Source organism: Arthrobacter sp. JUb115 (genome assembly GCF_004365035.1).
Taxonomy (GTDB): domain Bacteria; phylum Actinomycetota; class Actinomycetes; order Actinomycetales; family Micrococcaceae; genus Glutamicibacter.
The window spans coordinates 400,627-515,969 of sequence record NZ_SOBS01000001.1; the positions used below are offsets into that span (position 1 = coordinate 400,627).

Below are 115,343 nucleotides of genomic sequence, written 5' to 3' on the forward strand. Positions count from 1 at the left end.
ACAGCCAAGCGGACGCGAGTGTCAAAGCGCTGTGCACGGATATCGCGGGGACGGACCGAATCAATGGGCGAATCCGATGCGTGGCGAGGTTCGCGAACCTTTGGCTCGCGATCGCGGACGGCATTCACCAACGCGTTCAGCTCATCTTCTGGTTCAAGCACATCTGGGATGGCGCCGCGGATCAGGCTCCACCCGCTGGGAACTGTCAGACGGTTCGCATGGCGGGCGCACAGGTCGTAGCAGTGCGGTTCCGGGTACGTCGCCAAAGGCCCAAGAACAGCAGTTGAATCTGCGTATACGTAGGTAAGAGTAGCGCGGGCCGTTTCACGGCAGGCTGGGCGAGAACAAAGACGAAGACCTTCCACGTTTGCCATTCTACTCGGCTGGTCAGCACATCCTTGGGATCTTCGCCCATTTGCGGGCTGATGGGCACCGGCACAGTGTCGCAAGCGCTAGGCTGAGTTAATGAACTCCAAGTTGCCTGATCCGCCAAGCGGTTCCCGTCGCCACCGCCACGGACGCGGGCGGCGTGGCCCGCTGATGCCCATGCATCTTCCTGCTTACCGTTCACGGCCGGAACGATTTGATGATGCCGTGATGGCCAGTGCGCAAAGGCTCTCGGAACGCTGGCCCGGAGAAATTGAAAAGATCGATTTCCTGATTGATCCGGTGCCCAGTGACAAGCTGCTGGAACAGGCTGCTGCACTGGGCGAGCGGGTGCCGCTTGCATCATCAAAATCAGCTTCGGCTAGCCGCCCAGCGCGCATCATCATTTATCGCTTGCCCATTGAGCAGATTGCGGAAAACACCGGCGAACTCTTGGATCTGGTCCATCAGTGCGTGGTGCACGAGGTCGCGCAGCTTTGGATGAAACCCATCTCGGAAGTGGACCCCGCATATTTCCCTGAGGATCCGGACTACTAGGGCCATCTTCTCTAGCTGGCCTGGATCCGGCTTTCACGTCCCGGCGCATGGGAGGCCAGGCCAACGCGCACGGCACCGATCCATACCAGCGCAGCACCAACCAGGTGGGCGACCACAAGCAGCTCTGGCAGGCTGGTCATGGCCTGGATCGCTCCGAGCAGCCCCTGTCCGGCAAATACCCAGAGGTAGAGCTTGGCTTTGTGCGCCACGTCCGGTACTTGTTCTTTTCTTGCTTGACGCCACATCACCAAAGCAACAACCAGTGCGCCCACGGCTGCTGCGGCATGCACGAGAGTGATCTGCAGCCAGTCGAAGCCCATCCGCGGGACCTCGACCGAGTCTCCGGCATGCGGACCTGAGCCGGTCACCCCGGTGCCAATGATGACGAGCAGGGCGCTGAGAACAACTAACCAGGTTCCCAGCGACTTCAGCGAATCCGTACTGGCTTTTGAGCCGGCGTTTCCCAGATTCTGCACCTTGTCCCAGGTGGCCGCAGCGGCAGTGAGCAGCAAGGTCGCAGCCAGGAAATGGGCGGCAACTACGTAGGGGTTCAGTTTCACCCAGACGGTGATCCCGCCAATGACCGCATTGAGCACAACAAGCCAGAACTGGAACCACGCCCATCGGGTGATGCCCGGAACTGGTTCGCGTTGCAGTCGGGCGGCAATGATGACCCAACCAACCGCTGCGCACAGGACAAAGGTGAGCAGCCGATTGACGAACTCGATGGTCGCGTGAATCCCCATTTCAGCGGTTGGCGCGATGGAGCCGCCGGTGCAGGTTGGCCAGTCGGGGCAGCCTAGTCCTGCCCCGGTGACTCGAACGACACCGCCGCCGACAATAATCAGAATCGCTGCGATCATTGCCGATAGCGAAGCTGCCTTGAGCGAACTGCGTTCCAGCGTGATTCGCTCAGCCAGCCATGCGAAAGGGGTCTTCAATTATCCAGTTCCTTAATGGCGGATTCCTAGCCGCCGATGTTCACCACAATGCCGTCGCGTCCGGCATTCGCCTGTGGCATGGCAGCCCAAGCGATGGAACGTTCGGAACCGAGCACCAGCTGGGCCAGGTAAGCGTTGGCATCTGTCGAGAAGATGACTGCTTGGGCATCTTCGGAGACAGATTTCGGATCAAAGACAACATTCTGCCCTGCCTTGATCTGGAGTTTCTTCGGTTCCTCCAGCTTGCCGTCCTTATTAACCACCACTGCTTCCACCGCTGAGTCTGCAGCTACAGCGGCGATGGCGAATTTCCCAGTGCCATTAGCCGACAGCGGCATGGCCTGCGTACCGGCTAGCGCGTTGGAGCTCACCGCCCAGGCAGTGTCCGAGGAGTCCTTCGGGTCCGCACCGCGAACCATCTTCACCGCTGCGGTGACCGGAGCATCGGACTCGACAACTACCGTGTAATAGCCACCAGCCAGCTGGGTCAGATCCACAATCTTCGTCGCGTCGGAGTCGACGGCGAGGTTATCGTCGAAGCTGGCGGCGACTTCGCCGTCTTCGCCCAGGACCTTCACCTTGAATCCAGCGCCCGAGGAGCCTGTTGCCGCAACGTGCAGCTGTGGAACCAAGGACTTGTTGTCATTGCTGAGCTTGGAAATATTCTCCTTGCTCTCGATCCACACTCCCGGAATCACCTGGCTATTGGAAGCCGTCGCGTTGGCGCTGACCAGTTCAACACCCGACGGGGTCAAACCGCGCAGGGCGGCCTGCTGGACCGACGCAGTGATTTTTCCGCCAACACTGGTGATTTCAGCCGAAACAGAATTCAGGTTCTGCGCGTAGCCGCCGAGCACGATGGCCCGGCTCTCCCCCGCTGCCAGGACAATGTTCTGCAGCGTCGAGGTGTCGATCAAGCCGTCTGGACCTCGAAGCCGCAGGGACACCTGGGCAGTGGTATGCGTTGGGTTGGCCAAATGCATCACGCTGGTGGATCCGGTACTTGTCTGCAGGCCGGTGAATCGCCAGTTGGACGCCGGGGCCTGGCACGTTGCGGCAGCAAGCCCTGCCAGGTCGCCATCCTTGGCTTGGTAGCTGCGCACGGCGCTGCCCTTCGAAGCGAGTTCGCCCAGCGGCTGCAAGGTGTAGACCTGGGCGTCATCGATATCGTTGGCAGTTGAAATCTTGCTGGCGCGGCCGGTCAGGCCCTCATCATCAGCGCCACGGGCCTCGGCAGCTTCATCCTCAGGGATGCGTCCAGTCAGCTCATGCGCGCCGCTGCCGTCGAGCTTGGTGAAGGAGGAGCCCGGAATGCGCTTGGCCAGATCCGAAACGGCAATGCTGCGCAGGTTGCTGGAAATGTCCTTGGCACCTGGGGCGAACTGCGCATCGGTGCCTTCCACGCCCTTGAGCAGCTGCGGGGTTGCCGAGCAAACGCTGCTGGAGTCACCTGCGGGCAGGTTCGTCACGGCAGCTGGCAACGACTTTTCGGCCGGTGCCGGGGCAAAAATTGATCCGGCACCCACTGCAGCGCCGGCAGCCGCAACGGCTACCAGGCTGAGCAGAACCGCTCCGGTCTTCTTGCGCGTCGGCGCGGCTGCCGCATCCTTGGAGGCCGCGGCGCGGGCCTTGTCCAGCTTCTGGCGACGCTTCGAGACGTTGCCGTCCACCGATTCCGCCTGCGGCCCGGCTGCAGGCGCAGCCAGCGCACTGGCAGCGGCAAGTTCTTCCTTCGCGGCGTTCCGCGCGCGAACCTTCTCCAGCCGATGGCGGCGCTTGGCAGCCTTCGGATCTTCCGGTTCTGATGCCTTCGCGGCTTCTTCTCCAGGCTTCGGGCCGGCCGGCTGGTTCTTCTCAGCCTCGGTGGAACCAGCGCCAGCTGCGGCACCAGTGGCTGCCACGCCGGCAACTTGCGCAGCTGCGCCTTGCTGCCCCGAGGAGTCCCCGGCATCGTTCTGCTTCCCGGAAGCCCTAGCCGCTTCTGCGGCCGGCGGCTTGACTGGTTCGGGAACAACTACAGGGTCCTGGGCTGCAGGCTTCTTCGGTCCAGCGTCCTGGGCGGCACCAGGCCCCGTCTTGCTTCCAGCCGCGGCTGGGCCGGCGTTCTTGGCAGGCTCGGCGCCCTGGGAGTGTTCCGGCTGCGCAGCTGCATCAGTGGTGCCCGCGGCGGCTGCATCAGCTGCAGGCAGTTTGGCGTGCGCAGCCTCAGGCTGCACCGGTCCGGCTTGAACGGAGTCCGGCTTGGGAGCCGGCTTCTGTTCCGCCGATTCGCCTTGAGCCTTCGCCTCGGCAGCCTGCGCGGTGGGCACGGTTGCCGTGGCGTCCTTGTTCCCTGACTTCGCCTCGGGTTGCGGCTTTGCTTTTGGTTCTTCCCGCTGAGCGGCCTTGGCTTCAGCCTTCGCCGCTTTCTCGGCGTTCTTCGCTTCGGCCTTGGCGCGGGCCTGGGCTTCCTTGGCGCGGGCCTTGTCCAATTTGGCATCGACCTTGGCCCGGGCCTTGGCAGCCTTTGTCTCAGCACGCGATAGTGTCGCCGACACTGGGGTGGTGTCCTTGGCTTCTGGTTGCGCGGAGGCCGGTTTCGGGGCCGGAGTCTGTTCAGTTGGCTTGTCAGCAGAATCCGCTGAGTTCACGTTCTTCTCGTCGCTCACTACTTCTTCTCCTGCTCGGCATCGGCGTCCGAAATCCGGTCGCTGAGCTTCGGGGTCAAGTTCTCACGAATCTCGCTGGCGCGTTCGCGTGCCTCGCGGCGGCTCAGTGGCATGGTGCCGGTAGCCGGGCTCTGGACTTCGGCGGCCGCCAAAACGGCCGAGCCGTCGGCGAGTTCTTCATTTTCGTCGCGTGGTTCACGGAAGCGGTATTCGTTGTTGCGGTAGTTGGCGAATCGCCGCGAGCTTGGCACCGGAATGGCCAAGAGGACGGTAATCAGCAGAACTATCGCGCTGAGCACCAGAACCGGTATGGCCGTGGAGTCCTTGTGCGACAACGTCAGCTTGCCGCCCTCGGCAGGAAGCTCGTAAGCCTGGGCCCATCGAGTTTCCGAATCCTCGGGATAGGACACCGAACGCAGGGATTCGCCATCAACGCTGGCCCGCAGCTTCGGATCCGACGCTGTTGCAAGGACCAGGGTCCGCTTGGCATCAGAAGCCGGAATTTCCAGATTGGCGATCTTGCCACGCTGGGTCGGCAATACGCTCACGTCACCGTTTTCAGCGACAACGCGGGCAAATCCAGCGCCCTGATTCTCTTCATCGGCTTCAAAATCCACTCGCCACAACCAGCCGCTGTCGGTCTGGCCGACCGATGCCAGCCCAGTTGCCGCATCCAGGATGCGCACGGTCGCTGGGACAGATTCACCAGTCTCGTTGAGCACGACAAAGCCCACGCCCAAGTCGCGCAGCGATTCGCGCGAATCCAATGCGGACTCGGAGAGCAGCATCGCTACGGCTTTGCTCTGAACCTGCGCGGTGGCAGAAGCTTCATTGCGTTCAGGATCCAGCAGCGGTCCGGTCAGCTGCTTGACCTGCGAGTAGCGGCTGATGCTGTCCAGGGTTTCACCGGAACCCGAAACCAACTGGCTGTCGATTTCACCGGAGGAACGCGGGCTGAGCACCAAGGTGCGCTTCTGGAATTCGGAGCGGCCCGCATCGGCTGCCGTGGCAGGCAGGGTGCGAGGCTGGGAGCTGTGGACCTGCTGAGCCGAATTCAGGGAAGTCAGCGTTTCGGACTCCGCGGCCGGATTCAGCTGGGCGCCAAGCAGCACGGCGCCGGAAGCGAGAACCGCGAGCACGCTGAATGCGGCCATCAGGCTCATCGCCGTACGAGAACCCTGCGTCCGCATCGAGCGCGGCTGATCTTCATGGCGCAGGGCAGCTAGCGCGTTGGCGGCAGCTGCAAGCAATGCAAACATGGCAAAGGAGACGAACGGACCGGTGTAGGCGCTCACCGCGGTGTGCGAGTCCAAGGTGAACGGGACGAAACCGACGGCCCATCCCGCTGCCAGCGACAGGACTGCGCCCCACAGCAGGCGGCGGGAGTTCCGGCGCATGCTGGAACTGTGGCTGAGCGAAGAACTCAAGGTCCCGAAAACAGCCAGCACGATGATTGGAGCACCGACCAGCAGTGCGGCGACCAAGGCCCACGGACCGGCGGGCAGGAAGTCCCAACCCACCAGCGAGGCGTTGGCGTTGAAGGATTCCGGGAAGCCCAGCAGCATCTGCCATGGGGCAGCTGGCGAGAACGCGCGCGCCGCGCCGGGCTCGGTCAACAGCAGCCGCAGATCGCCCAGGCCGGCAAACAGCAGCGGAAGATTCCACACGATTGCAGGCAGCGGGATCCACCACAGGCTGCGTGCGCGGCGCACCGAGAAGATGGCCAAAACGTAAATCAGGATGCTGGCGGTCAGGAAGAATGAAACGGAACCGGCGGAGATCACCCAGAGCAGCAAGGCGGCGCTAGCCGAAGCGGTCCATGCGGATACGGATTGCTGCTTCGGGTTCTTGGGCTTCGCGCCTTCGATGGCCACATGGGCATTCATGGCACGGATAATTGCCAGGAAGAACAGCGGCAGCAAGATGTGGATCAAAACCGAGCCGACTCGTCCCGAGGCCAGCGAAGAGACCAGCGAAGGCAACAGGGCCCAGATCAATGCGGCGAAGAACCGGACAGCACGCGAACGGCTCACCGCGCCAATGCCCCACCACGCGGTCAGGGCGGCCAACGGCATCGCGGCGAAGAAGAGATAGATCGAAGCTTCGTTGGCATGGTTGAAAGTCACCAGCGAGAAAAGCCAGAACAGCACATCGGAGTTATCCGGCGGAGCGCTCAATCCGGTGGTGATGTTCTGCCACCACGATAGGGCGTTGGCGCCGATTTCCTGGTTGTTGTTGGATAGCGGGCGCAGCGCGCCGCCGGACAAAGCAGTGGATCCAAGCAGGCTGCGCCAAGCAACCAGCGAAGCGGCCCCGGAGAGCAAGAGCGCCAGAATCAGCGAGAGTACTGCGGTGGTGCGCGGCGGACGGGCGATTCGCACGAAGTCGGAGAAGTTGTCACCGCTAGGTTCAACCATCGCGTCGGCGCCGCTGCCATCCCCGTAGACCTCGCTATCGGCACGCCCGGTATTCACATTGCGGCGGTATTCGCGCACCTGTGCGCCGGAGACCATCAGCTTACGGACCTGGCGGCGTGGAATTTCGCGGATCTGGGCGACGTTGCGTCGTGACGCGGCCAGCTTGCCCGGGGAGAACAGTCCGCGCAAGACCGAAGCCAGGTGGCTGAAGCCATGCCCCGGGTCCTTGGCCAGCAATGCTACGAGGAAGTGGCCGATGCCGCCGAGCAGCAATCCAATCCACAAGAACGGCAGTTCCAAGGGCGAAGCGAACTTCAAGCGCTGGAAGACTTCCGAGCGCTTGGCTTCGCGCGGGCCTGCCAGCGAGTCGACGACCTCGACCTGGTGGTACATCTTGGCACTTGGCACCACGACCACGCGGTGACCGGCCAGGCGGTTGCGCCAGCATAGGTCCACGTCGTCGCCACGGCCCGGAATAGCCGGATCGAATCCGCCCAGCTGCTCAAAGATCTCGCGCCGGATAAACATGCCAGCCGAGGACACGGCAAAGTAATCGCTTCGTCCGTCGTACTGGCCCTGGTCGACTTCGTCGATATCGATCATGGTCAGGCGCTGGGCCTTGCGGTCCACGCTCAACCCCACCTCGACCAGGTGGCGCGGGTTATCGATGTCCAGCAGCTTGCAACCGGCAATGGATACCGATTCGGAGGCCTCAACGGTCCGAGTCAGCTGTTCCAGCGCGTCGGGAGCAGGCATGGAGTCATCATGGATAATCCATAGCCATTCATCACGGTCCGAACGCGCTTCGGGCAGTTGCGAAACCGCTACTTCCAGCGACAGCCCCAGGGATCCTTCATCGGCCACCAGCAAGGCGGAGTTGGAAGGCAAGTTCGCCCGCAGGACCTCTAGCGATGCGTCAGAGGACGAAGCGTCAACTCCGACGAAGCGTTCGATAGGCCGGGACTGGTTTCGCAGTGCGGCCAAAGTGCGTGGTAAAAAGTCAGCGCCATCGTGCGAAGCAACGATGGCGGTGACGTGAATTGGCGGACGAATTAGATTGCTCGTTTCCGTAGACGGCGACGTTCGCGCTCTGAGAGCCCTCCCCAGATTCCGAAGCGCTCGTCATTGCTCAAGGCATATTCTAGACATTCCGAACGGACAACACATGCGCCGCAGACACGTTTCGCGTCGCGAGTCGATCCGCCCTTTTCAGGGAAGAACGCTTCGGGGTCAGTCTGTGCGCACAGAGCACGGGCCTGCCAGCCCAGCTCGCCCTCGTCAACTTCGCCGCCAACACCAAGCCAAACTGCCTTGATGGTTTCGCGCACTTCGTCATCCTCGTCGAGCTCAGGAGCCCACGAGCCAACCGAGGAGATTTCTTCGGTGTCGGATAACGTGTCGTGCTCTTTCAGGAAGCTGTCGGCCGCGGTCTCCAGATCGGCTGCAACTGCAACCCGTGCGGACTCACCGGCTTGAGGATCGACAAACCAGTCGGATGGTGCGTCCTCCAGCCCGTATTGAGCCGACGCAACAGCCGAGGTCGAAAATTCGGAGTACCCCTGCTCCAGATTCGCCATGGTGATGTTGACCTTTCGATTGGTTTGAGGAGATCGGGCCGTCATTGCTCCCGATCCATCCGGCAGCATTTATTCCATCGAACTAGCGAAAAGTGATGAACCTGCCCGGACTCACCATCTAATTACAGCCGTGTAACTCCGCTAGAGTCAAGCGGGGAGGTCATTCTAAGAAGAGTTCTCAGGAAACTCCCGGCACAACACGCCGTCAAAAGACGCACATGAGGTGGGCGAGTCCCGTCTTGGCTGAATTCTCGGTGAATTCTCAGTAATTAAATTTAAGGACATCCAATGAGCAATAGCCTACAATCACGAACATTTGTCGAGAATCTTCTCGCGCCGCGACGCAGTTCAGCCTCCCCATGGCTCACCTGGTACTCCGTCAGCGGGGAACGCATCGAGCTGTCCGGACGGGTATTTGACAATTGGGTCGCGAAAAGCGCCAATCTCTTGGGCGAGGTTTTCGACCTCGATGAAGACTCGATCGTGGTGCTCGATTTGCCGGCGCATTGGAAGTCCCTGGTCGTGGCCCTGGCCGCGCTGCACCATGGCGCCACGCTGGTCGATGCTGGGCATGATGATGCACAGCAGGCATCGGTGTGGGTGACAGCCCAACCGGATGATGAGCGCATACCCAGCAGCTCTGAAATCCTTGCCGTGAACCCGGCAGCTCTCGCGCTGTCCTTCGGCTCGGATCTCGGCCCTGTCGCAGAAGACTTCAATGCCTCCGTGCGTACCTACGGGGATCAGTTCTATCCCTCGCCAGTAACTGGTGATGCCTCAGCCATCGCAACCAATGGTGACGCCCCGGTCAGCCTTGCTGCGTTATTCGATACCGAAGCCAAGGCGCAAGGAACAATTCTAGTGCGTGCGCAGCAACCCGTGCTCTCCTTGCTGCCCTTCGCCATTGGCCAGTGGGCAGCGGGTGACGGAATTGTGCTAGTAGAAGACGGGATGGAAGTGACCCAGCGCCTGCGCGACGGCGAACGCATTGACTTCGACTACCGACCAGCGGATTAGCGAGCCACCGTCGGTACCGTGCCGGTATCGGCCTGGCCAGCGGAATGCGCTGCGTCAGCGCCGGTATCGGCCTTGTGATTGCCCAGAACTTCGTGGTCGTGGGCGAATTCTTCCTCCGCATCCATCGCGCTGCCGAAGACCCAGAAACGGTAGGCGAAGAAGCGGAAGATGGTGCCGAGCACCAAGCCGACTACCGAACCGGCAATGAACACCGAGGTCGGATCGGTCAAGCCCAACCAGTATTTGGTGACCCATACGCAGGCCGCGGCAATGCCCAATCCAATGGCATTCATGATGATGAACATCACGAGCTCGCGCACCACATTGGCCTGGCGGCGGTGGCGGAAGGTCCAGTAGCGGTTGGCCACCCAAGAGAACATCGTCGCAACGACGCCAGCAATGATTTTCGCTTTAACCTGGGAATCGCTCATGGAACCGTGCAGGAGCCAGACGTAGATCCCCGAGTCGATGATGAACGCAACGCCACCGACGACGCCGAACTTCGCCACCTCGCGCCACAGCAACGAGATGAGTCCGGCTATTTTGAGTTTGATGCGCTCGAGCAATTGTCCTCCAGGGAATATTGTTCCCGTCTGGCTAGCAGTAACAAGGCGCGCTAAGCACTACGAGAAGCGCGCGATCTTGCTATTTTATCGGCACTTTCTGGAAATTGACCGAATTGTGAGAGTAATCAGACAACGCGCATGCGATTCTCAACGTCGCTTTCGATACCCTTGTAATCGTGAGCTTTCCAAAAATTGGTGTGATTGGTGGCGGGCAGCTAGCCCGAATGATGGCCCCCGAGGCCCTGAACCTAGGTTTCGAACTGCATGTTCTTGCCGAAGGTCCTGATGTCTCGGCTGCGCGAAGCGTTCCCGACGCTCCTGTAGGCGACTACAAGGACCTCGAAACCCTGCGTGAATTCGCCAAGGGCAAGGACGTCGTCACCTTTGACCACGAGCACGTGCCCAACGAATTCTTGACCACCCTGATCGATGAGGGCGTCAACATCCAGCCCCGTCCGGCTGCGCTGATCCATGCCCAGGACAAGCTGGTCATGCGCGAGGCCATCGAACGCCTCGGACTTCCGAACCCTGCGTGGGCCAAGGTTGACGATGTCGATGCCCTGATCGCTTTCGGTGAGCAGACCGGCTGGCCCATTGTGCTCAAGACCCCGCGCGGCGGCTACGACGGCAAGGGCGTGCGCATGCTGGACAATGCCCAAGATGCCAGGGATTCCGCCGACTGGTTCGCCCATGGCCCGCTGCTGGCCGAGGACAAGGTCGAGTTCTCCCGCGAACTTTCCGCGTTGGTAGCCCGCACCCCTTCAGGCGAGGCCAAGGCTTGGCCCGTGGTCCACACCGTCCAGGTTGATGGAGTCTGCGATGAAGTGATCGCGCCTGCCCAGGATATTGACGAAGCCACCGCAGCCACCGCAGCCGATGCGGCTTTGCGCATCGCCGAAGAATTCGGCGTCACCGGAGTCATGGCCGCAGAGCTCTTTGAAACCCCGGGTTCAGGAGCCGGTTTCGTGATCAACGAATTGGCCATGCGCCCGCACAACACCGGCCACTGGACCATGAACGGTTCGGTCACCAGCCAATTCGAGCAGCACCTGCGTGCGGTCCTGGATCTGCCGCTGGGCGAAACCCGCGAGCTGGGCGTGACTGTGATGAAGAACTATCTCGGCGGCGCCAACCAGGACCTCTACTCGGCTTTCCAAGCCGCCTTGGCCGCCGCGCCAGAAGTCAAAGTCCATGCCTACGGCAAGTCCGTGCGCCCGGGCCGCAAGATCGGCCACGTCAACGTTGTGGCTAACGCCGGACAAAGCGTAGATGAACTTCGTTCGCAGGCCAATAAGGTTGCCGCGCTCATCCGCGACGGCATCGAAGCCGCCGTCTAGACTTTATTTTGATCAAGAGCCGCTGCCGCGTACCGGGCAGCGGCTCTTACTAGAACACCGCAAGGAAATATCTCATGTCTGAAGCACCACTGGTCGGCCTCGTAATGGGTTCTGATTCCGATTGGCCGGTCATGCGCCTGGCCGCACAGGCACTGGCCGAGTTCGGAATCCCTTTTGAAGCGGACGTCGTTTCGGCGCACCGCATGCCAGAAGAAATGATCGATTACGGCAAGAAAGCCCACGAACGCGGACTGCGCGCAATCATCGCCGGCGCAGGCGGTGCAGCGCATCTTCCGGGCATGCTTGCAGCTGTTACACCGCTGCCGGTGATCGGAGTTCCAGTTCCACTGGCTAAACTAGATGGAATGGACTCCCTGCTCTCCATCGTCCAGATGCCTGCAGGAGTCCCCGTAGCAACTGTTTCCATTGGCGGAGCACGCAATGCCGGCCTGCTGGCTGTGCGCATGCTCGCAGCGGGAACCGATGAGCTAGCCGAATCGTTACAGGTAAAGTTGCTTCAGTTTGCAGATTCATTGCGCGACCAAGCCCATGCCAAGGGTTCGGCTTTGCGCGCTGAAGTTGCCAACGAGAATTTCGCTTCCTAGGGAAAGTCCAAAAGTACATGGGTTCTGCCAGTCATCGCGCACCAAGTCCGTTGCGCCAGCCGGAGACCATCAGCTCTCCGCAGCGCAGCAAGCGGGCTCTGATCCTGGTCCTGCTGACCATCTTCTTCCCCGGCGGCGCTCAGCTGGTCGCGGGAAATCGCAAGCTTGGACGGATCGCAGTGTCCATCACCATGGCCTGCTGGCTGGCCATTCTTGCGCTGGTTGCCCTGTACTTCATTGATCGTTCGATCATTCTCGGCTGGGTTGCCCACCCGAACTTCCAGCTGTTCCTGATCATCGTGCTCGGCACGCTGGCCCTGGGCTGGCTGATCATGTTCACCAACACCTTGGTGATTATCCGGCCCAAGCTGCTGGCCCCTGGCATGCGTGCCATCGTTACCATCTTCACCCTGGCAGCCGTGGTGGCCACCAGCGGTGTCTTCATCTACGGCGCCTCGCTGCTGAATACCGGACGCGAAACCATTGTGGCCGTATTCGATGAAGGGCCCGCCTTCGAGCCAGTCGACGGGCGCTACAACATCGCAGTGTTCGGTGCCGACTCCGGTGCCAACCGCGAAGGCGTCCGCACCGACGTTTCGGCTCTGCTTTCTGTTGATGCCAAAACCGGCAAGAGCCTGCTGATTTCGGTGCCGCGCAACTTCCAGAGCGCACGCTTCGCCCCGGGCTCGCCCATGGAGAAGATCTGGCCCGAAGGCTACAACTGCGGCGACGAATGCATCTTCAACGCCATCTACCGCAATGCCGAAACCGAGCACGCCGATGCTTTCCCCGAGAGCGTGAAGAACGTCGGCGCGCAAGCTGCCATGGACGCGCTGGAAGGCACCACGGGGCTTCCTGTCCAGGGCTACGTCATGATCAACATGGCCGGTTTCGAGCAGTTTGTCGACGCATTGGGCGGTGTCACCATCGACTCCGGCGGATGGGTTCCATACAACGGGAAGTACCACGAAAACAGCACCGTGCGCACGCACTGGTTCGCACCGGGCACCCACGAATTCACCGGCAAGCAGGCATTGTGGTTTGCTCGCTCACGCGACTTCACCGATGACTACCACCGCATCAAGCGCCAACAGTGCTTGCAGCAGGGAATCATCAAGCAGTTCAAGCCGCAAACGATCCTGAGCAATTTCACTTCGATCATGTCCGCCGGTGAACAGCTGGTTGAAACCGACATTCCAGCAGGTCAGCTCGGTTCCTTCGTATCCCTGGCCGAGAAGGTCTCCAAGGAGCCAATGGCCCGCTTGACCCTCGGTGCGCCGGACTTCGAACGCAGCTTCTCCACCTACCCCAACTTCGACAAGCTGCAAGAGCGTATCCAGACGTTGATCGCAAAGCAGAACGAGCCGGAGAAGAAGAAGGAAAAGAAGAAGGACAATCCTGAAAAGAGCGAGGACACCTCCAAGTCCTCGGCTCCGGAAGAAACAACCCAGGCTTCCGAAGAAGCGCCCGAAACCACTGACGTGAACAATGCTCCGAAGCTGTCGAAAGAGGACAGCCCGGAATTCACCCAGCCAGATGGCAGCCCGATCACCGAAGAGTACTTGGTGCAATTGGAAATGGCCGGCTACCGCACGTTGATTTCAGAGATCGCGGCCAATAACGACGAATGCTCGGTTCCGTAAACGGTTAAGACCCCCCCGACCGCCATGCGACCCAACTACCGCTCCTGAAAGGCTATGGTCAAAAGACGTGTTCGAGTTGAAAAACGCGATTAGGGACTACCACTGGGGATCTGCTTCGCAGATTTCCGATCTGCTCGATCTGCCCGCGGAAACCACCCCGCAGGCCGAGATGTGGCTCGGTGCCCACCCCGGGTGCCCGAGCCGGATCTCCGATAGCGGGACAGCGCTCAATGATTTCATCGCCCAGGATCCAGAGCGCATACTAGGTTCAGCAGTCGCCCAGCGCTACGGACGTCTGCCGTACCTGTTCAAGGTGCTCTCGGCGACCCAGCCGCTGTCGATCCAGACGCACCCCACGCTGAAGCAGGCGCAAGAGCGTTTCGCCCAGGAAAACGCGGACGGCAAGCCGTTGGATGCTGCTGACCGCAACTACCGCGATGACAACCACAAGCCGGAGATGCTCTTTGCCCTGACCGACTTCGTGGCGCTATCGGGCTTCCGGCAACCAGCGCAGATTGTTGAAGACCTGCAGATCCTGGCCGCGCAGCTGCCGGACTCGGAGCATGCCCCGATAGGCCAGCTGCTCGACCTGCTGCAGGGCACCGATCCGCTGGCCCGGACTTTCAAGCATGTGCTGACCGCGGGGGACGAAATTTCCCAGCTGGTAGCGCAGATCAGCGAAGCAGTGGCAGGCAGCCCCGAATTGCACGGCAACGCCCATTTCGCCGAGCTAGTCTCGATCAACAAGATCTATCCTGGCGATCCGGGGGTCTTGGTCGCCCTGCTGCTGAATCTGATCTTCCTGGAACCTGGCCAGGCCATCAGCCTGGGCGCCGGCAACGTCCACGCCTACCTGCGCGGTTTGGGAATCGAGGTCATGGCCAATTCGGATAATGTGCTGCGTGGAGGACTGACCAGCAAGCATATCGATGTTCCCGAACTGCTGGACGTCACCATTGCCGTCCCCTCCCCTGCCCCGATCCTGGAGCCGGTGGCCCTTGATACCCATGACCGCTTGTACAAGCCCGACTTCGAAGAGTTCCAGCTCCAGGTACTCGATCCCATAGAGCCGGGCCTTGCCGCTGATCTGCAGCTGCACGGTGCCGCTGTGCTGCTGTGCACTGCCGGTGAGTTCCTGGTAGCCACGCGTGAAGGCGAACGCAGCATCAGCCGCGGGCAGTCGTTGTTCCTCACCGCGGCCGAACTGCCAGCCACCGCCATCTTGCAGGGCACCGTTCCGGGCCAGCTCTTCGCAGCCAGCGCCCAGATCGACTAGCTGCACTGCCCTGAGGCCCTTCGTGGCGCCATCGGGGGCCAAACGCAAAACTGCGAGCCATGGACTTGAATCAAGTCCATGGCTCGCAGTTTTGCAATCAGATGCGGATTAGCGGGTGTAGGCTTCCCACTTATCCTGGTGGTGCTCACCCTCGACGAAGCGGATGGTGCCGGACTTGGCACGCATGACGATCGACTGGGTGTGGATGCGGTTGTCCTTGTAGCGGACACCGCGCAGCAGGTCGCCATCGGTGATGCCGGTCGCTGCGAAGTAGCAGTTATCCGAGGTCACCAAGTCGTTAGTGGTCAGCACGCGGCCCAATTCGTGGCCGGCGTCGATGGCCTTCTGCTTCTCATCGTCATCAGTTGGCCACAGGCGGCCCTGGATCACGCCGCCCAGCGCCTTGATAGCGCAGGCGGTCACGATGCCTTCAGGGGTGCCGCCGACACCCATCAGCGCGTCAACGCCGGTGCCTTCGCGGGTTGCGGCGATGGCGCCGGCAACGTCACCATCCATAATCAACTTGGTGCGGGCGCCAGCCGCGCGGATCTCCTCGATCAGGCCAGCGTGGCGTGGGCGGTCCAGGATGGTCACAGTCACCTGGCTGACCTTCTTGCCCTTGGCCTTGGCGATCAGGTGCAGGTTCTGCTTCACTGGCAGGCGGAGGTCAACGAGCTCGGCTGCCTCTGGTCCGGTGACCAGCTTCTCCATGTAGAACACGGCGGAGGGGTCGAACATCGAACCGCGGTCGGCTACGGCCAACACGGACAGGGCGTTGTTCAGGCCCAGTGCGGTCAGACGGGTTCCGTCAATCGGGTCGACTGCGACGTCGCATTCGGCGCCGGTGCCGCTGCCAACCTGTTCTCCGTTGAACAGCATTGGAGCTTCGTCTTTTTCACCTTCGCCAATCACGACAACGCCGTTGAAGTTCACGGTGGACAGCAGGCCGCGCATGGCGTCGACTGCGGCACCGTCTGCGGCATTCTTGTCACCGAATCCGACCCACGGCGAGGAAGCGATGGCTGCCGCTTCGGTTGCACGCACCAGCTCCAGTGCTAGGTTGCGGTCCGGCTCCGCGTCGGAAACCGACAGTCGCGGAGAAAGGTGGGCATAATTGTTCTTTTCGGTCACGAAAGATCCCATCACTGAGTCGTAGTCATTGCGCCTATGCAAACAAGGACATTCTATCCTCTAGAGTTTTCGCTTTACAGTTCGTGTCGGGAGTGCCTGCTCATAGTTCGACGTGCGTTTGGGCACTCTGGTTCGAATTCCACAGAATCTTCGGGGAGAATGGAAGGCGTGCAACCTGAGAAGAACACCGAGAACAGCATCCCGGCTACCGGCAACACGGCCAACGGTACCGAGACGCCTGCTGCGTCCCCTCGAAGCCTCGACGATCCGAATGCCACCTTCGAGGATCTGCCGTACAAGCCGCAGCTCACCGAGAAGCAGGCCAAGCGCGCGAACCAGACCTTCAAGGGCATGGTGCTGTCCATCGGCTTCACGGTTGCCATACTCATTCCGGTGCTCATGCTCAACCCGCCGCCCAAGGACGACGCGTTTGAAAGCGACGTCAACCTGCAGGCCACCGCGGAACAGACGGAACAGATTTCTGGCTTTGAGATCTTCGCCCCGGAACTGGGCGACAAGGAATATGCGAACTTCGCTCGCTGGCAGGCTAACACTGCACAGGGTGTTCCCTATTGGGAATGCGGCCTCGTCTTCGAAGACAAGAACTTCGTGTGGGTTCGCCAAGCTGCTGACGCCAACCCGACATGGATAGCCCTGATCACCGATGCGGCGACGCCAACCGAAACTCGCACCATCGGCGGAGCGCAGTGGGAAGTGCGCACCAAGGACCAGAACACGTACCTGATCTCCGAGTTCAAGGACTCCACCGTCGTACTTTCCAGTGACACCTCGGCCGAACAGCTGAACAGTGTTGCCGAACAGGTCGCTAGCGAGCTGGATTAAGTCACGTTCACGGGAAAAGCCAGTCATATATTCGATATTCGAACAGCATCCCGTAGAATCTGAGTCATGCTCTCTGAATCAACACAACCGACCCTGACGCCTAAAGAGGCTTGGGAAAAGCTCAGCGCCGGCAATTTCCGTTTCGTCAACGAAGATACCCAGCACCCCAACCAGGACAGTGCTCGACGGCAGAAGTTGATCTCCGGCCAGGAACCTTTCGCTGTCATCTTCGGCTGTTCTGATTCCCGCCTTGCGGCAGAGATCATTTTCGATGTGGGTTTGGGCGACATGTTCGTGGTGCGTACCGCAGGCCATGTCCTGGATCCGGCAAGCCTCGGTTCATTGGAATTCGCCGTTGACGCCCTGAATGTGCCGTTGATCGTCATCCTCGGGCATAACTCCTGCGGTGCGATTACCAGCGCCATCCAGGCCAAGGAAACTGGCAACATGCCCAAGGGCTTCGTTCGCGACCTGGTCGAGCACATCACCCCTTCAGTCCATGCCGCCGAACGCAAGGGCATCACCGACGTGAACGGCACCGTTGTCGAGCACGTCAAGCAGACCACCGACCGCCTCGTCGACCTGTCCAGCATCATCGCGCTGGCCATCGAAGAGGGCCGCACCGCGGTCGCCGGTGTTGCCTACCACCTGCACGATGGCCGTGCCCAGCTGGTCTCCAGCCTGGGCCTCGACTAGAAGCTCCAAGCTTCAGGAAAAGCCTTGTAAAACGGCTTTTATTCCCAATTCGGTGAAGCGTCACTGTTGGTTGTGATGTTTACGTCAGAGACCTGTCATTCGATGACGGTTCGGGCGTACTCTGGGCTCATGACTAACAGTGACGATTTCCGTATCGAACATGACACCATGGGCGAAGTCCAAGTTCCGGCTCAGGCCCTGTACCGCGCGCAAACCCAGCGTGCCGTCGATAATTTCCCGATCTCGGGCAAGACCTTGGAATCCTCGCATATCAAGGCCCTGGCCCAGGTCAAGAAGGCCGCCGCACGAGCCAACCTGGCGCTCGGCGTTCTCGACGAAGAACGCGCTGAGGCCATTGTGGCCGCAGCCGATCAGGTCGCTACCGGGCAGTACGACGAGCACTTCCCCATCGACGTATTCCAGACCGGTTCCGGAACCAGCTCGAATATGAACACCAACGAAGTTCTCGCCGAATTGGCCACCCGTGCCTTGAAGGCCCGGGACAGCGGCACCGAGGTCCACCCGAACGACCACGTGAACGCCTCGCAATCTTCCAACGACGTCTTCCCGACGTCCGTGCATGTTGCCGCCACCGGAGCTCTGCTCAATGACCTGGTCCCGGCCCTCGGAACCTTGGCTTCCTCGCTGGAGGCGAAGTCCGCCGAGTTCAAGGATGTGGTCAAATCCGGCCGCACCCACCTGATGGATGCCACCCCAGTCACCCTTGGCCAGGAATTTGGCGGCTACGCAGCACAGGTACGCTACGGCATTGAACGCATCGAAGCGGCCCTGCCACGCGTTGCCGAAGTTCCCCTGGGCGGCACCGCGGTAGGCACCGGCATCAACACCCCAGACGGCTTCCCGCAGCAGGTCATCGAGTTCCTGCGCGAAGACACCGGCCTGCCCATCACCGAGGCGCGCAACCATTTCGAAGCACAGGCCAACCGCGACGGACTGGTCGAGGCCTCCGCAGCTTTGCGCACCATCGCTATCTCGCTGATCAAGATCGCCAATGACCTGCGGTGGATGGGCTCCGGTCCCAACACCGGCTTGGGAGAAATTGCGATCCCTGATCTGCAGCCCGGATCCTCCATCATGCCCGGCAAGGTCAACCCGGTCATTTCGGAGGCAACCATCCAGGTAGCAGCCCAGGTCATCGGCAACGACACGGCCATCGCTTGGGCCGGAACCAACGGCGCCTTCGAGCTGAACGTGGGCATCCCGGTCATGGCCTCCAACCTGCTCGAATCCATTCGCCTGCTGTCCAGCACCTCAACGGTGATGGCCGAAAAGATGATCGACGGCATCAAGGCCAATGTGGAACGCGCGCGCTTCCTGGCCGAGGCTTCCCCATCGATTGTCACCCCGCTGAATAAGCTGATCGGCTATGAAAACGCAGCCAAGATCGCCAAGAAGGCTGTCGCCGAGGGGCTGACCGTACGCGAAGCAACCATCGCTTTGGGCTTCGTTGAACGCGGTGAAGTCACTGAGGAACAGCTCGACCAGCTTCTGGATGTTTCCACCATGGTAGGCAAGCACTAATTCCCTGCTGCTCCACCCCTGCTGCTACCGCGGTTCGATGCTCGGCATCGGGTCGCGGTAGCGTACTTTAACCCGGAAAAACAGACTCCTACTTACCGGTAACATCTGCTAGCCTCCACTTATGACCCGCACCACATCTCGCTCTTTTAAACGTCTTGGCCTCTGGATTTCCGGCACGCTGGTAGTCCTCTTGGCCGCATTCTTCGCTTTTGCTCCCGGCATCGTGGAAAACACCCGCAATAAGATCGAGGCCACGGGTCTGCCAGCGGTCGGCGACGACGCCGCGAAACTGCATTCGCGCTTGCAGATTGCCGACATGCATGCCGACACCTTGATGTGGGACCGTTCGCTGCTCAAGCGCTCGGACCGCGGCCATGTCGACCTGCCGCGCATGGAAGAAGGCAATGTCGCCCTGCAGGTCTTCTCCTCGGTTTCCAAGTCGCCCGTCGGCCAGAATTACGACTCCAATAGCGCCGAATCGGATAACATCACGCTGCTGGGCATTGTCCAGCTGCAACCGCCTCAGACCTGGTTCTCGCTCCTGGAGCGTTCGCGCTACCAGGCCAAGAAACTGCGCGACGACGCCGCCGACTCGCAAGACACCCTGCGCACCATCACCACCACCGCCGAGCTCGACCAACTGTTCAAGGACCGCAAGAGCGGCCAGCAGGTCACCGGGGGCCTCTTCTCGGTAGAGGGCCTGCATAATCTTGAGGGCGACGTCAGGAACGTTGATGTCCTGTTCAACGATGGCATGCGCATGGCCGGGTTCACGCACTTCTTCGACAACTCGGTGGCCGGCTCCAAACACGGGGTCGAGAAATCAGGGCTCACCGACCTTGGCCGTGCTGCACTCAAGCGCATGGAAGAGATGGGGGTCATCGTCGACCTGGCGCATTCCAGCGACGCGGCTTTCAATGAAGTCCTCTCCCTGGCTACTGAACCCGTGGTATTCAGCCACGGCGGTGTCCAAGCCACCTGCGATGTGAACCGGAACCTCACTGACGATCAGATCCAGGCCATAGCCGAGACCGGCGGCGTTATCGGAATTGGCTACTGGGACGCTGCGGTCTGCACCCTGGATGTGGATTCGGTGGTGGACGCGATGGAGCACGTCATCAAGGTCGCAGGAATCGAACACGTCGGTTTGGGCAGCGACTTCGACGGAGCAACTACCGTCGCATGGGATGCCAGCCAGATTGCTGTCATCACCCAGGAACTGATGAATCGCGGCTATTCGGATACGGAAATCGCGGCCATCATGGGCGGAAATACGTTGCGCGTATTCCGCGAGGTGCTTCCAGCGAACTAGCTCAGTTCAATCCAATAGCGTCGCAGGTCCTCAGTGGAGCCGAAGCGGGGCCCGATTTCGGCAACCGGAGTGACGCGTTCGAGGACTCCGCCGCAAGCTTCGATGGTTCGCGCCGAAGCAGTATTGGAGTCGTTGCAGGTAAGCAGGACCCGCGGCAGGCCAAGGCTGCGGGCTTGTTCCAGGGATCCGGCGAGCGCGGTTCTGGCCAGGCGATTGCCACGGGCGCCCGGGCGTATACCGTAGCCGATGTGCCCGCCGACTTCGCGAAGGAAATCATTGCCCAGCTCGTGACGCAAGCTGACCGCGCCCAAGTACTCATCGTCGTGCGCTAGCCACAGGGTGCTTTGCGCAACGAAGCCATCCGGTGGCGTGAAGTGCGGCTTTTCCAGATCCTTGAGCAGCTGGACCCACTGCGCGAAGTCTTCTGCGTTGCGCAGATCCCAACCGTATTTGGCAGCGTAGAAGACCGAGGCCCCGTCCTGCTCCGCCCCCGCCCATTCGGTTGTGCTCCGCATGAAGGAAGCATGCAGTGCGGCAGAAGGTTCAATCAGTCCAATCCCGGTCATGGAGCAAGTCTAAGCTCATGCCGGTGGCATTCACGCATGCCACAGCGGATTTGAAGGCAGAAAACGTCAACTGGCGAAATAGCCACCGGGCCGAGGGTCCAGTGCCCATTGCAGCGCCCGTTCGTGCAGCGGCGGGAGTTCTGGCCGGTCAGCCAGTTCGAAGTACCCCACTTCCAAATTCTCGTCATCGTTGACCTTCGCCGTGCCGGAAAGGTGCCGAGCCTTGAAAACTACATCCAGGTACTGCGCGTGATCCCCATTGGGATACACCGTGGGAGCTGTCACCCCGACCCCCAACAGGTCCGTGATTTCGCATTCGACGCCGGTTTCTTCCAGCACTTCGCGGTGTGCTGTATGCGAAGGCTCTTCGCCTGGATCAATAATTCCTGCCGGCAGGGTCCATTTGCCATTGTCAGCACGTCGCACCAACAGCACCCGGCTGTCGTGGAGGACAACTATTTTCACCCCGGAGAGCCATAGCAGTTCATGACCGATGCGTTCTCGAAGATGGGTTACGAATTCTGGAGTTGCCATGATTTCATCGTGCCATAAGCAGCACTGCTAAAGACCCAATGAGCATGAAGGGACCGAAAGGGACCGCTGATTTCAGCGTCAATTTCCGCACCGCCACGCCCCCGATAACCCAGCCGGTGGCCAGCAGGAAGGCAAGCAAGGTCGCGAAGAACAAACTGGGCAAGGAATAGTATCCGAGATTCATCCCCAGCACGCCGGCCAGCTTCACATCGCCCATGCCCATTGCCCCAGCGGAAATCAGCGCGAGGAGCAGATAGCCTCCGCCAAGCAGCAGCAACCCCAAAAGGCTCATCAGCAGCCCATGCCCATCAGAACGGAAGATCCCCAGCGGCGCGATCACCACGATGCTGGCCGCCAACCAGTAAGCCAGTAGCCGGTTGGGCAAACGATGCGTCGCCATGTCTTCCTTGGACAGGAGGAACCCGAAACCAAGAAAGCAGGCTAGCTGGAGGAGAACCAGTGCTGCGGTGGTCGGGCTTTCCTGTGCCACGTTCCAAATTTCTGACATGCATAGAGCATAGGCACCTCATTGGATCTTCGGCAGAGGGGTCTTCCTCTTGTGAATAATTCAGCCGCTTCTACAATTGGAGTATGGACGTTCCAGCAGTTCCAGTTCTTTTCCCCGGGCAATCCGCCCCTGAGTCGGCGGCCCGTCGTCGTTTCCGTGCCTTGGCCCGGTCCGCCCCATGGCTGAGCACCTCCTTGCAGTTCCAGGTCCAGGTCCCGGAGCATTACGCCAAACCGGACGAAGGCCTGGAAGGCCAGCTGACCGCCATCCTCCGCCAGCGAGAAGCCATAGCCGTGCGCTCGGCCGAGGGGCAACTGGTGTACCAAAAGGAGAAGTTCACCGCAGACCGGAGCCGAGGCTACGTCGCAGCCACCAATTCCTCATGGAAGCTGCCGGCCTCGCTGACCTCCCCGGTTTATACCTCAGACCACCTGATCTTGCGCCGTCCACAAATTTCTGGCTTCAATGGGTTGCTGCCCTTGGAGCATTGGGAACCAATGCTCGATCCGGTGGAACTTGCCGGCACCGAGCCTGCCGCCCATGATCTCGCTTTCGACCACCCCACCTACATTCACGAGCTCGCAGAGATCACCCATGGCAACCGGCCTGCTCTAGCCGCCGTTCTCACTGCGGGACACAACTACCAGCCCGCACTGGCCAACTGTCCTCTCGTTCCCGCCGGGACACGAACCCTCGTGGTACTGGATCTGGCAACAGGCGTCTGCCTGAGCCGCCGGGTGCTCTCCGCCCAGGCCGGGATGCCTGTGGCCCCGGAGCTGTCGCTTCAGGTCCTGGCCCAGAACGAGTACTACATCGATTCCTTGTTCACCGCCCCAGCTCCCACGCTTACCGACGTGCGGGCGCCGATTCCGTGGGAGCTGCGCAGCGAGCGCCAATCCTAGGACAAGGTGGGCGAATCGAGCAGGTTGGTGACTAGCGCGGCGATAGCAGAGCGCTCGGAACGGGTCAGGGTCACATGCCCGAAGAGGGCATGTCCCTTGAGCTGTTCCACGACCGCGGCGACGCCGTCGTAGCGGCCTACATGCAAGTTATCGCGCTGAGCCACGTCATGGGTGAGCACCACCTTGGAATTCTGCCCGATGCGCGATAGCACCGTGAGCAGAACATTGCGTTCCAGCGACTGGGCTTCATCAACAATGACGAAGGAATCATGCAGCGAACGCCCGCGGATGTGGGTCAGCGGCAGGACTTCAAGCATCCCGCGTTCGACCACTTCATCAATGGCATTCTTCGACACGATCGAGCCGAGGGTATCGAAGACCGCTTGGGCCCAAGGTCCCATCTTTTCGCCCTCGGAGCCCGGCAGGTAGCCTAGTTCCTGGCCGCCAACGGCATAGAGCGGACGGAACACGGTGATCTTGCGGTGTTCCCTGCGTTCAAGCACTGCTTCCATTCCGGCGCACAGGGCCAACGCCGATTTACCGGTTCCGGCGTTGCCGCCCAGGGAGACGATGCCCACGGATGGATCCATCAGCAGGTCCAAGGCGATGCGCTGCTCTGCACTGCGTCCATGCAATCCGAAGGCCTGCTGGTCGCCGCGCACCAGCTTCAAGGTGTTCGCATCAACCTTGCGGCCCAGGGCGCTTCCGCGCGGGGATGTGATGACGAACCCGGTGTTGATCGGTTCATCGGCGACCGCAGGGTGGTTCAGAAGCTGTTCATGTTCGTAGAGCTTGGCCATGGTCTCTTCGCCCAGTTCCAGCTGCTGTATGCCGGTCCACCCGGTCGAGGCGATCAGCTCATTGCGGTACACCTCGGCATGGATGCCCATGGCAGAGGCCTTGATGCGCATCGGCAGGTCCTTGGTGACCAGCGCAACGTCGAGGCCAGCATCCAGCAGGTGCTTGGCGACAGCCAGGATGCGTGAATCGTTATCGCCTGAGCGCATGCCCACCGGCAGGACTTCCGGGGCGATGTTGTTCAGTTCAATGCGCAGTGTTCCACCAGTTTTGGACACGGGCACCGCTTGGGCTAATCCCCCATGGCTGGCAATCAGCTCGTCCAGCACACGCAAGGCATGGCGTGCAAAGAAGCCCAGATCAGGATCCTTGCGCTTATGTTCCAGCTCGGTGACGACAGTCAGCGGGATCACGACATGGTGCTCATCGAAGTGGAACATGGCTTTCGGGTCAGAAAGCAAAACCGAAGTATCAATGACGTAGGTTCGTACACCCTGTTCGGCTGTTCGTGTCATGGCAGCGCACCCATTCTCGAATCCGGCGTGGGGACTCTCCCCACGCGTAAGTGGGGAATCCCGACACCGGATGTCCAAGGCGATTCCGGCAATTGCTCCGGCTGGCGCTGCATTTGGTCATCTAGTGAGGAACCCTTCGATCAGCTGGGTCTTGTTGCCCCGGCCTTATGATCACCATAGACCTTGAAGCGCTACCTGGGGACTACGTTCAGGTAACGATTAGCTGAACAGCTGAGCCGGGTGCACCATTCGGGGCTCAGGTGCCGAAGCGGCGCTGGCGATCAGCGAAGTCGCGCAACGCACGCAGGAAATCCACGCGGCGGAAATCCGGCCACAACGCCTCGCAGAAGTAGAACTCCGAGTAGGCGCTTTGCCAGGTCAAGAAGCCGGAGAGACGCTGTTCCCCGCTGGTGCGGATCACCAAATCCGGGTCTGGCTGGCCCTTGGTGTACAGTGCCGATTCGATGTCTTCAGTGGACAGTCCGGCGGCAAGTTCCTCGACCGTGCGTCCATCCTCGGCGGCCTTGCAAAGCAGCGACTTGAAAGCATCAAGGATTTCACGACGTCCGCCGTAGCCGATGGCCACATTCACATGAACGCCGGTGCGGTTGGCGGTAACGGTTTCCAGCGCGGCAAGCTTCTGCGCCAGGTCTTCAGGCAGCAGGTCCTTGGCTCCCACCTGCTGGACCTTGACCCGGTTGGTCTCTCCCAGACGGTCCAGGGTCGTGCCGATAACTTCCAAGAGGTCGCGCAACTCGCTGGCTTCTCGATTGAGGTTGTCGGTGGAGAGCATGTACAAGGTAACCATCTGGATGTTCAGGTCCTCGCACCAATCGAGGAACTCCAGGATCTTGTCCGCACCGGCCTGGTGGCCTGCCATGGTCGGGGTGCCGGCCAGCTTGGCCCACCGGCGGTTGCCATCGACCATTACGCCAATATGGTGCGGAAGCTTGTCGGCAGGGAGGGACTTCGCCAAGCGCCGTTCGTAGTAACGGTACGCAAGGTTCGGAAGCTGCACCTTGTCCCTGCCTTTCGATAGATTCCAAAAACTCTAGGTTCTAAATCTACCGCTATTTATCGCCCAGCATGGGTATCTGCCCGCTTCAACGCGTCCACGATGGACACATTCTGCCGGGCTCAGGCACCCTTTCCGGAAGCGAACAGCGAGAACAATCCGTCCATCCCGGCTACAGGCATCTGGCAAAGCTCTTCGCGGCAAGGCTGGATCTGGACGGTCTGGGCCGCACCAGGTAGCGACGGATCGTGGCGCACATTCAATCCGAGGCTCAACGCCACCGAACGCACGCGCTTGGCTTCTGCCGAATCCCACTGCGACAGCGCAAGATACTGGACCGGGCTGGAAACTATGCACTGCACTTCCAAGGCGGTCGCTACCTGTGTTGGCGCGTCGCTGGCCAAAGCCAGGGCGTGGGCAGAAAGTACGCGGGCGCTTTCCAAATCCGCCGCATCTGCCTCGGTGTAGTCTCCCGCCGCCATGGACTGCAGGGCATGCATCGCCAGCGCCTTGGCGTAGAGCGCACCCGAGGCCGGCAGCGCATCATCAAGCACCGTGACGGCAGCAATGTTGCTGCGCTGGGCTGCGATGCGCGCATCGGCTTGGACCGCGTCACGCGGCACCCCGGTTTCCGGGTCTACGAAGTCGGCAGCGCGTCGCAGCAAGTCGCTGGCACGCTCGGCCCACTGCTTGTGCCCGGTGGCCTGGCCCAACGCCAAGAATCCCAGGGCCAGGGCGGCATAGTCCTGCAAGGTGCCTTCATTGCCGTGCTCAGCACGATTGGCGAAGCTCACGCGGGCCAGCCGTCCGGCATTTTCATCCCACTGCATCGTCCACACCGAGGTTGCTGCCTTCTCGGCGAGCGCCAAGGCTTCTGGCTGGTCCAGGAGCAGCGCGGCTTCAGACAAGGCTTCGATGGCCAGCCCGTTCCAACCGGCGATCACCTTCTCATCGCGGACCGGCATAATTCGCGAGCGGCGCAGCGTGCGCATTGCATCCCGCAGCTCATGGAGAACACCGATTTCGTTCGTTTCAGGAACCCTCAACAGCGAGAAGCAGAAGTTCTGCGGGTCCTCGGCCACCGGCGCGAAACGCAACAGCCCCTTGGGCAGCCGCTGAATCAAAGGGTCAGAGACCAGCGCGATTTCCTCGCGGCTAAAGGTGTAGTACGCGCCCTCGATCTGGCGGCCATCACGGGATGAATCGGCATCCAGGGAAGCCGCGAAAGCTGGAGCGGCCGAAGATGCGGTGAGCAGTTCCTCGTTGAGGAAGTCGATAATGCCTTGGGCGCTGCGCTGGGCGAGCCCGGCGAGATTCTGCGCGCGCTGGGCTATCTCCCCTTCGGACTTGCGGGCGAATTCTGCCGCCAGGACACTGGTGCGAGCCGCCAGTGAAAGCAGGCCGGCATTGTCGTAGAGCATCTTTTCGAAGTGCGGGACCGACCAGTTCTCATCAACGCAGTAACGGGCGAAACCGCCATCAACATGATCCTGCAGGCCGCCAAGGAACATCGCTTCGAGATGGGTGGCCGCTGCGGCGAAGGCCTCGGCAGCGCGGTCCGGGGTGGTGACCACTGCACGCCACAGTGTCTTCAGAGCCCAGGTCGGCGGGAATTTAGGCGCCGGGGTGAAGCCGCCTTCCGGCTTGGTGGCGGCAACCCATCGATCAAGTGCTGCGCCGAAGGCCTGCTCTGCTGGTTGCTGCGACTGCAGCGACAACAGCGAGCTCTGGCGGCTTCCGAGTTCTGCCAAATGCGTGGCGAGCATCTGGGCCTGCTCTTCCAGCGAAGCGCGCTTGGTTTCCCAGGCCTCGTGGACGGCGTTGAGCACTTGGCGGAAGCTCGGAGTCTTGCCACGGGGCGTCTTCGGATAGTACGTGCCGGCATGCACGGTACGCCCGTCAGGAAGGGCGAAAATCGTCATCGGCCAACCACCGGCACCGGTGAGCGCCTGGGTAGCCAGCATGTAGGTGTCGTCCACGAGCGGATGCTCTTCGCGGTCCACCTTGATAGCTACGAAGTTTTCGTTCAGCAGCGCCGCGATTTCAGGATCGTCGAAAGACTCGTGGCTCATCACGTGGCACCAATGGCAGGCAGCGTAGCCGATGGAAAGCATGACCGGTACGTCGCGCAACCGGGCCTGTTCGAAGGCTTCGTCCCCATAGGGGAACCAGTCGACAAGTTGGTGCGAATGCTGTCTGAGGTATTGGCTGGATGAGCCAGCGAGTCGTTGAGCCACGCAATCATGCTATCGCGCAGCTCACAAAGCGCCTACTGCTGTTCGTCGGTCTTCGGGTCGTGCGGCTCTTCGGATTCCTGAAGCTTGCGCTCTTCTCCCTTGGCCACCATTTCCTGCTGCTTTGCCTCGGCTTCCGAGGTGTAGCGCACGCGGCGCACTCGACGGACCATGTCGCGAATCAGGAAGATCACGGCAACCACCAAGGCTGCGGTGAAAATGAACCCAAGGAATCCTGGACCGTATTCGCTGCTGGTCTCCGTACCGACACCGAGGGTCGAGGAAGTCAGAGCCAGGGATTCGAAGATCGTATTCACGATGTAAAGACAACTCTTTTCTAGTACTGGAAAGCGCTTAGTACTATCTTAGTCCGGCAAACAGGTCGGTCTCGGGCAACTCGGTAGCTACCTTGGAGGAAATCAGCGTGTAGTCTTCCCACGGCCAGTGCTCCGCGTAGACGTGTTCCGGTACGGCGAAGAAGAAACCTTCCGGGTCGATCTGGGTTCTGTGGGCCAGCAACGCCTGATCGCGCTGCGAGAAGAAATCCGCGCAGTTGATCTGGGTGGTCGTGGTGTGTGGGGAAACCCACTTGAACATCTGGTTTTCCTCGTCCGCTTCCCACAGCGCAACGCGCTCGGTGTAGGGGGACTCGTAACCTGCTTCCAGCATCGCGTAGTGCAAGGTGCGGAAACGATCCGGTGCGAAAGCACGGTCGTAGTACAACTTGCTCACCGACCACGGCGCACCCAGTTCCGGGTACATCTGCGGATTAGCCGCGTGCTCAAAGGCAAAGGTTGAAACCTTATGGCAGTGGATGTGGTCCGGGTGGGGGTATCCGCCGTTTTCGTCATAGGTCGTGATGACGTGGGGTCGGAATTCACGGATCAGCTTGATGATGCCGGCAGCAGCGATTTCAACTGGCTGCAAGGCGAAGGCGCCAAAGGGCAGCTCCGGCAGCGGATCCCCTTCCGGCAAGCCGGAGTCCACATAGCCCAGCCAGCGGTGCTTGACGCCCAGCACTGCGGCTGCCTCAGCCATCTCGGTGCGCCGGACGCCCGCGAGGTCGCGGTGCGCATGGGCGAGTTCGCCGGCGGCGGCGTTGAGGATATCCCCGCGCTCACCGCCGGTGCAGGAAACGACCATCACCTCTGCGCCAGCATCAACATAGGCAGCCATCGTTGCAGCACCCTTTGAAGATTCGTCGTCCGGGTGCGCGTGAATAGCCATGAGCCGCAGACCCTGCGAAGGAGCAATTTTCTTCACGTCGTGAATCTCCACTTATCTTCTTTCCTTATGCCACGTTTTTGGACGGCCCGAAGCTTCGAATCTGTCCGTCATCCATAACAACTCACAGCCGACCACCGGTTATTCCCCCATGCTGAAAGACGGTAAACTTGAGTAAGGAACCAACGTACGGCATTCCCAGTTCAAATGCCGCCAGGCAAGAGAGTGGTGCAAGGCAAATAATGTCTGATCCAAGCTTAACGGCTCGCTACAACAACCCCAAGAAACGCAGTCTTCCCAGGAAAACGCGTAACTGGCTAATTGCTGCCGCGCTCTCGGTCGGCGTTGCGGGGGCCGCCTATGTCGGCTTCAACAACTACAGCGCCATCAGCGCGCAGGACATCGAGTTCGAGGTCATTTCCGCAACCAAGGCCAAGGCCATCGTCGCAGTCGAATACAACACCAAGCACCGTGTGCAGTGCGATATTCGTGCGATGAACGAATCCAAGGCCATCGTCGGATACGACTCCATTTTGCTTGATCCTGGAGAAGCTACCGGGCACATCACCCAACGCCTGGAGATTGACCTGCACACCGACAACCTGGCGACCACCGCTGGCGTGGAGTCCTGCTACGAGGTTCCGCAGGAATACAAGGGTTAATATTTCAGCTTCTTCATCCCCTAATAGCTGAATCTATTGGGCTTAAATCGTTTTGGCGACTACTATCGTTGAAAAGATACGTTTCGCCCCGCATCGGCGCATGGTTCTAGCTGAGTACTAGGACATGAGCCTGGCGGGGTCTTTGCTTGCATCGCCCATAACGTGCGAGCCCTCAGATCCGTACCGAATCCGACTTCGTCGACGCCACCGTTTCGGTGGCTTTCGGCTTTAGGACCACTTATCGGTCCCAAGGCCAAGCGAAGTCCTAACTGACCAAAGGAAGTACAACGTGAGCACCAACAGCAACGAACCTGTCGTTTGGCTGACTCAGGAAGCCTACGATCGGCTCCAGGACGAACTGACTTTCCTCTCAGGCCCGGGACGTGCCGAGATCGTTGCCCGTATCGAGCAGGCACGTTCGGAAGGTGACCTGAAGGAGAACGGCGGTTACCACGCCGCCCGTGAAGAGCAGGGCAAGGCCGAAGCGCGCATCCTCTACCTGAAGGATCTGCTGCGCCGCGCCGATGTAGGCGATGCTCCTGCCGATGACGGTGTTGTTGAGCCAGGCATGCTGGTTGTCGCCAATATCGCTGGCGACGAGACCACCTTCCTGTTCGGCTCCCGCGAAGTTGCCGGCGACACCGACCTCGAGGTCTACTCCGAGCAGTCCCCTATTGGCGTTGCCGTGCACGGCGCAAAGGTCGGCGACAAGCTGTCGTACTTGGCTCCAAACGGCCGCGACATCAAGGTTGAGATCATCTCTGCAAAGCCTTACCAGTCCTAGCAACTAGGCTGCAATGCAAAGTCCGAAGGCCGCCAACCCATCTGGGTTGGCGGCCTTCGGACTTTGCTGCTTATGCGCTAGGCGACTGAACCGCCGGCAGTATTGGTGATCTGCGGGTCGAAGCCTTCGGCGCGCAGGTTATTGAGCACCGTCTTGGAATGCTCATGGCCCTTGGTTTCCAGGTCGATGGTGATCGCGACATCGCCCATGGACAGCGAACCACCGATACGGGTGTGGTCCAGACGGGTGACATTCGCATCCGATTCGGCGATGATGTTGGAGATCTGCGCGAGCGAGCCGGGGCGGTCTGGAAGCATCATGCGTATGGTCAAGAAGCGGCCGGCCGCTGACAGGCCACGCTGGATCACCTTGAGCATCAGCAACGGATCGATGTTGCCGCCAGAAAGGATTACCGCGGTGGTTGCCGGATTGATCCCGTGCGCTTCCAGCTTGTTCTCCAGCAGTGCCGCGACGCCCACCGCACCGGCTGGTTCCACCACGAGCTTGTTGCGCTCCAGGAGCACCACCAGAGCTCGTGCGAGCGTATCTTCCGATACCGTCACCACGTCATCAACCAATTCCTTGATGATCGCGAAAGGCAGCTGCCCTGGCTTGCCTACAGCGATGCCGTCGGCAATGGTGTGCACGTTATCCAGCGGGACCAACGCGTCAGCGGCCAGGGATGGCGGGTAGGCCGCGGCGTTCTCCGCCTGGACACCCACCACCTTGATCTCGCGGCCCAGTTCGCGGGCCTTGGCCTTCAGCGCAATGGCGACGCCGGCCAGCAGTCCACCGCCGCCGACACCCATCAGCACTGTGTCGACCTCAGGAAGCTGTTCGAGCAGTTCCAAGCCGATGGTGCCTTGGCCGGCAATGATGTCCGGGTGGTCGAAAGGATGCACGAAGACTGCCCCGGACTCGTCGGCAAAACGCTGCGCCTCGGCCAGCGCTTCATCCACGGTGTCGCCAAAAAGCACGACTTCAGCACCATGATCACGAGTCGCGGTCAGTTTCGGCAAGGCGACGCCCCGTGGCATATAGATTCGCGCCTTGATTCCGAGGTGGCTGGCGGCCTGGGCGACGCCCTGCGCGTGGTTGCCTGCCGACGCGGCGACCACGCCTCGGGCCTTCTCGTCGTCGCTGAGCTTGGACATGCGTACATAGGCACCGCGGACCTTGAAGGATCCGGCGCGCTGCATGTTCTCGCATTTGAGGAAAACTTCGGCGCCAACATGCTGGGACAAAACACGGGAATGCTCCACCGGGGTGCGGGCAATAACCGGTTTGAGTACTTCAGCGGCGGCTTCGATATCAGCCAGCGTAACCGGCAAAGTAGGTTCGGTGCTCATGGATTATTCCTCATCTGCTGTGGACTCAGGGTGCCGGGTTTCCGGCGAAGCTGTTGGTGCGGCGGCAGGGCCTGCAGCTGCAGCCGGCGGGGCGGCCTTCGCTGGGTCGCTCGCCTTCGGGCTCTGCGCCACTACTTGGCTTCCGTAGTGCTCAATCACGAATTGGTCGGTTTCCCAAGTTCGGCCCGACAGGTATTTCACGACCGCGTTGACCACCGCCAGCAGCGGAACGGCGAATAGCGCACCCGGAATGCCTGCAAGCATGGTGCCGCCGGCTACTGACAGGACCACTGCCAGCGGGTGCAGGCTTACTGCCTTGCCCATAATCAGTGGCTGCAGGATGTTGGACTCCGCCTGCTGGACCAGCAGCACTACGGCCAGCATGATCAATGCGTTGACCCAGCCATTGGCTACCAGAGCGAGCAAAACTGCCAGGGCGCCGGTAAACAGTGCACCGACGATCGGGATGAAGGAGCCGATGAAGACCAGGACGCCCAGTGGCATGGCAAGTGGCACGCCCAGGAAGAATGCACCGAATCCGATGCCGATGGCGTCGATCAGCGCAACGATCATCTGGACTCGCACGTAGGTGACCAGCGAGGCCCAGCCCCGGGTCAAGGCTCCGTCCATCGCCGGGCGGGCGCGGCGCGGCAAGAGGTTCACCAGGAACAAACCGATTTTGCGCCCGTCAAGCAGCAGGAAAATCAAGGCGAAGACGGCCAGCAATGTGCCTGTCAGGATCTGCCCGATCGCGGAGGTCCAGCTGATTGCTTCACTCAGGATGTTGGTGGCATTGCCGCGAAGCTGGACGAGGGTATCGTCCAGCACCTTCTGCAGGTCGTCGTTGGTCAGCTTGAGCGGGCCATTGAACAGCCAGTTCTGGACCTGCTCGATGCCAGAAAGCGCTTGGGCCCACAGGGCGGTAAATCCGGCCGAAAGCTTTTGCCCTGCAATCGATAGTCCTGCGGTGACCAGTGCAAGGAAGCCGATGAGAGTAATGCCGACGGCCAACCCGCGAGGTACCGCAAGCTTGGAGTTCATCGTATTCACAACCGGTGAGAGCAACCCTGCCAGCAGCGCCGCGATGAAAACCGGGATGACCAGCAAGGAGACTTTTGACAGCGCCCACACCAGCACGCCCACGGCTGCGATGATGATCAGGAAACGCCAAGCCCACGCCGCTGCCATGCGCATGGCATACGGCATGTCCTCGGCACTTTTGAAATCCGTCAAATCTGGCCTTGGCGTGGCGGGAGTTTCCGCCGGCTGACTCGGAAGTGAAACACGAAAACGTCGTAGACGTTCCAACCGGCTGCTCTTCATGGAACCACGCTATCGCGTTTGCCAGACAGCTTCTTGATCCATGTCTCAATTGTGACAAAAACCTAGGACCAGTGCCCGATATGGGCACTGGTCCTAGAAATCTAATTCAATATGTTTATTTGCCCTTACCACGGGTAACCAGATTGCACAGGCTGCATCTTATTGCTCATGCCACCTTGAAAGCCAAAGCTCATCAGGCGCTTCGCGCGTGCTATCTCCGGCGGCGCATGATCGCTTCAAGGACCCTCTCCTCAGCGTCTTCACCGGGCTTGATGCCTGCGGGTACCTTGAAGAAGAAAAGTGCGCCCAATGCCCACCAAATGGCGAAGATGGCCCACGGTTCCCAGCTCAGTGATGCCGGCATGCCGGGCATGTAGAGGCTGAAGAGCGCGGCAGTGAGAAGGACTGAAGTCCAGCCGATGACAGTTCCAGCAATTCCGTTGCCGCCAACGCGCAGCGGCCGATCCATCATGGGTTCGCGCTTGCGCAGCACGAGGAAGGTGACCGAGACCAGGAAGTAGGCCACGATGATGCTTGGCGCTCCCGAATCCACAAGCCACCCCAGCATTTCAGCTCCGAAGAATGGGGCCAGCATGGAGATTCCGCCGATGAAGACCAGGGCGTTGGCTGGAGTGCGGTACTTGGGATGCAATGTGCCAAACCAGGAAGGAAGCATGCCGCTTCGAGCCAGCGAGTAGACCAATCGCGAAGCTCCCAGCAATAGAGAGTTCCATGAGGTCAAGATGCCGGCGATGCCACCAGCAATCAGCACCTTGGCCATCAGCTCCGAACCGAACATGGCCCCGAAGGCATCCGCCGTTGCAATGTCAGCTCCAGCTAGTTGCGATGCAGGCATGGCCGACGATGTGGTCAGGACAACCATGACGTACCAAATGGTGGCCAAGACTACGGAGACGACTACGAGCTTGCCAATTTGCTTGGCCGGAATATTCACTTCTTCCGCGGACTGCGGAATCACGTCGAAGCCGATGAACAGGAATGGCACCGCCACCAGCACGGCGAAGAACCCGCTGGTTCCAGGGGTGAAGAACGGTTCCATGTTCTTGGCTTCGCCGCCGGCAAAGGCTCCCACGATCATCAAGACGCCGATCACCATCAGGAAGAGCACCACGAACGTCTGCAATACGCCCGCTTGCTTCACGCCGCGGATGTTGATCCAGGTGATCACCACCGCTGAAAGCACGCCTACCAACGCCCAGGTCAGGTTTACTTCGAAACCTGCAACAGTCCACAGGGGAATCTGGCTCATGCCCGGGAAGATGTATTCCACGGTTCGTGGCAAAGCAACCGCCTCGAAAGCCACAATCGTGACATAGCCGCCGGTAATTGCCCACGATCCGATAAACGAAGGCCGGGCGCCCAAGGCGCGCAGGATGAAGTTATGCTCGCCACCGGCTTTCGGCATGGCCGCGGTCAGTTCGGCATAGGTCAGGCCAACGACCGCCATGATGCCACCGCCAACGAGCATGGCCAGTACCGCGCCCATGGTGCCGGCGTTATCCAGCCACCCACCGGTCAGCACTACCCAGCCGAAGCCGATCATTGCACCGAACCCTAGGGCCAGGGCATCCAAGTTGCCCAAGGATTTCACCAGCCCCGGCGTTTTTCCCGCTGATTGCTCGACTGCCATTGCGTTCCTCCTGCCAAATCTGCTGTGAGTTGAGTATCTGAATAGCTACAGGAGAATCTAACCAAGGTTTCGCATGAGCGCCCAATCAGCTGTCATTTTCCATGGCATAGGCGGTTGCAGCCGATCATAAAAATTCATATTTGAACAGGCGATTAACGCACAAGGACCAGTGCCCGAAATGGGCACTGGTCCTTGCGAGCTATGCTATTGCGGCTAGTCGTCGCCACGCAGGATCGCGAGAATACGCAGGATCTCGGTGTACAGCCAGATCAGGGTCATGGTCAGGCCGAAGGCACCGCGCCATGCCATGATGGCTGGAGCACCCTGGTTGGACAGTTCCTCGATCATGGTGAAGTCGGCAACCAGTGCGTAAGTTGCCAGCAGTACAGCAACTACACCGATAACCAGGCCGAGGACGCCGTGGCGCATGCCGAACATGCCATCGATGACGCCAGTGAGCATCAGAACCATGTTGAGAAGCGAGAAGACGATCAGACCGACCATGCCGATCATGAACATCTTGTTCAGCTTGGGAGTCATGCGGTACTTGCCCGAGCGGTACAGCGCCAAGGTTACGCCGGCAACACACAGGGTAGCCAGTACAGCCTGGATAGCGATTCCCTGCATACCTTGACGGCTTTCAAGGAATCCGGAGAGACCGCCAAGGAACAGGCCCTGGGCTGCGGCATACAGCAAGATGAGCACAGGCGATGGGCGCTTCTTGAAAGCGTTAACCAGACCGAGGACAAAGCCAACCAAGGCACCTGGCAACATGAGGGCCGGCATGCCCCAGCCAATCGCGGCGCCAACAACAACCAAGGCCAGGCAGAGCACGGTCTTGTTGATCGTGGTTCCGATGGTCATGCGGCCGGTGTCGGCGCTGGTTGCAGCAGGCTGCTGGTACATCTGCTGCAGCTGGTCTGCGCTCATATTTGCGGTGTCACGGAATCCAACAGCACTTCCAGGCTTGGTTCCCCAAGCATCAGAGCGGCTGCTGGAACCAAAAATTGGATTGCCCAATGTCATTCCCCCATAGATTGCGATTGCGCCGGCACGTGGCTAGCTGAAGATCTTTTGCTTAATCCTATTGAGCATTGCTGTGAAATCACTCAGTCGGAAGGATGATATAGGGCATTTTTCCGAAGAAAAACTACTCTGTCAGCGATATTCTTGAAAGTTCTACCATCAAGGTTGCCTTGGCAGCCGATTTTGGTGGAATGCACGATGCCTGGGGTTGAACGATGGATGCGCTCCCACTTTTGGCAAAAGAAAAGACCGCTGCTGACCGGAAAATCCGGAACAGCAACGGCCTTATTCTGTACCCCCAGTGGGACTCGAACCCACAAGCCTTTCGGCAGCTGATTTTAAGTCAGCCGTGTATGCCAATTCCACCATAGGGGCAAGACTCTCAAATTTTACGTGATCGGCAAAGCAAATAGAAAATCCTTCTTTGCTGACGTATGCGAGGGGCCAATTGCTTGGCCCCTCGCATCATCGTCGATCAACTACGGCTCAAGCCTACTTCTTCGGCTTGGCCGACTCTTCGAAAGCAGTGCGTGGTGCTTCGAGGTTGTTCAGCTGCAGGGCATCGCGCTTGAAGACCAGTGCAACCAGCCAGTCGCCAACGACGCGGAACTTGCGCTCGAAGGTAGGCATGGCCATGCCGTGGTAGCCGCGGTGTGCCATCCATGCTGGCCAGCCCTTGAGCTTGATGCCAACAACCTTGGCAACGCCCTTGTTGCGGCCGAAGCCGGCAACTGCGCCCAGGTTGGAGTGCTTGTATTCCTTGATGGTGCCAACACCGTAGCGCGCAGCGTACAGGTTCTTCGCCAACAGCTTGGCCTGGCGCACTGCGTGCTGTGCGTTGGGAACGCAGGTGCCGTCCGGCAGGCCGCCGGTGACGTCCTTGACTGCCGAGATATCGCCGGCTGCCCAGGCGCCTTCCAGAGGTTCGCCGTTGGCATCCTTGATACGAAGGTCCGTGCGGGTCTCGATGCGGCCGCGCTGCTCGATTGGGAAATCGGTGGAGCGAACCATCGGGTTGGCCATAACGCCTGCAGTCCAGATCAAGGTGTCGGAACCGAACTCGCCCGCTGGGGACTTGTCGGCCATGTTGATCAGTTCCAGGTTGCCTTCTTCTGCATTGTTCAGCGAAGTGTTCAGCAATACCTCGATACCGCGGCTGCGCAGGTGATCGACAACCCACTCGGCCTGCTCGGCGGTGACTTCTGGCATGATGCGGCCCATGGCCTCGATCAGGACGAAGCGTGCTTCCTTCGCATCGATGCGGTCGTTGAGGCCGATCAGGTGGCGAGCCATGTCTTCCAGCTCGGCGATGGTCTCGATGCCTGCGAAGCCGCCGCCAACAACCACGAAGGTCAGGGCGCGCTTGCGTGCAACTGGATCAGTCATGTTCGAAGCGGACTCGATGCGCTCGGCAACCTTGTTGCGCAGGGCGACGGCCTCTTCAATGGTCTTCAGGCCAATGCCGGTTTCAGCCAGGCCAGCGATGGGGAAGGTACGGGTAACCGCACCAGCGGACATCACGACATCGGTGTATTCCAGCTCGAACTGCTCTCCGTTGACCGGAGCAATGACAGCCTTCTTGTTGGCATGATCGATGCTCAGCACGCGGCCGTTGACCAGCTCGGAGTGCTTCAGGTGCTGACGGTGCGAGACCACAACGTGGCGTGGTTCAATCTGGCCACCGGCAACTTCTGGCAGGAATGGCTGGTAAGTCATGTACGGGTTCGGGTCGACAACGGTGACGATGCCGCCGTGTGCCTTGACCTTCTTCTGCAACTTCATCGCGACGTACAGGCCTACGTAGCCACCGCCGACGATAAGAATGCGCGGACGCTTCTGGGAGGTTTCGATGATCGACATACTGCTGATTCTACGCGGATTTTTCGAGTTAGTGAAAACATTCACTAACTATTTCCGTTCGGTGTGTCACGTCGTCGCCAGGCGTGGGCGTTTCCGGCTGCCGAGGTTCGCGCCAAGCTGTCGAATTAAGCATCGGCAGGCGCGAAAAAGCGGGGTGGATCTTCAGTTTCCACCCCGCTTTGTCCGGTATTTACTTCTCTTCTTCGGGAATCTCGTCGAACAGATCCCGGCCGCCAGCTTGATCCGGGACTTTCAATGAACTCAAGGAAGCCGAACCAAGCCGCGCCGCAGCCTTCTCGCGTCGACGACGCACCAGGGTCTGGGCGATGCCTGCAATGATCACCAGCAGCAGGAGCACTCCCCCGCCGACGATCAGCAACGGCTGAAGCGCCGGTGCCGAGTCATCGGGAAGAACCGGATCTGGCGCCGCGACCTGCTTGAGGTCCGATTTCTCCATCGAGACGCCCGGAGCTGGGGTATCAGCAGTCTTCTGGGTGTCGCGGCGGTGCACGCGAATCCACTCGCTGATCGTGCCCAGCGGGTTCTCGGATACCGAGGGGACGCTCGCCGTCACTGCCGCCTGCGCATCGATGATTCCGTAGCCGTAGAGGTTGTCCACGCCGGCTGTGCCGGTGTCCTTGGCGGTCTTCAGGATGCGGTTGATGACTTCAGGAGCTTTCATGTTCGGGTATTCCGAACGAATCAATGCGGCCACGCCCGCCACCAAAGGAGCCGCGCCAGAGGTACCGGACCAGCGCGCGTAGCCGTCATCTGGCAAGCCGCCGACCAACTGCTCGGCAGGGGCTGCAACGCCGATGGAAATGCCTTCGGTCGAGGAATCCTGCGAAGCCTTGCCGCTGGCATCAACGCCGGCCACGGTCAGCACTCCCGGAATGGTGGCCGGGGCGCCCACCTGGCTCATGCCGCCCGAACGGTTGCCTGCAGCGGCAACAATAACCACGTCATGGTCTTCTGCGTACTTGAAGGCGTCATCCCAGCTTTCCGGCCATGCCGGGCTGGTTGAACCGAGAGACATGTTGATGACCTTGGCCCCGGAATCCACGGCCCATTTCACGGCACGGGGGATCTGGGTTTCCACTGGAATCTTCGCCGGGTTGCCTTCGCCCATCCACAGCGACACAGACAGCAGGTCTGCTGCCGGAGCGACGCCGAGCACGCCGTCCTTGCCGCTCTTCAGCTTTGGCACCTTTTCGTACTCAGGTTCCTGGGGAATGTCCTCGTCTTCGTCTTCGGCGGTCTTCTTGGCCTTTTCCCACGCGGCCTTCAAGCGCTCGTTCTCGGATTTAACCCGCTTGATTTCGCCCTTGTTGTTGCCGCGCCCGCCGAGCAAGGTAGCCACCAAGGTGCCGTGCTCGCTCATGACGCCTATGGGCTTGTTGCCCTTGTCTCCGCCTGAGCCGGACATATCAGCACCGCCAACCACGGCACCCTTCAAGTCTGGATGCGCGGTATCAATGCCGGTATCAATGATCGCGACTTTGACGCCTTCGCCCTTTGTCGTCTTGTGCGCTTCGGCCACGCCCAACGACTTGAGCCAGTATTCGGACTCACGCATGTTGTCAGCGCGGGCAGGTACGCCCACGCTGAGCAGGGTGAAGGCCAACAGCGCTGCGACAAGCAGAGAGCCGAGCTTGAGGAAGCCCATTCTTTTCCTGGCACGCAAAGCTGAGCTCAAGACATCTCCTTGGGTCGGTGACTGGGTGACAGGTTCAGGCGGCGGCAGCTGAAGCCGCGATTCCGTCGAGAATATCGTGTTCGGAAGCAATCAGAACCATTTCGCGGTTCCCGCTGGCCTTTTCAAGGTAATGAAGGATGCGTTGCACAATGGCTGCGCCAGCTTGGATCACATCAACTCGTCCCGGATGCATGAAGCCCAGTGCCGCGCGCTCTTCCCGGCTGTAGGAAAGCATGCTGGCGGTGGCTTGGCGCATCTGGGCGAAGCTCAGCTGCGCCCCATGGATCTTTTCCGACTCGTACTGCTTCAATCCCAGGGCCTGGGCGGTGAGCGTCGTGAAAGTGCCTGCAACCATGATCACCGCGTCGACCTGCGCAACGTCAACCGATCCGGCCAAGGATTCCAAGGTGCTGTCCATGAATTCCAAGGCCTGGTCCGAACGCATTCCCGCTTGGTGGAACCGTTCGGTAACGCGCACACAACCCATGTCCAGGCTCTTGGCTGCCAACGGGCCGGTGGCATCACCGAGAACGAATTCAGTGGATCCACCACCGAGGTCGATCACCAGGCTCTTGCCGCTTTGCCCGTCCCGAACCGAAGCCGCACCGGCAAAGGACAGGGAGGCTTCTTCTTCACCGCTGATCACTTCCGGGGCGACGCCCAGGATCTTGGTGATCCGCTCGGTGAAGACCTCGCGATTCGATGCATCGCGGGCCGCCGAGGTCGCTGCGAAACGGATGGCTTCCACCCCATGCTCATCGCACAGCTTCTTGTACTCGCGAGCAGCTTCAAAGGTGCGCTCCAAGGCCTCGGGAGCGAAAGCGCCGGTAGCGTCAACGCCCTGGCCCAAGCGCACGATGCGCATGGTGCGCAGCACGTCGACCAGCTGGCCATCGGCCCCGATGTCCGCGATCAGCAGACGGATGGAGTTGGTTCCGCAGTCAATACCGGCCACGCGCATTAGGCATCATCCTGGTCAGCGCCCTGTGCGGATTCACGCACGGCACGCTTCCGGGCGCGTTCTGCGCGCTTGGCCGCTGGGTCCTGCTGTTCCTGGGTCTTCACGTGGCGCGAGCGGTCACGGCTCGGGGCCTCGGATTCGGTATCCCAAGCACCCACGCAGTAGCACTTGTCCTTGGTCCACCACTGGGCAATCCCAGCCAGCGCTTCATCACCCAGCGGGTTCACGCCCTCGCCGGCAGCCAGCGAGTGCCCTACCAGCACGTGCAAGCACTTGACGCGGGTCGGCATGCCGCCAGCGGAGACACCAGCGATTTCCGGAACGGCCCCGGTCCCCGAGCGCTGGCCAATCGCATCGCGGTTGGCCAGGTACGACTCGTGGGCAGCTACATAAGCCTGCGCCAGCTGCGCGTCCTCACCCAGGCGGTCATTCATCTCGTTCATCAACCCGGCAGCTTCCAACCGCGACACTGCCGCAGTGATCACCGGGTGCGCCAGGTAGTAGGTGGTGGGGAAGGGAATACCCGAGGAAAGGCGCGGTGCCGTGGTGGCTACCAGAGGGTTTCCGCAAACGCAGCGCGCACCGATCTCCACCACATCGCGCACCGGGCGGTTCAGCTGGCGGGACAGGGTGTCGAGGTCAGCTTCGCTGGGTACTCGTCCGGCGGCGTCAAGGGCTTCGCGGATTGGCTGTTCAGTCACGGTTATAAGTCTCTTCGTGTTTAAAGTGGTTAGTCAGTGGCAGAACGTCGAACGGAGTCGAGCAGAGCATCAACCCATGGAAGTTCCTGGCGCACCTCGAAGGTGCTTCCGTTGCCGTCGGCGGGCGTCTCTTCATCCTTAGGGCGTTCACCCACCACCATGTAGAGCTTTTCACCAGGCATTACCAAGTTTATCCGCTCGCGTGCTTGCTGCTTGATGTACAGCGGGTCATCCCAGCGCGCGATCTCTGCCTTGAGGTCATCGCGCTGCGTCTCCAGCGCTTCGATCGAGGCATTCAGCTCATTCAGCTCCGCCATCTGCGTGCGGTAGAAATTCACCGTGGGCACGAGCATCACTGCGAAGAAGGCCAGGACCACGATCAAGGCGGCGATACGGCCGGAAAACCGGTGCGCAGCAACGGGTTCGCCCTTGGGGACGTGGTTCTGGCCAGACGGCTTCTGCCCCGGCTTGCGGCGTACGGCAGCAGAGAACTTCACCCGGTCATCGCGTCGGCGTTCGTTCTGCTTTTCCTTGGCACGTTCGCGCAGCGGCACCTTCGGCTTCGGCGCGTAATTTCCTGCAAATTTTTTCGGCTCACGTGACGCATCTGACGCTGGGCGTGCCGTCGATTTCGGCTGTGCTGCAACGCTTCTGGGCTTCTGCGCAGCGGGAGCGGCCTTCGGTGGGCGCGGCGTTGCAGGAGTTTGCCTGGCCTGCGCTTGTGGCCTGACGATGCGCAGAGCGTCGGTAGGCGGTTCAGCTTCGGAACCTGCGCCGTCATGTTTCGTCTGGTCAACCGGGGTTATTACGGCTTCTTCGGCCGGATCCGGAGTATTACGGCGAGGCATTCGCGGTGGTCGCTGAGCCATACTCCCCCAATTCCCGTGGTGCTTTTCTTGCGGTGTTGCCGTGGACTTGGCAAGATAATTCCATTAAATAACGAAAAGCCCGCCGGTATCCACTACCGACGAGCTTATTCGCTATTACTGAAAATTAGCTGTTGAAACGCGGGAACGCGCTACGGCCAGCGTAGACCGCCGAGGCGCCCAGGTCTTCTTCGATACGCAGCAGCTGATTGTACTTGGCTACGCGCTCGGAGCGAGCTGGTGCACCGGTCTTGATCTGCCCGGCGTTGGTTGCCACGCAGATGTCAGCGATGGTGACATCTTCGGTTTCACCCGAACGGTGCGAGGTGATGGTGGTGTACCCGGCACGCTGCGCCATGGTCACTGCATCGATGGTTTCGGTCAGGGTGCCGATCTGGTTGACCTTCACCAGCAGCGAGTTGGCGGTGCCCTTGGCGATGCCGTCGGCCAGGCGCTGCGGGTTGGTGACGAACAGGTCGTCGCCTACCAGCTGCACCTTGTCGCCAATGGCGTCGGTCAGGGTCTTCCAGCCATCCCAGTCGTCTTCATCCAGTGGATCCTCGATCGAAACCAATGGGAAGTCGGCCACCAGGCCAGCGTAGTAGTCGCTCATTTCCTGGGCGGAGAGCGCCTGGCCCTCGAACTGGTAAGCGCCGTTCTCGTAGAACTCGGAGGAAGCGACATCCAGCGCCAGGGCGATGTCTTCGCCCGGGGTGTAGCCAGCGCGCTTGATCGCTTCGGTGATCAGTTCCAGAGCCGCGCGGTTGCTTGGCAGGTTCGGAGCGAAACCGCCCTCGTCGCCCAGGCCGGTGGAGAGGTTCTTCTCCTTCAGCACGGACTTGAGGTTGTGGTAGACCTCGACGCCCCAGCGCAGGCCCTCGGAGAAGGTCGGCGCGCCGAGCGGGGCGATCATGAATTCCTGGATGTCCACGTCGGAGTCGGCGTGGGAGCCGCCGTTGAGGATGTTCATCAGTGGCACTGGCAGTACGTGCGCGTTAGGGCCGCCCAGGTACTTGAACAGTGGCAGGTTGGCGCTCACTGCAGCGGCGTTGGCCACTGCCAGGGAGACGCCGAGGATGGCGTTTGCACCCAGCTTGGACTTGTTGGCAGTGCCGTCCAGTTCGATCATGGTGGCATCGATGGCGCGCTGGTCGGTGGCGTCAAGGCCCTCCAGCTCGTCGGCGATTTCGTCGATGACGGACTCTACAGCACCCAGTACGCCCTTGCCGAGGTACCGGTCTTTGTCGCCGTCGCGACGCTCAGCTGCTTCGAAAGCGCCGGTGGATGCACCGGAAGGAACAGCAGCACGGCCATGCGAGCCGTCGGATAGCAGGACCTCGACCTCGACGGTCGGATTGCCGCGGGAATCAAGGATTTCGCGCGCGTGAATGGCGTCAATCAATGCCATGAGTATGGACTCCTTGTAGAAAAGGGGTGGTCTTGGGGCAGGTCAACCAGCGGTCGCTGATAAGACCGTCGGCGCCATTGCCTGTCTCTAGCCTAGCGCTTCGAAGGTGATTTGGGCGATGTTGTTGCGCCAGTTTCCGCGCCGTATTGCTGGCCCAGGGCCGCACGCAGCACCGATTCGGCATCCAGGCCCAGCTCCTCGGCCCTCGCTGACAGGGCCATTAATTCCTTGGCCAGGGAGAACTCGTCGACGATTCGTTCACGGATCTGCTCGGTGACTAGCCCGGCCGCGGGCTGTGCCGATCCTGCTCTGGCATGGCGATCAAGCAATTTCTGCGCGAGCGCTAGGGACGGCAGCCCAGCGGGCAGTCCCGCGTTCTTCCGCTTCTTCGGCTGGCCGGCGCGTTCGGCCTGCTTCGCCGCATCCCACACGCGGATAATCTCATCCACATCCGTGATGACGTCCTGGCGGACCTGGCCCTGCTCGTCGAAAATATGCCGGTTGCGGCGCAATAGCTTCGCATTCAGCGTTTCGGCGACATCTTCCAGGCCGAAATGGTCTTGCTCCTCGGCGATCAGCGAATGCAGCAGGATCTGGAAGAACAAGTCCCCCAGCTCCTCCTTCAACAGGGCTGGGTTCCGTTCGGCGATGGCGTCCAGTACCTCATAGCTTTCCTCAATGAGGTAGGTGCGCAGCGACTCGTGAGTCAGCGCGCCAGTCCAGGCGCATCTGCTGCGAAGGGCCCGTACGGTGGCGTTGAGCTGCTCTAGCTGCGTTCTGTTCTCCGGCATAGGAACATGCTATCGAAGCGGGCTTTCAGCCTGCGGCCAAGGAGCTGCCCATTGCTGCCCATTCGGGCTAGCATGGCCGTAGTTCATCCCGACGACGCGAAGGATTGCCAATGACCGTCCAAGACACCGCCCAGCTGGAATTCCTGGATCAGCTTCCAGCCAAACTCTTCATCGGCGGCCGGTGGGTTGAGGGGCGCTCCGAGCGCATCCTGCGCACTGCCAACCCTTTTGATGACTCGCTCCTGGCCGAGATCCGCCAGGCGTCGACCGACGACGTCGACGACGCCTATGGCGCTGCCGCCGCTGCGCAGCCAGGCTGGGCGGCGCTCTCCCCCGGCAAGCGCACGAAGGTCTTGAACCAGGCCGCCGACTACCTGCAGTCGAACTTCGAGGGCATCCTGGCGCTGTTGACCGCCGAATCCGGTTCCACGCAGTTGAAGGCGAACATCGAACTGGGCGGCACCATCGCTGCCATCCGCGAAGCAGCCACCTTCCCCACCCGCGTGCACGGCAAGATCCTGCTCTCCAATGCCGAGGGCAAAGAGAACCGGGTCTACCGCGAACCAGTCGGCGTGGTGGGCGTCATCAGCCCGTGGAACTTCCCGCTGCTGCTGTCGGCCCGGTCCGTAGCGCCCGCCCTGGCCCTGGGCAACGCGGTGGTGCTCAAACCCGCCTCGGATACCCCGCTGGTGGGAGCCCTGGTCCTGGCCAAGGCTTTCGCCGAGGCTGGCCTGCCAGATGGCGTGCTGAACGCAGTGGTTGGGTCCGGTTCGGAAATCGGCGACTACTTCGTGGCGCATCGGACCCCGTCGCTGGTTTCGTTCACCGGTTCGACTCCGGTGGGCAAGAACGTCGGGAAACTCGCGGTCAGCGGCGAGCACATGAAACGCGTGGCGCTGGAGCTTGGCGGCAACGCGCCATTCGTCGTGCTCGAAGACGCTGACCTTGACGAAGCAGCGAAAGCCGCGACCCTGGGCAAGTTCTTGCACCAGGGGCAGATCTGCATGGCCATCAACCGCATCATCGTCCAGGCTCCGGTCTACGAGGCCTTCATCGAGAAGTTCATCGAGCAGGTCGGCAAGCTCGGCTATGGCGATGCCGCCGATCCAGCCAACCTCGTAGGACCGATCATCAATGACGCCCAGTTGGCGTCGGTGAGCGGCAAGATCAAGACCGCGCGTGGCCAGGGCGCCCGCGAAGTCCTGGCAGGTTCGATCACAGGCCGTGTGGTCTCTCCCCACGTCTTCGCAGATGTCACCAGCGGCATGGAACTGTTCCGCGAGGAGATCTTCGGCCCGGTCGTGGGCATCGCCAAGGCCGACTCCGAAGAGCATGCGCTGGAACTGGCCAATGACACCGAATTCGGCTTGTCCTCGGCCGTTTTCACGCAAAACCTGGAGAAGGGCGTCGCCTTTGCCCGCGGCATCAAGGCCGGGATGACTCACGTCAATGACATCACCGTCAATGATGAACCGCATGTGATGTTCGGTGGCGAGAAGAATTCGGGTCTGGGCCGTTTCAACGGCGAGTGGGCTATCGAGGAATTCACCACCGATCACTGGGTCGGCGTGCAGTCCACCAAGAAGCAGTACCCGTTCTAGGAACCACCTGCCCTTGGAACCAGCGAAGCCGCCCCTTGCTTGGGCAAGGGGCGGCTTCGGTGGTTGCCTGGCGGCTGGGTCCTGGAACTAGTCGGCGACGTTTTCGTATTCGTCTTCGTCGTAGTCCTCGTCATCCAGCAGGTTGTCGTAGTAGTCGTTGATGTACTCAACGAGCAGCTCGCGCATTTCCAGCGGGACGAAGGCAGCTTCGGCGGCGTTCAGCGTCAGATCCAGCAGATCTTCCAAGTCGTAGTCGAAGGCTTCTACCAGCAATTCGAACTCGTCGGACAAGGTGGTGCCGGACATCAGGCGGTTATCCGGCGAGATGGTGACATTGAAACCGGTCTGGACCAGCAGGTCGATCGGGTGGTTCCCGATGCCTTCGCCGAATTTGGAGGTAGCACCGGTCTGCAGGTTCGAGGACGGGCAGACTTCCAGCGGGATGCCGCGTTCGCGGACCCAGTTCGCTACCGGGCCCAGCGATACCAGGCCGGTATCGTCGCTGAGTTCTTCGCCGTTCTCGTCGATAGCTCCGAACTCGATCTCGATGTCCTCGGCTACGCGGACTCCGTGGCCCAGGCGCTGGGCGCGGCCGATCAGGATGGCTTCCTTGATGGAATCCAGGCCGGCTGCTTCGCCAGCGTGCACGGTGGTTGGGAAGAGGTTCTCGGCCAGCAGGTCGAAAGCTTCCTTCATTACCGATGGCGGGAAGCCATCTTCAGCACCGGCGATATCGAAACCGACGACGCCGCGACCACGGTGGCGCAGGGCCAGCTTGGCGATTTCCACGCCTTGGTCGCTGTGGCGCATGGCGGTAACGATCTGGCCGATCTGCATCGGGTGGCCCTCGGCGTTGAGCTGCTCGCAGGCCTGGTCCAGGCCTTCCTGGATGGCGTCGACGACGTCGTCCAGGCTCAAGCCTTCGCGGCGGTGCTGCTCTGGTGCATAGCGGACTTCGCCGTAGATGACACCGTCTTCAGCGAGGTCCTCTACGAATTCGCGGGCAACGCGGATCAGCGCATCTCGGGTCTGCATGACCGCGACGGTGTGCTCGAAGGTTTCCAGGTAGCGTGGCAGCGAGCCGGAGTCGGCTGATTCACGGAACCATTCGCCCAAAGCTTCTGCTTCGGTCTCTGGCAGCTCGTGTCCAATCTCGGCGGCCAGCTCGATGATCGTCTGAGGGCGCAAACCACCGTCGAGGTGGTCATGGAGCGAAACTTTAGGCAGATCCCGGAAATCGAATTCGGGATCGTAGTCAGTATGAATCATTTCTTCAGTCACACCACTGAGCCTAGTCGCATTTTCGCGGAACTGACAGCTCCAACGGGTAAAGATCTGCGAGCCACTATGTGACCCTGATCAATACGGGAGGTTAACCCTCGTCAGGGGTTGGCGGGACGGTCTGCCTGGCTGGTTGCACCGGGTGCCCTTCGCGCTTCGCCGCGCGCCGATGCAGGCGATCCAGCACCCAGCTGACGATCCGGTCGATGACGAATCCGAGCACTACGGCGATGACAATGGAAACTGCAATGCCCAGCAGCTTGTTGTCGTGCATCCAGTTGCCGGCCAGCGCACCGATGCTGACGGAGTAGGCAGCCCAGGTCAGTACGCCGATGGTGTCGAAGAGGGTGAAGCGCTTGTGGCTGAATCCGGTGGCGCCCGCGGTCAGGTTCACGGCCACTCGGCCAATCGGGATGTATCGGGCCGTGAAAATCAGCAGAGCGCCCGAGGTTTCAAGTTTCTTCTCGGCATAGTTCAGCACCCGCTGCGCGCGTTGCCCGCGCATCCACTTGAACCCCCTGGATCCGATCTTGCGTCCGATGGCGTACGTGATCTGGTCGCCGAGCAAGGCACCGCCGGCACCGAGCAAGCCGATCAGGACAAGGTTGGGAACACCGGTGTGGACGCCGACCGCGGCCAGTGAAACCAAAAATGATTCACTCGGGACGAGGGGGAAAATCGCATCGATCATGCAGAACAGAAACAATAACGGCAGGATCCACCATGCGCTAGCGGCCTGCGTGATTGCCTCATTGACTAATTCCATGCGTGCCTACATCTACTTTCCCAAGGCGCTCCATGCGCTGAATGTCTCTCCATTTTCGCTCGAGAACTCACCTGCGCGCATCCTGCTTACGTTGCGTTGTGGACAATTCCCATCTGCTACCCAGGTAGGAGTTAACTGACTAACGTTTGACTACGCCGTTATTGTTCCCGGGAACTTTCTGGGAACTTCCACTGCGGCAGCTGGCCTGGGGACCGCAAGGATGCCAGCCCATCGATACCGCGACTTCGAAGACGAACGGACCTGCAGGGCCCTCCGGAAAAGAAAAGCCCAGCTGCTGCAGGCAGCGAGGCCGGGGAAGAGCACTCGCAGGGCGACCAGGCTCCCGATATTTCTGGAGCGGGGCACTGATTGCCAGCGGATAGGTCGCCGGCAAGCGAAAGAGCCGGGAAACACGGCAACGTGTTTCCCGGCTCCTTGAGCGCCCATCCGGATTCGGCTACTTGGCAGCGATGCGGTCCAGGATCAGGCGGGTGTCCGGACGGTCATCGGCCGAACCGATCATGATGGCGCGCTGGACCAGCTCGATGGCACGCTCCATCTTGGCCGGGGTGTCGGTCAGCAAGGTGGCAATCGGCTCGCCACGGCGAACCAAGGCACCTGGCTTCACGTGCATGCGCACGCCGGCGCCGGCCTGGACGCTGTCTTCCTTGCGGGCACGTCCTGCGCCCAGGGTCCACGCGGCCAGGCCGATGTCCATCGCGTCGAGCTTGATCAGCACGCCCTCGGCGGGCGCCACCACGGTGTGCGATTCCTTGGCTACCGGCAGCTTGGCATCCGGATCGCCGCCCTGGGCCGCGATCATCTTGCGCCAGATGTCCATGGCCTTGCCGTTCTTCAGCGCACCGGGGACATCCGCATCCTTGATGCCTGCCCCGGCAAGCATCTCGGTGGCCAGGGCCACGGTCAGCTCCACGACGTCCTCTGGTCCGCCGCCGGCCAGGACCTCAACGGATTCCTCGACCTCGATGGCGTTGCCGGCGGTCAGGCCCAGCGGGGTTTCCATGTTGGTCAGCAGCGCCACGGTGTTCACCGACGCATCGGTGCCCAGGTTCACCATCGTCTCGGCCAGTTCGCGGGCCATGGCCTCGTCCTTCATGAACGCGCCGGAGCCGACCTTCACATCCAGCACCAGGGTGCCGGTGCCTTCGGCGATCTTCTTGCTCATGATCGAGGACGCGATCAGCGGGATGGCTTCCACAGTGGCGGTGACATCGCGCAGGGCATAGAGCTTCTTGTCCGCCGGAGCCAGTCCGGTGCCGGCGGCGCAGATGACCGCGCCGACGTTGGACAGCTGGGAGAACAGCGCTTCGTTGGACAGATCCGCCTTCCAGCCGGGAATGGCTTCGAGCTTGTCCAGGGTGCCGCCGGTGTGGCCCAGCCCGCGGCCCGAGAGCTGCGGGACGGCCACGCCGAAGCTGGCGACCAGCGGAGCCAGCGGCAAGGTGATCTTGTCCCCCACGCCGCCGGTGGAGTGCTTGTCGGTGGTGGCCAGCTTCTTGCCCGACGGGTCGGTGAGGGCAGAGAAGTCCATGCGTTCCCCGGAGTTGATCATCGCGGTGGTCCAGCGCGAGATCTCGTTGCGGTTCATGCCCTGGAAGTAGATGGCCATGTTCAGCGCGGACATCTGCTCTTCGGCGATGACCCCGCGGGTGTAGGCGTCGATGGTCCAGTCGATCATCTCGTTGCTCAGTTCGCCGCCATCGCGCTTGGCGCGGATGACTTCGACGGCACTGAATTGCTCGGTAGCCATATCAGGCACCTTCCATTCTGCTGTTGGCCGGTGTGCTCCGGCGCTAGAAGTTGAGATTCTGCGGCCCGAACGCGTCAGGCAAGAGGTCATCGATTCCCACGATGCCGCGGGCTGTCTTGATCAGCAGCTGCGCCCCGCGGTGTTCGAAAAGCAGCTGGCGGCACCGGCCGCACGGGGTAATCAGTTCGAGCTCGCCCTCGCGCAGCTGGCCGAAGCACAGGAAGTATTCCATGGTGCCCCCGCCGGTGGCGAAGAGCTGGCCCACCATGGCGCATTCAGCGCACAGGGTGACCCCGTAGGCGGCGTTCTCGATGTTGCACCCGGAAATCAGGCGGCCGTCGCTGGTCAGTGCCGCGGCACCCACCCGGAACTCGGAGTAGGGCGCGTAGGCCTGGGACAGCGCGGCCGCAGCCGCAGCTTCGAGCTGCGGCCACGGCGCGTTGTTGCTATTCATGGGAAATCGCTATTCCTTCACGTAGGGTTCGCCCGCAGCTGCCGGTCCGCGCGAACGCCCCACCAATCCGGCCACCGCGAAGATGGTCACCAGGTAAGGCATCATGGCCATGAACTGGCTTGGTACCGGGGTGCCGATGATCGTCAGGATCACCTGCAAGTTATCGGCGAAGCCGAAGAGCAGGGCGGCCAGGAAAGCGCCGATCGGGTTCCACCGGCCGAAGATGACTGCGGCCAGCGCGATGAAGCCGCGGCCGCCGGAGATTTCCTTGGTGAAGGAGTCGATGGCCACCAGGGTGAAGAAGGAACCGCCGATGCCGGCCACGATGCCGCCGAGGGTGACATTCCAGAAGCGGATCGCGTTGACCTTGATGCCCAGGGTATCGGCTGCCTTCGGATGCTCGCCCACGGCGCGCACGCGCAGGCCCCACTTGGTCTTGAACAGGCCGAACCAGACCAGGAAGACGGCCAGGTACATCAGGTAGCCGATCACCGACTGCTTGAACAGGATCGGGCCAATGACCGGGATCGAGGAGAGCAGCGGGATTTCAATGACCGGCAGGTGCGCTGGCGAGTTGAAGCGCTCCGGGTCCTCCTGCATCACGGTGGTGAACAGGAAGCCGGTGATGCCCGAAACCAGCACGTTCAGGACCACGCCGACGATGATCTGGTTGACCACGTACTTGATGGAGAAGACCGCCAGGACCAGCGAGACCATGGCGCCGGCCAGGCCGGCGGCAACCAGGCCCGCGAAGGCGCTCTGGGTCAGCGAGGCGACCAGTGCCGCGGTGAAAGCACCGCCCAGCAGCTGGCCCTCGATGGCGATGTTGACCACGCCGGCACGCTCGCACAGCACGCCCGAAAGCGAACCGAAGACCAGCGGCACGGCCAGCACCACGCCACCGGCCAGCAGGCTGGCCAGCGAAATGCTGTTGATGTTGGCGCCGGAAACCACCCAGATCAGGAAGCCCAGCACGAACAGGACCGCCGCGATGGCGACCATCCAGGTGGCCAGGATCCTGCCCTGCTTGCGCTGCATCCACGCGTAGGCGGCAATGGCCAGCAGCAGCACGCCGAACACGATGTTGGTGATGCGGCCCGGGAAGACCAGTTCGGGCAGCTCGAAGGCGTCGCCGGCGCTGTTCAGCGTGAAGTGGGCGGCTTGGTCGTTGCCCAGCAGGCCGAAGCTGAAGAAGACGATCACTGCGATCACCGAGAGGATGATCGGGGTCTTCTTGCTCGGCAGGACGTTGATTGCCGGCTGCAAGGTGGAAGAGGTCACTTGGCACCTGCCTTAGTAGGTTCGAGCTTGGAGCTGCGCTTCTTCTTGCGGTTCATGCCGAAGATGGCCTTGACCAGCGGCGGAGCGGCAATGAACAGCACGATCAGCGACTGCACCACCGAAACGATGTCGATCGGGGTGCCGGTGGTGATCTGCATGTTCACCGCACCGGCCTGGAACGCTCCGAAGAGCAGGCCGGCGAAGAAGGTGCCCCACGGGGTGGAGCGGCCCAGCAACGCCACGGTGATCGCGTCGAAGCCCAGCGAGCCGGCGATGCCGCCGGTGAGCACCTTTTCGGTGCCTGCCACCTGTGCCACGCCTGCGGCACCGGCCAACGCGCCAGCCAGCGCCATCGCGATGATGGTGGTGCGGGCCACGTTGATGCCGGCGGTCTGCGCGGCTTCCGGGTTGTGGCCCACGGCGCGGAATTCGAAGCCCACGGTGGAGCGCTTGAACATCCAGGACACGGCCAGCACCAGCAGCACCGCCATCACGAAGCCCAGGTGCAAACGCGAACCGGGGATCGCCGGGAAGATGGCCGAGCTGTCCAGGATCGGCGAGATCGGGTTGGTCTCGCCGGGACGGCGGAACCCCTGGGTGTTCATCAGGAAGTCGATCAGGTACACGGCCACGTAGTTGAACATGATCGTGAGGATCACTTCGTGGGCGCCGGTCTTGGCCTTGAGCAGGCCGACCAGGCCGCCCCAGATCGCGCCGCCGAGCAGGCCGAAGACGATCACCAGCAGCAGGTGCAGGCCGATGGGCAGGTGCCAGGCGAAGCCGATGTAGGCGGCCAGCACCGAGCCGATGATGATCTGGCCCTGGGCACCGATGTTGAACAGGCCGGCGCGGAATGCCACGGCCACGCCCAAGCCGGCGCAGATCAGCGGGGTGGAGACGGTCAGGGTCTCCAGGAACGGCTTGAACCCCTGCGAGGAGTTGTAGATCGAGCCGTTGAACAGCGCCACATAGCTTTCGGTGGCCGCACGCCAGAATTCGCCGAAGAAGGCCGAAGGCTGGGCGAAGAGGTAGCCGGCCGTTTCGCCCACCTTCTCATCGGTGACCGCAATCAGCAGGCCGCCGATGACCAGTGCGACGATGACGCCGAGGACCGAGACCAGGCCTGGTCCCTGGGTGATTTGGCGCAAGAGGTCATTGCCCGGCTTGCCGGAGCCGGGAACCACAGGTGCTTTCTCGCTCACTGCGCTTCTCCTTCCTGGTTGTCATGCTCGCTAGCTGGCTGGGCTTCAACCGGCTCGTTCTCCGCCTTCGCGAATTCGGCCTGGGCCAGGGCTTCTTCCTGCGAAACGCCGGCCATCATCAAGCCCAGCACCTCGCGGGAGGTGTCGCCCGGCACGATGCCGTTGATCCTGCCCTTGTAGAGCACGGCAATGCGGTCGGCCAATTCCATGACCTCGTCCAGCTCGGTGGAAACGATCATCACCGGGGTGCCCTTGTCGCGTTCGGCCACGATGCGGCGGTGCAGGAACTCGATGGAGCCCACATCCACGCCGCGGGTCGGCTGCGAAGCGATGAACAGCTTCAAATCGCGGCTCAACTCGCGGGCCATCACGACCTTCTGCTGGTTGCCGCCCGAGAGGCTGGAGGCAGGGTTCAGCGGATTATCGGTACGCACGTCGAAGCCCTGGATCTGCTGCGCGGCGTTCTTCTTGATCGCCTCCAGGTTCATCGAGATGCCCTTGCCGAAGGGCGGGCGGTCGTAGAGGTCCAGCACCAGGTTCTCCTCGATGGAGAACTGGGTGACCAGGCCGTGCACCGAACGGTCTTCGGGAACGAAGCCGAGGCCCGAGCGCAGGATCTGCTTGACCGACTTGCCAACCAGCTCTTGGCCGGCGAGCTTGACCGAGCCGCCCGTCACCGGCTGGGTGCCCAGGATCGCTTCGGTCAGTTCGGTCTGGCCGTTGCCCTGCACGCCGGCGATCGCCAGGATCTCGCCTGCATGGATATCCAAGGTGACCGAGTCCAGCGTGGTGGTGCCCGCCGGGTCGACGACCGTCAGGTCCTTGACCTGCAGTACCGCCGGCCCGGGAGTGGCTGCCGCCTTGTTCAGGTTCAGTTCCACGGCGCGGCCGACCATGAGGTTGGCCAGCTCGGTGGTGGAGGATTCCGGGGAGACCGAATCGATGACCTGGCCGCGGCGGATCACGGTGATCACATCGGAGACGGCGCGCACTTCGCGCAGCTTGTGCGAGATGAAGACGATGGAGGTGCCGTTGGCCTTGAGCTGGCGCATGATGTCCAGCAGCTCGTCGGTTTCCTGCGGGGTCAGCACCGCGGTCGGCTCATCGAGGATCAGGATCTTGGCCTCGCGCACCAGGGCCTTGATGATCTCGACACGCTGCTGCACGCCAACGGGCAGGTCTTCGACGACCGCGTCCGGGTCCACGTCGAAGCCGTAGCGGTCGGAGATCTCGCGGATCTTCTTGCGGGTGACCTGCAGGTCAAGCACGCCGCCAGCCTTGGTGGTTTCTGCGCCGAGGGCAATATTCTCTGCCACGGTGAAGACCGGGACCAGCATGAAGTGCTGGTGCACCATGCCGATGCCCGAGGCCATGGCGTCGCCCGGTCCGGAGAACTCGACGGGCTTCCCGTCCAGCAAAATTTGGCCCTCGGTCGGCTGGTACAGCCCGTAGAGCACGTTCATAAGCGTGGACTTTCCAGCACCGTTTTCGCCGAGCAGACAGTGAATCTGGGCGTCATCGACCGTCAGGTCGATATCTTTGTTGGCGTAGAAAGAACCGAAGGCTTTCGAGATTCCTCGTAGTTCGAGTTTCACGATTCCACCATCTTCATTGTTCGTTTGGCGAGGTTCTTGCTTGCAGGTTGTTTTGGCCCTTAGGCAGGCATAAAGCGCGTCACCTGCCCACCGCTGTATTGCGGCGAGCGGTGACGCGCTCCATGGCTGGTTTGCCTAGACCTACTTGGGGCTGGAGGCCGATTCGATCTCCAGCTCACCGGAGATGATCTGCTGCTTCAGGGCATCGATCTCCTTCTTGGTGTCTTCGCCGATTTCCTCATCGAAGTTGTGGAACGGTGCCAGTGCAACGCCCTCGTTCTCCAAGGTGCCCACGTACGGGGTCGAGTCGAACTTGCCCTCGGCGTCGGTGCGGATGACATCTTCGACTGCGGTGTCCATGGTCTTCACGACCGAGGTCAGCATGACGTCCTTGTAGTCAGGAGCGGTCAGGAAGCCGTCGGAGTCGACCCACACGAGCTTGGCTTCTTTGCCGCCGTCGTTGGCCTCGACTACTGCAGCGCCAGCGCCCTTGCCCACTGGGCCGGCGACAGGCATGACAACGTCAGCGCCGGAAGCGATGAAGTTCTTGGTGATCTGCTTGCCCTTATCCTGCTTCTCGAAGTCGCCGGAGAAGGTGCCGTCCTGCTTCTTCTTGTCCCAGCCCAGCAGCTTGACGTCCTTGCCCTTGTCTTCGTTGAACTTGGCCACGCCGTCAGCGAAGCCGTCCATGAAGATGGTGACGGTAGGGATCTTGATGCCGCCGAAGGTGGCAACGGTGCCGGTCTTCGAAGCGGCAGCTGCTGCGTAGCCTGCCAGGTAGGCAGCCTGGGCCGTGTCGTAGATGATCGGCTTGACGTTCTCGATCGGCTTCTCGTACTGGAAGTCGACGATGGCGAAGTTCTTGTCCGGGTTGGCCGCGGCAGCCTCAGCGGTTGCGTCGCCCAGCAGGAAGCCGATGGTGACGGTCAGGTCGCAGCCTGCGTTGACCATGCCGTTGAGGTTGGTCGCGAAGTCGGCGTTCGACTTGGATTCGGCATCCTTGGTCTGGATGCCCAGGTCCTTCTCGGCGTTCTTCAAGCCGCGGAAGGAAGATTCGTTGAAGGACTGGTCGTCGAATCCACCGGAGTCGGACACAATGCAGCCGACGTAGTCCGGGAACTGGCCAGCCGAGCTGGTCTCTTCCGGTGCAGCGCCGCAGGCGCTCAAAGCTAATGCCGAGATGCCGAGCATGGCTGCAGCCATACCGGTCTTGCGCGATACGAAGCGCATCTGTTCCTCCAAAGAATCTTGCGAGATAATGCGGGAGGCAAGACACCTGACCCTCGTGCAAGGCTTCATTGCCTAGGCCTTACTCGAGCACACCAAAAGTCATAGCATTCCCATCGTTTCCATAGCCTATCGGAGATATGTCACAGGTAAAGACGATAAAGATTACAAACAGATAACTTACGGGCCACAAAACGGCAAGCGCTTAACGCCAACGCCCAAGTCACTGACCGAATTGTTAAAGCGTCAAAGAAATGTTAAAAACTTTCGGGTTTGATGTGGCCAACGCCCTATTTGGCGTTTGCCTCGCGCACGGCCTGCATGGCGGCGGCCGCCATGATGCGAACCCCCACGCCAATGCACGATTCGTCGGGGATATAGTCCCCGCGGTGCAGGTCATAGGTTTTGCCGCCCGGGGTGCGGGTTCCCAGCCGCAGCATCGCACCGGAAACCTTCTGCGTCATCCACGCGAAGTCCTCCCCGCCCATGGACTGCGGAGTCAGCTCGATGGCTTCGGCTCCGAACTCGCGGCGCGCGGCGTCCTCGATCAATGCGGTCTCCGCCGGAGCGTTGACCACCGGAGGCACTCCCCGGGTGTGCTGCAGCTTGATTTCCACTCCGTAGGGAGCGGCGATCTGGCGCACGGCCTGGTCCAGCAGCTCACCGGCCTCGTACCAGACATCGCCGTCCAGGCAGCGCATGGTGCCGGCCAGGTATCCGGTGGCGGGGATCGCGTTCGGCACGCTGCCGGCGTGGATCTGGCCCCAGACCACCGAGACGGCCGAGCGCACATCGACCTTGCGCCCGAGCACGGCCGGGACCTGGGTGGCGATCTGGCTCATCGCGAAAACGATGTCTTCGGTCAGGTGCGGGCGCGAGGTGTGCCCGCCCCGGCCGTTGACCTCGATGCGGATGGTGTCGCTGGCCGAGGTGATCGCACCGATGCGGGTGCCGATATGCCCGGCGTCGATCCGCGGGTCGCAATGCAGCGCGAGCACCCGCGGCACGCCATCGAGCAAGCCCTGCTCGATCACCGACAGCGCCCCGCCGGGAAGCTTCTCCTCGGCGGGCTGGAAGATCACCCGCACGCAGCCATCGAGCTTGCCGGCGGCATGGATCCTGCCCAGGGCCAAAGCCACGCCGATCATCACGGTGGTGTGGATGTCGTGGCCACAGGCGTGCGCCACGCCCTGGGTCATCGAGGCGAAGTCCAGGTTGGTTTCCTCCACCACCGGCAGCGCGTCGATGTCGGCACGGAAGGCGATGCGGATGGGCCCTTCGCCAATGTCCACGAAGGCGCCGGTGTCGGCCATTTTCTGCGGCGCCAGCCCGGCAGCACGCAGGGTTTCGAGAATCCGCTCGGTGGTTTGGTGCTCAGCAAAGGACAGCTCCGGGTTGCGATGCAGTTCCCTGCGGAAGCCGATCAGCTGGTCGATCAGCGGCTCGGTGAAGTCGCTGACGGAAGCCGGATTGCCATTTTCATTCACGGTGGACACCTTTTGAAGATACTCGGCACGGTGCAGAAAATGACAGTTTTCCGTAATGTTCGGGCGCATTGCGCAACATCAGGCAAGGGAAACGGGGCGCGCCGACCCGTTGCCGGCCAGCTCGCCCCGTTCGCAATCCTGCTGTGCTAAAGCACCTCGGTAGCGCCGTCGGCCTTCAAGGCCTCCACGGTCTGCTTGACCTTCTGCGCATGCTCCTTGGTGGTCACCAGCAACGCGTCGGCGGTATCCACCACGACCACATCCTCGATCCCGACCAGGGCCACCACGCGCGGGCGGTCCGAATAGACCACGCCGGTAGCGCTGTCGGCATACACGCGCACCGACTCGCCGCCCAGGTTGATGATGCCCTCCTCGGCACTGGCCTTGTTCAAGCGGCCGATCGCGGCGAAGTCGCCCACGTCGTCCCAGTTGAAAACGCCCGGGATCACCGCGACGTCGCCGGCCGCGGCGGCCGGCTCGGCCACCGCATAGTCAATGGCGATCTTCGGCAGATCGGCCCAGACTTCGCGCATCACGGTTTCGCGCTGATCGGTTTCCCAGGCATCGGCGATCTTCATCAGGCCCGTGTACAGCGCCGGCTCGTTGGCTTCCAGGTGCTTGAGCATCAGGCTCACCGGCGCGACGAACATGCCGGCATTCCACAGGAACCCGCCCGAGGCCAGGTACTTGCGGGCGGTGTCCTCATCGGGCTTCTCCACGAACTGCACCACGCCGCGCGCCGACGGCGCATTGGGCACCTCCAGCGGCTGGCCGGTCTGGATGTAGCCGAAACCGGTGGAAGGGTGCGTCGGGTGGATGCCGATGGTCACGATCTTGCCGGTCGCAGCGGTGTGGATCGCTTCGCTCAGCGCGGCCTGGAACACCTCAACCGGCTCGATGACCTGGTCCGCGGCGAAGGAGCCCATGATGATGCTCGGGTCGCGGCGGTACAGGATCGCGGCGGCCAGGCCGATGGCGGCGGCCGAGTCGCGCGGCTCCGGCTCAAGCACCAGGTCCTCGTCGCACAGCTCGGGCAACTGGGACACTACGGCTCCGCGGTGCGCACGCCCGGTGACCACCATGATCCGTTCGCCGGCCAGCGGGACCAGGCGGTCATAGGTGGCGCGGATCAGCGTGGATCCGGATCCGGTCAGATCGTGCAAAAACTTCGGAGCGGAAGCCCTGGAGAGGGGCCACAATCGGGTGCCGACGCCGCCGGCGGGGATCACGCCGTGGAATCGGGCTAATAGGTCTGCATTCACGCCTTCCAGACTAATTCATTCGGTGGATAATCCTGTCCATTGAAACCTGTGCAACAGATTAAATACGAAAACATCGCATGAGGTATTACGGGCGGGATTTCGGCCTTTTAGCGCATAATTACCCCTTTTCGGTGAACATGCTCACAGGAACGAGACACGAAATAGATTGGAGCTAGCCAAGTGGTTTAGACTCGCACAAGGAACGCTCGCACAAGTGCGTCAAATCTCATTGTGTGCAATATACACATGCGCCGTTGCGAGCCTTGGAGGTTTAGTTCAGTGTCGAAGACTTCGTCAGGCACCCTATACCGCGGCCATGAAGGCATGTGGTCCTGGGTGGGACACCGAGTCACCGGTGTCGTTATTTTTCTTTATCTGCTGGTGCACGTGCTCGATACGGCCATGGTCCGTGTCGATGCCGGCGCCTACGACGCAATCATTAGCACCTACCAGACCCCGTGGATGGCACTTGGTGAAACCGGTCTGGTTGCAGCAATCCTCTTCCACGCATTCAACGGTCTGCGCTTGATCCTGGTCGACTTCTGGAAGCAGGGTACCAAGTACCAGCGCCAGTTGCTCTGGGGCGTATTGATCCTCTGGGTCATCGTCTTTGCGGGCTTCGCCATCCGTCACCTGTCGATCGCATTTGGGAGCCACTAAGCCATGAGCGTTTCTATTCCTGCTCCTCGCAGCCAGCGCATTGATCCAAAGTACAAGCGCGGACCAAAGTCCCGCGGAAGCTTCGAAATGCTGGCATGGCTGTTCATGCGCCTCTCCGGCGTCGTGCTGATCGTCCTGATCTTCGGCCACCTGATCTCCAACCTGATGGTCGGCGAAGGCATCTCCGGCATCAGCTTCGGCTTCGTGGCCGGCAAGTGGGCCTCGCCGCTGTGGCAGTTCTGGGATCTGGCCATGCTGTGGCTGGCCATGCTGCACGGCACCAACGGCGTGCGCACCATCATCAACGACTACGCAGAGAAGCACGCTACCCGTGCATGGCTCAAGGGCATCCTGTACGTCGCCACGATCTTCATCATCGTGCTTGGTTCCCTGGTGATCTTCACCTTCGATCCATGCGTCGCCGGCAGCCAGCTGCCGCAGTGCTAATTGGAACTCCCCTAGTTCCAGCCAATAGCCACACAGATTTTTAGAAAAGAGAGCATCAAGAATGCAGGTACATAAGTACGACGTTGTTATCGTCGGTGCCGGTGGTGCAGGCATGCGTGCAGCGATCGAATCCGGTCAGCGCGCACGCACCGCAGTGCTAACCAAGCTTTACCCAACCCGCTCGCACACCGGTGCGGCCCAGGGCGGCATGTGCGCAGCACTTGCCAACGTCGAGGAAGACAACTGGGAGTGGCACACGTTCGACACCATCAAGGGTGGCGACTACCTGGTTGACCAGGACGCAGCCGAGGTCATGGCCAAGGAAGCCATCGACGCCGTGCTGGACCTGGAGAAGATGGGCCTCCCATTCAACCGAACCCCAGAGGGCAAGATCGACCAGCGCCGCTTCGGCGGCCACACCCGCGACCACGGCAAAGCCGCCGTGCGACGCGCATGCTACGCAGCTGACCGTACGGGCCACATGATCCTGCAGACCCTGTACCAAAACTGCGTCAAGCACAACGTCGAGTTCTACAACGAGTACTACGTGCTCGACCTGCTGATGGTCGAAGAAGATGCCTACCGCGAGGACGGCACCGCCTACAAGCAGAAGCGCGTTGCCGGCGTCGTCTCCTACGACCTGGCTACCGGTGAACTGCACGTCTTCCAGGCCAAGTCGGTCATCTTCGCTTCGGGCGGCGCCGGCAAGGTCTTCAAGACCACCTCCAACGCGCACACCCTGACCGGCGACGGCATGGGCATCGCCTTCCGCTCGGGCCTGCCGCTGGAGGACATGGAGTTCTTCCAGTTCCACCCAACGGGCCTTGCAGGACTGGGCATCCTGCTCACCGAGGGTGCACGTGGCGAAGGCGCGATCCTGCGCAACTCGGATGGCGAGCGCTTCATGGAACGCTATGCGCCGACCATCAAGGACCTCGCACCACGTGACATCGTGGCCCGCGCGATGGCCAACGAAGTCCGCGAAGGCCGCGGTTGCGGCCCGAACAAGGACTACGTGCTGCTGGATCTGACCCACTTGGAACCAGAGCACATCGAATCCAAGCTGCCGGATATCACCGAGTTCGCCCGCACCTACCTGGGTGTCGAGCCATTCACCGATCCGGTGCCTGTCTACCCCACTGCGCACTACGCAATGGGTGGCGTTCCAACCAACATCAACACCGAAGTGCTGCAGGACAATGACACCGTCATTCCTGGCCTGTTCGCCGCCGGCGAGGTTGCTTGCGTATCGGTCCACGGCTCGAACCGCCTGGGCACCAACTCGCTGCTGGACATCAACGTGTTCGGCAAGCGCGCCGGCGTTGCCGCTGCCGAGTACTCCAAGACCGCCGACTTCGTCGAGCTGCCGGAGAACCCGGAAGCATTCGTCACCGCGCAGATCGACGGCGTGCTGACCGGCAACGGCACCGAGCGCGTCTCGGACCTGCGCTCGATCCTGCAGGAGACCATGGACGCCAACGTCCAGGTATTCCGCGACGAGCGTTCGCTGAAGGAAGCGCGCGACGTGATCGAGGATCTGCGCCTGCGCTACAAGAACATCAGCATCCAGGACAAGGGCAAGCGCTTCAACTTGGATCTGCTCGAAGCCATCGAGCTGGGCTTCCTGCTCGACTTGGCCGAGGTCATCACCGTTGCTGCATTGCACCGCAAGGAATCCCGCGGCGGCCACTACCGCGAGGACTTCCCAGACCGCGACGATGAGAACTTCATGAAGCACTCGATGTCCTACCGTGACGCAGAAGCCGTCACCGAGGACATCAAGGGCATCCGCATGGAGACCAAGCCAGTGGTCTTTACCCGTTACCAGCCAATGGAGCGTAAGTACTAATGAGCACCGAACTGCCAGAACCACCGTCAAAGATCGACCTGAAGCCAGGCGTTGGCGGCGGCGGAGAGATCCCGAGCTTCGACATCACCCTGCGCGTTCGCCGCTACCTGCCAGAGGCTACTGCGGACGCATACTGGGAAGATTTCAAGCTGACCATGTACGGCACCGACCGCGTGCTGGACGCCCTGCACAAGGTCAAGTGGGAGCAGGACGGCTCGCTGTCGTTCCGCCGCTCCTGCGCCCACGGCGTGTGCGGTTCCGATGCCATGCGCATCAACGGCCGCAACCGCCTGGCCTGCAAGACCCTGCTCAAGGACCTGGACACCTCCAAGCCGATCACCGTTGAAGCCATCAAGGGCCTGCCTCTTGAAAAGGACCTCATCGTCGACATGGAACCGTTCTTCCAGTCCTACCGCGAGATCATGCCATTCCTGATCTCCAAGGGCCACGAGCCAACCAAGGAACGCTACCAGTCCGCCGAGGACCGCGAGATCTTCGACGACACCACCAAGTGCATCCTGTGCGCTGCTTGCACCAGCTCCTGCCCGGTGTTCTGGACCGATGGCCAGTACTTCGGCCCGGCCGCGATCGTCAACGCCCACCGCTTCATCTTCGACTCGCGCGATGATGCAGGCGACATGCGCCTGGAGATCCTGAACGACAAGGAAGGCGTGTGGCGCTGCCGCACCACCTTCAACTGCACCGAAGCATGCCCACGCGGCATCCAGGTGACCAAGGCTATCGCCGAGGTCAAGCAGGCAATTCTGGCGCGCACCGTCTAAGGACGCGCTGAGGGCCCGAACCGTTCAACGGTTCGGGCCCTTTTTGCATCCCTTCAACGCCCCCGCTTCGCGTGGCATGATGGGCAGTACTCGCCCTTTTCCCAATGCACCACATAGCTGAGGAGCAAACATGGCCAGTGAAGATCCCACCTCGACAACCCAAGCAGGAATCCCGGCAGCCAGCGATCGCAACTCGCTGACCGTGGGCGCCAACGGCCCCATCGTGCTGCACGACCATCATCTGGTCGAGACCCTGCAGCATTTCAACCGGATGAATGTTCCCGAGCGCCGCCCGCATGCCAAGGGTTCCGGAGCCTTCGGCGAATTCGAAACCACCGAGGACGTATCCCGGTACACCAAGGCGGCCCTGTTCCAGCCTGGCGTGAAAACCGAAACGCTGATGCGTTTCTCCACCGTTGCCGGCGAGCTCGGCTCTCCCGACACCTGGCGCGATGTGCGCGGCTTCTCGATGAAGTTCTACACTTCCGAAGGCAATTTCGATCTGGTCGGGAACAACACGCCGGTGTTCTTCGTGCGCGACCCGATGAAGTTCCCGCACTTCATCCGCTCCCAGAAGCGCCTGCCCGATTCGGGGCTGCGCGATGGAACCATGCAGTGGGACTTCTGGACGCAGAATCCGGAATCCGCCCACCAGGTCACCTACATCATGGGCCAGCGCGGCCTGCCCAAGACCTGGCGCGAGATGAACGGCTACGGCTCGCACACCTACATGTGGGTCAATGCTGCCGGAGAGAAATTCTGGGTCAAGTACCATTTCCTGAACAAGCAGTCCGAGAAGTTCGAGACCATGCGCGGGGCGCAGGCCGAGGCACTGGCCGGATCCGACGCCGACTTCCACCGTCGCGACCTGTTCGATGCCATCAAGGCCGGAAATTTTCCCCAGTGGGACCTGTACGTGCAGATCATGCCCTACGAGGAAGCCAAGACCTACCGGTTCAACCCCTTCGACCTGACCAAGGTCTGGTCCAAGAAGGACTATCCGCGCATCAAGGTCGGCACCATGACGCTGAACCGGAACCCGGAGAACTTCTTCGCGCAAATCGAGCAGGCCGCATTCTCCCCCGGGAACATGGTCCCGGGCATGGGGATGAGTCCTGACAAGATGCTGCTGGGACGCAATTTCGCGTACGCGGATGCGCAGCGCTACCGCATCGGCACCAACTTCCAGCAGCTGCCGGTGAACAAGCCCAAGTGCCCGGTCCACTCGTACAACTTCGAGGGGAGCATGACCTACGATCACACCGGGGATCGCAGCGTCTATGCGCCGAACTCCTTCGGGGATTCATGGAGCGATGAAACCGGACCTGCGGAAAATTCCTTCGAGTCCGACGGCGAGCTGGTCCGCGAGGCCTACACGCTGCGCAAGGACGACGGAGACTTCGTACAACCCGGCATCCTGGTCCGCGAGGTGATGGATGATGCCCAGCGCGCCGAACTGGTGGACACCGTCACCGGGGCGCTGGATGGCGTCATCGAGCCGGTGCTGTCCAACGCGATCCAATACTGGAAGAACATCGACGCCGATACCGGAGCGAAGATCGAGGCCAACGTCCGCCAGAAGTGACTCGCCAGCCGACACGGAAAACGCCAGCCGCGAGGCTGGCGTTTTCTGCAGGGTGAACTAGGCAAGCGAGGAACCCAGCGGAATCTGCTCGCTGAAGTTCCAATCCCCGCCACGGGTATCGAACAAATGGATACGATCCGCTGCGAAGGACAGGTGCGCCTCGCCCAATGCTGCCTGCGCGGCGTCCAATTGCCGTGCAGCCACGTTCTGCGCGATGGTCAGGTGCGGATGGTAGGCGAAAGCCGATTCGTGCCTCAGCGCGTCGCCCAGCAGCGCGCGGTGCAGCTTCCAGCATTCGTCCGCTCCGGTTTCCAGCGGCAGGAAGACTACTTCGCTGGCCGGCCGGAAGGTCCGGGCCGGACCCAGATGGATGGTGAAGGGCTCCGCCGTGGCGGCTACCCGGCGCACCTGGGCAGCCGCCTTCTCCCAGGAATTCAGGTACGACCCGGACACCAAGGTGATATGCGGGGCAATCGGCGCGGTGGCCTCTCCCCCGTATTCCTGGCGCCACGCGCGCAGAGTCTCGCGGTGCGGCTGCGGCACCGGGATCACCACGCCCAGGGTGTACTCGAAAACCATTGGCTCTTAGACTCCCAGCGGCGGCAGGAAGCCGACCTTCTGGTAGACATCGGCAACGGTCTTCGACGCGACGACGCGCGCCTTGGCCGCACCGGCAAGCAGCAGGCGATCCAGCTCCGCCGGATCATCGAGCAGCTCCAGGGTACGGGTGCGGATGGGAGCCAGCTGCTCCACCACCGCTTCTGCCACAGCCACCTTCAGGTGCCCGTACATCTTGCCTTCGAACTCGTTGACCAGTTCTGGCACATTCTTGCCGGTCACGGCAGCCAGGATATCGAGCAGGTTCGAAACGCCCGGCTTCTCGGCCTTGTCGTAGGCCACGACGGACCCGGCATCGGTCACCGCGGACTTGATGCGCTTGGCGATCAGCTTCGGCTCATCCAGGACGTTGATCAGGCCCGCAGGGGACTCTGCGGACTTGGACATCTTCGAGGTCGGGTTCTGCAGGTCGTAGATGCGTGCGCCCTCCTTGGGGATGAACGCCTCCGGCACGGTGAAGGTCTGCCCGAAACGGTGGTTGAAGCGCTTGGCCAGATCGCGGGCCAGCTCCACATGCTGGCGCTGGTCATCGCCCACCGGGACCCCTTCGGGCTGGTAGAGCAGGATGTCCGCGGCCATCAGGACCGGGTAGGTGAACAGCCCGACGCTGGCGGCATCCGCGCCGCCCTTGGAGGACTTGTCCTTGAACTGGGTCATGCGGCTGGCTTCGCCGAAACCGGTGATGCAGTTCAGCACCCAGGCCAGCTGCGCATGCTCGGGGACCTGCGACTGGACGAACAAGGTGGACTTGTCCAGGTCGATGCCGCCGGCGATGAACTGCGCAGCGGTCTTTCGGGTACGCGCGCGCAGCTCCGCCGGATCCTGCGAGACGGTGATCGCGTGCATATCCGGGATGAAGAAGAATGCGTCGTGGTCATCCTGGGTCTTGACCCAATTGACCAGCGCGCCCAGGTAGTTGCCCAGGTGCAGCGAATCGCCCGATGGCTGCATTCCGGACAGGACGCGGGGACGGGAAGTTTCCATGGTTTTCCTTAGAACTGGTAGTCGACGACCAGCGGTGCATGGTCGGAGAAGCGCAAATCGTAGGCCGAGGCACGGTCTACGTGGGACTTGATGGCCTTGGCGGCTAGCGCCGGAGTGGCCATGTGGTAGTCGATGCGCCAACCGGCGTCGTTGTCGAAGGCCTGTCCGCGGAAGGACCACCAGGTGTACGGTCCCTGCACGTCGCCGGCCAGCTCGCGCGCCACATCCTTGTAGCCGATCTCACCGAAGAACCCGTCGAAGTAGGCGATCTCCTCGTCCATCACGCCGGCGCGCTTGTTGTGGTTCGGCTTCCAGTTCTTGATGTCCTTTTCGGTGTGCACGACGTTCAAATCGCCTACCACCAGGACGTGGTCCTTCTCGTTCTTCAATTCCACCAGGCGCACGTTCATGCGCTGCAGGAAACGGTACTTGTCTTCCTGCTTCTGGGTGCCCAGCTCGCCGGAATGGACGTAGGCCGAGACGACGGTGAAGCTCTCGCCGTTGATATCGAAGTCCGCCTCGACCCAGCGGCCGGATTCGGCGAAGTAGTCCTCGCCGATGTGCTCGCGCACGGCTACCGGCTCGGTGCGCGAGAGGACGGCGACGCCTGCGCGGCCCTTGTCCTTGGCCTCGGCATGCAGGATATGCCAACCCTCGCCAATCAGGTCGCGCAGGATCTTGTCCGGTGCGCGTACTTCCTGCAGGCACAGGATGTCCACGTCACGGGCGGCGATCCAGTCCGCCATATTGCGCTTGTAGGCCGCGCGAATGCCGTTGACGTTGACCGACGCGACGCGCAGCGCGCCGGCGTCCTTGTTGAGAATTTCCACACTGGTAGGTATCACTATTCCAGCTTACAAAATTATGCGATCGATTACGCGCTGATCTGGCCTGCGCCGGAACACGGGCAACGAAAAAGGGCAACGCTTGCGCGTTGCCCTGGACAATTAGTCGATGATTTCGCCATCCATCGGCTTGGCCGGCTTGATCATGTCCCGCGCATTCGTCGCGGTCATCTGGATCGTCTCCAGTGCCCGGTCGATCATGCCCTCGTGATCCTCGCCCCGGCTCTGGCGCTGTTCGGCGATCACGCGTGCCTGGACCTGGACGATCTTGAACGAGTGATCCAGCTTCATGTCGCGCTGGCTGGTGGCTTCGTCAACCACCACGGTGCCGGGCTGGGCGCGCGGGGTGGCCGCCGCGGTGGCTTCGCGCAGCGAGTTGTTGATCTTCTCGGCGCCCCGCTTGAGGCCGAACATCATGAATGCGGCCAGCAGCAGCCAACCGGCGGAGATGACGACTACAAACCAGCCGACGATCTGGTTGGAGTTGGCAGCGAATACCACTGCCACCAGAAGGACGATGACCATGACGGACATTGCCAAAGTTGATGCGTTCAGGGTGACTTTCCTGCCCTGCTTCGCGCTGCTGCCTAGAGGTTCCATGCCGTCAATTCTCGCATCATTACCCCGCTTCAAGCCAATTGGAACCGTGCCCTTTCGCCCACAGCGTGGCTAGCCGAACAGGCTGTGCAGGTCCTGCCCGGAAAGGCTCGCGCGAATCAGCAGGTATCCGCCGATGCCCACCACCCAGCCAAGGGTTTCCTGGGCGTATGCCGAGGCCTTGGCCCCCATTTTCTGCAGCCAGGCCTCGATGCGCGGCCCGGCGAGCGCAAGCGCGCCAACCAGCACCAATGCCGGGACGATCATCACCAGGCAGTAGCCGATCAGCGCGAGCAGCTGCAGGCCGGTGCCCCAGCCGGCGCCCTGCATGACGCCAACGGCTGCGAGGTAGGGAAGCATCGTGGGAAGTTCCAGCAGGCCGGCGAACAGGGCCAGGGCAATCAACCCGGTGCGGGTATCCAGCGCAGTGCCCAAGCGGCTGCGCAGGCGCAGCGGCACCTGTTCGGTTGCATCCGCCGGTTCCGGCGCTGCCGGTGCCGCGCCGCTATGCGCGATGGCTTTCTTCCGTGCGCTGGCTTCCTTCTGCGCATCGGTGCGGTAGGTGAGCGCCCAGATGATCATCAGCGCCCCGGCGGCCATTCCTGCCAGCCGGAAGAACCGGTGCTCGAAGATGGCCGGGTCGATGAGCAGCAACCCGCTGCGCAGCAGCACGCCGATGACCCAGTAGAAGCCGGCGATCACCAGCAGATAGGCCAGGACCTTGGCAATGGCCGCGCGGCGTCCCCGCAGCAGCAGCCACAGCGGAATGACCAGGGTGCCGATGCTGGTCGAATCGATCAGCGCCAGGATGAGAAGGGATAGTTCGGGATTGCTTGTCATGATGTCCATGGGTTCCACTGTTCCGCGGCCTGCCGGATCGCGGTATCGGCCAGTGGGCTGCGCCTTCTCCTCCTTAAGGGGGATACCGGCGGGCAGCCAGTTCGTGGATGCTGGAAGCATGGACTTCATTCGGCGGATGGGCAGCGGCGACAAGGAACCCGAGGTCGTCGGCACCTATCTGGTGCTCACCGTCGTCTTGCATCTTTCGGGACTGGCCAATCCCCCATGGTTAGCGATCCGCGGGTACGAGTGGATCGTCTTGCTGCTCATCGGCTTGGCCGCCGTGCTGGTCCGTCGCCGTTTTCTCGTAGCCAGCTCCGTGGCCATGCTGCTCGCCGGCGCCGGCTTGCTGGCGGTGGGAAGCTTGGGCGGGTACTTCCTGGTCTTCGAATGCGTCTTCGGGTTGTTCCTGCTCGGTTCGGTGCGCACGCGGACGGTGGCGCTGGCGCTGCTGTGCCTGGCCGCCATCTCGCTGGCCATCGCCACCTGGCTGGGCACCGGGAATCCGCAGGAGGTGGTGCTGGCCCTGCTCATGGCCGGTTTCATCCTCTTCACCCCGATGCTCTGGGCGGAGAATGTGCGCACCGCGAAGGAACTGGCCAAGGCCGAAGCCCAGCGGGCAGAGGCCGTCCAGTCGGCGGCCGATGCCCGCGAGGACCAGCTGGTCGCCGAGCACGACTTTTCCCGCGTCCAAGAGCGCACTGCGTTGGCCCGCGAGATGCATGATGTGCTCTCGGCCAGGTTCTCGTCAATCGCCCTGCTCTCCGGCGCCCTGCTTCCGGCCGCACCCCAGGCGGTGCGGGCTCCGTTGCAGAGCATCCGCGATGAGTCGGTGTCCGGCTTGGAGGACATGGCCGCGATGGTGCGGATGCTGCATGCCGGGGGCCCTGCGCTGCAGGCGCGGATCGAGGATCTTCCCGAGCTGGTGGCCGGATTCGGCAGCCCGGTGCGCTGGGAGTACCGGGTCGCGCATCCGCAGCGCTTCAGCCCTGCGGTGCATACCGCCGCGCACCGCACGGTCTGCGAGCTGCTGGTCAACCACGCCAAGCATGCGCCGGGCACTACCCTGGAACTGAGCGTGGTCCAGGAGAGGGGCCTGGCGATCACGGCGAGCAATGGCCTGCGGCCCAACGCCGGCCGCGCCCCCGGGGCGGGGACCGGGCTGGAGAATATCCGGACCCGGGTCGCCGCACTCGATGGGCGGTTCGAGGTACGCACCGGCACGGATTTCGCAGTGCACGTCGAATTCCCTGGCCCGGCCGAAGCAACGGAGAAGCCGTGAAAGTCCTGATCGTCGATGACCATGCGACCGTGCGCATGGGAATCCGGCTGGTGCTGCAGGCCGCGGAAGACCTGGAAGTCGTGGGCGAAGCGGCCGACGGGCGATCGGCCATTTCCATGGCCCGTGCCCTGTCCCCCGACGTCATCCTGATGGACCTGCGCATGCCGGTGCTCGATGGCATCGAGGCCACCAAGGCGCTGCATGGGACCTGCCGCGTCGTGGTGCTCACGACCTTCGATGACGACCAGTACCTTTTTGGCGCGCTGCAGGCCGGAGCGCACGGGTTCTTGCTCAAGAGCGCCGAACCGCAGGCGATCATCATGGGCGTGCGTGCCGCCGCCCGGGGCGAATCGGTGCTGGATCCGCAGGTGACCTCGCGGATCGTGGCCCGGGCGCTGGCGCCGGAGCCCGGCACCGCTAAGCTGCCTGATGGCTTGACCGGCAGGGAACGCGAGGTGCTCGACGGGTTGGCCGAAGGGCTGAGCAACCCGCAATTGGCGCAGCGGCTGGGCATCGGGCAGAGCACCGTGAAGACGCATGTCTCCCAGGTGCTGGCCAAGCTCGGGGTCTCGACGCGGCTGCAGGCGGCGAAGATCGCCTACGCGGCTACCAGCTCACCAGGCAGAACGGGTGGTCCTGCGGGTCCAGATAGACTCTGAAGGTCTTCGACCCTTCCCCGGTCCAGCGCGCACCGAGGTGCAGCACCTGTTCTTCGGCCAGGTCCAGATCGGCGACTTTCACGTCGATATGCGCCTGCTGCGGGTGCACATGCCCGGGCCACTGCGGGGCCACGTACGGGCTGACCGCTTGGAAGGCGAGCGCAGGATGGTCCGGCGCGTCGCCAATGGAAACCCAGTCGGGCTCGTTGTCGATGCGCACCATCCCGAGGAGCTGTTCATAGAATCCGGCCAGTGCATCGGGGTCCTCGCAGTCGATGACCATGGCCTGCCACGTGCCAATCATGTGGCCATTATGCGCGCCCCGGGGGTGCGCGTCTACCAGGACTCAGCCATCGCGCAGGTGCAGTGGTCGATCAGCGCCTGGACGCGGGCCGGGATCTGGACTCCTTTGGGCGTGATCGCCACGACCGCGTTCGGGTAGTTGGGAGCCTTGAGCTCGCGGAAGGCCAGCGGGCGGCCTTCGATGGAGACTTCGGCATTGTTCGGGCGGCGCATGAGCAGCCCGTAGCCCAGGCCGCGGCCCACCATCGCGGAGACCAGGATCATCTGCGGGACCGAGGCGGCGATCCTGGGCTGCAGGCCCTGGGAGGCGAAGAGCTGCTGCTGGTGCTCGGTGCTCGGGTCGGACTCGTAGATGATCAGCGATTCGTCGACCAGGTCGGCCAATTCCAGCGGCCGGGCGAGCTTGGCCAGCCGGTGCTCGGGATGCAGCACGACCTGCATCTCGGTCTGGTAGATCCTCTGCTTGTCCATGTCCGCGGGCAGCTGCAGGTCGTAGACGAAAGCAACATCGATCTCGCCTTCGCGCAGGGCCGGCAGCAAGTCCTCGTGGGTGCCCACGCGCACATCGAGCTGCACCTCGGGGTGGTCGAACCCTTCCAGCGTGGCCGGAATCAGGTGCGGAGAGAGCGAAGCGAAGCAGCCGAAGCGCACCGGCCCGCGCAGCGCTCCTTCGGTTTGCGGGAATGTTGCACGCAATTCGCCGACATCGGAGAGGATCTTCCGGGCCATGGCGGCGAAGTGCTGACCCGAAGCGGTGAGCCGGATCCCGTGGGCCTTGCGGCGCAGGCACAAGGTCTCCCCGGCATGCTTCTCGATGGCGGTAATTGCCTGCGACAAGGCCGATTCTGAGATTCTCAATTCACTGGCCGCCGAACCGAGCGTGCTGTGTGCGGGAAGTTCAGCCATGATTTCCAGATGGCGCATCGAATACATAAGCCAACCTTCAGAAGTTTTGCAGATATTTGAAGTTTACCTTACTTGTGCTTGGTGCCACACTGGAGTGACCCAAAACTCAGGTGCCAGTGATCGACGCCTCGGTACCACTCGCAAGGGAAGCACTATGACACAATCCAAGGCCGCCAAGGCCAACCAGCGCCGCGTAGCTTTCGCGACGGTCATCGGAACCACCGTGGAGTGGTACGACTTCTTCATCTACGCCACCGCAGCAGGCCTGGTCTTCAGCCAGCTGTTCTTCGAACCAGCAGGCCAGGAGATCGCGCTGCTGATCTCCTTCGCCTCGGTCGGCCTGTCCTTCCTCTTCCGCCCGCTGGGCGCATTCCTGGCCGGGCACTTCGGCGACAAGATCGGCCGCCGTGCGATGCTGGTCCTGACCCTGGCGCTGATGGGTGCAGCCACCACGCTGATCGGCGTGCTGCCGACCTACGAGACCGCAGGCATCTGGGCGCCGATCATGCTGCTGCTGCTGCGCATCCTGCAGGGCATCTCCGCTGGCGGCGAATGGGGCGGCGCAGTGCTGATGGCCGTCGAGCACGCCTCCGACGGCCACCGCGGCCGCGCAGGCTCCTACCCGCAGGTGGGCGTGCCGCTGGGCATGCTGCTGGCCTCGGGCACCATGGCGCTGATGACCGGGGTGATCTCCCCCGGCGATGCGTTCCTCGAATGGGGCTGGCGCGTTCCGTTCCTGGTGTCGATTATCCTGATCGCCGTCGGCTACTTCGTGCGCCGCTCGGTGGACGAGTCCCCGGTCTTCGAGGAAATCAGCGAGCACAAGGCTCAGACCGCTGTGCCGATCCTGGTGCTGTTCAAGAAGCACTGGCCACTGGTGCTCATTGCCGCGCTGGTCTTCGCCGGCAACAACGCCGCAGGCTACATGACCACCGGCGGCTTCTTCCAGGCCTACACCACCAACCCTGACGGCCCGGTCGGGCTGGAGCGCACCGACGTGCTGGTCGCTGTGGCCTTCGGCGCCGCCGTATGGCTGGTCATGACCCTGGTCGCTGGCCTGCTGGCCGACAAGATCGGGCGCAAGCGCACCTACCAGATCGGCTTCATTGTTCTGGCAGCTTCGCTCTTCCCGGTCTTCGCACTGGTCAACTCCGGCTCGCTGGGCCTGCTTTACCTGGCCTTCGGCCTGTTCTCCATCGGACTGGGGCTGACCTACGGCCCGCAGGCGGCACTGTACTCGGAGCTGTTCCCGGCTTCGGTACGCTTCTCCGGCGTATCGATCTCCTACGCGATCGGCGCGATCGTCGGCGGCGCGTTTGCTCCGACCATCGCCCAGGCGCTGGTGCAGGCAACCGGCGGCACCACCGCGGTCGCCATCTACCTGCTGATCGTCGTCGCGATCTCGTTCACTGCGGTGAGCCTGATCCGCGACCGGGCCGGAATCGATTTGTCCTTCCGCAATCAGGCCGAGCAGGAAGTGGGCGCGCTGGTCTTCGACAAGCGCCGTGCTGATGCGGTGAAGGCTACCCAGGACGCCTAGGCGCTGCAAGCATAAGCCCGATGGCCCGTTTCCGAACGGGCCATCGGGCTTTTCTATTTCAGCTTGGTGCGCAGCACATCCAGTCGCTTGCGGAACTCGGTCTATTCGATCTCGCCGCGGGCATTGCGTTCGCGCCGCACCGATTCGGCACCGGCCGCAGCGCGGGCCACATGCCGTCGGCGGGCTGCGAAGATGATTGCACCGATCAGTCAGGATCCAGAAGGTCGGGGCTACCAGCCCGGGCCGTGCCCGTGAATGCCGCGGGCAAGCACCAGCCGTTCCCCTCCTCGTCGCGCTCGCGGCGTTGGCGTTCGGCCGCTGTCTTAATGCGGTCCTCCCGGCGGCTGCGCCCCAAGCCCACCAGCGGCACCGAGGATACTCCGGGCGTTGGCCTTGCGGCATTGGCCCGCGGATGCGGCTGCCTGCTCCGCCAGACTGTAGCCCGGTCAGTGAGCGGGGTCCGTCGAATGCAGTTCTAGTGCCAGGTCATGCATGGCGGTGGCCGCCTTGGACGGGGCGACGGCGCGGGGGCGGGCCAGTGCGACGCGCACCGTTCGGGCCACCGGGTGGATAGGGCGCACCACCAGGTCCAGACCCTCGTAGGAAACATCCACCGCCGGGCGTTGGACCAGCACCGCGTAGCCGAGCCCGCGGGCCACCATGGAGCGGGTCACCTCGAAGTCGGCGGTGCGGTAGCGGATCCACGGTTCGACCCCGGCGGATTCGAACAGGTTCTGCGTGTGCTCGCGGCTCGGCGGGACATCCAGCAGGATCATCGGCTCGCTGGCCAGCCGCACCAGCGGCACCTTCGGCTCTTCGGCCAGCGGATGCCCCGCGGGCAGCAGCACATAGGGTTCGGTGCGGAACAGTTGGGTGCGCTCGATACCTTCGGGCAGGCCGAAGTCGTAGACGAAGGCCAGATCCAGCGTCCCGGCGGCCAGCATCTGGAAGATCTCCTGCTGCGTGCCGGCGAAGAAATCGACTTCCACCTGCGCGTAGCGCTGCCCGTATTCGGCGAGCAGCTCCGGAAGCACCGTGGGCGCCAGCGACGAGTAGCAGCCCACCCGAACCTTTCCGGCCAGCACTTCCCCGGCACCGCTGGCCATCTGCTCCAGGTCCCCGGAGGCCTGCAGGATTCCCTGTGCCTCGTCCAGCACGTAGCGCCCGGCCGGGGTCAGGCTCACGCCATGGGCCTTGCGCCGGATGGTCAGCTGCGTGTTCAGCACGCGTTCAAGCTCGTTGAGCCCGCCGGTCACCGCGGAGGCTGACAAATTCAGTGACTGCGCGGCGGCGGTGATGGAGCCCAGCTGTCCTACGGCGCCCAGGCATTCGAGCTGACGCAGCGTAAATTTCGGCACTATTCCTCGCTTATTCAGTGGATATTCCTCGAATATAACCATTTTACCCGTGGTTATGGCCTGCCACACACTAGTGATTGAACAAGGAACCACTAAGGAGACAGCATGAGCACCGCCCCAGCGACCTGCCCGTTCACCGGCGCCCAGGCCACCCCCGGCACCGCACCAGTGCCGCACGCCAGCACCGAATCCGCAGTCCGCGAGGCCCCGGTCGCCGATTGGGTAAAAATCGAGGACCTGTACCGCGATCCGTTCCCGATCTACCAGCGCCTGCGCGCCGAGGCCCCGCTGCACTGGGTCCCGGCGGTGAACCGCTACATGGTGACCTCCTACGCCGCCTGCCACGAGATCGAGCAGGACGAAGCCCGCTTCTCCGCCAACGAGCGCAACTCGCTGATGAAGCGGTCCATGGGCCACTCGATGCTGCGCAAGGACAACCCGGAGCATCAGGTGGACCGCGACTCCTACGGAGCGACCCTGCGCCCGGGCACCATCAAGAAGCACTGGAACGGGATCTTCGCGCAGAACAACGAGAAGTACCTGGGCCAGCTGCTCGCCAAGGGGCCGGGTTCGGACTTCGTCTGGGACTACGCCGCACCGTACACCGCGGAGAACCTGCGGCTGATCTGCGGCTTCCACAATGCCACCCAGCAGGACATGCAGCGCTGGAGCCAGACCATGATCGACGGCACCGGCAACTACGCCGATGACCCCGAGGTCTGGGCCAAGGCAGAGGCTTCCTCGGCAGAGGTCGACGCGGCCATCGACGAGATGCTCCCCTATCTGGCGAAGAACCCGGACCACTCGCTGCTCTCCAACCTGGCCTCCATGCCGATCCCGCTGGAAGCCATCCGCGCCAACCTGAAGATGACCATCGGCGGCGGGCTGAACGAGCCGCGCGACGTGCTGGCCACCACCGTTTGGGCGCTGCTGGAGAACCCCGAGCAATTGCAGGCGGTACGCCAGGACCCGGCTTTTCTCCCCAAGGCCTTCGAGGAATCGGTGCGCTGGGTCGCCCCGATCGGCATGTACCCGCGTGAAACCACCCAGGAGCTGGTGCTCGAGGGCATCAGCCTGCCAGCCGGTGCGCGCCTCGGAGTGGTGCTAGGCGCGGCCAACCGCGACCCGAAGGTCTTCGAGGACCCCGAAACGTTCAACATCTTCCGCGAGAAGAAGCCGCATCTGGCCTTCGGCGGCGGCGTGCACTTCTGCGCCGGCACCTGGATCGCCCGGGCCCAAGTCGCCCAGGTCGCCCTGCCGGCAGTCTTCGAGAAGCTGCCCAACCTGCGGCTGGATCCGGCCACCGCCAGCGTCGATGCCGGCTGGGTCTTCCGCGGCATGACCAAAATGCCCGTCCTCTGGGACGCCTAAAACAAGGAGCCTTCCATGCCTACCATCACCTTTGAACAGCCCAACGGCACCGCCACCGACGTCGAGGTCGCCGAAGGCGGCAATATCATGCGCGCCGCCGTCGCCAATGGCATCGCCGGAATCGTCGGCGAATGCGGCGGCCAAGCCATGTGCGCCACCTGCCACGTCTACGTGAACCCCGAGGATGCCGCTAGCCTTCCGGAACTCTCGGAAGACGAAGACGAAATGCTCGACTGCACCACCGCAGAGCGCACGGAACACAGCCGCCTGGGCTGCCAGGTTTCCCTGGGCGGCGCGTTGCAGTCCATCCACGTCACCGTCCCTTCCGAACAGGTGTGAAGTGAACGAGAGCATCCTGATCATCGGCGCCGGCCACGCCGGCGTGCAGCTGGCCGAATCGCTGCGCGACAACGGCCACGACGGCCCCATCACCTTGGTCGACCAGGGCGCGCAGCAGCCCTACCAGCGTCCGCCGCTGTCCAAAGACTTCGTGGCCAGCGCAAAGGCGCCCGAGGCGCTGCCACTGCGCTCGGAGGACTTCTACGCCCAGCAACGCATCGAGCTGCTGACCGGGGTGCGCGCCACCGCGGTAGACCGTGCCGCGCGTACCGTGGCCCTGTCCGACGGACAGCAACGCGGCTATGACCGGCTGGTCTTCGCCACCGGCGCACGCAACCGGGTGCTGTCCTGCCCCGGCGCCGAGGACCCGCGGGTCATCGGGCTGCGCACTCTGCAGGACGCGGAAATCCTGCGCCGGCAGCTTACCGGCGCCCAGCGGGTCGTGGTGGCCGGCGCCGGATTCATCGGCCTGGAGTTCGCGGCCGCTGCCCGGGCCCGCGGTATCGATGCCACGGTGCTGCACTCCGCGCCCCGGGTGCTGAACCGCTCGGTCTCCCGCCAGCTCTCTGACTGGTTCGCCCAGGCCCATCGGGCAGACGGCATCGAGCTGTGCCTGGGCGAAGGCGTGCAATCCATCGACGCACATGGGGACCTGCAGGTCCACTCCACCGCTGGGGAAAGCTACCGGGCGGACCTGGTGGTCTACGGCATCGGCGTGCTCCCCAACATTGAGTTGGCCGAAGCCTCGGGACTGGCGTGCGAGAACGGCATCTTGGTGGATGCTGCGCTGCGAACCACCGATGAGCGTGTCTATGCGGTGGGCGACTGTGCCAATTTCGACAGCGACGGCACGCGGGTGCGCCTGGAATCGGTACAGAACGCCGCGGACCAGGCGCGCAGCCTGGCCCGCACCCTGTGCGGCGAGCCCACTTTGTACTCGGAGGTTGCCTGGTTCTGGAGCATCCAGGGCCGCCATCGGCTGCAGATCGCAGGGCTGGCCGAGCCCACCGACAGCAGCGTGCTGCTGGGCGACCCGGGCAGCGGAAAGTTCTCCATCGCCCGGCTGCGCGACGGGCAGCTGGTCGCGGTGGAATCCATTAACCGGCCCGCCGACCACGCTGCCGCCCGCAAGCTGCTGGCCCGCGGGGAGAGCATTACCGAAGCGATGCTCGCTGGAGCATCCCTGAAGGACCTGGCCAACGCCACACCAGTCGCGGCCTAGGCCGCGCATCCCACCATCACTCCCATCCCAATGAGGTCAGCTCATGAGCACACCCACCCAGCGGCACCCCGGCACCAGCCAGCGGCGCGTCGCCTTCGCCACCGTCATCGGCACCACCATCGAGTGGTACGACTTCTTCATCTACGCCACCGCAGCGGGGCTGATCTTCGCCCACCTGTTCTTCGAACCAGCCGGCGCGCAGATCGGCCTGCTGCTCTCCTTCGCCAGCGTCGGCATTTCCTTCCTCTTCCGCCCGCTGGGCGCGTTTTTGGCCGGGCACTACGGGGACAAAATCGGCCGGCGCGCCATGCTGGTGCTCACCCTGGCGCTCATGGGCGCCTCCACCACGCTGATCGGCGTGCTGCCCACCTATGAGACCGCGGGCGTGCTGGCCCCGATCATGCTGCTGCTCTTGCGCATCATCCAGGGCATCTCCGCCGGTGGCGAATGGGGCGGCGCGGTGCTGATGGCCGTTGAGCACGCCCCGAAGGACCGTCGCGCCCGGGCCGGCGCCTACCCGCAGCTCGGCGTGCCGCTGGGCATGCTGCTGGCCTCGGGAATGATGGCGCTGATGACCGGCGTGATCTCCCCCGGCGAGCAGTTCATGGCCTGGGGTTGGCGCGTGCCGTTCCTGCTCAGCTTCGTGCTGATCGTGGTGGGCTACTTCATCCGCCGCTCGGTGGACGAGTCCCCGGTCTTCGAGGAGATCGCGCAGAAGAAGGCACAGACCCGCGTGCCGATCGTGGTGCTGTTCAAGAAGCACTGGCTGCTGGTGCTGGTTGCCGCGCTGATTTTCGCTGGCAACAATGCCGCCGGCTACATGACCACCGGCGGATTCCTGCAGGCCTATATGACGGACCCTGAGGGGCCTGTGGGCTTCACCCGCACGCAGGTGCTGCTGGCCGTCTCCTTCGGTGCAGTCATGTGGTTCGCCTTCACCTTGCTCTCCGGGGTCGTGGCCGACAGGATCGGGCGCAAGCGCACCTACCAGATCGGCTTCATCAGCCAGCTGCTGTGCATCTTCCCGCTATTCTGGCTGGTCAACGCCGCTAGCCTGCCGCTGCTCTACGTGGCGTTCGCGTTGTTCGCCATCGGTCTGGGCTTCTCCTACGGTCCGCAGGCGGCACTGTACTCCGAGCTGTTCCCCGCCTCGGTGCGCTTCTCCGGGGTTTCCATTTCCTACGCTTTCGGCGCGATCCTGGGCGGGGCGTTCGCCCCGATGATCGCCACCGCGCTGGTGCAGGCCACCGGCGGGACCACGGCGGTCGGCTGGTACCTGTTCGCGCTTACCGCAATATCGCTGGCGGCGGTCAGCATGGTGCGTGATCGCAGCGGCATCGACTTGGGTATCAGCAACCAGGCCGAGCAGGAAGTCGGCGCGCTGGTCTTCGACAAGCGGACCGCGGGGCAGCCCGTGCCCCAGGACGCGCTGTAGGAATCGCAAAACCGGCAGCCCGCCATTGGCGGACTGCCGGTTTTGTCGCGTTTACTTGGCGTTGCGCTCTGCGGCCTCGACCACGTTGTTCAGCAGCATGGCGCGGGTCATCGGACCCACGCCGCCCGGGTTCGGCGAGATCCACGACGCGACCTCGGCGGCAGCCGGATCAACGTCGCCGGTGACCTTGCCATCCACGCGGGAGACGCCCACGTCGAGCACGATCGCGCCGGGCTTGATGGCGTCGGCCTTGATGATGTGCGGCACGCCGGCAGCGGCGATGATGACATCGGCCTGGGCGAGTAGTTCAGGAAGATTGGTGGTGCCGGTGTGGGCCAGGGTGACGGTCGCGTTCACGTCGCGGCGGGTCAGCAGCAGGCCGACAGGGCGGCCGATGGTCACGCCGCGGCCCAGGACCAGCACGTGCTTGCCGTTCAGGTCGATATCGTGGCGGGCCAGCAGTTCCACGCAGCCCAGCGGGGTGCATGGCAGCGGGGAGGCCATCGGGCGGTTGACGTTGGCGACCAGGCGGCCCAGGTTCATCGGGTGCAGGCCGTCGGCATCCTTGGCCGGATCCATAGCTTCGAGGATCACGTCCGTATCGATGTGCTTGGGCAGCGGCAGCTGCACGATGTAGCCGGTGCAGTCCGGGTTCTCGTTCAGCTCGCGCACCTTGGCCAGCAGCTCGTCCTGGGTGGTTTCCTCGGGCAGGTCCACGCGGATCGACTCGATGCCCACTTCGGCGCAGTCCTTGTGCTTGCCACCGACATACCAGGCCGAGCCCGGGTCGTTGCCAACCAGGATGGTGCCCAGTCCGGTGGTGTGCCCGGCAGCCTTGAGCTTGGCAACGCGTTCGGCCAGTTCCTGCTTGATGGCGGCCGCGGTGGCCTTGCCGTCGAGAATGCGTGCGCTCACGCTGTTCCTTCCGTAGGTGCCCTGTTCCCAAGGCGGGTGGTGTGCAAACCCAGGCGCGCGGCTCGCACGATTAGCTCCCTGGTGGTTACCCACCTAACGCCAGTCACGCGTTCCAGTGTAGCGAAAATGGCTTCGGGAATGACTTTGAAGTGCGCAGGGTTACCTTAAGCGTGTACTCGACAATCGTGATCGGCGCAGGGCAAGCCGGGCTTGCCGCCGCCTACCATCTGGCCAAGCGCGGCATCGACCTCCTGGTGCTCGACGCGAACCCTGCACCAGGCGGGGCCTGGCAGCACCGCTGGGATACCCTCACGCTGGGCGACGCGCATCATATCCACCCCTTGCCCGATTTCCCGCTCCAAGTGCAGGATTCCACCCGACCGGCCTCGCAAGTGGTGTCCGAATACTATGCGGAATACGAACAGCGCTTCGCGTTGCCGGTACGCCACTGCGCACCGGTGACCTCGGTCGAAAACGACGGAGAAAACTTCGTGGTGCACGCCGATGCGGATTACCGGGCGCGCACCATCATCAACGCCACCGGAACCTGGTCCAATCCGTTCTGGCCGGTCTACCCCGGGCATTTCGATGGTCCGCAGGTGCACACAAATGGCTTCGTCTCCCCGCAGCAATTCGCCGGGCAGCGCGTGTTGGTGGTCGGGGCCGGGGCGAGCGCCACCCAGTTCATCGTGCAGTTGCGCGCTGCCGGCGTGGATACCCTGTGGTCCACGCGCAGCGCACCGGACTGGCGCGACGTACCCACCGGAGCCGAATGGGGCCAGGAAGTGGAGCGCCAGGTCAACGAGCGCACCAGTGCGGGACTGCCTCCGAAGTCGGTGGTGGGCACCACCGGATTGCTGCTCACCGAGAAGATGCGTGCCGGGATCGCCTCCGGGGCGCTGGTTTCGCGGGGGAAGATCGACCTGCTGGAATCCGACGCCGTCGTCTTCTCCGACGGGTCACGCGAAAAGATCGATGCGATCCTGTGGGCGACCGGTTTCCGGCACGCCCACCGGCATTTGCGCGATCTGAAACTGCACACGGCTCAAGGCGGCATCCTGATGGAGGACGGGGTGGCCGCCGTGGCGGTGCCCGGGCTGTTCTTCGTCGGCTATGGCGCGTCGGCCTCGACGTTGGGTGCTACCCGGGCCGGGAGGAAGGCCGCGATGGCGGCGGCGCACTACGTTCAGCGGCTCGCGGCAAGCGCAACGTAGCTCACGGAATTGGCAGAACATCGCTGGCGGACGCTACCTTAGAACCCATGAACCAGTACATCGTCACCCTGTCTTGCATCGACCGCCCCGGCATCGTCCACGCCATTTCCGGAGGTCTGCTGGGTGCCGGTTGCAATATCACCGAGTCCCAGCAGTTCCTCTCGCCTGAAACCGGCACCTTCTTCATGCGCATCGAGGTAGCCACCGAGCAGTCCCTGGAGCAGATCCGTGCCGGGCTCGCGCCCATCCGCGACGATTTCCACATGTCCCTCCGTGTGGACGATGGCGCCAAGCGCACCCGCACCATGATCATGTGTTCCAAGGCCGGGCATGCGCTCAATGACCTGTTGTTCGCCCAGCGTGCCGGCACCCTGGCCATCGATGTCCCGGTGATCGTCTCCAACCATCTGGATTTGAAGCCGATGGCCGATTTCTACGGGGTGGACTTCGTGCACCTGCCGGTGACCAAGGAGAACAAGTCCCAGGCCGAGGCTGAGCTGCTCAAGCTCGCCGAGGACTACGGCATCGAACTGGTGGTGCTTGCCCGCTACATGCAGATCCTTTCGGATTCGCTGTGCGAGCGCATGGAAGGCCGGGTCATCAACATCCACCACTCCTTCCTGCCCTCCTTCAAGGGCGCCAAGCCGTACCACCAGGCCTATGCACGCGGCGTGAAGCTGATCGGTGCCACCGCGCACTACGTCACCGCGGACCTGGACGAGGGTCCGATCATCGACCAGGAAGTCACCCACGTCTCGCACACTCGCACCGCCGAGCAGCTCGTTGAGCTGGGCCGCAGCGTGGAAGGCCGGACGCTGACCCGCGCCGTGCAGTGGCACGCCGAGCATCGCGTGATGCTCGACGGCCAGCGCACCATCGTCTTCTCGTAGGCATGGATTATGCAGCAATAGCCGTTATCGCCCTGCTGGTTGCCGCCTCGGCGTGCTGGCCTTTGCTCAGGGCATCTGGCAAGCGCCGCAAGGCATTGAAGGCCCAGGCGCTGCAGCTGCCGGAGCACCATCGGCCGCGCTACCAGCAGTCACTGGCTGGAAATCCGCTGGCTTTTCCCCTGGCCATGAGCAGCGGCTATGCGCTGTGCCGAGGTGCGGACCTCGATGAGTTCCTCTTTCCTGATGCGGAAGAAGAACGGATTACCCTGGCCGAAGCGTGGGGAATCTTCGACACCGAGGATGCCGTGCAGGAGCTCTGGTCCTTGCTGTCCCAGGGGCATCGCTCCGGCTGGCAGCAGTCCCGGGAGCTGGTCAATGCCGGCGGAGCCGCCTTGGCCCAGCACCGCAAGATCCTTGGCAGCCGGGCGCGGACATCCGAGGAAGCACGCGAAGAATTGCTGTCGCTTCGCCGGTTGCAGCGCAATGAGCGCGGCGTGCAGGAACTGGATTTCCTGGCCTGGGATCTTTCACGCGCCGTCATGGTCGCCCGCTCCGCGGCCACCTGCGGCTTCCTGGATCAACACGTAGCCCAGGACGTCGCCTTGCAGGCAGCGTCATATGCCCAGCAAACCTATGGTTCGTGGGATGAATTCGCGAAGGCATTTGATACCGCGCGCTGGTTCTGGCGCGCGCAGCAGGATAGCGCGCTGGATGATGCCCACGACGCGCATCGAACGCAGGTGCTCACCAGCGCTGAGGGCCCTTTCGTACAAGTGGATTTCGCCGCATCGGTACCGGCCAGCCAGTTGCTCCTCCTCGACGCCGCGCGGGAACTGGGACTGTCGTTGCGCGCCGAAGAAGAGGACCGGGACTGGCAGCGTGCGCTAGTGGCTGCGGCCCACTCGCGGACTTGAGATCTTCGGTAGCGAACTCGCCGTAGCAATGCTTGGCCATTACAGTAGGTGAAATGACGCACATCATTACCATTGACGGCGCGACCCCGAAGGTCGGCCAGGACGTTTTCGTAGCCCCTACCGCCACCTTGAGCGGCGATGTCGAGCTGGCTGACCGTGCCAGCGCCTTCTACGGTGTTTCCGTGCGCGGCGATTCGGCGCCAATTCGCGTAGGCGAAGGCACCAACTTGCAGGACAATGTCGTGCTGCACGCTGACGAAGGTTTTCCTTGCACCCTGGGTGCTGGCATCTCGGTAGGCCACTCGGCAGTGGTGCACGGCGCCAGCGTAGGTGATGGCTGCCTGATCGGCATGAGCGCCACCGTCATGAACGGTGCCGTCATCGGCGAGCAGTCGCTGGTTGCTGCTGGTGCACTGGTGCTGGAAGGCACGCAGGTTCCACCGCGTTCGCTGGTTGCCGGTGTCCCTGCCAAGGTCCGCCGCGAGCTGAGCGATGAGGAAGTCTCCGGCTTGAAGACCAATGCTGACCACTACCTCGTGCTGGCTGCCAAGCATCTGGAAGCCAACGCCTAGAGTTTTCAAGGTCCTGGAAGCGCATTGCTTCCAGGACCTTTCGCTTTATGCACTGTGCGCGTCGTTCAAGGCTCGGCGATTTCTACGTCCAGCAACCCCGCACGCCACCGCGCAGTGGTCTCCTCCGCCAACGCCTCAGCCTCCAACGCCTCGGCCGGCGTCATGAAATACGTGTTGACCCGCAATTTCTGCTCTGGATCCAACTCCGGCGGCAACAGCACCATCGGCCGGCTGCCAGGGATCTTCACCGCATGGAACAACCCGCAATGCCTGGCCGTATGGTGAATCAAGCAATTCAACACCGCAGACGGGGAGACCGAAGCCCGAGGTTCTTTATGGGCGGAGGAGAATGCTGGTCTGGTTGTAGCGCAACGGCTTCCCTGACATCTCAAAACACACCGTGGATCGGCTGATGCGAGTAGCTGGGATGAACGGCCTGATGCGGGGCCGGAGAACGACTACAACGATCCGCGCTAAAGATAAGATCCGAGCAAATGATCTGTTGAATCGGAACTTCTCTACGGATGCACCTAACAAGGTGTGGGTCACTGATTTCACTTATGTTCCGATTCGGGGCGGGTTCGCCTATGTGTCCTTCGTGATCGATTTGTTCTCACGCCGGATCTTGTCCTGGGCTTCTTCGACCTCGCATGACACGGCGTTTGTGGAGGAAGCTCTCCAACTAGCTCTATGGCAACGCCGGAGTGAGCGGAAACCTCATGTGAGTCCCGTGTTTGGTACCATTCACCATTCAGATGCGGGCAGTGAATATACCTCTCAGAGGTACACTCAGACGCTGGCGATGGAGGGACTGGTGCCGTCGATCGGAACGATTGGGGATGCGTTCGACAACGCGGCCGCCGAGACGGTGATGGGGTTGTTCAAGAACGAGGCGGTTGCTATGGATTCACCGTTCCGCACTGGGGCCTTGGCTACCAAGGCGGACGTGGAATGACGTGGTCGTGGAATGGGTGCACTGGTACAACAACGACCGGTTGCACTCGACCCTCGGATATCGGTCTCCGGTTGAATTTGAAGAACTCTATTATGATGAAATGAGTGGCTCGTTACCCGATGAAGCCGCCAGTAAACTGGCGGCGTAATTTCCGGGACGGTTCACTCTCCACTATTTGCTCCATAGAGAATGTTCAGGAGAGAACAGTCCGCCAAACAGCAAGGGCCACTGCCAAGTGCTCGAGCAGAACGCGCATTTTCCTGCTCCGCGGCGCCTAGGCAAGAATTCGTCGGCACCCTGCCGAGAAGCATAGACCCTCAACGGTCTTGATGATTCAATCCGCGCCTTGCCGATGAGACTGCTTTGCAAGTGCCTTACGCAACCTCTCATTTTCAGATTCCAGCTCCAAGATGATGCCAATGCCCGCCAAATTCACGCCTCGATCAATCAACTCTGAGATTTGCTGCAACCGAGCTAAATCCTTGGCTTGATACCTGCGCGTGCCACCGCTGGTACGTGACGGGGTGATCAAACCACGCAACTCATACAACCGCACTGTTTGCACACTCACTCCCACACTCTGGGCAGCGGTAGCAATCGAATGCGATCCAGCAACAGGAACGGATCGCGGCGAATTTTTTGTCATTTTTTACTTTCAATAGGCTTGCATGAACTCAGAATCCCATGCTATAAAATCTACATCGTTAGACATAGATCTAACGGAAAGTGAATTGCAGCATCGTAGAGAGTCACACCAGAAAGGAATGAGTTCAGATGATGCAGACCGAGGTACTTCGCGATTTCGACCGCTTGGTACAGCGAGCTTTCAACACCCAGCTCAGCTCCGAACCTGTCCACCCAATGCCAATGGAGGCTTGGAAGGACGACACCGGATTTCACGCTGAGTTCGACCTGCCAGGGGTCGACGCCGAGCAGATCGACATGGCAGTGGAAAAGAACATCCTGACCATCCGCGCTGAACGCGCCAAACCAGGAGACCGCCAGCACATCGCCGGCTCGGAACGACTCTGGGGCCATTTCACCCGGGAACTTATCCTTGGGGTTCATTTGGACACTGAAAGTATCCAGGCCACCTACGTGGATGGCGTGCTACGTGTCGACATCGCTGTCGCCGAGAGTGCCAAACCCCGCCGGATTCAGGTCGCGGTCGGCCAAGGCAAGAAGAACCCCAAGGAAATCACCAGTTAACCCAAGAAAGGCCCCTTGGAGGCCTGTGCGGAGATGATGTGTCATGTCTGCCCACATTGATTCGGAACTTGATCCGCTGGTCGCTGATGACGAGTTGCTTCTGGCCATATACGAGCTCGAGCTATCCACAGCTTCCCGTCAGCATCAGCCGCCTCGATCGCACCTTTGCACCTCGATCGAGGATGTTCCGCGGCCCAGTCAGCGGTGCCCGGAAGGAACCAACGAAGTACGAACAATTCAACGTTCAGTGCGTCGGGCGGGTCCCGTCCGGGTGTATTCACGCTCGCCACCGAACAAGAGATGACTCCCGGGGAAACTTTTAAGGAGTGGTTGATTCGGGGGTGCGTCCGGAACGCACCGGACGCACCCTGGCAACGAAAGGATCAGCACCATGCGTGAATCATTGCTCAACGTCCACCTCAATGACGAGCAAATCGAAGTTCTCAATGCTGCGCTGTGCGCCTACCGAGACCATTTCAGCGAGCTTCTTGAGTTGAACGAAGAAGCAGAAGGACCGCAAGCTCGCGAGAACAACAAGTACTGGCAGAGCAAAGTCCACGCGATTCAAGAAATGATCGATCAAGTCAACGACTCACTGTATGGTTCCCAACCCCGGGAGGGGCCTCAATAACACCCAGACATTCCGCCACCGCACACTATTCACCTATCTGCCTGTTGATCGTCGACCTTCGAGTGTTGGAATAGGCGTTTCGAGGCTAGGTACCGTGTTTAGGAGACTGATCGAATATAGGTCATCGAGCCGGCGGCCCGCTGCAGCGCGTGCTCCGCGATCCTGCGAATGTTCTCGCGGACCGTGGAGCACGCGCAAATGAATCAGCATGGTCAGTGCCCCTGCTGCGGCATCGCCCAAAGGCGTGTGCGCCGCGATGTCTGGGAGCGGTTGGGCGAGACTGAGTGGATTAATCCGCGTTTCCCAGCTCGCGGAGCGTTTCAAGGGTACGTTCGGTGCCGGCTATCCGATGTGCCCAGATCACGCGCCTGCTATCGGCCCTCATGTATCTCAGTCATGCTTCCCATCGCGACCGGCTGGCGATGTGGCTCGATTCCCCGCGCTCGGTAAGCACCTTTTCCGCGCCAGCGGCACGCATCTTGGCTTCCTGCGGCGTTGGGGTCCCCTGGTGCCGGCTTACTCGCGCGTATCCGATAATTGCCATAGCAACAACGGGACCTTGAACCCTTCGACCTATTTTGGTTTTAAACGGCGTTTCTGACATGCAAAGACCCTGCTTATCGCCGGAGCCGGTAAATGTTAGTTGCGACCGGCGGCTAAGACCAGTACCAGACAGAGGTTCTTGGCATGAATTTCCGCTTCAGCCATGGCGCCAGGGCAAAGGATCTTCCGCCGTCTCGGCTGGGGAACTCCTGACGTGGATGTGCCTGCTCAGAGCAGATGGACGTCGCACTGTCATCAGACTGCCGTTGTGCCTCAGTATAGGATACTGGCCGTTCCTCCGGCCCACACCATCCTGCCCTGGAATCTGACTGCGTGCTCGCCGGACCTGCCCATCAGCGTTCTCCGGGAGGCTCGATAGTTCGCAGGTGTCTTCGCAGTATTGGTGAGCCATTGGACGCCCGAGGCGTTCATCGATCCGCATACCTGATCCTCGAACACTTTGGCTTCAGGGGAGAAAGTGTGCAGCTCGAACGCATGCGGCGATCCCCCGGCGTGCGCGCCGACGGCACCGACCTTCGCATTGGGCAAGTCGGGTTCCAAGTCCTGAACCTCCTCGGAGGAGCCCACTGCACCACGGCCCCGTCCTTGCCATCGCCAACTAATGGATTTCGCGGCATAGGCGGCTCCCCGAAAGCAATCGTCGTGAGGGGCGCAGATCGCGATGCCGGAGATCATTAGGTCGGAACCCAGTTTTGCAAGCTTGGAGTGCCCCGGAGGCGCGAATCGCTAAGCGGTGCCGACGTCTTGCACGCGGGCCTTCCTGTGCGGACGGCCCGCGTGCTGCGACGGCAGGTCAGGCGGTAGCCAGGCTGCGGTGCTGGATGCTGTCGGCCTCGGAAGCCTTCGCGGCTGCGGCCAGCCCGCGTTCCAGATCGGCAATCAGGTCCTCGGGCTCCTCGATGCCCACCGAGAGGCGGACCAAGTTCGCTGGAATCTCCAGCGGTGTGCCGATCAGCGAAGCGTGGGTCATTTCGCGCGGATAGCAGACCAGGGATTCAACCCCACCCAGGGACACCGAGAGCTGGAAGTATTCCATGGACTCGGCGAAGGCGCGGGCTGCCGCTTCATCGGAGAGCTGCAGTGAGAGGATCCCGCCGAAACCGCGCTGCTGGCGCTTGGCGAGCTCGTGGCCCGGATGGCTTTCCAGCCCGGGATAGTAGACGCGGGCGACCTCGGGACGGTCATCGAGCCAGCGGGCCAGAGTGGTTGCGGTGGCGCAGTGGCGTTCCATGCGCAGGCCCAGGGTCTTCAGCCCGCGGGCGGCCAGGTAGGAATCCTGCGGACCGGAGACCGCTCCCCCGGCGAACTGCTGGTAGCCGACGGCTTCGGCCAGGCTCTGCCCGCGGTGCAGGTAGTCTGCCACGATGACCGCGCCACCGAGCACGTCGGAGTGCCCGCCGATGTACTTGGTGGTGGAATGGACCACCGCGTGGGCGCCGAAATCCAGCGGCCGCTGCAGGTACGGGGTGGCGAAGGTGTTGTCCACCACCAGCAGGGCGCCGTGCTCGGCGGCAATGGCGGCCCAGCCGGCCAGGTCGGCGATGCCCAGCAGCGGGTTGGACGGGGTCTCCACCCAGAGCAGCGCGGTGTTCGGGCGCACCGCGGCGCGCACCGCATCCAGGTTGGTGATGTCCACCGCGGAAGAGGTGATCCCCCATTTGCTGTGCAGCTTGGAGATCAGCCGGTTGGTGCCGCCGTAGCCGTCGGCGCCCAGGATGATGTGGTCGCCCGGCTGAAGCACTGCGCGCAGCAGGGCGTCTTCGGCGGCGATGCCCGAAGCGAAGGAGAAGCCGGCGGCGCCGCCTTCCAGCGCGGTGAGCTGGGATTCGAACCCGTTGCGGGTGGGGTTCGAGCCGCGCGAGTACTCGTGCCCGGCGCGCAGCACGTTGATGCCGTCCTGGATGAAGGTGCTGGTCTGGTAGATCGGCGGGATCACCGCACCGGTGTGCGGATCCTTGTGCTGGCCGGCGTGCACGGCCAGGGTGTTGAAGCCGCTCATGCGAAACTCACTTCCTTGGTGCCGGCGGTGGCCTGGGTTGCGGCCAATGCAAGATCCAGCGATTGGGTGATATCTGCGAGCAGGTCGGCGGGGTCTTCCAATCCCACCGACAGGCGCAGGGTGGAGGTGTTCAGGCCGGCGTCGGCCAGCTGTTGTGCGGAGAGCCGGCAGTGCGTCATGGTGGCCGGGTGGGAGACCATGGCGCGGGTGTCCCCCACATTCGCGGCCAGGGAAATCAGCTTGAGCCCGTCGATCACCGGGGAAACCAGGGATGGGTGGGCCAGCTCGATGGCCAGCACGCAGCCGGTGCCCTTCGGCGCCAGCGCCCGGGCCAGCTCGTGGCTGGGGTGCTCGGGCAGCGAAGGGTGGTGGATGGCGGCAATGCCCGGATACTCGGCAAGCGCGTCGATCAGCCTGGTGACGCTGCGCTGCACGTGGGCGGCGCGCACCGGCAGGGTTTCGATTCCGGCCAGGATTCCCTGGGCGCTGGCCGGGGCCAGGGTCGGGCCCAGGTCGTGCAGGAACTTGGAGCGCACCAGCATCGCGTAGGCGGCCGGTCCGTGGCGCTCAAGCAGCGAGGTGTTGTTCAGACGCACCCGCGGGGCGGCGATCTGTGGCCAGCGGGCGGCATCGGAGAAGTCGAATTTCCCCGAGTCCACCACGACCCCACCGAGCACCGAGCCGTGTCCGGCCAGGCCCTTGGTGGCCGAGTGCACCACGATGTCCGCCCCCAAATCCAGCGGGCGCACATTCAGCGGGGTGGCCAGGGTGTTGTCGACCACCACCGGGATGTTGTGCTCGTGGGCGATGGCCGCGATGGCGGGCAGATCGGCCACGGTGCACAGCGGGTTGGAGACCGACTCCAGGAAGAACGCCCGGGTGTCCGACTCAATGGCAGCGGCCCAAGCGGACGGATCGGCCTGGTCGACAAAGCTGATGCGGATGCCGAAGTCCGCGAAGGTGTCGGTGAACAGGTCCACGGTGCCGCCATAGAGCGAGGAGGAGGCCACGATGTGCTTGGGACCCTGGGTCAGGGCCAGCAGGGACAGGGCCACGGCAGCCTGCCCGGTGGCGGTGGCCACCGCGTGGGCCCCGCCTTCCAAAGCGGCCACGCGCTGTTCGAGAATCGAAACGGTGGGGTTGCCGGTGCGCGAGTAGGTGAAGCCGGCCTGGCGCAGCGCGAACTTCTCCACCGCTTCGGCGTGCGATGCGAATTGGTAGGCCGCGGAATTGTGCAGCGGCGGCAGCATCGGGCGGAAGTCTCCGCTCGGGCGGTACCCTGCGTGCACCGCGTCGGTTTCCTGGCTCATAGCTCCTCCTCGATTCTCTGCGAGGGAGTGCACCGATTGGCATCGTGCGGCGGCACGAAGCACAGTACGCAAAAACGCGTTCGGAACTGCTCCATCGTTCCTGGCATTAGCACCTTTCGGTTTCCCGATGGTTGCTGCGACGTCAACGAGCCAGATCTCTTAGTCGCTCTTGATGGTTTGTTGTTCTTCCATGGTTGGCTATCTGCCGCAAACGGCGCAAGCGGTATCCGGCGCCCGGCTTCATACAAGGCCGCCACGCTTCATATGACTTCTCGTTGTCATGATGACGCGGTGGCCGGCAGCACTTTATGACGCGACCTTTTGAGATGAATCGGCGTGATGCAGGGGTTTTGCTGGAAGTTTGTGACGATGTGCCGGTGCTCGATGACCGGGGGTTACGCTGCTGGCGGCTCAGCCGAGCACTTCTACCCCGAAGCTGGCGACCACCGTTCGCACTTCTTGCAGGTAGCGCTGGGCCTGGTCGGTGAGCGGGATGGCGGCGTGGTCGATCCAGCCGATTTCGATGCGCTCCTCGATGGCCAGCGGGATGGCCACGATGGAGGGGTCCAGCTCATCGCTGATGATGCCGGTGGAGATCGTGTACCCGCCCAAGCCGATCATGAGGTTGAAGATGGTGGCGCGGTCCGAGACCTGGATTTCGCGTTGGCTGGAGCGCGTGGAGAGCACCTCTTCGGCGAAGTAGAACGAGTTGTTCGCCCCCTGGTCGAAGGTCAGCCGGGGCAGGTCTTCGAGGTCCTCGAGCGTGACCTGGGTTCGGGTGGCCAGCGGGTTGCTGCGCGAGATGAAAATGTGCGGATCGGCCAGGAACAGCGGGTGGAAGACCAGCCGCGATTCGCGCAGCAACTTGTCGATGACCTTCCGGTTGAAGTCGTTGCGGTACAGGATCCCGATGTCGCTGCGCAGCGTGCGCACGTCCTCGATGATCTGTTCGGTGCGCGTCTCGCGGAGCGAAAACTGGTACTCCTCGGCCCCGCTGGCCTGCACCATCCGCACGAAGGCATCCACCGAAAAGGAGTAGTGCTGGGTGGAGACGCCCAGCAGCCGCCGGGCGGAGGGCCGGCCGAGATATCGATGTTCAAGAAGCTCCACCTGCTCGAGCACCTGCCGGGCATAGCCGAGGAATTCTGCGCCTTCGGCGGTGAGCGTCACTCCCCTGGCCGAGCGCACCAGCAAGGTGCGCCCCACCCGCGATTCAAGTTCCTTCATCGCCGAGGACATGCTGGGCTGCGCGACGTAAATGAGGTCGGCGGCAGCCGAGATGGACCCCTCGGAGGCGACCGCCACGAAATAACGAAGTTGCTGCAGCGTCAATCCATTTGTTCCCTGAACCATAGCCAGAGTCTATATCAATCCATAGTTATATCGAGTTACCCGATATCAAGAATCACCCTGCATGATTGACGCAACGACTTTCCCTCGGCCTGCCCAGGCCTCCCAAATACAGATTGGCCATCATGGCAGACGCATTAAATTTCAGCATTAACACCACCAGATTCGACGAGAATTACTCCCCTTCGACAAATTCGCGCACCACCACGAACTTCGCTAATTTGGCACGCGGAGAGCGCCGCGAAGAGAACTTGCGCAATGCCCTGACGATGATCAACCGTCGCTTCAATTCCTTGGCTCACTGGGACAATCCCCAGGGTGACCGCTATTCTCTTGAATTGGAAATCATTTCCGCAAATGTGCATTTTTCTGCCGATAATACCGGCCAGCAATTTCCCCTTTTAGAAGTGCTTGAAACCACGATCGTGGATAAACTCACCGGCACTCGGTCCCAGGGCATGGTCGGCAATAATTTTTCTTCTTATGTGCGCGATTACGACTTCAGCGTGGTGCTTCCAGCTTCGTGCAATGACAGCGGAGTTCCGGTACTTCCAGAAGATTTCGGCGATCTCCACGGACAGCTCTTCCAGCATTTTTTGAACTCACAGGCCTACCGTCAGCGTTTTGCCCAGCTGCCGGTGGTGTGCATCAGCGTCTCGACTTCCAAGACCTATTTCCGCACCGGCAACAGCCATCCAGTGCTCGGTTTGGAATACCAGCAGGATGAAAATTCATTGACCGACGCTTACTTCGGAAAAATGGGCTTGAGCGTACGTTACTTCATGCCGCCAGGCGCTGTTGCGCCACTGGCTTTCTACTTCCGCGGCGACCTGCTCAACGATTACACGAACCTTCAGTTGATCAGCCTCATCAGCACGATGGAGACATTCCAGAAGATCTACCGTCCGGAGATCTACAACGCCAATTCGACTGCTCCTTCCGTGTACCACCCGAGCTTAGACGCCGAAGACTTCTCCCCCACCCGTGTCTTTTATGACCGCGAAGAGCGAACCCAATTGGGCAAGATCCAAGGCAAGTTCACCGAAGAGCATTTCATCACCCCGAATCGCCAATTGCTCGATCAGTGGTCCGCTTCCTGCCCGACACCCGTCGCCTAAGATCCAGAAAGATTCCCCTATGACTTCCCCGCTTATCCCCACGTCAATTGTCGGCAGCCTGCCCAAGCCGTCATGGCTTGCCGAACCTGAAAAGCTTTGGTCCCCTTGGAAGCTTGAGGGCGCGCAATTGCGCGAGGGCCAACAGGACGCCATGCGCGCAGCGGTCCTCGAGCAGGCCCAGCGCGGCATCGACATCATTTCCGATGGCGAGCAGTCCCGCCAGCACTTCGTCACCACCTTCATCGAGCACCTGAGCGGTGTCGACTTCGAGAAGCGCGAGACCGTGCGCATCCGCAACCGCTACGACGCCAGCGTCCCCACCGTCGTTAGTGCCGTAGAACGTGAAAAGCCAGTTTTTGTCGAGGACGCAAAGGCCCTTCGTTCATTCACTGACAAGCAGATCAAGTGGACGTTACCTGGCCCGATGACCATGGTGGACACTTTGTATGACGCTCACTACCAGAGCCGTGAAAAGCTCGCATGGGAGTTCGCGACCATCCTGAACCAGGAAGTGAAAGAACTCGAAGCTGTTGGCGTGGATGTTATCCAGTTTGACGAGCCAGCCTTCAATGTCTTCTTTGATGAAGTTGCTGACTGGGGCATCGCAGCGCTGGAGCGTGCCTGCGAAGGATTGAAGGCAGAAACCGTTGCGCACATTTGCTTCGGTTACGGAATCAAGGCCAATAACGATTGGAAAGCCACTCTGGGCGCTCAGTGGCGCCATTATGAGAAGTCCTTCCCCCTGTTGCAGGCTTCAACCATCGACACCGTTTCTTTGGAATCTCACCATTCCAACGTGCCGCTTGAAGTAGTTGAGATGGTTCGCGGCAAGAAAGTCATGCTCGGTGCCATCGACGTAGCCAATGTTGCCATTGAGACCCCGCAAGAAGTCGCACAGACCCTACGCAAGGCGCTGGAATTTGTTGACGCAGACAAGCTCATTGCCAGCACTAACTGCGGCATGGCTCCATTCCCTCGCGATGTCTCGCTGGCAAAGCTCAGTGCTTTGAGCGCCGGAGCCGGGATCCTGCGCGAGGAGCTCGTCGGTGCCAGCGTCTAAAGTCACCATTGACGCAACCGACTCCCTGCCCGCCGAAGACTTCAAAGCAGTCTTTCGTGGGCACCCGGGTGGTGTCAGTGTCATTACTGCCGATGCTGGCCAGGGCCCAGTTGCCCTCACCGCAACATCGGTTGCCTCCATCAGCGTAGATCCGCCATTGCTAGTCTTCTCAATTTCGGCTCTCTCTTCTGCCTCTGACGTACTCTCTCGTGCTCAGACGGTCGTTGTTCATTCCTTGGATGTCCACGACATTGAATTGGCAAAGTTGGGTGCTACCAGCGGGGTAGATCGTTTTGCTCAGGACCAGAAATGGACTCGTTTGAGCACCGGAGATACCGTCTTTGATAACGTGCGCGCTTGGGTACGGTGTGAAGTTGTGGAACGCATCCAGGCAGGGACCTCAACGGTCCTCGTGGCTCGCGGACTGCAGTCACACATTGCACGCGACTCCCAACCGGGCGAGCTTGGTGACGCATTGGTTTACCACAACCGTTCGTGGCACCACTTGAATGCCGACTCGCATCTGGGCCACTGATACAGAAATAGCTGACGCTGGGAACCACCCGTTGGTGGTTCCCAGCGTCAGTTGCATTACGGGACCGTATATCGGAGACGGCGGCCTTCTTGAATTCTTCGGTGAAGATTCTTGGCATGGTTTTTGTTCCTTCGTTTGAGCATAACCATAGCTGGGTTATGCGGTCGAAGTGTCAACTAAACCTTCAGCAGACCCCTGAGCTTTGGAGAAGACCGCTAGCGGCGATCTGGAAAGTCTCCTTCGTAGTCGTGCCATGTACCGGCTAGTTCTTGCATAGCCCAAAGCTGGTTTTTCACCGAGGCTTTCTTACCTGCAAAGTCCATTACGATGTAGTTCATAGTGAACCCGTCCTTCAGCGTATCGCCGAATTTTTTAGCGCGGTCTTTGCTCTCGAATCGAAAATAGTTAGCCTCTGCGGTGCTGTATGCCTCTACGCAATTCACTGGTGCCGCGCACGCAGTCTCAGTAATGTCCTCCGGCTGTGTCGTAACGTCTACTGACCCCTCGCTATCAGCGTCTACAAGTTCATGCAGAGTCAGGTCGCGCTGGGGGTCCACTATGGAACATCCACCCAACAATGGTGTTGCCAAGAGTAATGCACCTGAAAAGGCATAGCCTAAGCGTTGATTCATTCTTCCATTTTCTCAGCTTTGTGTAGGTAGAACAGCCTACTTACGGATGATTTATACCGAGTAGTTGGTGGAACAAACTAGCGCAGGAGATCTTCAAGCGCTCGTTGAATCGTCGAGGTGCTGACATCTAGAGTCCTCGCTATCTGCGGGTAGCTCTTGCCCTCGGCTCGCAAGCTCTTTGCGGTCTCGATGCGGTCTGGTGTCATGACAGTGGGGCGGCCGCCGATTTTCCCCTGGGCTCGCGCGTGCTCCAATCCCTGCGGGTGTTCTCGCGGATCGTAGAGACGCGCAGCTGCGCCAAGACAGCCATTATTCCTATGATGGCTTCACCCATCGGCGTGCTCGCGTCAATGTCTAGGAATGGTTCAGTGAGGCTATGCAGCTTGATTCCGCGCTCCCCCAGCTCTCGGATCATTTCGATAGCCATTCGCTCGGTGCCGGCTATCCGATCCAGCGCACGGATCACGAGGGTATCGCCGGATCTCATATAGTCCAGACATACTCCCCAATGCGGCCTGCTGGCGATTCGGCTTGATTCACCGTGATCGACAAAAATCTTTGTTGCGCCGGCCGCGCGCAGCTCTGCTTCCTGCGATTGTGGGTTCTGCTCGCGGGTGCTCACCCTCGCGTATCCGATTAGTGCCATAGCAAAAACGGTACATGGTGTGTTGTGACCCGGTTTAGGTTTCGAACAGCGTTTTTGACGCGATAAGGCCCCGGCGTGTCGCCGGGTGTTGTCAGTTTCCGAAGTCGTCAGCACATCTGCCCATAATCCTCAGTACTGCACCGGCCCGCCCGCAGGAGGAACGTCCTGCGGGACATCGATAAACGCATCTATGCGATTTGTTGTCGCTAGCGTTTAAATTTCGGCTAGCACTGCACCGTTGAACTGGTAGATGTTTTCATGTTTGAACCCAAAGTCGCCGTTAGGACGCCGGATATGGGGTTCGAAGGTGAAGAGTTCTACCTCATCGAGCCTGAGTGTATTACCTGGTTCGATGTATACGCGGTCGGCGCTTTTCCGTTCGATGGAATGTCCGAGATTTCCCAGAAAATCAATGTTTTCAAATCCCAGTTCGAGGATATGGGCGTTCATTCGAGTATGGAGTTCTTCGAAAGTCATTGCGGGTCTAGCTACGCCGATCAGAGCTGCATGTAGTTGTTCCTCAGCGAGGATTCCTTCGCGCCATTCCTGTCTTTTAGTAAGCTTGGACTCCTGCAATGGTTCACCGTTTTCCACGATGATCGTGCGAGCAAAATCGCCCCATATCTCGTTTCTTTGCGGGCTCAGGTCAATGGTGATGATGTCCTCAGCTTGGATGACTCGATCTGCGGTTTTGTAGCTCTTGCCAGGTACAGATTGGATCGTGTCAGTTCCGCAGAAGACAAAAGCGCCTATGCCCCAATACCAGAACGAATCAGCGCCTAGAGAAAGCATGGTCTGTTCGCAGAGTTCCCGCACGGCGGTTAGATTCTGTCCTGGGCGAATGCTTTGCTGGGCAACTTTCATTGTTTCTCGCGCAATCGCTTGCACTTGGTGATGAAGCACCTTAACTCGATTCTCCGTGCTAGATATGAACTTCAGACAGTCACTTAGATCTTATCGGGGATGCTGTACAAGGTTTGTAAAGGAGCACCCACCTGTTCGTAACCGGAACCTTTACCGGGCTTCCTACTTGCGGGTCATCCGTGCGGAGAACGGTGCCCGAAGGATCTTCGTCCACAGTGACCGACGGTGTGCAGCACCTGGAGAAGAGCCGAATTCGTTTTCTGCGCGATCCAGGCTTTCTTCGATAAGAGCGTCATGCATGGGCCGGAAGAATAGTGGCCAGGTAAGTTTTGCCGTTCCACTTGGCGACATGGAAAGCTCGTGCCGGAGCAGCGTTAATGTGTCTGTAAGGCTGGTGGCAGTGAAAGAGTGGTGCCCGTTAAAGCCCGATGGACTCGTGAACTGAAATTCGATCCGTCTGCCGGGCTCGTATGCAGTCACGAAATAGCGCACTGGCCCATGTCCTCCCGCTGCGCCCACACCAAGCGGTCCGTTCAGGCGCATTGCTGGCCACTCGCTTCGGGGCCATAGTCGATCGTTCTTACCCGCAAGCGAGTCGATGAGCGGCCCTACTTCGCTAGCGGGGGCTGCAATTTCGCGCTGATGAGTGTTGTAGACCATGTGGCAAGCGTATCTTTGATCGTCACCCAGGCAGGCTCAATTCAACCTCGGTGATTGGTGTCCCGCAAGCCGGTCGCCATACGGGACACTCGATCCGTTGGCTTGTTAAGTTTTCGAAACTCCGAGTTTTCAACGATTTCAGATTCCCATATACCCCGCCCGAGAAAATGCCCGGTGAAGGGGCCTTATACGGACGCCAAAAACGGTCATTATTGACACGCTCCTCCGTCGGCTTAGTAAAAAATCTTCGACTCTTGAGAAATCAACAACTTCCTCGAGTCATTTCATCGCAAAACTCCGTTTCGTAAACTAAGTTCCAATACATCCTTAGACGGACAAGTATTGATATATTTTGACCTGCTGAGACACCCCCCTCAGGTACGCCAGAGTCTCTACCGGCGGTCAAGATACAACTGAGTGGAAGAAGGAATCAGTACATGGGAATTCTGCAAATCCAACAAGTCCGGAACCGACTCGAATCGGTTTTCTTCCCGCTACTTGATCTCCACGACATATCTTCCCATCCAGAATCCAGCCTCACAAATTTTAAACTCACCCGAGCTCTTACGGCTTTTGTGATGATGAAACGCTCCCAACTGTCTGCCGAAGAAGCGGCTCAGTGCATTACAGACGGAACAGGAGACAATGGCCTCGACGGAATCGCTCTTGTCCCTGAAGAAAACAAGATCATCTTGGTTCAATCAAAATGGTCAGAAACAGGAAAAGGAAGCGCTGAACTGGCGGAAATGATCAAGTTTCGCGATGGCGTAAACGATCTGTTGTCGCTCAGATGGCATAAATTCAACGAGAAAATTCGAGCTCGCGAGAAGGAAATCTTAGATGTCCTCATGCAACCCGATATCAAGATAGATATCGTTTTTGCTCATATGGGTACAGGTGCTTTGGCTGGCCAAGTGAAGGACACGATGGAGGAATTCGTTACTGATCAGAACGACTCTGTCAGTGACGCCCTTAACTTCACCTATTTGGCGCAGACACACATCCATCGGATGCTTGTCGAAGAACAACAGGCCGGCGAAATTGACTTGACAGTTTCTTTGTCCGACTGGGGATCCATAGAAGGACCCCCCAAGGCCGTTTATGGACACGTCCGAGGCATCGACGTCGCTGACTGGCTAAACACCAACGGCACCGAACTGCTAGCCAGAAATGTACGCGTATTTCTTGGAGATTCAGAAGTCAATAAGTCGATTAAAGAAACGGCACTCACTGCCCCCGAGCAATTCTGGTATCTCAACAACGGCATCACCGTTCTTTGTCGATCCTTCGACAAGTCAGTCGCAGGTGGTTCAGACCGCCGGCACGGAAACTACGTCATCCGTGGAGCTTCAGTAGTAAATGGTGCTCAAACAGTAGGCGCTTTAGCAAGTCTGAACAGGGACACACACAAAGATGCGCTAGAAACCCTTCGTGTTACCGTGCGGTTCATTGCTCTAGACGAGGCAGATGAGGACTTCGGAAATCGAGTAACGAGAGCTACCAATACTCAGAACCGAATCGGTGGACGAGATTTTGTCGGTCTCGATCCCGAGCAGACGCGTTTGCGCGATGAATTCGCTGTAGATGGTCTCATCTACGCCGTTCGCAACGGAGAGCCCGACCCGGAAGATTTAGTCGGTTGTTCGTTTGACGATGCTGTCGTTGCTATCGCTTGTTCCTCAACCGACGTCAATTTGGCCACGCAAGCCAAGCGAGAAGTTTCAAAACTCTATTTGGACACCACAAAGGCTCCCTACAAAACTCTCTTCAACGCACAGACAACCTCCACCGCTGTATGGCGCCGTGTGCAAGTCTTGCGTCATGTAGAGGGATATCTATCGAGCAGCACAAGAACCTGGACAGATAGTCGCGAGAAGGGGTTTGCGGTGCATGGCAACCGTCTCGTTCTCCATCTCGTCTTCGCGCAGTTGGACAGGAAAGTCCTCGACGACCCTAATATCGATGGGCCAACTGACAAGGACTTGCTCGATATGGCAACAGAACGAGCCTTTAGCACAATGAAAGCAGCTGCCGAAGAAAGATTCGACGGCTATCTTGCCCACCTATTCAAGAACGCGGCAAAGGTAAGAATAATTCGAGAGCGGGCAATACAGCTCATGAGTTCTCCTCCGCAATCCGTCAGTCCATGAGCGGCACTGCCGTGCGATGGATGAGGTACCTTGGCTATCAGGATGTCTTAGATCCACTATATCGTTCAACGACAATGTCCTGGGCCGCTCAGAGAATGTAGCAACTTCGATCGCAGCATGCCTTCCGAAGCGAATTCGAGACGTCTTGCAACCCATAGGTTGCAAGACGTCTCACCACGCACCACTCCCCCGGTTAAAAATCCGCGGAAACTCAACGGTCTAAAATTCTTGCAACTATGTGTCGCAACCAATGACGTAAAATCATGCCTGCACCATTAGTTGCGAGACACTTTCGAAGGACCAATGCCCAAACTGATCGGCTACGCCCGCGTATCCACCAAAGCCCAAGACGCCGACCGACAAATCCAAGACCTCCTCGCCGCCGGGGTCCGGCGCGATGACCTCTATATCGATCACGGTCAGTCCGGAGCACTAGCCAAACGACCAGGACTGGACAAAGCACTGACCGCACTGCACCCGGATGACACCCTCATAATCACCACCTTGGACCGGCTCGGGCGCTCCACCCAGAAAATGCTCGACCTCGCCCAGGAACTACGCGAACGCAATATCGGGCTCCGCGTGCTGAACCTCGGCGGCGGCGACGTGGACACCAAAGCACCCATGGGCGCCATGGTCTTCACCGTCATGGCCGCCCTGGCCCAAATGGAACTAGAGATCAAACGCGAACGCATCAACGACTCCGTCACCAAACGCCGCACCACCGGCAGCGACCTCGGCGGCCGGCGACCCACCTTCACCGAATCACAGATCCGCACTGCCGCAAAACTCATCCAGGCCGGCGAACCCGCAACACAAGTCGCCAAAGACATGGGAATGTCCCGCGCGACCCTCTACCGACGAATCAACGCCAGCAATTTAGAAGAGAGGGCCGGAAGTCATGAATGAAAAAACGACACATCAACGGAAAATCGCCTACCTGAAATCGGTCTCCCAAGAGACGCTGCTCAGCGAATACCAGCTCCAAGCACTTTGTAGAGAAAACTCCGTCCAGGTGAACCAAGGCGCTGTAGGTGACTTCATTTCAGCAACAGACCGCCGCGTCCTTCTGCAAATAATCGGTCCAGTCAAACGGCCCTCTAGGTATAAGCCTTCGCGTGCAGTTAAAGATCCTCGACAAAAAGCTTTAGATTTAACCAACCGAATTGCCCGCTTACGTCAGGGGCTTCATAACCGGGATCGAGATGGCGCTCTGGCTGCAATTTCACGTTGCACTAAATTGCTCGACACCCTGGAAAAACAGCGAAACCTTACGAGCCAAGATCTGGAATCCTTCAAGGTACTGAGGAAACAGTTAAAATCGCTACACACGGTGGCGCTTACACTGCCGACCCAGAATCTTGTGCCGAATTCGAAAAGACCGAACATGCGAGGTGGACTCCCCTCATTAGGCAAGAACAAGCGGTAGCAGGAAAATTTAGAGTTTCTTCGTCAATGAATTTGAAACATGATGGTGTCAGAAACGGTTCCTCGGGTCATCCGGACAAAAAGTTATGGTCCCAAGTATCGGGATAGCCCGAAGTGATAAAGGGGCAGGTGAAGTGAGGCTCCCCACCTGCACCTTTTCTGTTCCCGTAAACGATCGTTTTTGAATCATCTACACTACTCAAAGCATCGACTGTTCAAAATTTTTTAATTGCGCTCAATACCTCGTCAAATACGGATTAAATGTTGAAGCTCAGTATAAGCTGATCAATATGATTGACTAAGGCAACTAACAGATCGATGGGTGAAACTTTTGAAAAAAATCACTTCAATTGCTCTCGGCGCTCTTCTGCTAGGTAGCTCGTTGCTGAGCGCGCCAGCTAATGCAGCCCAGATGGAGCCAGAAAATTTCGTAGAAACACAGGCAGTCCCAGCCTATGCTGTCGGGGAAAGTGGAGAACGGTTCTACTTTGACAACATTGAACAGAAGTTAGGGGTCGCGCAACCCGCAGCATACTGGTCACCCTGTGGCGTTTTCGATAAGAACGAAAAGCTCGTCAGAACTTTCAGTAGGCAAACGGTTAAAGGAGTCTCGGGACGTACAGCCTATCTACGTTGTGGCACAAACAAAGTCGTCAAAGGTAAAAATATCGGTTGGGGCTATCGGCATATCAAAGCTGGCCACATGAACGACTGGAACAACCAGGCGGAATCCTTAGGTGCGAACTGGAGGGACTTCGCGGATTGGGCAACAAACGAAGCCTTAAAATGGTCATGCCTAAAGAAATACCAAAGCGGCAATAAAACTATTCGGTACGGTGGGGTTTATGAACTTCGAGATTCCCGTGGGCGGATCATAAAAAAAGTCGGCGTCACGGCATCAGTTTCAGCCACAAATTCCCGTCTCATCACATCTCATCCCGACAGTGTGAACCGAGCTTGCGGTAAATAATCAAGCTTCGCTGGTAAGTTCTAACAAGAAGGGCTATGGCGCATGTGCGCCATAGCCCTTCTCAGTCTTCTGCTTCTATTCTCATACTTGCCCCGTACATGGTTCCCCGTGAACCAGTGAAAGTATGAAGAGCTGCTATCAACTCCGAGAACGCATACTGTTCGCCGCCGGTAAAGCCTCGCGGCATTCTAATCCCGTTCAAACCGGCAAGTTCATTTTCCGTAACCCTCCATTTGACGACCGCCGTGCCATTATCGTCAAAATTGGGATATTCGATATAGATTCCCCACGGAGTTAGGCGAGCTTCATACCCACGTTCGTTCACTAGGTAATCAACATACCTTTGACGCTTAAATGTCTCCATAGAATAATCCTAAGTCCTCCAAGCAAACAATCTAGTTACGGTAGCGAAGATCTCTGATAATGAATTCCGACAGGTTACGATTGCGATGGACCCAAGGATCTTTTTTCGCCACGAACTGTCATTGTTAGAGCTTTCTCACAGTTAGCATCATACGAACCCCAGCAGCGCCAAGGGTTAACTCTGATACCTCCACGTGGTCTTACTCCTTTAAGATGATGTGCCCATGATAGGTGTTCCTCGTGGCCTGGCAAGTGATATTCGCTTATCAGAGGCCATGCACGGGCCACGATCCGCCGTCGAAGGAGAACTCAGGTACCGCAGCTTGTGGCTTGTGTGCGGGAGGTCGTTTGGTTCCTGCTGTCCACGTGGGTGCAGGAAAAGCAGCGCAGCGATTGGGCTTTTGCTGTGCACAGGTGGGCAGGAGGCATAACCGCGATGCCCTGGTTTCGTCGCGGTTGATTCGGCTTCGGGTAGGGTTTCCATCCAGCAGGTCGCGTTGATCGCGACCTGTAGCGTTGCCAGGGCTTGGGCGACGGCTTGTTTCGTGTCGGGATAGTCCTTGTTCCACGAGTCGGTGCTCATGGTGATGCGTCCGGTAGCGGCGAGGTCTTCCAGCTCGTTGGCCAGGGCTTTGAGGTCATCGTAAATTTCTGAGGCGTTGCGAGTCACGGTGAATCCCTCCTTAGCGTGCGTGAATATGCCAATACTGTCGTGCATATGAATAAATGAGTAAAGACGTATTCATGCAAATGAGCAAGTGAACATTTGAGCAACGAATGTGCGTAAGTCACGGAGAATACTAACGAATAGTGGTGCGCGCGGACGGGGTGACTACTCCCCTATCCGAATCCTCGATGCCTAGCAGGTTGAATCCACCTATGGAAAATTTTCTCATATACACATTTGCAGCTTTGAGTAATTGAGTCCAATTGCTTATCGGCCTAGCTAGTACACCATGACGGTCCAGCTGCCGGCTGACTTCGGAGATACAAAGCACGATATACGCATTTGAACAATTCGTAGGTGCGTGTGCACCGTGGAACGCTGCAAAGATAAGCTCTTTGGGCAGTCTGAATGCTTGGAAAATGAGTGCATGAGTAGATGATGATCTACTCATGCACTCAAAAGATGATTTACATTTTGATGTGTTTACTCTTCAGGGAGTGACTCAATATATTCAGTCAAGAACTCGCGAATGCTTTTGTGTTCACTGCGAGCCACATGGATTTTCAGCTTCGTATGCAGGCTTTTAGGTAGTTCGAAGTTCACTCGTGTCAGCGGTTCTGCGGGAGCGGTGTCCCGTAAACTAGCCATCAGCCGGCTCTTCTCGTTTTCGGCTCGCTGGCTTGGACGCCCTGCGCTGAGCCCGGTTCTACTGTTGCTCATTTAGACAACCTTCTGCTCAAGGATGATCGACTCAATTTCAGCACTCAGTGCAAGCATTTCTCGGGTGCCCTCGGATCGAGGGAAGTCTTCAATCACTGTAGACCCACGCGCAGCTGTCCCTGGGTAGTCGACACGCTGGAAAATCTTGGATTCAAGGACCGGCAAGCCATAATCCTCGAGGATCGCAGAGACATCCTTGCTGATGTTTGAACCGGTGATCGCGCGGGATACGACGAAGGCCGCCTTGAGTTTCCCGTCGGTGACCTCGATGCGCTGCTTGACTAGGTCAACCAGATCCTCTGTGGCCCAGATGTCATACGGCGAGGGCTGCACGGGAATAAGGACAAAATCAGCAGCCTTGATCGCAGAGACAGCAAGGTCACTAGCCTGCGGGGCCCCATCGATGACGACGAAATCGACCTTGGCCAGGCTTTTGACGTCGCGTTCAATGGTGGGGCGATCGATGCCCACGACGGACACGGGGTGCTCTTCCCTGACTGCAGCCCAGTCCCGGGCGCTTCCCTGAGGGTCTGAATCCACCAAAAGCACAGAGCGGCCAGTGTGCTGCAGTGCGGTGGCTAGGTGGGTGGAGATCGTGGTTTTCCCAGCTCCGCCTTTTTGGTTCAATACGGCAATCGTTTTCATAGATTCCTTCCGCTGCACAGAGGTGAGTAAATACGGATTTACATATAAGTGTATCAGCACAAATGAGTAAAAGTGCATTTACGCACACGTGTGAAGGGCGATGGCGTGAGGCGCTTCTCCCCCATCGAATACATGAGAAATCGTCTGGATGATCATTTGATGATTTACTCAAAACCGTACGAATCCGATATTCCGGCTGGCCGTGGTCTGAGGGTTCAAGCATTGGTTGAGTCGGCCTTTAGATGGATTGGCGAGCACAAGGACCGATAAAGTGGTGTCTTGCTGCAGGTCGTCAATACACCGTCCATCAAATGAGTAAATGAGGTTTCGCGTATGTATTGCGCTGAGGGTGACAGGTTGAATTCACTCCAAGGCACTCAATCATTTCCAAGGGTCGGGATTGCGCTTTAGAGGACCATGTGCCCTGAGGAAAGTATTGCTTAAATGTTCATTTGATACTTTACTCAAAAACGTACAGATTCGGTGCCCTGGGCCACTGGCGGCTGAGGGGCAAATATTAGTTGAATCAATCTTGTGGCGGATTATGCGCGCACGGAGCAATGTGGGGGTGCTTTGCTTCATTACTTCAAATGAGTAAATGAGAACCCTCGCATAAAAAGCTTGGGGAGGGTAAATCAGATTCCCGCCAGGCCATTCAATTTTTTCGCTGAGCGTGGTTGCGCTGCAGGAAGTGCTCAAATGATAAAATGAGTAAAAGTGTAGGTTTGGTTGAAATTTCGGTGGGGAGTGGTGCTTGGGCTGCGTTCGCTCACTGGTGCAAAAATCTTCATGAGTGAGCGGGTAAGGAATCAAATGCTCTTTTGAGTATTTTCTCTCTATGCCTATGGCTTCAACGCCGAGTTTAGCGTTCGGATGCTTCAGGGAGCGGTGTCAAGCATTGGTGGAAGTCACCCTGGATTGCATCAAGATTTCGCGCAAATGGTCATTTGAGTAAATGAGCGGATACTTCATTATTGGCGGGGATGGCATTTGGCAGGGGAGTCCACTTGGCCGGCAGAGCCGTCATGAGCGCTGTGAATGGAAATGTGAAAGTTCGAGCCGATTCCTGGGAGCGTGTGATTCGATCTTTTTGGCAGTGACCAAATGATGATATGAGTATTTGCGCAAAAACGCGCCAACATCTCAATGCTCGGCGTTACCGGTTTATCCCGCGATAACTGTTCGATATGCGCCATGGCTGCAGCAAACCTACGATCCACCAAGGAAGAGATAGCGCCAGGAGGCTAATAAATCAACATTTGAGTAAATGTTCGTATGAGCTAATGATGTTAGGGATCACCTTCAGGTCGATAGCGCGCGTGCCGCTGACAGCGCTGCGCGTACTCTGGCTGCCCCGGTTGCTGCAGCACTTTGGTGTGCCGGGCGTCGAGCTTGGTGTTTTGCCCGCCGGTCGGCGGCGGCCCGTGCGGCAGCGTGGGCTCGGTTGCTTTCCGCAGCGGCTCGCTGGGAGCGGCTGGTCATGACTTCACCGTTCGGAGTCATCCACTGGCGGAGGCGGTAGAGGATTGCTGCGCGCAGAATGCGGCAATAGTCGATGTAGGACTGAGTGTCACGATCATGCTGGGGGAGTGCACCCCATGCTTCCTTCCCGTGCAAACCCGGGCTGGTACGCCAATCCAAAGCATGGTGAACATCTGAAATCGTCCATCCCGCATCGAAAAATGGTTTGACCATGTTCAGCACGTTTTTCTTGGAAAAACGGGCCAAATCTGGCATCAAACGCAAGATTTCAGCGGTAGCCGATAACCCCTGACTTCTCGAGCTGATGCGTCGGTTGGCTGGCCACAGGGTGACTTGTCGCTGATCGCGGTGGTGAGTTCGCACGGCGTAGCCGTGCCCATGATGTTCAGTGCCGCGCAGCGGCTCAATCTGGGTGTTTTTCTCGAGCGCGCGCGTGTAGGAACTTACTTCGTAAGTGGTTAACCCCCCTACGGGGAGGGGTTCTAAGTTATTTCCACAGGTACCAGCGGCGCCTTGTGTGTGGGCACGCCGCGCGGGGGTCGTGTCTGGTGTGTCTTGGGGGCGTAGGCCGAGGCCGATGGGGCGGGTGATGACGTAGACGGGGGCTTCGTTGGTGGCTGGTTGGCCGGCTTTGGCGGCGTAGGTGGCGCTGCGGCCTGAGGCGACGATGCCGAGTAGGCCGTGGGTGCGTAGGAATTTCAGCGCGTTGCCGACGGTGGCGCGGCTGACGCGGGCTTTGGTGGCGATGGTGTCCCAGGTGATGCGGACGGTCATGGTGGTGTGGTCGGTGTAGCGCAGGAGTACCCAGAGCACGGCCATGATGTTGCGTTGGCAGTCGGCGCGGCGGCACAGCAGCTCGTCCAGGGAACGGGCGGCACGCCAGGCTTGGGCGGTGTGATCGACTTTGCGGCTTCCCTGGGGGATCGCCCAGGCAATCGCGCGGGGGGAGGTTTCCTGGGCGCGGGAGACCCGCTTGATATGTACCGGGGCGGGGGTGTGGGCGTGTTTGGCGGCGAGGGCTTCTTTGGCCGCGTTGAACTGTGTTTTTCCCTTGGCGCTGAAGGTTTGGGGGGTTTCTGCCTTGGTGAAAGGGCGGTGTCCTTTGGCGGTGTGGGCGAGGATTGCGGCGATGCGGCCGTCGGAGGGGCGGGTGCACCAGCGTGGTTTTGTGGTGTGGATCGCGGTGTTTTGCGGCGTTTCTTTGGTGCTGGTACTTGATTGGGCGCGCTGAGGCGCTACTATAGACACATAAGTCCTTTTCTCTTTGGAGGGTAAAGGAAGGGGAGCGTCCGGCTTGGTAACCGGAAGCTTCGTGGTAAATCTCGATCTGAGAACTTTGGCGAGTAGGCAGATCGGATTCAGAATTTTAGTCCCGCGCTTTGCGCGGGCTTTTCTGTTTAAGGCTTGTCGATAGGCAGGTGGCCTTCCTCATCGTCACGAAGCACCCAATCAGGGAGACCACGTTCGTCAAGTTCAAGAGTTTCGACCATCATGTCGAATAGGGCTGCACCCGAGATACCAGCTTTGGCAGCTAGTTCGGTGAATTTATCCCGGTTTTCGCGCTCGACACGCCATCCCAGTGGGATGGGGTCTTTCATTGACCCCTTGGGGCGCCGTGGTGAACTCATATAACCACAATATTGGATAGCGCTGTTATTAAGAGGTTTGCGACACGACTAATTTTTAAAAAATTCGGCTTGTTTCTCCTCATCAGCTCTCTAGTCGGGGAGGGCAGCTCTGATCGTCAGCCTGAGTTGGGGTGGAGTTACCTGGAATCAGTGAACACGTGACCGGCCTAGCGTGGTCAGTGTGAGTACGGTTTTTGGTGCCTCAACCAGCACATGCTGGCCGCGTAGTTGTTGTCCAAACTCTATCGGGGAAACCTTTCAGTCTGTCAGACGGATTATGCATGACCACCTAATCAATCCATAGAAAGAGACTAGGAAAACACGATAGGACCATCCAGAAAGTCCAGGTTCCTACCAAACAGTGATACCCAATTTTCTAAGCGGAAGATAAACTTCGTCTGAATACTCGCATCGCAGCATTTGGGGAAAATTGAAAACTAAATTATCTGCTCTGGTCCTCAGCATTGCTCTGGGAATCAGTCCACTTGTGGCAATGCCGGCGCAAGCCAGCATGGGGGACTGCACCGTTGAAGGCAGCAGCGCGGTTTGCACTGGAGATGACCAGCAAGCAGTGCAAGGCAATACTTCCATCACTGACTTGAGCTTGGAGAACGCGCCAATTAAGGGTGACGTTCTCAAAAGCATGACCGCGCTAAACCGCCTGGCATACAACGGTCCGATTGACGTGGACTTACGAGAATTCTTGAACGCACCAGCTTTAGCACAACTGGAAATCACGTTCGACACGAAGCCAATCCGTGTGCTGGCAGGTACTGAATTCAAGCTTCAAACCTTCAAAGGTTTCGACGGCGAACCGTTCAGCCTGGAAATCGGAGACTACTTTACGAACGACGGATGGACAGATCCGCCAGTCAAGCAGGTGGGGTTCAATACTTTCGTTGCCCCCAAGGCCACACGCATGCGCTTCTTGGATGGATACTACGAGGGCCAGCACAAGGCAGACGGGCGCAGCCTGCAGTACAACATCCATGTCGGTGAACAATATGTTGTCTCTGCATACGAAGAATTGTCATGGCTGGGTACAGGAAAGCTACAGGCTAGCTATGCTCCTTTCGGCGAAGCTTCGATCCTGAATCCGTCGGCAACTACGGTTCCCGTTGGTACTTGGGTGACTGCTGCAGGCAGCAAAACCTCCAGCGGTTCCGCCATGAAAACCAATTGCACTTGGAGCCGCGGCAGCACAGTAGTCCAAAAATCAAAAAGTGGAGATTCAGGCGGCTGCGCTTACAAGCTGAGGAAAGCAGACTCCGGCAAAAAGCTCACCGTCAAAGCAACGCACCATGAGTACAGGGGCGAAACAGAATACTGGCAAAGCACAACGGAAACCTTCTCCAAAACTTTCACTGTCCAGGATCCCATCCTCCTAAAACTGGGGCGGATTGACTCGGCGCAGGTAGGGAAGAAGCTCACTGCGAAGGTCTCCAATGCGCCGTCAGGTGTAAAGCTCAAATACCAGTGGCTTCGCGCAGGGAAGAACATCAAGGGTGCCACCAAGTCCACATACGCTCCAGCAGCTGCTGATCTAGGTAAACGCCTTTCTTACACGGTTACCGGTTCAAAGACCGGAATGTATCCGGTCGTACACACCTCGGATTACACCTCCCAGGTCATCAAGGGCAATTACACTGTCACCAAAGCTCCGAACATCGGTGGCAAAGTAGTCTACGGTCAGACTCTGAAGGTGAATCCTGGTACCCGTTCTACCAAGCCGGGAAAGTTCAAGTACCAGTGGCTGCGTGATGGCAAAACCATCAAGAACGCCACGAAGACCACCTACAAGCTGGGCCTGTCCGATGTAGGCAGGAAGATCAGCGTCCGAGTCACCGCTAGCGGTTCCGGCTTTGCAACCCAGACAAGCACCACGTCGAAAACCAAGACGGTAGCCAAGGCGAAGTTCACGGTAAAGAAGGGTGCCTCCGTATCGGGCAAGGTGAAGGTTGGATCGAAACTGACAGCCAAACCGGGTTCGTGGAGTCCGAAGCCCGAGAAGTACAAGTACCAGTGGTACCGTTCTGGCGCGCCGATCAGCAAAGCCACCAAGTCGACCTACAAGGTGACATTGCGGGATCGAGGCAAGGTTGTCTACGTGAAAGTCACAGCTAGCAAAAAAGGCTATGTCTCGAAGACTACAACTTCTTCGGTGAGATAGCACCGTCAGCAACTGGCCGGCAACTACGTGTTCACGTGATTGTCGGCTTTTGCACTCTGCCGGACTCAGGACGGACGATGTAGCCTAATGACCACTACTGGGATGAAGTTGCTGGTTCTTCGATGAACTATTGGCTACCTCCGAGCACAATCGAAAGACAATACTTTTCGAATCATCTCCCACATATTCTCTTCTTAGATGTCGAATAAATCCTTATGATTAAGAAGTGGCAATCGATGGGGTAGCCACTCATCACGTCTAAGGACATCTCATGGGGATACTCTCCCGCACAAAATATACCGGCGCCCTGACTGCCGTTGCTTTAGCCGGCAGTCTGCTCCTCGCCGGCGCTCCGGCCCAGGCCGCTAAGAAACCGATTGACATCACCGGTTTCAACGCCTCGGATCAAGTAATCTCCAACAGCAACTGCCGCCGAGTGAAAATCTCCGCCAAGCTGAAAAAGAACTACAGCGGCATCACGAATGTCGGATATTGGTTGACTTCGTCAGTAAGCAGGAATGGCGGAGAGATCGATTCTGCATGGTTCGCGGACACCACCGTCGACTATGTACAGCTATGTCCATCGTTTGAGGGTCTGGGTGCTTATAAAATCGGGCCAAGCGATATTTCTGTGGACTACGAATATGTAGATCGGGATGGCTACCTGTCCTACGGTTTCAGTAGCTACTGGGATACGACGGGTAAGACCATTTACCTGCGTGGCAAGACTAAGAGCACCCTTACAGCCAAACGATCTGGTAAGAATGTCACGCTAACCACTACGGCTAGCGTCTACTCTCCAGAAAAGTACCGTTACGCACAGTACAACCCCACAGCCAAACTTCAAGTCAAATCCGGCACGAAGTGGAAGACTGTCAAAACAATGAAGTTGAAGAGCGGTAAAGCGACCTTCAAGCTGAAGGAATCCAAGAAAAAGACTTATCGCGTGACGATCCCCAAAGCTAGCTGGGCCACGGCAGTAACTAGTAAATCAGTGTCGAAGTAAAATCCACTCGAACCGGAATGGCAGGATTTACTGCACAAGAAACTGAAAAAAAAGTTTGCCAGTCACTGGGCTGGCAAACTTTTCCTGAGATCTGCTCTTTAGATACCTGTTGTTTTAGCACTGCCTCACAACTAACAGTGTCATCGGGTCTCTCTGACAACGATTGCAACACATAGTTGCGAGAATTTTGGACCGTTGAGTTTCCGCGGATTTTTCACCGGGGGGAGTGACGTGCGGTGAGACGTCTTGCAACCCTTCAGTAGTAATACAGTCTTCTACATGTGAAACTACGCTGAACCGAAAATACTTCAAGAATCTAGAACTTCGGGTCTATTGTAAGTCAATAGTTGAAGACCCCAGTAGAAGCACAACGAAAACTGGTGTGGCATGTAGCTGTTGTCTACATGCCACACCAGTCTTGTTGTCTGCTGCTAGAAATCGGAATCCGAATCAATGGTCTCGGCGATCTTGATCGCAACCTCTTCTAGCGAAGATGCCTCTGTGCTCAAACCTGAGCGGGCAGCCAAAAGGGGGCTGACGTCTCGAAGTTCTTCGAACGTAGTTTCATGCGTTACGGGAATAACACGGTCGGTCGCTAGAAGCGCTGAGAGCTCCTTATCAGCGATACCTTCAACATCGAGACTCTTGAACATTGAAGGAGTCACAAGCACAATTCCGATTTTGGATGTTCTGAGACCTTTATCAATTTCTCGGATAAGTGACTTTCCTAGAACCACGTCTTTCTCACTGAACCAGACAGATACGTTCTGCTTTTCCAGCTCATCATGTAGTTCCTTCGCCGCGCCCCGTCTGTCGTCCCAGGCATGGCATAGGAAAACATCACGGCGGTCAGGGTACTTTTCGGAAATCCGCACAGCCTGTTTATGCACCGGGGAGAGGGTTCGCACTTCGGAGGGGGTAAAGGAAACACTCGTACCTTTGGAAGTACGGCGCTTACTTCTGCGCCCACCGCCTGAAGATGAGGAAGGCGCTGAAGACCGGGATTGTGTCGCTTGGTACGTAGGAGCGGCATATGAACGTCGATAAGAACGACTTGAACATGCGGGGCAGCGCGCTGCCGCACTAGCCGAGCGATGACCCTGGACGGGAGCTGTACATTGCATGAATCAAATCATAACAGTGGTCCAGGACACACTTTCCACCTTTGGTCGATGGGAAATTTATTCTCGTATCTCGTGGAAACCTTTTTCGGGGACCCCTTGTGTTCAGTGTCAAGAAATTTCGACTCATGAATTTCATAGAGCGAGCCCACGCTGCCTGCCGGGTGCACCAAGCTTAGGATCAGTCTTTCTGGCCAGCATTCCCATAGTAAATAGGGATCAATTGATCACCCGTGTCATACCGGGGCCCATTACGTGCGGTCGTTAGTCAGCACACGAATAGACGCCGGGTGCTCAGTTTTGGTCATCCACAAGCTGCACTTGTGCTTAACAGCGATCTGGCGAGTCACGTACTCGCACCAGAAACCTCGGTTCGGTGGTAACCAGGTTGCAGTGTCGCCATCGCCTTTGGAGGCGTTCGTCGGCCCGTCGACTGCCAGTAAGTTGAGTGGATCGTTTGCGAGCTCGATGCGTTCCTGAGCCGATAGCTGTTGTACTCCTTTCTGCCATACATCCGAAAGCGCAACAATGTGGTCAATCTGGACAGCAGCACTGGTTCCCTGGCCACGTAGGAACTCAAAGGCCTTGCCCGTGTAGGGGTCGAGAAGAGTCCTGGTGAGAACCACGGAATTATGTGTTCCGGGTTTGAACTCGTGGACATCCAGGTCCCGGGCGAGGATGTCGTTGCGGGTATCGCAAACGTTGCGGTCCGTGTCACTCCATCCGCTGCCGAACATGCTGCGTTCGTATCCAGTCTTCCGCGCGCGGCCCTTCACTGGAATTTCAGCAAGCAGGTCGGAGACCTTCGATGAAGCCTGGGATGCTTCCTTGGGCGATGCTATTGGTGCTGGTGCCGACTCAGGTTCGCTGGGCTCGACGGATTCCGTAGGCTCCTCGGTGCTGATCGTGATCGGTGGAGCTTCAGTTCGAATAACTATCGGGGGAGCAGCACGGCCGGGAGTTTCATCAGGGATCGGAGTCTTGTGCAAACATGCGAGAATTGTCGTTATGAAATCGCGAAGTTTACCCATTAAGTTATCTACACAGGAAACGAAAATAAAGGACCAAGATGAGCTTGAGGATTGGCTCAATGCAATGGCGAAAGTTGACCCTGACAGTGACATTAATCCTCCAATGATGGCCTTCCCTACCGATGAAATGCTTAAGAATTATGTTTCGTCGATCGATCAGCGAGAATTGAATCAGGTGAAACACTTATTAAGATGCTTTCTCTTCGAATACGTGAATTTCGGCACTGATGTATTTAACTTCAGAATTCTTCAGATGAAGGATGCTGGAGAAATTCAAGAAAGACTTGCTTCCAGAGAGTATGGCAAGCGCCTAGTTAACCCAAGAACGCCTGCACATCCTGGTGTCCGATGGATTATTGATTTACTGCCACATTGGCCCAATAAAGCAATGGAAGTAATTGATGCATACATTATGGCTCATGGGCAGTCCTTGCCTGATCGCCGCCTAGAAGGGTTATGGGACGCTACGGCGTTAATTTCCGCTAAGTACCTATCAAGGAAGAGTAGCAACGCGGCCGAAGCGCTAGCGAAAATCAACCCTCGTGAGCTAGAACATCTCACGGCTAATCTGTATTCGAAGATGGGATTTAGTTGCACACTAACTGCTCCAACAAATGATGGAGGTCGCGACGTGATCGCTAAACGAGAACAGCCTGGGCGTCGAGAGCATCGGGTTATTGACTGCGCACATTATGGTGGTTCAGTTCCCATTACAAAAGCACGTGCAATCCTTGGGACCGCGGACAATGATCATGCGACGTCAGCGGTGTTATTGACCACTGGGAGAATCTCGAAGAATACCTATCAGATGGCATCTAAAAATAGCAAACTGGATCTTGTAGACGGAACGAAGCTAGTTGAATTATTGGATCGACATTTGGGACATGCCTGGCCACGTGAAATCGATTATTGGATTCAATGGCCCCCAAGAAGATAACGTCTCGATAGCGCTCCAGATTATTATGCTCAAGGCAAGATAGTTGCCCGAAAGTTCATCATATGCGATGGAATCAAATTAAGTCTTCTTCTACTTAACATAACGTACATTATCGGCGAAAGAATTCCGCCCAAAGAAGCGGTTGCAGAGGTAGATAAGATCAGCAAAATAGCATGTCAGTAATGACATTAGTGAACACAGTTTTCGATCTAGAGATCTTCCTGGCATGAGCGCATTTAGAAGGATATAGTTCTCTAAAGGCCGTTGCAAGGACAGTCTGTTAGCTGTTTTTCCTGGCACGAACGCGACTCTGATATTTCTGCTGATACATTAAAGCATCAGCCGCGGCAATGCACTGATCAATGTTGGTACTACCTGGCTGAGCTGAATAGAATCCTATGGCTGCAGGAATCCCTGCCTCTTCCAAGGACTCTTTGAATACTGAGAAATAAGCCTCTGTCTGGGATGGAGCTACTCCGTTGGCCAAAATCATGAACTCATCACCCCCATATCGAGCGACGCGGCAGGACTCAGTGCTTTTTCCTCTCAGGATCTCACCAGTGCGCTGCAACAATAAATCTCCAGCTGTATGACCTTGGCTGTCATTGACCTGCTTAAGCCCATTGAGGTCTATCACAGCAACCGAGACGGAATCGCCAAAAGCGTCGAGACGTTCTTGCGCATCGCTGGTGATCTTATCCCAGCCGCGTCGGTTCAACAGACCAGTCAAAGCATCTGTTTGCGCCAAGGCATCGGCTAGCTCACTATTTCTCCGTTCTCTATCAGCTACTCTTGCTAACTTCAATTGGGCAGATAGAAGTGAACTGATGAGGGCAACGAGTTCTTCATCTATTTTCTCTCCCTCAGTGAGCGGATCGGTGCGAACCCCGCACAGGACACCAAACATCTCATCCCGGTCATCATTGATGGTGTACCCGGCATAGGCCCCCACCTCGGCTGAAAATCGCATACACGAATAGTCAGGATCTTGCTGCGTATTTTCCACAATATGAGCAGCACCATTGGCCATTCGACTGCATAAAGATTCCTCCCACTCAACACGTTGACCAGTTTTGAGCAACTGATCCGGCTGCACGTGCAAGTGGACCTGCTCTCCATCGATTACTCGAGAAACTGACCAATCTGTCAGCGGAGTATGCATTTTAAGGTAAGAAATAGCCTGTTCAGCCGAATCGGTGAATATCTGGGCACCGTTAAATACCTGTGCATCTTTCGCAATGCGTGTCATCTTAGGCTTTAACCTCCATGCAGCTCAGGCGATAATACCCTCAGAGCACCATTCGAAATTAATCAAACTTAAATTCTCAACGAGAACAGCGATCCTGTGTGAAACCATTTCCTACTAAACAGAATAACAACCGTCAGGTGCTGAATTGATGTATGTCCTCTCTAAATCCCACCAGAACCGTTTGGGTATTTAACGAATGATCGAGCATTCATTGAGACAAGCACCGGCATAGTTTCAAAACTTTGGTAAGTATCGCTAGCCTGTATTCGCTTTTAGCGGTGGTTACGGCACCTACTAGGACCGGTGCCCCCTACCGGAGACAAGCACGCCGGGACCGGCATGCAAAAGCCTGGACTACAATACCCCACCAAATCCCAAGAATCCGTCCTCAGCGCTCGTCGCGTACGGTATCTTAAGGCCATGACCAGCTGGAACATTTCAAGGCACCCCGAATGGGACCAGCTGCTGCTCGCCGGTATCACCGTGCGGGAAATCGCCGAACTATGTCATCGCGGTCCCGCCACCATCCACTACCACCTGCGACGACGCGAGCATTATGAACCCGGTTTTCGCGCCAAGCACGAAGCTGCAGTGGCCTCACGCGGCAAAGCCCGGCCCTCCAGCATGTGGCGGCGACGGGCAAATGAACTGACAGCATTCCATGCTGAGTACAAAAGGGTTCCCCGCACCACCGGGGACCGCGCCGAGCGTTCCTTGCACGCCTGGCTTGCTGTTCAACGCAAAAACCTCCAGGCCGGCCAGTTGCCCGCCGCTAAAATTCTGCTTTTGCAAGACGTTCCCAACTGGCATATCGACCCGCGGCAATTCGAACTCGATGAGCGATGGCAGGCCCGGTTTGAGGCTCTTGTCCAGTACGTTGCAGAGCACGGTCACTTCCCACATTACCGGACCTACGCATCCGAGAAGGAACGATCCTTGGGTGTCTGGCTGCATAACCAGCACCAGTCTCGATCGGAGAAGAAGCTGGCGGCATGGCGGTGCGACGCTCTGGAAGAAGCTTTTCCGGGCTGGTCCAGCCAAGCTTGACCAACAACAGAAGACGAGGACCTGCCGCACAATTGTGACAGGGCCCTACGAGTGGTCTGAACGGCGACTGCTACCGCCCCCAAGAAGGCAGGCCAACGATTCCGATAGGCGTCCCCACCCCCCCCCGAATCAACTGCAAAACTTACTCATTATCGTACGTGCCCTACCGACAAGCCTCCGCTTTTGTTCGGCTATCGCGAGTACACCTTCGTGAAGCATCCATCGGCCGGCACCTTCGCCTGCCATAACAGGTTCTGAGCCCTGGTTTCCGGGTTGTTCGGTGTTTTGTGGCCGAATTGTGTCTTGTCCCCGCCTATAAACTGGGAATATAGGCCCGTCAGACAGGATAAATTGAGACAGGTTAGCAAAAGCACCGAGGGCGCGGTGTGAGCATGTTGTTGTGGTGTGAGTGAATGAGCGGTAAGTGAAGCTAGGGCGCGATGAAGTTCAAGCGTGGCTGGATGAGGTTTCTCCAGGCACCGGTTCCGTGCGCCTTGCCGCCGTCGCTGACCTGCCGAGGTTGCGGGTCAAGCAACAGCTCGCTCGAGGCAACGTCGCGCCGGCAACAATCGCTGCCATCTCCCGCGCCCTGGATTTGGATCCTCTCACCCAGCTCGCCCGCTTCGAAGCTTTCTCAGATCTTGTTCCTTCGTCGCCTGCCGTCGGTGAGATGCCAGGTTTCATTTCATCGCCAGGGTTGTTCCGCGCCAGTGCTGGACGCCTGGAAAACCAGCCAGTGACCGAAACCCAACTCGGGCCTGAGAGCTACGATATGGCGGCGTTGTATTGGTTCAATCTCGCCAACGACGGGGCGTTGCGTGCCAGGATCGCTGATGAGCTGGGAGTGAATCAGCCGACGCTATGGAAGATGCTGCGCACCAGGTTGCGTGAAGATGTGGCGCTGGCGGTGTGCGAGCATGCTGGGTGGCCGGGCGTGTCGGCTTTAGTGATCTCTGAAGTGCTCACGGGGAAAGAAGCTGGTTGGGTTGAAGAATGCCGTGCGACTTGGGCTAATACAGTTCCTGTCGGACAGTTGCTCAGTTGCACTGAGCAACGTTTGCAGCAGGTGGGCAAGCAGGAACGCGACCGGGAGAGCTTCGACCGTCATTTAGGATGAATGATGTGGCGGTTTCGAGCTGGGTGTCTGCAATCCTTGCCACCAGTTTCCTCGCAGCCCTCATCGCCCGCCTTCCTCGCCTGATCCAAGGGGTCGGGAATTTCTGGTTGTGGCTCACCCATTTGGGCATGGCCCTCGTCCTGTCCTTGGCTGTTGATCCGGTCTATGAGTTCGTT

Annotated in this window: 109 protein-coding genes, 1 tRNA gene and 1 riboswitch (2 of these 111 only partly in view); of the genes, 48 read left to right on the plus strand and 62 right to left on the minus strand. The window is 60.1% G+C overall.

Annotation, left to right across the window (positions count from 1 at the left end):
• On the minus strand, positions 1-374 hold the 5' portion of the coding sequence (locus tag EDF61_RS01850) for a DUF3499 domain-containing protein (RefSeq protein WP_208294212.1). 28 nt of this gene lie to the left of the window's left edge; 374 of the gene's 402 nt are visible here — the first part of the coding sequence; the start codon lies at positions 372-374; its stop codon lies beyond the left edge, outside the window.
• Between the two features lie 91 nt (positions 375-465).
• Here EDF61_RS01850 and EDF61_RS01855 point away from each other — a divergent pair, with 91 nt between their 5' ends.
• Entirely contained in the window at positions 466-924 is a 459-nt protein-coding gene (locus EDF61_RS01855) for a metallopeptidase family protein (RefSeq protein ID WP_105657471.1), read from the plus strand.
• An 11-nt stretch (positions 925-935) separates the two neighbouring features.
• Here EDF61_RS01855 and EDF61_RS01860 read toward each other — a convergent pair whose 3' ends face one another.
• From EDF61_RS01860 to EDF61_RS18990, 4 genes are read right to left on the minus strand one after another with little or no spacing between them, the layout of a single operon-like run.
• Positions 936-1,865, minus strand: coding sequence for a COX15/CtaA family protein (locus EDF61_RS01860; RefSeq protein ID WP_133833071.1), 930 nt, complete (start codon positions 1,863-1,865; stop codon positions 936-938).
• 26 nt (positions 1,866-1,891) lie between these two features.
• On the minus strand, positions 1,892-4,513 hold the full coding sequence (locus EDF61_RS01865) for a DUF5719 family protein (RefSeq protein WP_133833072.1): 2,622 nt from the start codon (positions 4,511-4,513) through the stop codon (positions 1,892-1,894).
• Complete coding sequence (locus EDF61_RS01870; RefSeq protein WP_133833073.1) at positions 4,513-8,037, minus strand: glycosyltransferase family 2 protein; 3,525 nt, start codon at positions 8,035-8,037, stop codon at positions 4,513-4,515. The genes EDF61_RS01865 and EDF61_RS01870 overlap by 1 nt, the downstream gene beginning before the upstream one ends.
• Entirely contained in the window at positions 7,983-8,507 is a 525-nt protein-coding gene (locus EDF61_RS18990; RefSeq protein WP_105657494.1) for a WhiB family transcriptional regulator, read from the minus strand. Before EDF61_RS18990 ends, EDF61_RS01870 begins: the two co-directional genes overlap by 55 nt.
• Before the next feature lie 288 nt (positions 8,508-8,795).
• Here EDF61_RS18990 and EDF61_RS01880 point away from each other — a divergent pair, with 288 nt between their 5' ends.
• Complete coding sequence (locus tag EDF61_RS01880) at positions 8,796-9,524, plus strand: TIGR03089 family protein (protein ID WP_133833074.1); 729 nt, start codon at positions 8,796-8,798, stop codon at positions 9,522-9,524.
• On the opposite strand, the gene EDF61_RS01885 is transcribed toward EDF61_RS01880, so the two are convergent.
• Positions 9,521-10,090, minus strand: a complete 570-nt coding sequence (locus EDF61_RS01885; protein WP_105657466.1) for a GtrA family protein — start codon at positions 10,088-10,090, stop codon at positions 9,521-9,523. The two genes, EDF61_RS01880 and EDF61_RS01885, sit on opposite strands and share 4 nt — an antisense overlap.
• Positions 10,091-10,266: 176 nt before the next feature.
• Here EDF61_RS01885 and EDF61_RS01890 point away from each other — a divergent pair, with 176 nt between their 5' ends.
• From EDF61_RS01890 to manA, 4 genes are all read left to right on the plus strand, one after another.
• Positions 10,267-11,427, plus strand: a complete 1,161-nt coding sequence (locus tag EDF61_RS01890; protein WP_133833075.1) for a 5-(carboxyamino)imidazole ribonucleotide synthase — start codon at positions 10,267-10,269, stop codon at positions 11,425-11,427.
• A gap of 74 nt (positions 11,428-11,501) precedes the next feature.
• Positions 11,502-12,032, plus strand: coding sequence for a 5-(carboxyamino)imidazole ribonucleotide mutase (gene purE / locus EDF61_RS01895; RefSeq protein WP_133833076.1), 531 nt, complete (start codon positions 11,502-11,504; stop codon positions 12,030-12,032).
• A gap of 17 nt (positions 12,033-12,049) precedes the next feature.
• On the plus strand, positions 12,050-13,675 hold the full coding sequence (locus tag EDF61_RS01900; RefSeq protein WP_133833077.1) for an LCP family protein: 1,626 nt from the start codon (positions 12,050-12,052) through the stop codon (positions 13,673-13,675).
• 67 nt (positions 13,676-13,742) lie between these two features.
• Entirely contained in the window at positions 13,743-14,951 is a 1,209-nt protein-coding gene (gene manA / locus EDF61_RS01905; protein ID WP_133833078.1) for a mannose-6-phosphate isomerase, class I, read from the plus strand.
• Between the two features lie 108 nt (positions 14,952-15,059).
• On the opposite strand, the gene glpX is transcribed toward manA, so the two are convergent.
• Entirely contained in the window at positions 15,060-16,094 is a 1,035-nt protein-coding gene (gene glpX, locus EDF61_RS01910; RefSeq protein WP_105657461.1) for a class II fructose-bisphosphatase, read from the minus strand.
• 156 nt (positions 16,095-16,250) lie between these two features.
• On the opposite strand from glpX, the gene EDF61_RS01915 reads away from it, so the two are divergent.
• The 4 genes from EDF61_RS01915 (at position 16,251) to EDF61_RS01930 (ending at position 20,475) form a co-directional block, all read left to right on the plus strand.
• A complete protein-coding gene (locus EDF61_RS01915; protein WP_166650662.1) occupies positions 16,251-16,925 on the plus strand; it encodes a DUF4245 domain-containing protein in 675 nt (224 codons plus the stop codon).
• A 66-nt stretch (positions 16,926-16,991) separates the two neighbouring features.
• Positions 16,992-17,621: a carbonic anhydrase gene (locus tag EDF61_RS01920; protein WP_105657459.1), complete on the plus strand. Its 630-nt coding sequence runs from the start codon at positions 16,992-16,994 to the stop codon at positions 17,619-17,621.
• Between the two features lie 129 nt (positions 17,622-17,750).
• A complete protein-coding gene (locus EDF61_RS01925; RefSeq protein ID WP_133833080.1) occupies positions 17,751-19,163 on the plus strand; it encodes a class II fumarate hydratase in 1,413 nt (470 codons plus the stop codon).
• Between the two features lie 121 nt (positions 19,164-19,284).
• Complete coding sequence (locus EDF61_RS01930; RefSeq protein ID WP_133833081.1) at positions 19,285-20,475, plus strand: dipeptidase; 1,191 nt, start codon at positions 19,285-19,287, stop codon at positions 20,473-20,475.
• Here EDF61_RS01930 and EDF61_RS01935 read toward each other — a convergent pair.
• The 3 genes from EDF61_RS01935 to EDF61_RS01945 all read right to left on the minus strand — a co-directional run bounded on the left by EDF61_RS01935 (position 20,472) and on the right by EDF61_RS01945 (position 22,083).
• Positions 20,472-21,041, minus strand: coding sequence for a GNAT family N-acetyltransferase (locus EDF61_RS01935; protein WP_105661712.1), 570 nt, complete (start codon positions 21,039-21,041; stop codon positions 20,472-20,474). The genes EDF61_RS01930 and EDF61_RS01935 overlap by 4 nt on opposite strands.
• Positions 21,042-21,107: 66 nt before the next feature.
• On the minus strand, positions 21,108-21,575 hold the full coding sequence (locus EDF61_RS01940; RefSeq protein WP_105657455.1) for an NUDIX hydrolase: 468 nt from the start codon (positions 21,573-21,575) through the stop codon (positions 21,108-21,110).
• Positions 21,576-21,579: 4 nt separating this feature from the next.
• Positions 21,580-22,083, minus strand: coding sequence for a prepilin peptidase (locus EDF61_RS01945; RefSeq protein ID WP_133833082.1), 504 nt, complete (start codon positions 22,081-22,083; stop codon positions 21,580-21,582).
• Positions 22,084-22,166: 83 nt separating this feature from the next.
• On the opposite strand from EDF61_RS01945, the gene EDF61_RS01950 reads away from it, so the two are divergent.
• A complete protein-coding gene (locus EDF61_RS01950; RefSeq protein WP_133833083.1) occupies positions 22,167-22,985 on the plus strand; it encodes a hypothetical protein in 819 nt (272 codons plus the stop codon).
• Here EDF61_RS01950 and phoH2 read toward each other — a convergent pair.
• The 5 genes from phoH2 to mca all read right to left on the minus strand — a co-directional run bounded on the left by phoH2 (position 22,982) and on the right by mca (position 28,774).
• Positions 22,982-24,298 (minus strand): RNA 5'-3' helicase PhoH2, encoded by a 1,317-nt coding sequence (gene phoH2, locus EDF61_RS01955; RefSeq protein WP_105657452.1) that lies wholly within the window; start codon positions 24,296-24,298, stop codon positions 22,982-22,984. The genes EDF61_RS01950 and phoH2 overlap by 4 nt on opposite strands.
• A gap of 256 nt (positions 24,299-24,554) precedes the next feature.
• Positions 24,555-25,316, minus strand: a complete 762-nt coding sequence (locus EDF61_RS01960; RefSeq protein ID WP_105661709.1) for an isoprenyl transferase — start codon at positions 25,314-25,316, stop codon at positions 24,555-24,557.
• 119 nt (positions 25,317-25,435) lie between these two features.
• Complete coding sequence (locus EDF61_RS01965; RefSeq protein ID WP_133833084.1) at positions 25,436-27,550, minus strand: thioredoxin domain-containing protein; 2,115 nt, start codon at positions 27,548-27,550, stop codon at positions 25,436-25,438.
• A gap of 32 nt (positions 27,551-27,582) precedes the next feature.
• Positions 27,583-27,864 (minus strand): hypothetical protein, encoded by a 282-nt coding sequence (locus EDF61_RS01970; protein ID WP_105657449.1) that lies wholly within the window; start codon positions 27,862-27,864, stop codon positions 27,583-27,585.
• A 43-nt stretch (positions 27,865-27,907) separates the two neighbouring features.
• Entirely contained in the window at positions 27,908-28,774 is an 867-nt protein-coding gene (mca, locus tag EDF61_RS01975; RefSeq protein ID WP_105657493.1) for a mycothiol conjugate amidase Mca, read from the minus strand.
• A 239-nt stretch (positions 28,775-29,013) separates the two neighbouring features.
• Here mca and EDF61_RS01980 point away from each other — a divergent pair, with 239 nt between their 5' ends.
• The gene (locus tag EDF61_RS01980; RefSeq protein ID WP_133833085.1) at positions 29,014-29,433 is read left to right on the plus strand and encodes a DUF4307 domain-containing protein; all 420 of its coding nucleotides are present in this window, start codon (positions 29,014-29,016) and stop codon (positions 29,431-29,433) included.
• A 289-nt stretch (positions 29,434-29,722) separates the two neighbouring features.
• Positions 29,723-30,217: a transcription elongation factor GreA gene (gene greA / locus EDF61_RS01985; RefSeq protein ID WP_105657447.1), complete on the plus strand. Its 495-nt coding sequence runs from the start codon at positions 29,723-29,725 to the stop codon at positions 30,215-30,217.
• 77 nt (positions 30,218-30,294) lie between these two features.
• On the opposite strand, the gene ilvA is transcribed toward greA, so the two are convergent.
• From ilvA to EDF61_RS02045, 12 genes are all read right to left on the minus strand, one after another.
• Entirely contained in the window at positions 30,295-31,566 is a 1,272-nt protein-coding gene (gene ilvA / locus EDF61_RS01990; RefSeq protein WP_105657446.1) for a threonine ammonia-lyase, read from the minus strand.
• 3 nt (positions 31,567-31,569) lie between these two features.
• Positions 31,570-32,799: an AI-2E family transporter gene (locus EDF61_RS01995; RefSeq protein ID WP_286172053.1), complete on the minus strand. Its 1,230-nt coding sequence runs from the start codon at positions 32,797-32,799 to the stop codon at positions 31,570-31,572.
• A gap of 301 nt (positions 32,800-33,100) precedes the next feature.
• The gene (locus EDF61_RS02000; RefSeq protein ID WP_133833087.1) at positions 33,101-34,540 is read right to left on the minus strand and encodes an APC family permease; all 1,440 of its coding nucleotides are present in this window, start codon (positions 34,538-34,540) and stop codon (positions 33,101-33,103) included.
• Between the two features lie 213 nt (positions 34,541-34,753).
• The gene (locus EDF61_RS02005; protein WP_105657443.1) at positions 34,754-35,560 is read right to left on the minus strand and encodes a Bax inhibitor-1/YccA family protein; all 807 of its coding nucleotides are present in this window, start codon (positions 35,558-35,560) and stop codon (positions 34,754-34,756) included.
• A gap of 299 nt (positions 35,561-35,859) precedes the next feature.
• Positions 35,860-35,941, minus strand: a tRNA-Leu gene (locus EDF61_RS02010).
• A 117-nt stretch (positions 35,942-36,058) separates the two neighbouring features.
• Positions 36,059-37,426, minus strand: coding sequence for an NAD(P)/FAD-dependent oxidoreductase (locus EDF61_RS02015; protein ID WP_105657442.1), 1,368 nt, complete (start codon positions 37,424-37,426; stop codon positions 36,059-36,061).
• 190 nt (positions 37,427-37,616) lie between these two features.
• Positions 37,617-39,122: a S8 family serine peptidase gene (locus EDF61_RS02020; protein WP_105657441.1), complete on the minus strand. Its 1,506-nt coding sequence runs from the start codon at positions 39,120-39,122 to the stop codon at positions 37,617-37,619.
• 34 nt (positions 39,123-39,156) lie between these two features.
• Positions 39,157-40,083 (minus strand): Ppx/GppA phosphatase family protein, encoded by a 927-nt coding sequence (locus tag EDF61_RS02025; RefSeq protein WP_105657440.1) that lies wholly within the window; start codon positions 40,081-40,083, stop codon positions 39,157-39,159.
• Entirely contained in the window at positions 40,083-40,784 is a 702-nt protein-coding gene (locus EDF61_RS02030; RefSeq protein ID WP_105657439.1) for a DUF501 domain-containing protein, read from the minus strand. Before EDF61_RS02030 ends, EDF61_RS02025 begins: the two co-directional genes overlap by 1 nt.
• A gap of 29 nt (positions 40,785-40,813) precedes the next feature.
• Positions 40,814-41,632: an FtsB family cell division protein gene (locus tag EDF61_RS02035; RefSeq protein WP_133833088.1), complete on the minus strand. Its 819-nt coding sequence runs from the start codon at positions 41,630-41,632 to the stop codon at positions 40,814-40,816.
• A gap of 145 nt (positions 41,633-41,777) precedes the next feature.
• Complete coding sequence (gene eno, locus EDF61_RS02040) at positions 41,778-43,058, minus strand: phosphopyruvate hydratase (RefSeq protein ID WP_105657437.1); 1,281 nt, start codon at positions 43,056-43,058, stop codon at positions 41,778-41,780.
• 92 nt (positions 43,059-43,150) lie between these two features.
• Positions 43,151-43,849 (minus strand): MazG nucleotide pyrophosphohydrolase domain-containing protein, encoded by a 699-nt coding sequence (locus tag EDF61_RS02045; RefSeq protein WP_133833089.1) that lies wholly within the window; start codon positions 43,847-43,849, stop codon positions 43,151-43,153.
• A gap of 110 nt (positions 43,850-43,959) precedes the next feature.
• Between EDF61_RS02045 and EDF61_RS02050 the strand changes: the two genes are divergently transcribed.
• A complete protein-coding gene (locus EDF61_RS02050) occupies positions 43,960-45,450 on the plus strand; it encodes an aldehyde dehydrogenase family protein (RefSeq protein ID WP_133833090.1) in 1,491 nt (496 codons plus the stop codon).
• An 87-nt stretch (positions 45,451-45,537) separates the two neighbouring features.
• Here EDF61_RS02050 and EDF61_RS02055 read toward each other — a convergent pair whose 3' ends face one another.
• From EDF61_RS02055 to EDF61_RS02100, 10 genes are all read right to left on the minus strand, one after another.
• Positions 45,538-46,719 (minus strand): adenosine deaminase, encoded by a 1,182-nt coding sequence (locus tag EDF61_RS02055; RefSeq protein WP_105661700.1) that lies wholly within the window; start codon positions 46,717-46,719, stop codon positions 45,538-45,540.
• Between the two features lie 103 nt (positions 46,720-46,822).
• Positions 46,823-47,497 (minus strand): DedA family protein, encoded by a 675-nt coding sequence (locus EDF61_RS02060; RefSeq protein WP_105657434.1) that lies wholly within the window; start codon positions 47,495-47,497, stop codon positions 46,823-46,825.
• 457 nt (positions 47,498-47,954) lie between these two features.
• Positions 47,955-49,268, minus strand: a complete 1,314-nt coding sequence (locus EDF61_RS02065; protein WP_133833091.1) for a thymidine phosphorylase — start codon at positions 49,266-49,268, stop codon at positions 47,955-47,957.
• 43 nt (positions 49,269-49,311) lie between these two features.
• Positions 49,312-49,722 (minus strand): cytidine deaminase, encoded by a 411-nt coding sequence (locus tag EDF61_RS02070; protein ID WP_105657432.1) that lies wholly within the window; start codon positions 49,720-49,722, stop codon positions 49,312-49,314.
• A gap of 9 nt (positions 49,723-49,731) precedes the next feature.
• A complete protein-coding gene (locus tag EDF61_RS02075) occupies positions 49,732-51,003 on the minus strand; it encodes an ABC transporter permease (protein ID WP_105657431.1) in 1,272 nt (423 codons plus the stop codon).
• Positions 51,000-52,205, minus strand: a complete 1,206-nt coding sequence (locus EDF61_RS02080; RefSeq protein WP_105661697.1) for an ABC transporter permease — start codon at positions 52,203-52,205, stop codon at positions 51,000-51,002. The genes EDF61_RS02075 and EDF61_RS02080 overlap by 4 nt, the downstream gene beginning before the upstream one ends.
• Positions 52,202-53,800 (minus strand): ABC transporter ATP-binding protein, encoded by a 1,599-nt coding sequence (locus EDF61_RS02085; RefSeq protein ID WP_133833092.1) that lies wholly within the window; start codon positions 53,798-53,800, stop codon positions 52,202-52,204. The genes EDF61_RS02080 and EDF61_RS02085 overlap by 4 nt, the downstream gene beginning before the upstream one ends.
• A 141-nt stretch (positions 53,801-53,941) precedes the next feature.
• Entirely contained in the window at positions 53,942-55,030 is a 1,089-nt protein-coding gene (locus tag EDF61_RS02090; RefSeq protein WP_105657428.1) for a BMP family lipoprotein, read from the minus strand.
• Between the two features lie 287 nt (positions 55,031-55,317).
• Entirely contained in the window at positions 55,318-56,514 is a 1,197-nt protein-coding gene (locus tag EDF61_RS02095) for an amidohydrolase (protein WP_105657427.1), read from the minus strand.
• Between the two features lie 146 nt (positions 56,515-56,660).
• A complete protein-coding gene (locus tag EDF61_RS02100) occupies positions 56,661-57,776 on the minus strand; it encodes a mannose-1-phosphate guanylyltransferase (RefSeq protein ID WP_133833093.1) in 1,116 nt (371 codons plus the stop codon).
• Positions 57,777-58,022: 246 nt separating this feature from the next.
• Here EDF61_RS02100 and sdhC point away from each other — a divergent pair, with 246 nt between their 5' ends.
• The 5 genes from sdhC (at position 58,023) to EDF61_RS02125 (ending at position 63,099) form a co-directional block, all read left to right on the plus strand.
• Positions 58,023-58,436 carry a succinate dehydrogenase, cytochrome b556 subunit gene (gene sdhC / locus EDF61_RS02105; protein ID WP_388025151.1) on the plus strand — a complete coding sequence of 138 codons (414 nt, stop codon included), beginning with the start codon at positions 58,023-58,025 and terminating at the stop codon, positions 58,434-58,436.
• 3 nt (positions 58,437-58,439) lie between these two features.
• The gene (locus EDF61_RS02110; protein ID WP_105661695.1) at positions 58,440-58,883 is read left to right on the plus strand and encodes a succinate dehydrogenase hydrophobic membrane anchor subunit; all 444 of its coding nucleotides are present in this window, start codon (positions 58,440-58,442) and stop codon (positions 58,881-58,883) included.
• Between the two features lie 61 nt (positions 58,884-58,944).
• Positions 58,945-60,732: a succinate dehydrogenase flavoprotein subunit gene (gene sdhA / locus EDF61_RS02115; protein WP_105661694.1), complete on the plus strand. Its 1,788-nt coding sequence runs from the start codon at positions 58,945-58,947 to the stop codon at positions 60,730-60,732.
• Positions 60,732-61,514: a succinate dehydrogenase iron-sulfur subunit gene (locus EDF61_RS02120; RefSeq protein WP_105661693.1), complete on the plus strand. Its 783-nt coding sequence runs from the start codon at positions 60,732-60,734 to the stop codon at positions 61,512-61,514. Before sdhA ends, EDF61_RS02120 begins: the two co-directional genes overlap by 1 nt.
• A 130-nt stretch (positions 61,515-61,644) precedes the next feature.
• On the plus strand, positions 61,645-63,099 hold the full coding sequence (locus EDF61_RS02125; protein ID WP_133833094.1) for a catalase: 1,455 nt from the start codon (positions 61,645-61,647) through the stop codon (positions 63,097-63,099).
• Between the two features lie 57 nt (positions 63,100-63,156).
• On the opposite strand, the gene EDF61_RS02130 is transcribed toward EDF61_RS02125, so the two are convergent.
• The 5 genes from EDF61_RS02130 to EDF61_RS02150 form a co-directional block, all read right to left on the minus strand.
• Positions 63,157-63,678 (minus strand): 2'-5' RNA ligase family protein, encoded by a 522-nt coding sequence (locus EDF61_RS02130; protein WP_133833095.1) that lies wholly within the window; start codon positions 63,676-63,678, stop codon positions 63,157-63,159.
• Between the two features lie 6 nt (positions 63,679-63,684).
• A complete protein-coding gene (trpS, locus tag EDF61_RS02135; protein WP_133833096.1) occupies positions 63,685-64,701 on the minus strand; it encodes a tryptophan--tRNA ligase in 1,017 nt (338 codons plus the stop codon).
• Positions 64,702-64,709: 8 nt separating this feature from the next.
• Entirely contained in the window at positions 64,710-65,546 is an 837-nt protein-coding gene (locus tag EDF61_RS02140) for an exodeoxyribonuclease III (RefSeq protein WP_133833097.1), read from the minus strand.
• 102 nt (positions 65,547-65,648) lie between these two features.
• Entirely contained in the window at positions 65,649-66,146 is a 498-nt protein-coding gene (locus EDF61_RS02145; protein WP_105661688.1) for a hypothetical protein, read from the minus strand.
• A 69-nt stretch (positions 66,147-66,215) separates the two neighbouring features.
• Positions 66,216-66,992, minus strand: a complete 777-nt coding sequence (locus tag EDF61_RS02150) for a GAP family protein (protein WP_166650664.1) — start codon at positions 66,990-66,992, stop codon at positions 66,216-66,218.
• 109 nt (positions 66,993-67,101) lie between these two features.
• On the opposite strand from EDF61_RS02150, the gene EDF61_RS02155 reads away from it, so the two are divergent.
• Both EDF61_RS02155 and EDF61_RS02160 read left to right on the plus strand, forming a co-directional pair.
• Positions 67,102-68,265, plus strand: a complete 1,164-nt coding sequence (locus tag EDF61_RS02155; RefSeq protein WP_166650665.1) for a sensor histidine kinase — start codon at positions 67,102-67,104, stop codon at positions 68,263-68,265.
• Positions 68,262-68,924 carry a response regulator gene (locus EDF61_RS02160; RefSeq protein WP_133833100.1) on the plus strand — a complete coding sequence of 221 codons (663 nt, stop codon included), beginning with the start codon at positions 68,262-68,264 and terminating at the stop codon, positions 68,922-68,924. The genes EDF61_RS02155 and EDF61_RS02160 overlap by 4 nt, the downstream gene beginning before the upstream one ends.
• Here EDF61_RS02160 and EDF61_RS02165 read toward each other — a convergent pair.
• Complete coding sequence (locus tag EDF61_RS02165) at positions 68,872-69,228, minus strand: VOC family protein (RefSeq protein ID WP_102598283.1); 357 nt, start codon at positions 69,226-69,228, stop codon at positions 68,872-68,874. The genes EDF61_RS02160 and EDF61_RS02165 overlap by 53 nt on opposite strands.
• A gap of 32 nt (positions 69,229-69,260) precedes the next feature.
• On the minus strand, positions 69,261-70,160 hold the full coding sequence (locus EDF61_RS02170) for a LysR family transcriptional regulator (RefSeq protein ID WP_133833101.1): 900 nt from the start codon (positions 70,158-70,160) through the stop codon (positions 69,261-69,263).
• 127 nt (positions 70,161-70,287) lie between these two features.
• Here EDF61_RS02170 and EDF61_RS02175 point away from each other — a divergent pair, with 127 nt between their 5' ends.
• Positions 70,288-71,673 (plus strand): MFS transporter, encoded by a 1,386-nt coding sequence (locus EDF61_RS02175; protein WP_133833102.1) that lies wholly within the window; start codon positions 70,288-70,290, stop codon positions 71,671-71,673.
• A 446-nt stretch (positions 71,674-72,119) separates the two neighbouring features.
• On the opposite strand, the gene EDF61_RS02180 is transcribed toward EDF61_RS02175, so the two are convergent.
• A complete protein-coding gene (locus EDF61_RS02180; RefSeq protein ID WP_166650666.1) occupies positions 72,120-73,031 on the minus strand; it encodes a LysR substrate-binding domain-containing protein in 912 nt (303 codons plus the stop codon).
• A 105-nt stretch (positions 73,032-73,136) separates the two neighbouring features.
• Here EDF61_RS02180 and EDF61_RS02185 point away from each other — a divergent pair, with 105 nt between their 5' ends.
• Genes EDF61_RS02185 through EDF61_RS02200 form a run of 4 tightly spaced genes read left to right on the plus strand, consistent with a single transcriptional unit; the run spans position 73,137 to position 77,398 of the window.
• Positions 73,137-74,402 carry a cytochrome P450 gene (locus EDF61_RS02185; protein ID WP_133833104.1) on the plus strand — a complete coding sequence of 422 codons (1,266 nt, stop codon included), beginning with the start codon at positions 73,137-73,139 and terminating at the stop codon, positions 74,400-74,402.
• A gap of 15 nt (positions 74,403-74,417) precedes the next feature.
• Positions 74,418-74,741 (plus strand): 2Fe-2S iron-sulfur cluster-binding protein, encoded by a 324-nt coding sequence (locus tag EDF61_RS02190; protein WP_133833105.1) that lies wholly within the window; start codon positions 74,418-74,420, stop codon positions 74,739-74,741.
• A gap of 1 nt (position 74,742) precedes the next feature.
• The gene (locus EDF61_RS02195; protein ID WP_133833106.1) at positions 74,743-75,963 is read left to right on the plus strand and encodes an NAD(P)/FAD-dependent oxidoreductase; all 1,221 of its coding nucleotides are present in this window, start codon (positions 74,743-74,745) and stop codon (positions 75,961-75,963) included.
• A gap of 43 nt (positions 75,964-76,006) precedes the next feature.
• Complete coding sequence (locus EDF61_RS02200; protein WP_133833107.1) at positions 76,007-77,398, plus strand: MFS transporter; 1,392 nt, start codon at positions 76,007-76,009, stop codon at positions 77,396-77,398.
• Between the two features lie 51 nt (positions 77,399-77,449).
• Here the strand turns inward: EDF61_RS02200 and EDF61_RS02205 are convergent, their stop codons facing one another.
• Positions 77,450-78,313 (minus strand): bifunctional methylenetetrahydrofolate dehydrogenase/methenyltetrahydrofolate cyclohydrolase, encoded by an 864-nt coding sequence (locus EDF61_RS02205; RefSeq protein ID WP_133833108.1) that lies wholly within the window; start codon positions 78,311-78,313, stop codon positions 77,450-77,452.
• 170 nt (positions 78,314-78,483) lie between these two features.
• Between EDF61_RS02205 and EDF61_RS02210 the strand changes: the two genes are divergently transcribed.
• From EDF61_RS02210 to EDF61_RS19140, 7 genes are all read left to right on the plus strand, one after another.
• Positions 78,484-79,527, plus strand: a complete 1,044-nt coding sequence (locus EDF61_RS02210) for a flavin-containing monooxygenase (protein WP_133833109.1) — start codon at positions 78,484-78,486, stop codon at positions 79,525-79,527.
• Between the two features lie 47 nt (positions 79,528-79,574).
• Positions 79,575-80,417 (plus strand): formyltetrahydrofolate deformylase, encoded by an 843-nt coding sequence (gene purU, locus EDF61_RS02215; RefSeq protein ID WP_102598293.1) that lies wholly within the window; start codon positions 79,575-79,577, stop codon positions 80,415-80,417.
• A 2-nt stretch (positions 80,418-80,419) separates the two neighbouring features.
• A complete protein-coding gene (locus EDF61_RS02220) occupies positions 80,420-81,331 on the plus strand; it encodes a DUF1266 domain-containing protein (protein WP_133833110.1) in 912 nt (303 codons plus the stop codon).
• Between the two features lie 53 nt (positions 81,332-81,384).
• Positions 81,385-81,903, plus strand: a complete 519-nt coding sequence (locus tag EDF61_RS02225) for a gamma carbonic anhydrase family protein (protein WP_038989942.1) — start codon at positions 81,385-81,387, stop codon at positions 81,901-81,903.
• A gap of 54 nt (positions 81,904-81,957) precedes the next feature.
• Entirely contained in the window at positions 81,958-82,188 is a 231-nt protein-coding gene (locus EDF61_RS18700; protein WP_166650667.1) for a hypothetical protein, read from the plus strand.
• A gap of 100 nt (positions 82,189-82,288) precedes the next feature.
• On the plus strand, positions 82,289-82,858 hold the full coding sequence (locus tag EDF61_RS02235; RefSeq protein ID WP_286172076.1) for an IS3 family transposase: 570 nt from the start codon (positions 82,289-82,291) through the stop codon (positions 82,856-82,858).
• A gap of 7 nt (positions 82,859-82,865) precedes the next feature.
• Positions 82,866-83,006 carry an IS3 family transposase gene (locus tag EDF61_RS19140; protein ID WP_166650668.1) on the plus strand — a complete coding sequence of 47 codons (141 nt, stop codon included), beginning with the start codon at positions 82,866-82,868 and terminating at the stop codon, positions 83,004-83,006.
• 186 nt (positions 83,007-83,192) lie between these two features.
• Here EDF61_RS19140 and EDF61_RS02245 read toward each other — a convergent pair whose 3' ends face one another.
• Positions 83,193-83,504 (minus strand): MerR family transcriptional regulator, encoded by a 312-nt coding sequence (locus EDF61_RS02245; protein ID WP_022874875.1) that lies wholly within the window; start codon positions 83,502-83,504, stop codon positions 83,193-83,195.
• A gap of 128 nt (positions 83,505-83,632) precedes the next feature.
• On the opposite strand from EDF61_RS02245, the gene EDF61_RS02250 reads away from it, so the two are divergent.
• The gene (locus EDF61_RS02250; RefSeq protein ID WP_133833113.1) at positions 83,633-84,067 is read left to right on the plus strand and encodes an Hsp20/alpha crystallin family protein; all 435 of its coding nucleotides are present in this window, start codon (positions 83,633-83,635) and stop codon (positions 84,065-84,067) included.
• Positions 84,068-84,458: 391 nt separating this feature from the next.
• A complete protein-coding gene (locus tag EDF61_RS02255) occupies positions 84,459-84,698 on the plus strand; it encodes a hypothetical protein (RefSeq protein ID WP_022874873.1) in 240 nt (79 codons plus the stop codon).
• A 1,357-nt stretch (positions 84,699-86,055) separates the two neighbouring features.
• Here EDF61_RS02255 and EDF61_RS02265 read toward each other — a convergent pair.
• The 3 genes from EDF61_RS02265 to EDF61_RS02275 form a co-directional block, all read right to left on the minus strand.
• Positions 86,056-87,261, minus strand: a complete 1,206-nt coding sequence (locus EDF61_RS02265; protein WP_133833115.1) for a cystathionine gamma-synthase — start codon at positions 87,259-87,261, stop codon at positions 86,056-86,058.
• A complete protein-coding gene (locus tag EDF61_RS02270; protein ID WP_133833116.1) occupies positions 87,258-88,571 on the minus strand; it encodes an O-acetylhomoserine aminocarboxypropyltransferase/cysteine synthase family protein in 1,314 nt (437 codons plus the stop codon). Before EDF61_RS02270 ends, EDF61_RS02265 begins: the two co-directional genes overlap by 4 nt.
• 88 nt (positions 88,572-88,659) lie before the next feature.
• Positions 88,660-88,750: riboswitch (SAM riboswitch) on the minus strand.
• Between the two features lie 232 nt (positions 88,751-88,982).
• Positions 88,983-89,924: a LysR family transcriptional regulator gene (locus tag EDF61_RS02275; protein WP_133833117.1), complete on the minus strand. Its 942-nt coding sequence runs from the start codon at positions 89,922-89,924 to the stop codon at positions 88,983-88,985.
• Positions 89,925-90,046: 122 nt separating this feature from the next.
• Here EDF61_RS02275 and EDF61_RS02280 point away from each other — a divergent pair, with 122 nt between their 5' ends.
• Genes EDF61_RS02280 through EDF61_RS02290 form a run of 3 tightly spaced genes read left to right on the plus strand, consistent with a single transcriptional unit; the run spans position 90,047 to position 92,634 of the window.
• Positions 90,047-91,039 carry a DUF1852 domain-containing protein gene (locus tag EDF61_RS02280; protein WP_133833118.1) on the plus strand — a complete coding sequence of 331 codons (993 nt, stop codon included), beginning with the start codon at positions 90,047-90,049 and terminating at the stop codon, positions 91,037-91,039.
• Positions 91,040-91,058: 19 nt separating this feature from the next.
• Positions 91,059-92,099, plus strand: a complete 1,041-nt coding sequence (locus tag EDF61_RS02285; RefSeq protein ID WP_133833119.1) for a methionine synthase — start codon at positions 91,059-91,061, stop codon at positions 92,097-92,099.
• Positions 92,086-92,634 (plus strand): flavin reductase family protein, encoded by a 549-nt coding sequence (locus EDF61_RS02290; RefSeq protein WP_133833120.1) that lies wholly within the window; start codon positions 92,086-92,088, stop codon positions 92,632-92,634. Before EDF61_RS02285 ends, EDF61_RS02290 begins: the two co-directional genes overlap by 14 nt.
• A gap of 215 nt (positions 92,635-92,849) precedes the next feature.
• On the opposite strand, the gene EDF61_RS02295 is transcribed toward EDF61_RS02290, so the two are convergent.
• From EDF61_RS02295 to EDF61_RS02305, 4 genes are all read right to left on the minus strand, one after another.
• A complete protein-coding gene (locus EDF61_RS02295; protein ID WP_133833121.1) occupies positions 92,850-93,266 on the minus strand; it encodes a hypothetical protein in 417 nt (138 codons plus the stop codon).
• A gap of 77 nt (positions 93,267-93,343) precedes the next feature.
• The gene (locus EDF61_RS18995; protein ID WP_286172058.1) at positions 93,344-93,472 is read right to left on the minus strand and encodes a helix-turn-helix domain-containing protein; all 129 of its coding nucleotides are present in this window, start codon (positions 93,470-93,472) and stop codon (positions 93,344-93,346) included.
• Positions 93,469-93,888 carry a recombinase family protein gene (locus EDF61_RS02300; protein ID WP_286172059.1) on the minus strand — a complete coding sequence of 140 codons (420 nt, stop codon included), beginning with the start codon at positions 93,886-93,888 and terminating at the stop codon, positions 93,469-93,471. Before EDF61_RS02300 ends, EDF61_RS18995 begins: the two co-directional genes overlap by 4 nt.
• A 237-nt stretch (positions 93,889-94,125) precedes the next feature.
• Positions 94,126-94,800, minus strand: coding sequence for a M24 family metallopeptidase (locus EDF61_RS02305; RefSeq protein ID WP_286172060.1), 675 nt, complete (start codon positions 94,798-94,800; stop codon positions 94,126-94,128).
• Positions 94,801-95,873: 1,073 nt separating this feature from the next.
• Between EDF61_RS02305 and EDF61_RS02315 the strand changes: the two genes are divergently transcribed.
• From EDF61_RS02315 to EDF61_RS02330, 4 genes are all read left to right on the plus strand, one after another.
• Positions 95,874-97,586 (plus strand): AIPR family protein, encoded by a 1,713-nt coding sequence (locus tag EDF61_RS02315; RefSeq protein ID WP_133833123.1) that lies wholly within the window; start codon positions 95,874-95,876, stop codon positions 97,584-97,586.
• Positions 97,587-97,889: 303 nt separating this feature from the next.
• A complete protein-coding gene (locus EDF61_RS02320; protein ID WP_133833124.1) occupies positions 97,890-98,495 on the plus strand; it encodes a recombinase family protein in 606 nt (201 codons plus the stop codon).
• Complete coding sequence (locus tag EDF61_RS02325) at positions 98,488-99,015, plus strand: hypothetical protein (protein WP_133833125.1); 528 nt, start codon at positions 98,488-98,490, stop codon at positions 99,013-99,015. Before EDF61_RS02320 ends, EDF61_RS02325 begins: the two co-directional genes overlap by 8 nt.
• A gap of 321 nt (positions 99,016-99,336) precedes the next feature.
• Entirely contained in the window at positions 99,337-99,984 is a 648-nt protein-coding gene (locus tag EDF61_RS02330; protein WP_096257432.1) for a hypothetical protein, read from the plus strand.
• A gap of 61 nt (positions 99,985-100,045) precedes the next feature.
• Here the strand turns inward: EDF61_RS02330 and EDF61_RS02335 are convergent, their stop codons facing one another.
• The 5 genes from EDF61_RS02335 to EDF61_RS02360 all read right to left on the minus strand — a co-directional run bounded on the left by EDF61_RS02335 (position 100,046) and on the right by EDF61_RS02360 (position 105,459).
• Entirely contained in the window at positions 100,046-100,348 is a 303-nt protein-coding gene (locus tag EDF61_RS02335; RefSeq protein ID WP_013350251.1) for a hypothetical protein, read from the minus strand.
• Positions 100,349-100,555: 207 nt separating this feature from the next.
• On the minus strand, positions 100,556-101,017 hold the full coding sequence (locus tag EDF61_RS19000) for a hypothetical protein (protein ID WP_286172061.1): 462 nt from the start codon (positions 101,015-101,017) through the stop codon (positions 100,556-100,558).
• Between the two features lie 717 nt (positions 101,018-101,734).
• A complete protein-coding gene (gene parA, locus EDF61_RS02350; protein WP_133833127.1) occupies positions 101,735-102,379 on the minus strand; it encodes a ParA family partition ATPase in 645 nt (214 codons plus the stop codon).
• A gap of 1,302 nt (positions 102,380-103,681) precedes the next feature.
• The gene (locus tag EDF61_RS02355; RefSeq protein ID WP_133833128.1) at positions 103,682-105,109 is read right to left on the minus strand and encodes a hypothetical protein; all 1,428 of its coding nucleotides are present in this window, start codon (positions 105,107-105,109) and stop codon (positions 103,682-103,684) included.
• A 149-nt stretch (positions 105,110-105,258) separates the two neighbouring features.
• The gene (locus tag EDF61_RS02360; protein ID WP_133833129.1) at positions 105,259-105,459 is read right to left on the minus strand and encodes a hypothetical protein; all 201 of its coding nucleotides are present in this window, start codon (positions 105,457-105,459) and stop codon (positions 105,259-105,261) included.
• Between the two features lie 460 nt (positions 105,460-105,919).
• On the opposite strand from EDF61_RS02360, the gene EDF61_RS18705 reads away from it, so the two are divergent.
• Both EDF61_RS18705 and EDF61_RS02375 read left to right on the plus strand, forming a co-directional pair.
• On the plus strand, positions 105,920-107,659 hold the full coding sequence (locus tag EDF61_RS18705) for a hypothetical protein (protein WP_166650669.1): 1,740 nt from the start codon (positions 105,920-105,922) through the stop codon (positions 107,657-107,659).
• Positions 107,660-107,930: 271 nt separating this feature from the next.
• Entirely contained in the window at positions 107,931-108,665 is a 735-nt protein-coding gene (locus tag EDF61_RS02375; protein ID WP_133833131.1) for a hypothetical protein, read from the plus strand.
• Between the two features lie 431 nt (positions 108,666-109,096).
• Here the strand turns inward: EDF61_RS02375 and EDF61_RS02380 are convergent, their stop codons facing one another.
• Entirely contained in the window at positions 109,097-109,555 is a 459-nt protein-coding gene (locus EDF61_RS02380; protein WP_286172062.1) for a toll/interleukin-1 receptor domain-containing protein, read from the minus strand.
• Positions 109,556-110,037: 482 nt separating this feature from the next.
• Positions 110,038-110,817 (minus strand): HNH endonuclease family protein, encoded by a 780-nt coding sequence (locus EDF61_RS02385; protein WP_133833247.1) that lies wholly within the window; start codon positions 110,815-110,817, stop codon positions 110,038-110,040.
• On the opposite strand from EDF61_RS02385, the gene EDF61_RS02390 reads away from it, so the two are divergent.
• The gene (locus EDF61_RS02390; RefSeq protein ID WP_166650670.1) at positions 110,795-111,754 is read left to right on the plus strand and encodes a restriction endonuclease; all 960 of its coding nucleotides are present in this window, start codon (positions 110,795-110,797) and stop codon (positions 111,752-111,754) included. The genes EDF61_RS02385 and EDF61_RS02390 overlap by 23 nt on opposite strands.
• Before the next feature lie 280 nt (positions 111,755-112,034).
• On the opposite strand, the gene EDF61_RS02395 is transcribed toward EDF61_RS02390, so the two are convergent.
• Complete coding sequence (locus EDF61_RS02395) at positions 112,035-113,003, minus strand: GGDEF domain-containing protein (RefSeq protein ID WP_133833134.1); 969 nt, start codon at positions 113,001-113,003, stop codon at positions 112,035-112,037.
• A 420-nt stretch (positions 113,004-113,423) separates the two neighbouring features.
• Between EDF61_RS02395 and EDF61_RS02400 the strand changes: the two genes are divergently transcribed.
• From EDF61_RS02400 to EDF61_RS02410, 3 genes are all read left to right on the plus strand, one after another.
• Positions 113,424-114,050, plus strand: coding sequence for a helicase associated domain-containing protein (locus tag EDF61_RS02400; protein ID WP_166650671.1), 627 nt, complete (start codon positions 113,424-113,426; stop codon positions 114,048-114,050).
• A 487-nt stretch (positions 114,051-114,537) separates the two neighbouring features.
• On the plus strand, positions 114,538-115,167 hold the full coding sequence (locus tag EDF61_RS02405) for a helix-turn-helix domain-containing protein (protein ID WP_133833136.1): 630 nt from the start codon (positions 114,538-114,540) through the stop codon (positions 115,165-115,167).
• Positions 115,168-115,172: 5 nt separating this feature from the next.
• Positions 115,173-115,343, plus strand: the 5' portion of a protein-coding gene (locus EDF61_RS02410; RefSeq protein ID WP_133833137.1) for a hypothetical protein. It continues 561 nt past the right edge of the window; 171 of the gene's 732 nt are visible here — the first part of the coding sequence; its start codon is at positions 115,173-115,175; its stop codon lies off the right edge, out of view.

Bases quoted from the DNA above. Each gene is read 5' to 3' on its own strand.
- EDF61_RS01855 (WP_105657471.1), top strand. From the start codon at position 466: ATGAACTCCAAGTTGCCTGATCCGCCAAGCGGTTCCCGTCGCCACCGC.
- EDF61_RS18990 (WP_105657494.1), bottom strand. From the start codon at position 8,507: ATGGCGAATCTGGAGCAGGGGTACTCCGAATTTTCGACCTCGGCTGTT.
- EDF61_RS01880 (WP_133833074.1), top strand. From the start codon at position 8,796: ATGAGCAATAGCCTACAATCACGAACATTTGTCGAGAATCTTCTCGCG.
- purE (WP_133833076.1), top strand. From the start codon at position 11,502: ATGTCTGAAGCACCACTGGTCGGCCTCGTAATGGGTTCTGATTCCGAT.
- EDF61_RS01900 (WP_133833077.1), top strand. From the start codon at position 12,050: ATGGGTTCTGCCAGTCATCGCGCACCAAGTCCGTTGCGCCAGCCGGAG.
- glpX (WP_105657461.1), bottom strand. From the start codon at position 16,094: ATGGGATCTTTCGTGACCGAAAAGAACAATTATGCCCACCTTTCTCCG.
- EDF61_RS01920 (WP_105657459.1), top strand. From the start codon at position 16,992: ATGCTCTCTGAATCAACACAACCGACCCTGACGCCTAAAGAGGCTTGG.
- EDF61_RS01925 (WP_133833080.1), top strand. From the start codon at position 17,751: ATGACTAACAGTGACGATTTCCGTATCGAACATGACACCATGGGCGAA.
- EDF61_RS01930 (WP_133833081.1), top strand. From the start codon at position 19,285: ATGACCCGCACCACATCTCGCTCTTTTAAACGTCTTGGCCTCTGGATT.
- EDF61_RS01935 (WP_105661712.1), bottom strand. From the start codon at position 21,041: ATGACCGGGATTGGACTGATTGAACCTTCTGCCGCACTGCATGCTTCC.
- EDF61_RS01940 (WP_105657455.1), bottom strand. From the start codon at position 21,575: ATGGCAACTCCAGAATTCGTAACCCATCTTCGAGAACGCATCGGTCAT.
- EDF61_RS01945 (WP_133833082.1), bottom strand. From the start codon at position 22,083: ATGTCAGAAATTTGGAACGTGGCACAGGAAAGCCCGACCACCGCAGCA.
- EDF61_RS01950 (WP_133833083.1), top strand. From the start codon at position 22,167: ATGGACGTTCCAGCAGTTCCAGTTCTTTTCCCCGGGCAATCCGCCCCT.
- phoH2 (WP_105657452.1), bottom strand. From the start codon at position 24,298: ATGACACGAACAGCCGAACAGGGTGTACGAACCTACGTCATTGATACT.
- mca (WP_105657493.1), bottom strand. From the start codon at position 28,774: ATGGCTATTCACGCGCACCCGGACGACGAATCTTCAAAGGGTGCTGCA.
- EDF61_RS01980 (WP_133833085.1), top strand. From the start codon at position 29,014: ATGTCTGATCCAAGCTTAACGGCTCGCTACAACAACCCCAAGAAACGC.
- ilvA (WP_105657446.1), bottom strand. From the start codon at position 31,566: ATGAGCACCGAACCTACTTTGCCGGTTACGCTGGCTGATATCGAAGCC.
- EDF61_RS02000 (WP_133833087.1), bottom strand. From the start codon at position 34,540: ATGGCAGTCGAGCAATCAGCGGGAAAAACGCCGGGGCTGGTGAAATCC.
- EDF61_RS02015 (WP_105657442.1), bottom strand. From the start codon at position 37,426: ATGTCGATCATCGAAACCTCCCAGAAGCGTCCGCGCATTCTTATCGTC.
- EDF61_RS02025 (WP_105657440.1), bottom strand. From the start codon at position 40,083: ATGCGCGTGGCCGGTATTGACTGCGGAACCAACTCCATCCGTCTGCTG.
- EDF61_RS02035 (WP_133833088.1), bottom strand. From the start codon at position 41,632: ATGCCTCGCCGTAATACTCCGGATCCGGCCGAAGAAGCCGTAATAACC.
- eno (WP_105657437.1), bottom strand. From the start codon at position 43,058: ATGGCATTGATTGACGCCATTCACGCGCGCGAAATCCTTGATTCCCGC.
- EDF61_RS02045 (WP_133833089.1), bottom strand. From the start codon at position 43,849: ATGCCGGAGAACAGAACGCAGCTAGAGCAGCTCAACGCCACCGTACGG.
- EDF61_RS02050 (WP_133833090.1), top strand. From the start codon at position 43,960: ATGACCGTCCAAGACACCGCCCAGCTGGAATTCCTGGATCAGCTTCCA.
- EDF61_RS02055 (WP_105661700.1), bottom strand. From the start codon at position 46,719: ATGATTCATACTGACTACGATCCCGAATTCGATTTCCGGGATCTGCCT.
- EDF61_RS02060 (WP_105657434.1), bottom strand. From the start codon at position 47,497: ATGGAATTAGTCAATGAGGCAATCACGCAGGCCGCTAGCGCATGGTGG.
- EDF61_RS02065 (WP_133833091.1), bottom strand. From the start codon at position 49,268: ATGGCTACCGAGCAATTCAGTGCCGTCGAAGTCATCCGCGCCAAGCGC.
- EDF61_RS02070 (WP_105657432.1), bottom strand. From the start codon at position 49,722: ATGAATAGCAACAACGCGCCGTGGCCGCAGCTCGAAGCTGCGGCTGCG.
- EDF61_RS02090 (WP_105657428.1), bottom strand. From the start codon at position 55,030: ATGCGCTTCGTATCGCGCAAGACCGGTATGGCTGCAGCCATGCTCGGC.
- sdhC (WP_388025151.1), top strand. From the start codon at position 58,023: ATGCGCCGTTGCGAGCCTTGGAGGTTTAGTTCAGTGTCGAAGACTTCG.
- EDF61_RS02110 (WP_105661695.1), top strand. From the start codon at position 58,440: ATGAGCGTTTCTATTCCTGCTCCTCGCAGCCAGCGCATTGATCCAAAG.
- sdhA (WP_105661694.1), top strand. From the start codon at position 58,945: ATGCAGGTACATAAGTACGACGTTGTTATCGTCGGTGCCGGTGGTGCA.
- EDF61_RS02120 (WP_105661693.1), top strand. From the start codon at position 60,732: ATGAGCACCGAACTGCCAGAACCACCGTCAAAGATCGACCTGAAGCCA.
- EDF61_RS02125 (WP_133833094.1), top strand. From the start codon at position 61,645: ATGGCCAGTGAAGATCCCACCTCGACAACCCAAGCAGGAATCCCGGCA.
- EDF61_RS02130 (WP_133833095.1), bottom strand. From the start codon at position 63,678: ATGGTTTTCGAGTACACCCTGGGCGTGGTGATCCCGGTGCCGCAGCCG.
- trpS (WP_133833096.1), bottom strand. From the start codon at position 64,701: ATGGAAACTTCCCGTCCCCGCGTCCTGTCCGGAATGCAGCCATCGGGC.
- EDF61_RS02145 (WP_105661688.1), bottom strand. From the start codon at position 66,146: ATGGAACCTCTAGGCAGCAGCGCGAAGCAGGGCAGGAAAGTCACCCTG.
- EDF61_RS02150 (WP_166650664.1), bottom strand. From the start codon at position 66,992: ATGGACATCATGACAAGCAATCCCGAACTATCCCTTCTCATCCTGGCG.
- EDF61_RS02155 (WP_166650665.1), top strand. From the start codon at position 67,102: ATGGACTTCATTCGGCGGATGGGCAGCGGCGACAAGGAACCCGAGGTC.
- EDF61_RS02165 (WP_102598283.1), bottom strand. From the start codon at position 69,228: ATGATTGGCACGTGGCAGGCCATGGTCATCGACTGCGAGGACCCCGAT.
- EDF61_RS02170 (WP_133833101.1), bottom strand. From the start codon at position 70,160: ATGTATTCGATGCGCCATCTGGAAATCATGGCTGAACTTCCCGCACAC.
- EDF61_RS02175 (WP_133833102.1), top strand. From the start codon at position 70,288: ATGACACAATCCAAGGCCGCCAAGGCCAACCAGCGCCGCGTAGCTTTC.
- EDF61_RS02185 (WP_133833104.1), top strand. From the start codon at position 73,137: ATGAGCACCGCCCCAGCGACCTGCCCGTTCACCGGCGCCCAGGCCACC.
- EDF61_RS02190 (WP_133833105.1), top strand. From the start codon at position 74,418: ATGCCTACCATCACCTTTGAACAGCCCAACGGCACCGCCACCGACGTC.
- EDF61_RS02200 (WP_133833107.1), top strand. From the start codon at position 76,007: ATGAGCACACCCACCCAGCGGCACCCCGGCACCAGCCAGCGGCGCGTC.
- purU (WP_102598293.1), top strand. From the start codon at position 79,575: ATGAACCAGTACATCGTCACCCTGTCTTGCATCGACCGCCCCGGCATC.
- EDF61_RS02220 (WP_133833110.1), top strand. From the start codon at position 80,420: ATGGATTATGCAGCAATAGCCGTTATCGCCCTGCTGGTTGCCGCCTCG.
- EDF61_RS02225 (WP_038989942.1), top strand. From the start codon at position 81,385: ATGACGCACATCATTACCATTGACGGCGCGACCCCGAAGGTCGGCCAG.
- EDF61_RS02245 (WP_022874875.1), bottom strand. From the start codon at position 83,504: ATGACAAAAAATTCGCCGCGATCCGTTCCTGTTGCTGGATCGCATTCG.
- EDF61_RS02250 (WP_133833113.1), top strand. From the start codon at position 83,633: ATGATGCAGACCGAGGTACTTCGCGATTTCGACCGCTTGGTACAGCGA.
- EDF61_RS02255 (WP_022874873.1), top strand. From the start codon at position 84,459: ATGCGTGAATCATTGCTCAACGTCCACCTCAATGACGAGCAAATCGAA.
- EDF61_RS02265 (WP_133833115.1), bottom strand. From the start codon at position 87,261: ATGAGCGGCTTCAACACCCTGGCCGTGCACGCCGGCCAGCACAAGGAT.
- EDF61_RS02270 (WP_133833116.1), bottom strand. From the start codon at position 88,571: ATGAGCCAGGAAACCGACGCGGTGCACGCAGGGTACCGCCCGAGCGGA.
- EDF61_RS02275 (WP_133833117.1), bottom strand. From the start codon at position 89,924: ATGGTTCAGGGAACAAATGGATTGACGCTGCAGCAACTTCGTTATTTC.
- EDF61_RS02280 (WP_133833118.1), top strand. From the start codon at position 90,047: ATGGCAGACGCATTAAATTTCAGCATTAACACCACCAGATTCGACGAG.
- EDF61_RS02285 (WP_133833119.1), top strand. From the start codon at position 91,059: ATGACTTCCCCGCTTATCCCCACGTCAATTGTCGGCAGCCTGCCCAAG.
- EDF61_RS02295 (WP_133833121.1), bottom strand. From the start codon at position 93,266: ATGAATCAACGCTTAGGCTATGCCTTTTCAGGTGCATTACTCTTGGCA.
- EDF61_RS18995 (WP_286172058.1), bottom strand. From the start codon at position 93,472: ATGACACCAGACCGCATCGAGACCGCAAAGAGCTTGCGAGCCGAGGGC.
- EDF61_RS02315 (WP_133833123.1), top strand. From the start codon at position 95,874: ATGGGAATTCTGCAAATCCAACAAGTCCGGAACCGACTCGAATCGGTT.
- EDF61_RS02320 (WP_133833124.1), top strand. From the start codon at position 97,890: ATGCCCAAACTGATCGGCTACGCCCGCGTATCCACCAAAGCCCAAGAC.
- EDF61_RS02325 (WP_133833125.1), top strand. From the start codon at position 98,488: ATGAATGAAAAAACGACACATCAACGGAAAATCGCCTACCTGAAATCG.
- EDF61_RS02335 (WP_013350251.1), bottom strand. From the start codon at position 100,348: ATGGAGACATTTAAGCGTCAAAGGTATGTTGATTACCTAGTGAACGAA.
- parA (WP_133833127.1), bottom strand. From the start codon at position 102,379: ATGAAAACGATTGCCGTATTGAACCAAAAAGGCGGAGCTGGGAAAACC.
- EDF61_RS02360 (WP_133833129.1), bottom strand. From the start codon at position 105,459: ATGAAAGACCCCATCCCACTGGGATGGCGTGTCGAGCGCGAAAACCGG.
- EDF61_RS02375 (WP_133833131.1), top strand. From the start codon at position 107,931: ATGGGGATACTCTCCCGCACAAAATATACCGGCGCCCTGACTGCCGTT.
- EDF61_RS02390 (WP_166650670.1), top strand. From the start codon at position 110,795: ATGAAATCGCGAAGTTTACCCATTAAGTTATCTACACAGGAAACGAAA.
- EDF61_RS02385 (WP_133833247.1), bottom strand. From the start codon at position 110,817: ATGGGTAAACTTCGCGATTTCATAACGACAATTCTCGCATGTTTGCAC.
- EDF61_RS02395 (WP_133833134.1), bottom strand. From the start codon at position 113,003: ATGACACGCATTGCGAAAGATGCACAGGTATTTAACGGTGCCCAGATA.
- EDF61_RS02400 (WP_166650671.1), top strand. From the start codon at position 113,424: ATGACCAGCTGGAACATTTCAAGGCACCCCGAATGGGACCAGCTGCTG.